Genomic DNA, 104,298 nt, shown 5'->3' with positions numbered 1-104,298 from the left:
GTTTTTCCGGCGTTTCACTTGGTTCGGTGTTCGTGTCTGGCCGCTGAAAATCGTCATGAACTATTCGATAGGCGAACCAAACGCTCACTTAGACGCCATCTCATTTGGTCGCCACGATAGGCTTTCAGCCGTGGTGGGGATCGTTGAGCGGCTGGTGCCGGATGAGCTGTGGGAACTGTTTCAGCGGGTGGTGCCTGAGGCACCGTCGCGGCCCCAGGGCGGTGGACGGCGTCGGCACGGCGATCGAGAAGTGCTGGCAGCGATCGTGTTTGTGGCCACGTCGGGCTACACCTGGCAGCAGCTGCCGGCAGCTTCGTTCGGACCGTCCGGAGCGACCGCCCATCGGCGCTTTTCCGAGTGGTCGAAGGGTCGGGTGTGGGCCAAGCTTCACCGCCTGGTCCTCGATGAACTGGGCTCCCGCGGCGAGGTGGACTGGTCCCGCTGCGCAATCGACTCGGTGAACATGCGGGCGATGAAAAGGGGGACCTGACAGGTCCGAATCCTGTCGACCGGGGCAAGTACGGCTCAAAGATCCACTTGATCACCGAGCGGACCGGTCTGCCCATATCTGTGGGAATCTCCGGCGCGAACCTTCACGACAGCCAAGCCCTCATCCCACTGGTCAAGGGCATACCGCCGATCCGCTCCCGTCGAGGGCGCCGCCGACGAAAGCCCGGCAAGCTCCACGCCGACAAGGGCTACGACTACTCCCACCTGCGGCGATGGTTACGCAGACGTGCCATCACCCACCGCATCGCCCGCAGAGACATCGAGACTTCACAACGACTGGGCCGTCACCGCTGGACCATCGAGCGCACGATGTCCTGGCTCGCCAGCTGCCGCCGCCTCCACCGCCGCTATGAACGCAAAGCCGAGCACTTCCTGGCCTTCACCAGCATCGCCTGCACCCTTATCTGCTACCGCAGACTCGCCTCCTGATTCGCTGGTGCGGGACGAGCGAGTTGGCGTTACGAGCCCTCGACAGGCAGCCCCGCCACGAACGTTGAAAGGTCGGACGCTTGAGGCGGCGCCTGCCCCTGCAGGAACCGCCGGTAGTGGTCGGTCACGAGACGACGCAGGTCTGCCTCGGCCGGTTCATCACCCGTTAGTTCGAGGGTGACCTGATGTGGCTCACCCGTCAAGCGCAACGGTCTGGCCAAGCCATCGAACCCGCAGACGTACTCGTCGGGCATCTCCCACCACGCCTCGGCGGCCGCTCGATCCTGGAGGACGTACATGTGGTGATCGTCATCGAAGAGGATCACGGGGCCGATCAGCGCAGTCACTCGAGGAGTATGGCGCACCCTACAAATCGGATGCGCACCCAGCCAGCTTGAGCACAGCCAAATGAGATGGCGTCTTAAAGGTAGTAACAGCGTGGGGGCACCGAGGACGAGGCACGATTCCTGGACCGCTCGCGGACGCGGTCCTGGACGGTCGAAGAACGCGTCAGCTGACCCGAAGACCGACCGCCAGCGTCAGTTCAAGGACCCGGTGCGGCGATGCGAGATCCGGAAACAGCTCCCGCAGCTGCGACATCCGGTATCGGACAGTCTGGGGATGGACGAACAACGCCGCCGCCACCTCATCCCGCCTGCCCTGGTGCAGCAGCCAGGCCCGCAACGTCTCCTCCAGCCGCCGCGCGGTTGTGACAGGCAAGGTCCGCAACGGTGCGAGGGCTCGGGCACGCAGGTCGGCGAACGCGTCCACGTCGGCGCTCAGCACCAGCTCGGGCAGGTGGTCCTCGGTGTCGCGAATATCAGAGGAGAGGGAGCGCGCGCGTACGGCTCGTGCGTACGAGGCGGACGCACGAGTCCATGGCCGGGGTGGGCCGACCACGGCGGTACGGTCGGTCAGCTGCCTCAAGAGATGTGATCGGTCGGCATCGGGGACGAGCAGCACACCGGTGGCATCCGGCAGATCGTCGAGGACGAGGGTGCTCGGGTCGAGCGCGCGGTAGGCAGGCCGGGCCTGGGCGGCGGGCAGCAGGACCGCTGTCAGCGAAACCGGAGGCTGCCACCCGGCCCGTTGAACAGAGGCCAGCAGCACGTCCGGGCTCGCGCCGGCGAGGAGGTCGCGGGCCAGGCGTTCCAGGTGGCGCTCGTGGGCCCTGCCCCGGGCGGCCAGTTCGTCGGCGTGGCCCGCGGCGCTCGAGGCGGAGAGCTCGTCGATGTAGGCGAAGGTCAGCTCGGCGAACTTGGCGACCTCGGCGGCGGGCAGACCCGCGGGTACGGCACCCGCTGCCAGGCATCGCCAGGCCACGCGGGCGCCGACGCGGTAGGCGCTGAGCAGGGCGTCCATCGAACGGCCGTCGCGCACCTCGCCACGGCCCAACTCGTAGGCTGCGTCACCGGCGTCGCCGCCTGTGGCGTTCCCGCTCGCGAGGTCCAGGTAGTGCCCCAGGGCGGTGCGGACGGCTCGGCGGATGGTGCCGCCCATGCTGCCCGAAAGGGCGTTGGCGTAGGAAGGGACCTCGTCGATGATCGCCTGGACGACCTCGTCGGCGGTGGTCTTCAGCGCGGCCCGAAGTGCGGTGACCGTCGTCTCATCCAGGGCCAGTTCACTGGCCCTCCGGATTGCATGGCTCACGTTTTTATTCCCTGCGCACAATTCAGCCGACCAGATTCACGTCCTGCGGTCAGGACTTTACGCCTTGAGGCGCAGCAAGCTGGAGTCATGACGAGTGCAGCCCTCCGCAGCAGGGCGTGGAAACTGCTGGAGATGGTCACGACGCCGCTGCTGCCGTCGGACTACCTCGACCTGGTCAGTCCGCTGCGTGCGGGCGCTGACCTGCGTGGGCGCATCGAGGCCGTGCACCCCGAGACGCGTGACGCCGCGACCATCGTGATCAGGCCGGGACGGGGCTGGCGCGGCCACACAGCCGGTCAGTACGTGCGGATCGGGGTCGACGTCGACGGGGTGCGCCTGTGGCGTGCCTACTCGGTCACCTCACCGGCAAACCGCCAGGACGGCCGCGTCACGATCACCGTGAAGGCGATCCCGGACGGCAAGGTCAGCAACCACCTGGTCCGCAGGGCGAAACCGGGCACGCTGATCCAGCTCGACCAGCCGACCGGTGACTTCGTGCTGCCGCAGGCCAAGCCCGCCAAGGTGCTCTACCTGACGGCCGGCAGCGGCATCACGCCCGTGATGGGCATGCTGCGCGACACCGAGTTCGACGACGTCGTCATGGTCCACTGCGCGCCACAGCCGCAAGACGTGATCTTCCGAAACGAACTGCACGACCTGGTCGCGGACAAGAAGCTGCGGCTCACCGAGGTGCACACCGACACCGACGGCATGCTCGACATCGCCCGTCTCGACGAACTCGTGCCCGACTGGGCCGAGCGCGAGACCTGGGCCTGCGGGCCCGCGGGCCTGCTCGACGCCGCCGAAGAGCACTGGACCGAGCACGGCGTCCCAGAGCGCCTGCACACCGAACGCTTCCGCCCCGGCATCGTCGTCGCCGGTGACGGCGGCGAGGTCACTTTCAGCACCACCGGCAAGACCGTCGACGCGGACGGCGCCACGCCGTTGCTGGACGTCGGCGAGGAGGCCGGCGTGCTCATGCCCTCCGGGTGCCGCATGGGCATCTGCTTCGGCTGCGTCACGCCGCTCAAGGCGGGCGCCGTCCGCGACCTGCGCACCGGCGAGATCACCGAGGCCGAGCCAGGCGTCCTCATCCAGACCTGCGTGTCCGCCGCGGCGGGCCCCTGCAACATCGAACGGTAGGAGCACCTTGACCGCCATCGACCCCACCGCCCACCTGACCGCGGAGCAAATCGAGGAGCTCGGCCGCGAGCTGGACGCGATCCGCGACGAGGTGATCGCCGACCGCGGCGAGAAAGACGCCACCTACATCCGCAAGGTCATCTCGGCGCAGCGCAAGCTCGAGCTGGTCAGCAGGGGCGTGCTGCTGTTCTCGATCTTCCCGCCCGCGTGGCTGATCGGCACCGCCGGCCTGTCCGTGGCGAAGATCATGGACAACATGGAGATCGGCCACAACATCCTGCACGGCCAGTGGGACTGGATGCGGGACCCGAAGATCCACTCCACCACCTGGGAATGGGATCACGTCTCGCCGGCCGACCAGTGGAAGCACTCGCACAACGAGCTGCACCACACGTACACCAACGTGATCGGCAAGGACAACGACCTCGGCTACGGCATCATGCGCGTCGACGAAGACCAGAAGTGGCACCCGTTCCACCTCGGCCAACCGCTGTGGAACTTCATCAACGCCTGCTTCTTCGAGTACGGCATCGCAGCGTACGACCTGGAGCTCGGCAAGAACCTGCACAAGCACCGCCGCAAGAACCCGGAGTTCCGCGCGCGGGCCAAGGCCGTGGGCCGCAAGATCCGTAAGCAGGTGCTCAAGGACTACGTGATCCACCCACTGCTGTCGGGCCCGTCGTTCCTCACCACGCTCGCCGCCACGTTCACCGCGAACCTGGTCCGCAACATCTGGACCCACTCGGTGATCATGTGCGGGCACTTCCCCGAGGGCGTACAGGTCTTCGAGCGCCGGTCGATCAAGGGCGAGACGCGCGGCCAGTGGTACCTGCGCCAGATGATGGGCTCGGCGAACATCAGCGGCAGCAAGGCCATGCACTTCATGACCGGCAACCTGTCGCACCAGATCGAGCACCACCTGTTCCCGGACCTGCCCAGCAACCGGTACGCCGAGGTCGCGGTGAAGGTGCGCGCGCTGTTCGAAAAGTACGAGCTGGAGTACGTCACCGGGCCGCTGCCCAAGCAGGTGTTCTCCGCGTGGCGCAAGGTCTTCCGGCTCTCGCTGCCGAACAAGAAGCCCAAGGTCAAAACGCCGGCTCGCGAGCAGGAGCTCGTCGCGGCATGATTCCCGGTAGTCGTCTCAACCGCGGCCGCGACCGTCAGGCCAACGCCACGCTCCATCGCATCGTGTTCACCCGTCTGCGGGTCGACCCGCGCACTCAGGACTACTACGAGCGCCGGATCAAGGAGGGCAAGACCCGGCGCGAAATCGTCCGGTGCCTCAAACGCTACGCGGCCCGGGAGGTCTGCCACCTGGTCAAACAGCTGCATCCAGACCCCCGCTCATAGGGGCTGTCGTGACAGATGAGAGGCTCAGGCGGGTGAGTGAGACACCACCGAACACCCTGCAATACCGCTTTGACGGGCCAGAAGACGCTCCGGTCCTGATCTTGGGTCCCTCCCTGGGTACCACTTGGCACATGTGGGACCGGCAGGTCCCGGAACTGATGAAGCACTGGAGGGTGTTCCGGTTCGACCTGCCGGGCCACGGCGGCGCGCCCGCGTACCCCGCCGGTTCGGTCAACGACCTGGCCGACCGGCTGCTCGGCACGCTCGACGGGCTCGGCGTCCAGCGGTTCGGCTACGCCGGCTGCGCGCTCGGCGGCGCCGTCGGTACGGAGCTGGCCCTGCGCCACCCGGAGCGGGTTGCCTCGCTCGCCCTGATCGCCGCCTCACCGCGTTTCGGCACGGCCGACGAGTTCCGCCAGCGCGGCGTGATCGTACGGACGAACGGCCTCGACCCGATCGCCCGTACGTCCCCGGAGCGCTGGTTCACCACGGGCTTCGCCGCCGCCCAGCCCGCGATCACCGAGTGGGCCGTGCAGATGGTGCGCACCACCGACCCCGGCTGCTACATCGCCGCCTGCGAGGCCCTCGCCTCCTTCGACGTACGCCCCGAACTCGGCCGGGTCGGTGTGCCCACGCTCGTTCTCGTCGGTTCCGACGACCAGGTCACCGGCCCCGCCGAGGCCCGCACCCTGGTCGCCGGAATACCGGACGCCCGTCTCGCGGTCGTGCCCGGCGCCTCGCACCTGGTCCCCGTGGAGCAGCCCGCCGCGGTCACCGACCTCCTCGTACGGCACTTCACCAGCGCCTGGCAGCCCGCCTTCGACACGACCTCCGGCCATATGGCGATCGCGGCGTCCCCGGTCAAGCCGGTCCTGGCCGCGGCGCCGCCGGTCGCGCCCGTCGCCGAGATCGCCGCCGCCGAGCAGCCCGAGGCCCTGGGCAGGCCCGACCCGTACGACGCGGGCATCAAGGTCCGTCGTGAGGTGCTCGGGGACGCGCATGTGGACCAGGCGTTCGCCCAGGCGGACGAGTTCTCCGGGGACTTCCAGGAGTTCATCACGCGCTACGCATGGGGCGAGATCTGGGACCGGCCCGGTCTGGACAGACGCTCCCGCAGCTGTGTCACGCTCACCGCCCTCGTCGCGGGCGGCCACCTCGAGGAACTCGCCTTCCACACCCGGGCCGCCCTCCGCAACGGCCTCACTCCGGCCGAGATCAAGGAGGTACTCCTCCACGCGTCCGTCTACTGCGGCGTACCGGCGGCGAACAGCGCCTTCAAGGTGGCGCAGAAGGTCATCCGCGAGGAGACCACGCCTCAGGAGTGAGCCCGCTCCAGGGGGCGGGGCAGGATGGAACCCATGAAGCTCACGAAGAAGTCGCATGCCTGTATCCGGCTCGAGAAGGACGGGCGCACGCTCGTCATCGACCCCGGCGGTTTCAGCGAGGAGGACGCCGCGGTCGGAGCGGACGCGATCCTGGTCACGCACGAGCACCCCGACCACTTCGACGAGGGCCGCCTACGGGCGGGTCTTGAGGCCAACCCCGGCGCCGAGCTGTGGACCCTGAAGTCCGTCTCCGACCGGATCGCGGCGGCGTTCCCCGGCCGTGTGCACACCGTCGGCCACGGCGACACCTTCACCGCCGCGGGCTTCGATGTCCAGGTCCACGGTGAACTGCACGCGGTCATCCACCCCGACATCCCGCGTATCACCAACGTCGGCTATCTCGTGGACGGCGGTCGCGTCTTCCACCCGGGCGACGCCCTCACGGTCCCCGACCAGCCGGTCGAGACGTTGATGCTCCCGGTGATGGCCCCCTGGAACAAGATCGCCGAGGTCATCGAGTACGTACGCGAGGTCAAGCCGCAGCGCGCGTACGACATACATGACGCCCTCCTCACCGACCTCGCCCGCCCGATCTACGACCGGCAGATCGGCGGCCTGGGCGGCGCGGAGCACCTGCGGCTGACGCCGGGCGCCTCGGCCGAACTCTGAGCGCAAGCCTCCCGCGGGTCCGTTGTCAGACCCTCCCGGTAGGTTGTGAGGCATGCGGATTGCCACCTGGAACGTGAACTCGATCACCGCCCGCCTCCCCAGGCTGCTGGCCTGGCTGGAGAGCAGCGGCACCGACGTGCTGTGCCTCCAGGAGGCCAAGACCACCGCCGAGCAGTTCCCCACCGACGAACTGACCAAGCTGGGCTATGAGTCGGCGGTGCACGCGACAGGCCGGTGGAACGGCGTGGCGGTGATCTCCCGCACAGGCCTCGAAGACGTGGTCAAGGGCCTGCCCGGCGACCCCGGTTACGACGGCGTCCAGGAGCCCCGCGCCATAGCCGCGACCTGCGGCCCGGTCCGCGTCTGGTCGGTGTACGTGCCGAACGGCCGCGAGGTGGACCACCCCCACTTCGCCTACAAACTCCAGTGGATCGAGGCCCTCAAGGCAGCGGTCGCGGGCGACGCGGGCGGCAGCCGCCCGTTCGCGGTGCTGGGCGACTACAACATCGCACCGACGGACGACGACGTATACGACATCGCCGCCTTCGAGGGCTCCACCCACATCACCCCGGCCGAGCGCGCCGCCCTCACCGACCTCCGCGAAGCAGGCCTCGCAGACGTGGTCCCGCGCCCCCTCAAGTACGACCACCCGTACACGTACTGGGACTACCGCCAGCTCTGCTTCCCCAAGAACCGAGGCATGCGCATCGACTTGGTCTACGGCAACGAGCCCTTCACAAAGGCGGTCACAGACTCGTACGTGGACCGCGAGGAGCGTAAGGGCAAGGGCGCGTCCGACCACGCTCCGGTGGTAGTGGACCTGGACGTGTAGCCGTCGCCCCGCAGGGGCGCGCCCCAAAGGGGCGCGGGGAACTACGCGACCAGCCACGGACGGCCCGCAGCCCCTCCACGACCTTCCGCGAAGCGGCGCTGCGGCGCCGCAGCTAGAGCAACCTCAGATCCACAGCCTCCGCCAGCGCAGCGAGCCCCGCATTGCCCGGATGCAGATGATCCCCACTGTCGTACACCGGCAGCATCCGGGACGGGTGCTCCGGATCCCGCAACACCGCATCAAAGTCCAGCACCCCGTCAAACGAGGAACTGGCCCGAATCCACCCGTTCACCGCGGAGCGCTCCGTATCGGCGGCTGCCGTGCACCGCGCCTCCCCCTCGCAGGGAACGATCGTCGCGGCCAGCACTCGCAGCCCACGCGCGTGCGCCCGGTCGGCGATCTCGCGCAGCCCGGCGATCACCTGGTCCGCGCCGGTGCCCCAGCGGACGTCGTTGACGCCCTGGAAGACGATGGCCGTACGGGCCGACGTCTGGGCCAGGACGTCACGATCGAGGCGGTTCACGGCGCTCACGCCGCCCATGTCGGTGGAGACGCCGTCGCCGGGGTAGCGGTCGGTGACCACACGGTTCGCCGAGATGCCGTGGTTGAGGACCCCGTAGTGCGGGACCACGTCCTGGTTCCGCAGCCGCCTGGCGAGCACATCGCCCCAGCGCAGGTTCGCGTCCGGCGTCGACTTCTCGCCGTCGGTGATCGAGTCCCCGAGCAGCACCACGGAACCGGGCCCGCCGCCCACGTCCACACCGGTCAGCAGGGGCCAGTTGCTGATCGTCGACGTGTACGCGTCCGGGCCTGCGTCCGCGGCATGGTCGCCCGGCCCGCTGAGGTACGACCGCTGAACGGCCAGGCTGTGCACGGGCGCAGCGGTCACCGTTCCCGGCAGATGGAGGCTCACGAGCAGATTGGCGTCCGCGGGCACGTCGAAGCCGAGCGGATCGCTGAACGCCTGTGCCCCCGCGGGGATTTCGGTCCCGGCGGCGCCCCGGAACGACAGCGGCACGGGAGTGCTCCGCGGGCTCGCGCCGGACGCCTGGACCGCCACCGTCGCCCTGCCGATTCGTACGGGCGCGGCGGCGAAGGTGTTGTCGAGCCGGATCCGTACACGCGGCCCGCCCGCCGAGGTGTGCACCACGAGGCGCAGCGTCCGGTCCGTCCAGGGCCCGACCGCCCCGTACCCGGAGGTGGAAGTGGCCCAACTGCCCGTCCAACCGGGTGAGTCGGCGCGTACCGACAGCGCGAACACATGCAGGTCGTCATTGCGCGGCAGCTGGACGGAGGCAACGTCCCGTCCCTCGGCGAGCGGCACGGTCACGACGTACAGCCGTGCCTTCTCGGCGAGTTGGCCGCCGGGCGTGTTGACGTGCGGCAGTGCCACGGCCTTCGTGGCGAGTGGCCCGCGGCGCCAGTCGGGTGCGGTCAGCCGGTACGTGGAGTGCGAGCCGTTCGCGTACCGCACCACACCCGTGCCCGTGGCGGCGTCGCCGGCCGTGCCTGCCACCAGGAAGGCGAGGGCGTCGCCACGGCCGCGGACCCGGACCGACTGGCCGTCGGCGCGCACGTTGTCGGGTTGGCCCGCCGCCCTGCGCGGCCAGGTCAGCCGGGCGCCTTGGACGGTCAGTGTGCGGCCCGGCGTCCAGCCCGCGGCGGTCAGGTCCCGAGCCGACAGGGAGCCGCCCGAACCGTCGAAGTCCGCCTGGCCGGGCCGCGTGTCGTCGCTGACGGCCGTGTTGTCGAAGAGCCGCTCCAGCGGGAGCGGCTCGGTCCGGGTGGGCAGCCCGGCCTTCGCGGACGCCGTCGGCACCGCCATCATGAGGAGAGCGAGAGCGACGGCCGGACCACAGACACGTCGGTGCACGACCGACTCCTCCCGTTTGCCGACAAGACGACACATGCGAGACGACAGATGTGACACGACAACTGCGAGACCACAGGTGCTCCGCGAAGCTAAGGAGACGTCAGGGACCCGTCAATGATCGACGCGCGAACTCCGGGCGAAATCCCCTGGAACAAGCGGCCCAGCGTGCCCTGTGGTGCGCCGGGCGATGCGGATGACAGGCTGGGAGTATGAACATCTCGTTCCTGGGCAACTGGCGCAAGAAGCGAGACCCCGCCAGAGTCGCTGTCTTCTCCGACAGCGAAAGCGATCGTGAGGGCGTGGCCGAGCTTCTCTCCGAGTGCGAACTGCTGCGCTCCCAGGCGCACCGGGCGGGGATCGAACTCGACGACTCCCCGGCCTCGTTGGAGGCGCTCGACCAGCTGTTGCCGCGCTGGCGCGACGACGAGGAGAGCCTGCCCTGGCTCGGCAACGACGCCGGCCTGTATCTCGGCACCGTCATCCTGCGCACGGTCCCCGGCGCGACCTGGCAGCTGTGGCCCAATGGCCAGCCGGTGATACGACTGGAATCCGGCCGGGAGATCGACGTCGTCGCCGCCGGGCACGAGTGGGCGGCAAGCGGCGTACCGGAACTCTCCCAGCTGTACGGCGAGGTCTCGGAGGCGTAACCCGGCGCCGTCCTCGGCGCACATCATCCCCGGCGTGTCCATCACCCCAGCGGTCCCCGTCACCCCCGCAGCCCCTGTCGCACCGGCCGGCGGTAAATAGGGCTTATGCCCGAAAGGTGCGTGTCGTACATTGGGTGCACTTCTGTCTGGATAGTTTGCGGCCACCGCGACACAGCTGAGAGTGAGTAGGGCCGGGCATGGCTGTCGAACCCTTGATCGAGCTGCATGACGTCAACAAGTACTTCGGTGATCTGCACGTCCTCCAGGACATCAATCTCACCGTCGGCAAGGGAGAGGTGGTCGTGGTCATCGGTCCTTCGGGATCGGGTAAGTCGACGCTGTGCCGGGCGATCAACCGGCTCGAGGTGATCCAGTCGGGGCAGATCAAGCTCGACGGGAAGCTGCTGCCCGAGGAGGGCAAGGACCTCGCGAAGCTCCGCGCGGAGATCGGGATGGTCTTCCAGTCGTTCAACCTCTTCGCGCACAAGACGGTCATGCAGAACGTCTCGCTGGGGCAGGTGAAGGTCCGCGGACGCAAGAAGGAAGAGGCCGACCGTCGCTCGCGTCAGATCCTCGACCGGGTGGGCCTCGCCGATCAGGCCCCGAAGTACCCGGCACAGCTCTCCGGCGGCCAGCAGCAACGCGTGGCCATCGCCCGCGCCCTCGCCATGGACCCCAAGGCGATGCTGTTCGACGAGCCGACCTCGGCCCTCGACCCGGAGATGATCAATGAGGTGCTGGAGGTGATGCAGCAGCTCGCGCGCGAGGGCATGACCATGATGGTCATCACCCACGAGATGGGCTTCGCCCGCTCCGCCGCCGATCGCGTCGTGTTCATGTCCGACGGCCGTATCGTCGAGGACCGCACCCCCGAGGAGTTCTTCACCGACCCGCGGAGCAACCGTGCCAAGGACTTCCTCTCCAAGATCCTCAAGCACTGACGGGTGACGCGTTCAGGAACTCCCTGGGGGAGCGGTAACTCAGGGGCGATGGCGATGACCCGACCGGCAGCAGCCGGAGATCACTGCTCGCGCAGCGGGACCGACACGTACGACGGGTCGGCCGCGGGTGAGGAGAAGGTCAGCTGCGCGCCGGTCGGATTGTGCTCGATGTAGAGCGGATCGACCGTGTCGACGACCAGAGCGAGACGGTGCCCCGCCGGGACGTCGTAGGCCGTGGAGAACAGCTCCAGGTCGACACCGAACGGCTCGCCCGGCGTCTGCCCGTGGAAGGTGTGCGGCGCGTTGCTGACCAGCTTGCCGATGCCGAGCGGGCCCACGTCGTAGAGGTACGCGACGACGGTGCCGCTCTCCTTGGTGCTGGTGACCGTGGTGTGCAGCTTCGTGGTCCCGCGCACCAGTTGGGCGCTCCTGTACTTCTCCGACTGCCATACGGCGGCGTACCGGCGGGGCAGGAGCGGCATCGAGGCCATCGGGGGCAGCTGGGCCACCTGGTCGAGGATGCTGGACAGGAAGATGGTCCCGCCGTCCGCGCCGGAGTTGACGTTCGCGCGAATCGTGGTGGTGCCCGCGAGGTCGATCTTCTTCCGTGTCGCGGTGACCGACTTCCAGTCGGGATAGCCCTCGTAGCCACCTGTGGAGCGGGACTTGAGCCGGACGGGCTGCTCGCGGTCGATGCCGTTGTTTGCGTCCTTGAGGTGGTGGTCAAACCAGCGGGCGGTGTCGGTCCACACGTCGTTGGGCAGGCCGAGCAGTCCGGTCGCCTCGTTGGTGGCGTGATCGCCGGGGCGCAGTTCCAGCCGCTTCGGGCCGGTCAGCTTCTCGTAGAAGTCGGCGTACTGGTTGGGCGGGAAGACCGTGTCGCCCCAGGCGTTGGCGAGCATGACCGCCGTGCCGTTGGCGTTGATCCGGTCGACGTACGTCGCGGGGGAACGCTTCTTCCCCCAGGCGATGAGCTCCCGCTCCTTGGCCAGGTTGGAGGCGAAGAAGTCCTTGAAGATCCGCTTGAGTTCGGGGCTCTGGCGGCCGGTGATGTTGCCCGCGCCGTCCAGCAGGGCCGCCGCCTGGGAGTGCTGGGTGCGGCCGGAGTAGATCGAGTCGATCAGGTCGGCCCAGCCGCTGAGTGCCGCGACCGCCTTGACGCGCTTGTCGTGTGCGGCGGCGAGCAGGCTGATGCCCGCGCCGTACGAGAGACCCGCCATGCCGACCTGGTCCGCGTCGGCCGGGGTGTTGGCGAGGGCCCAGTCGATCACCTTGGAGGCGTCGGCGATGTCCGGCGGGCCCGCCACCTCGATGTGGCCGCCCGACTGCCAGAAGCCGCGCACGTTGTAACTGACGACCACATAGCCGGAGTTGGCGAGCTTCTGGGCCTGGGCGAGGTACTCGACCTGCGGCAGGCCCCAGCTCGTCGGCAGCACGATCAGCGGGTAGCGGCGGGTGCCATCGTCGTCCGTGGGGGTGACGGCGTTGGCCTTGAGGGTGGTGCCGCCGTCTCCGGCGATGTCTACGAACCGGACGCCGGCCGCGGCCGACATGGCGGGCTCCGCCTGTGCGGCGGGGGCGATTCCGAGGGCCGTGCCGGCGAGCAGGGTCGCCGAAACGGCACCGACTGCGGTGGTACGCAGGGTTTTGCGAGGGCTTCCCACGGGTCACTCCTCACTCGTGTCAGTGCAAAGTGACCCGACGGTAACCGCTGCCTCTTACCGCAGGTAACCCGTCAGTAAGTTACGTGCGAGTAACGATCGTTGAAATGTGTAGGGACTTAGGAGGCGCGATGGCCCTTCTGGGGAGCCGCCTCCGGCGACGGCGCCTGCGCGGCCTTTGTGACGTCCGCGACGAGCTCGACGACATCGGAGCCGTACGCCTGGGAGTTGACGACCTTCAGGAGCAGGACGAGGGAGTTGTTGCCGTGCTTGCGCGCCAGCCGCTCATGATGGCGGGCGAGATAGCGGGTGGCCGCCTGGTTGGTGATCGCGCGCTGGCCGCAGAAGACGAACACGGGTCTCGTCGTGTGGCCCTGCCCTGCGGTGAGCCGGGCGAAGAACGCGTACTCACTCTTGCCGGGCTCAAGGCGATAGGTCTCCCCGCCGATCTGGAAGGCGCCGCGGTCCGGGCCCGGCTCCGGGTCCGTGTTGAGGCGGATGCCCGGCAGCAGCGAGTGCAGATGCGCGGCCATCCGGCGATTCGCCGAGGGATGGCCCACGCAGAACTCCGTACGCTCCCCGAAACCCTGCTGCGTCGCGTCGTGGGCGACGAGCTGGGAGTGGGCACCGCAATCCTTGATCAGCGCGGAGAGTTCGAGCAGCGCGGCCACATCGTGGCGCACGACCGTGAGATCCGGGCCGCCCGCATCGCGATTCACCACCAGCAGCGACTCGGAGTTCTCGGGCAGCCCGAAGAACGCCTGCTTACGGCGGAGTTTGCGCTTCCACAGGTACGTACGGGCGAGCCAGCCGAGCGCGGCGCCGATGACGGCCAAGGCCACGCCCAGAACGATGTTGCGCACGTCGTCATTCATGGGCGCGCATGGTAGCGGGCGCGCCGGAACGCTGTTCGATGAGTGCCTGACGGGACCATGGCAAAGAAGTACGCTGCGCACACGGCTGCCAACTGGAGGTAGGGATGCGTCGTCCGGTCAGACGGAAGCTCGCGGTCCTGGCGGTCTCGGCCGCCGTGGTGTCGGTCGGAGCGGCGGCACCCCCGTCCGCGTCGGCGGGCGCGCCGCCCGAGAAGGAGCCGGTCGCCGTCGGATACGGCGGGGCCGTGGCGAGCGTGGACGCCGACGCGTCCGCCGCCGGTATCGAGGTCCTGCGCAAGGGCGGCAACGCGGTGGACGCGGCCGTCGCCACGGCAGCGGCGCTCGGCGTCACCGAGCCGTACTCCTCGGGCATCGGCGGGGGCGGCTACTTCGTCTACTACGACGCCAAGTCCCGTACGGTGCACACCATCGACGGGCGCGAGACGGCACCGCAGACCGCCGACTCGGGGCTCTTCCTGGAGAACGGGCAGCCGATCCCGTTCGCCGACGCGGTGACCAGCGGTCTCGGCGTGGGGACGCCCGGCACGCCCGCCACCTGGCAGACGGCGCTCGACGCCTGGGGCAGCAAGCGGCTCGGCCCGCTGCTGAAGCCCGCCGAGCGGCTCGCGCGCGAAGGGTTCACCGTCGACCCCACCTTCCGCTCCCAGACGGAGTCCAACCAGGCGCGCTTCAAGGATTTCCCCGACACGGCCGAGCTGTTCCTCCCCGGCGGCGAACTGCCGGTGGTCGGCTCGACGTTCAAGAACCCCGATCTGGCGCGCACGTACGCGGAGTTGGGCCGCGAGGGCGTCGGCGCGCTGTACCACGGCAAGCTGGCACGCGACATCGTCGACACGGTCAACGACCCGCCCGTGGACTCGGCCTCGGGACGCAACGCACGCCCGGGCGAACTGTCCCTCAAGGACCTCGCCGCGTACGAGACGAAGCGGCAGGCCCCGACGAAGACGAAATACCGCGGTCTGAACGTCTACTCCATCGCTCCTTCCTCCTCCGGCGGCACTACGGTCGGCGAAGCGCTCAACATCCTTGAGAACACGGACCTTTCGAAGGCCTCGGACGTCCAGTACCTGCACCGCTACATCGAGGCGAGCCGTATCGCCTTCGCGGACCGGGGGCGCTGGGTGGGCGACCCCGCCTTCGAGGACGTACCGACGAAGGAACTGCTGTCGCAGAAGTACGCCGACTCGCGGGAGTGCCTGATCAAGGACGACACGGTGCTGAAGAGCCCGCTGGCGCCGGGAGATCCGCGGAACCCCGCGGCCTGCTCCTCGGGCGGTGCGGCGGCGCCGACGACGTACGAAGGTGAGAACACCACGCATCTCACGGCGGCCGACAAGTGGGGCAACGTCGTCGCGTACACCCTCACCATCGAGCAGACCGGCGGCAGCGGCATCACCGTCCCGGACCGTGGCTTCATCCTCAACAACGAGCTGACGGACTTCTCCTTCACGCCCGCGAGCCCGGACGTGCACGACCCGAACCTGCCGGGCCCGGGCAAGCGGCCACGCTCGTCGATCTCGCCGACGATCGTGCTGGACCAGCACAACAAGCCCGTGGTGGCGCTCGGTTCGCCGGGCGGCGCGACCATCGTCACGACGGTGCTGCAGACGCTGACGGGCTTCGTCGACCGTGGCCTTCCGCTGGTCGACGCGATCGCCGCCCCGCGCGCCAGCCAGCGCAACCAGACGACCACCGAGCTCGAACCGGGCCTGTGGAACAGCGAGTTGAGGACACAGCTGGAGTCGATCGGCCATGGCTTCCGGCAGAACCGGGAGATCGGCGCGGCGACGGGCGTCCAGCGGTTGCCGAACGGGAAGTGGCTGGCGGCGGCGGAGACGGTACGGCGCGGGGGCGGCTCGGCGATGGTGGTGACACCGACTGCCTCCGGCGGTTGAGCGGGGCGCCCACGGGGTGGTCGGTTCGGTTCATGGGCGAGTGCGGGTCCGTCGTGGCTTGTCGTGCCCCGCGGCGGAGCCGCATATGTCACAGCGGTGCGCCCCTGAAGGGGCGCACCCGGAGCCGCCGGCTACCCCGTGCCCGCACTTGCCCACCGGCGGGAGGGGGCCTGGGCCGGTGCGTCGTATGCCCGCCGCTCAGATTCTGTCTCAGGTCACCCGCGCCCTGTAGCAGCAAGGGGAGCAACCACAACGAACCCGCACCCGACAACGAACCCCACGTGTAACCGACGGAGGCATGGGCACTCGCGAGCCCGGACGGCAGTCGATCGCAAGCGCGCCCCGGCCGGCCCAAGCCAAGCGCAGCGGGGGCGCCGGAACGGATGGCCATGACCAGCGGCTTCCCAGGTCCGCAGGGCTACGGCCCGGACCCCTTCGGAGAATTCTTCGCACGCTTCTTCGGGGGCGGCCCCCGCCCCGCCCCCCGGCACATCGACATCGGCCGGCTGATGAGCGGCCCCGCGCGCCAGCTGGTCGCCACCGCCGCGACGTACGCCACCGAACACGGCAGCACGGACCTGGACACCCAGCACCTCCTGCGCGCCGCCCTCGCCGTCGAACCCACCCGCAGCCTGCTGGCCCGAGCCGGCGCCGACCCCGACGCGCTGGCCACCGAGATCGACGAACGCGTGGGTCCGGGCGACAACCAGTCCGCGGCCAAACCCGGCGACCAGTCACCCGACCGCGCCGAGGACCGACCCGACGGCCGAGCCGAGGACCGACCCGACGGCCGAGCCGAGGACCGCCCGCACACCCCTCTCGGCATCACCCCCGCAGTCAAACGCGCCCTCCTCGACGCCCACGCCCTCGCCAGGGCGGAAGGCGTCGGCTACATAGGCCCCGAGCACGTCCTCAGCGCCCTCGCCGCGAACCCCGACTCCGCCGCCGGCCACATCCTGAACGCCGCCCGGTTCAGCCCCTCCCCCCTCCCGCCCGAGGGCTCCGCCCCGGCGGCAGGCGCCCCGGCGCAACCGGAGCGGGCGCGTTCCTCCCCCACCCCGACCCTGGACAAGTACGGCCGGGATCTCACCGACCTCGCCAGGCAGGGCCGTATCGACCCGGTCATCGGCCGGGACATGGAGATCGAGCAGACCGTCGAGGTGCTGTCCCGGCGCGGCAAGAACAACCCGGTTCTGATCGGCGACGCGGGCGTGGGCAAGACCGCCATCGTGGAGGGCCTGGCGGAACGCATCGCCGACGGCGACGTGCCCGACATCCTCACGGGCCGGCGGGTCGTCGCCCTGGACCTCTCGGGCGTGGTCGCCGGCACCCGCTACCGCGGTGACTTCGAGGAGCGGCTGACCAACATCGTCGACGAGATCCGTACGAACTCCGACGAGCTGATCGTCTTCATCGACGAGCTGCACACCGTCGTCGGCGCCGGAGGCGGCGGCGAGGGCGGCTCGATGGACGCGGGCAACATCCTCAAGCCGCCTCTGGCCCGCGGCGAGCTGCACGTCGTGGGCGCGACGACGCTGGAGGAGTTCCGCCGGATCGAGAAGGACGCGGCCCTGGCGCGCCGGTTCCAGCCGATCCTGGTCCCCGAACCCTCCCCGTCGGACGCGCTGGAGATCCTGCGCGGCCTTTCCGACCGGTACGAGGCCCATCACCAGGTCCGCTACACCGACGAGGCCCTGGTCGCCGCCGTGGAGCTGTCCGACCGCTACATCACGGACCGCCATCTGCCGGACAAGGCCATCGACCTGATGGACCAGGCGGGCGCCCGTGTGCGCCTGCGCGCCCGGACCAAGGGCACCGACGTACGCGCCCTGGAGCGCGAGGTCGAGCAGCTCACCCGGGACAAGGACCAGGCGGTGGCGAGCGAGCAGTACGAACAGGCCACGCAGTTGCGCGACCGGATCAGCGAACTGAAGACGAAGATCGACGCCGGGCGCGACGGGGAGGCCGACGAGGGGCAGCAGCTCGAGGTTACGGCCGAGGCCGTCGCCGAGGTGGTCTCGCGGCAGACCGGCATCCCGGTCAGCAGCCTCACCACCGAGGAGAAGGACCGGCTGCTCGGCCTGGAGGAGCATCTGCACCAGCGGGTCGTCGGACAGGACGAGGCCGTCAGCGTGGTGGCCGACGCGATCCTGCGCTCCCGGGCCGGTCTCGCGAGCCCCGACCGGCCGATCGGCAGCTTCCTCTTCCTGGGCCCCACCGGCGTCGGCAAGACGGAGCTGGCCCGCGCGCTGGCGGAGGCCCTGTTCGGCAGCGAGGAGCGGATGGTGCGCCTGGACATGAGCGAGTACCAGGAACGGCACACCGTCAGCCGGCTCGTCGGCGCCCCGCCCGGCTATGTCGGCCACGAGGAGGCCGGACAGCTCACCGAGACCGTACGGCGGCATCCGTACTCGCTGCTCCTGCTCGACGAGGTGGAGAAGGCCCACCCCGATGTTTTCAACATCCTGTTGCAGGTGCTCGACGACGGCCGGCTCACCGACGCCCAGGGCCGCACGGTGGACTTCACCAACACCGTGATCGTGATGACGAGCAACCTCGGCTCCGAGGCGATCACCCGCCGCGGCGCCGGCCTCGGGTTCGCCGCGCGCGACGCCGAGGCCGACGAGCAGGCCCGCCGTGAGCAGATCCTGCGCCCGCTGCGACAGCACTTCCGACCGGAGTTCCTCAACCGGATCGACGAGGTCGTCGTCTTCCGGCAGCTCACCAGCGAGCAACTGCATCGCATCACCGAGCACTTGCTGGATCAGACGCGGCACCGCCTGCGCGCCCGGGACGTCGCGGTCACCTTCACCGACCGGGCCGTCGACTGGCTCGCGCAGCGTGGACACGAGCCCGAGTACGGCGCCCGGCCGCTGCGCCGCACCATCCAGCGGGAGATCGACAACCGGCTGTCCCGTCTGCTCCTCGACGGCCGGCTCACGGCAGGCAGCCGGGTCACGGTGGACGTCGAGTACGGCGAACCGGTGTTCCGCACCGACGAGAGCACCGGGGAGACCGGCCAGGCCGAAGGCTGAGCTACCGGGCCGTCAGGACTCGTGGCCCCGAGTCTGTGATGGCCACGGTGTGTTCGGCGTGGGCCGCACGGGAGCCGTCGTTGGTTCGGAGGGTCCAGCCATCCGAGGCTGCGTGGTAGTCGTCTGCGCCGGAGGCGATGAGCATGGGCTCGATGGCCAGGACCATGCCGTGGCGGAGAGGGAGGCCACGGCCGGGACGGCCCTCGTTCGGGACCGGAGGGTCCTCGTGCATGCGGCGGCCTACGCCGTGGCCGCCGAAGCCGTCCGGAATGCCGTAGCCCGCCGCGCGGCACACCGTGCCGATGGCGTGGGCGATGTCGCCGATGCGGTTGCCTACGACGGCCGCCTCGATGCCCGCCGCCAGCGCGCGCTCGGTGGTCTCCACGAGGCGTACGTCGGCGGCGCGCGGCCTGCCCACGATGAAACTGACAGCAGAGTCGCCGACCCAGCCGCCCAGTTCGGCACCGAAGTCGATGGAGAGCAGGTCGCCGTCGCGCAGACGGTAGCCGGTCGGGATGCCGTGCACGATCGCGTCGTTCACCGAGGTGATCAGCACCGCCGGGAAGGGCGTGGGGGCGAAGGAGGGGTGATAGCCGAGGAAGGGGGAGCCGGCGCCTGCGCTGCGCAGAACATCATGGGCGACCTCGTCCAGCTCCAGCAGCGAGACACCCACGTCAGCGGCCTCTCGTACCGCGGTGAGGGCGCGGCCCACGACCTGACCCGCTTCGTACATCGCGTCGATAGACGTATCCGTCTTCAGTTCCACCATGCCAATTACTATACCGCTCGGCGCCTATTAATATACCGCTTGCCGGTATTAGTATGGGGGCATGGTACGCACCCCCCTGACCCCCGAAGAGCGTCAACGCGGCGAGCGGCTAGGCCAGTTGCTGCGCGAGGCCCGTGGTGGCCGCAGCATGGCGGAGGTCGCCGCCAGCGCGGGCCTCTCCGCCGAGACGCTCCGCAAGATCGAGACAGGCCGCGCCCCGACCCCCGCCTTCTTCACCGTGGCGGCACTGGCCGGAGTGCTGGGTCTCTCGATGGACGAGATCGCGGGGAGGTGCGCGCTGGCGGGGGTTTGAGCTGCTGCCGGATTACCGGGGATTCACTGACTCGCGGGGCAGAGAAGGCCGCACCCCGCAAGCAGACGGAAGCCGTCCCGGCCCATCCGCGACGGCCGGGTCCACCCAACACCGTTCGGAGCGGGCCACTGATGCGCAGACCTGGACAACAGGACTCACTGCCACTCAGTGATTAGGAACGGTGTAGCGTCCTTCGCGTACAAACCTGCCGGCGTCCCGAGGTCGAGCCGCGCACGTCACGTTGCGAGTGGGACGGAGCACTCCGCGCCCGGTTCGAAAACCTCTCGTAGCGCATCCGTAACACGAATGGTGTTTTCTACCGGATCGGAGTACTCCAGTCTGGCGTGGGGTGAACGTAATGGCGGTGGATCAACTCCCGGGCCAGGTGCGGGAGTTCGCTCAGTATCTGAAAGGCCTGCTGACCCGGCTCGATCAGGGCGGCGGGTGGTGCGCTGTGTTCTGGCAGCGCGATCCCGAGGGAATGCGGGCCTGTCTCGACGGCTGGGAAGTGCCGCCCTGGGACGTCGTGGAGGCGCTCCTCCAGGACCTCGCGGTCGCATACGGCGACCGGGCCGCCGCCCAGGAGACCGAGCGGGCGCGCGCCTTGCACCGAGCCTCACTCGCCGCGTACGACGCCCGGCCCGGCGGCCGGGACGCCCTCAGCGACCGCCTCGACGTCATGCTCCGCGAACAGCGCTACGCCGCCGAACGCCAGGCGGAACTGACCCACTCCCTGCGCGCCGCCGCCTCCCGCGACGAGGCCGACTCCATACGCCTCGACCTGGCCTGGGCCCGCGACGACCATGAACGCGCCACCGCCCGCTGCGCCGAAATCCGGTCCCGGATAGGCGAGTTGGACCGCCGGACGACGGGCGGACAGGCGAGCGAGGCGATGACGATCCCTCAGGGGGACGGCGGGGGTGTGGTCCGGGTCGATGAGGTGCCCGACGGGGGAGGGAGTTCGTCCTACGACGGTCACGGGGGGTCGTCCCATGGGCGCGGTGGCGCGTACGGCTCCGACAGTGCCGCCGCGGGACGCGTGGGTGCGCAGCGTCGGGAGCCGGTCGAGGACGACTGGCCGGACATCTGGCAGGACTCGACCGTGCGACGAGCCGCCCGTCGGCCCGACTTGGGCAGGGACACCCCGATGTCCGCCCCATCCTCGCCCGAGCACGCCGCGCCGTCCGACGCCCCGCCCTCCGCAGCCGACGTCCGCCCTACGCCCTCCGCGCCCACCCCCAAAGCGGCCAAGCAACGCTCCAAACGGCGGCCCCGGGGCAGTGCCCGTTTCGCCGGGATGGAAGCGGACCCCGGTCCCCGCGCCGTACCGGACATGTCCGCGCCTGCCGCCACGGACCGCAGCCCGCGGGGGGCCCGTTACGCCGGGGCTGCCGAGGAAGCGGAGCGGCGGCCGTCGGGGCGGCGCGAGCCGTTGGACGACGAGGCGCGGCGGGCCACGGTCGAGGCCGTCGAGCGGCTTGTCCGGCTGCGCGGTGAGGGGCGTAGCGGCGAGGCGCACGCACTGCTGGCCGAAGCCGCGTACTGGCCTGCGGCCCGGCTTCCCCTCCTCGCCGCCGAACTGCACCGTGCGGGCCTGGGTGCGGACTGGGCCACGCTGCTGTGGGAGGCGGTTTCGCTGCCGACCGACCGGCTGGTCGCCGCGGCCGATGCGCTCGCGGCGGCGGGGCGTCAGGCGGATGGCCGGCAGATGCTGCGACAGGGCGTTGCGCGGCCCGCCTCGGAGATCGGCGAGGCGGTGTTGGCGCTCGCCGAGGATGGCCGCGAACGCGAGGTCCGCGCGCTCCTCGACGCGTACGTGCGCGTCCGCACGCCCGAGGAGGCGGCCCGGAGCGCGGCTCCCGACCCGGCGCGGCTCGCGCCTCTCCTCCTGGAGGCAGCCAAGGCCGTGTCGGAGGAGCGCCACTGGGACCTGGTCCACGCGCTGCGTGTCGCGGGTTACACCGGGTGACCTTCGGCGGTTGGGCGCCCACAGGGGTGGGGTGTTGGGTTCGCGGCCGAGTGCGGGTTGTGTGTGGCTGATCGCGCGGTTCCCCGCGCTCCTGGGTGGGTGGGGCCGAACGACCCCCATCGGAGGAAGAAACATGATCGATTCCCCCGGTTAACGACGATGGTCTTGCCCAGCGCAGCGGCTCGGCTTACTTTCGGGGCTCCAGCGTCTACGGGCGTAGAGACGTAGCCGCTGACGCCCGGTCGAAGGAGCAAGCTCATGGCCAACGTCGTACGTGCCGCCCTGGTCCAGGCCACCTGGACCGGCGACTCCGCATCCATGGTCGCCAAGCACGAGGAACACGCCCGCGAAGCGGCCCGCCAGGGCGCGAAGGTCATCGGATTCCAGGAAGTCTTCAACGCCCCGTACTTCTGCCAGGTCCAGGAGCCGGAACACTACAAGTGGGCCGAGCCCGTACCAGACGGCCCGACCGTGACGCGGATGCAGGAGCTCGCGCGCGAAACCGGCATGGTCATCGTCGTCCCGGTCTTCGAGGTCGAACAGTCCGGCTTCTACTTCAACACCGCCGCCGTGATCGACGCCGACGGCACCTACCTCGGCAAGTACCGCAAGCACCACATCCCCCAGGTCAAAGGCTTCTGGGAGAAGTACTACTTCAAACCGGGCAACCTGGGCTGGCCCGTCTTCGACACGGCCGTCGGCAAGGTCGGCGTCTACATCTGCTACGACCGCCACTTCCCGGAGGGATGGCGGCAACTCGGCCTCAACGGCGCTCAGTTGGTCTACAACCCTTCCGCCACCTCCCGTGGGCTCTCCGGTTACCTCTGGCAGCTGGAGCAGCCCGCCGCCGCCGTCGCCAACGAGTACTTCATCGCCGCGATCAACCGCGTCGGCCAGGAGGAGTACGGCGACAACGACTTCTACGGGACGAGTTACTTCGTCGACCCCCGTGGGCAGTTCGTCGGCGAGACCGCGAGCGACAAGACCGAGGAACTCGTCGTACGCGACCTCGACTTCGACTTGATCGAAGAGGTGCGGCAGCAATGGGCCTTCTATCGGGACCGCCGCCCCGACGCCTACGAGGGACTGGTGCAGCCATGAGTGACCTGTACGCCCGCCACAAAGCAGTCCTCCCCGACTGGCTCGCCCTCTACTACGCCGACCCCCTCGAGATCACCCACGGCGAGGGCCGCCACGTCTGGGACGCCGCCGGGAAGAAGTACCTCGACTTCTTCGGCGGGATTCTGACCACCATGACCGCGCACGCGCTCCCCGAGGTGACGAAGGCCGTCAGCGAGCAGGCCGGGCGGATCATCCACACCTCGACCCTCTACCTCAACCGGCCGATGGTCGAACTCGCCGAGCGCGTCGCCCAGTTGTCCGGCATTCCGGACGCCCGCGTCTTCTTCACGACGTCCGGCACGGAAGCCAACGACACCGCGCTGCTGCTGGCGACCGCGTACCGGCAGAGCAACCAGATCCTGGCGATGCGCAACAGCTACCACGGCCGTTCGTTCAGCGCGGTCGGCATCACCGGCAACAAAGGCTGGTCGCCGACCAGCCTCTCGCCCCTCCAGACGCTGTACGTCCACGGCGGCGTCCGCACCCGCGGCCCGTACGCCGATCTCGACGACGCCGGCTTCATCGCGGCCTGCGTAGCCGACCTGGAGGACCTGCTCGGCCATGTCCGCGCGCCCGCGGCCCTGATCGCCGAGCCCATTCAGGGTGTCGGCGGCTTCACCGCACCGCCGGACGGACTGTACGCGGCCTTCCGTGAGGTGCTCCAGGAGCGCGGCATCCTGTGGATCGCCGACGAGGTGCAGACCGGCTGGGGCCGGACCGGCGACCACTTCTGGGGCTGGCAGGCCCACGGCGCCTCGGGACCGCCGGACATGCTGACCTTCGCCAAGGGCATCGGCAACGGTATGTCGATCGGCGGGGTCGTCGCCCGAGCCGACGTCATGAACTGCCTTGACTCCAACTCCATTTCGACCTTCGGTGGCTCTCCGGTCACGATGGCCGCCGGGAACGCCAACCTCACGTACCTCCTCGAACACGACCTCCAGGGCAACGCCCGCCGCGTCGGCGGCATGCTCATCGAGCGGCTGCGGGCCATCGCCGCACAGCATCCGGGCGTACGCGAGATCCGTGGCCGCGGACTGATGATCGGCGTCGAGCTGGTGAAACCCGGTACCGACGAGGCCGACCCGGACGCGGCCGCCGCCGTACTCGAAGCGGCCCGCGAGCAAGGCCTGCTGATCGGCAAGGGCGGCGGTCACAACACCAGCGTTCTGCGCATCGCCCCACCGCTCTCGCTCACCGTCGCGGAGGCCGAAGAGGGCGCCGCGATCCTCGAGCGGGCGCTGAGGAGCGCCCCGTAGGACACCAGTGACCGTCGTCCGGGCGTCGTCCACCGATCCGGACGACGCCCGGCACATCCATACGTCAACAGCGCCCACCACCGCAGGACCAGGAGAGGGACCATGAGTAGTCGTACCGTCATCCGCGGTGGCCTCGTCATCACCGCGTCCGACGAGATCCACGCCGACGTCCTGATCGAGGACGGCCGCATCGCCGCCCTCGCCGCCTCCGGCACCCCGGCCGCCGAGGCCTGGACCGCCGAGCGCACCATCGACGCCACGGGGAAGTACGTGATTCCGGGCGGCGTCGACGCCCATACGCACATGGAGCTGCCGTTCGGCGGCACCTTCGCCTCCGACACCTTCGAGACCGGCACCCGGGCCGCGGCCTGGGGCGGCACCACGACGATCGTCGACTTCGCCGTGCAGACCGTGGGCCGCTCGCTGCGCGAGGGACTGGACGCCTGGAACGCCAAGGCCGACGGCAAATGCGCCATCGACTACGGCTTCCACATGATCGTCTCCGACGTCAACCAGGAGACGCTCAAGGAGATGGACCTGCTCGTGGAGGAGGGGGTCACCTCCTTCAAGCAGTTCATGGCGTACCCCGGCGTCTTCTACAGCGACGACGGCCAGATCCTGCGCGCCATGCAACGCTCCGCCGAGAACGGCGGACTGATCATGATGCACGCCGAGAACGGCATAGCGATCGATGTCCTGGTCGAGCAGGCGCTGGCTCGCGGTGAGACCGACCCCAGGTATCACGGCGAGGTGCGGAAGGCGCTCCTTGAGGCCGAGGCCACTCACCGCGCCATCAAGCTCGCGCAGGTCGCGGGCGCCCCGCTGTATGTCGTGCACGTCTCGGCGATGGAGGCAGTCGCCGAGCTGGCAAGGGCGCGTGACGAAGGTCTGAACGTCTTCGGCGAGACCTGCCCGCAGTATCTTTTCCTGTCCACGGACAACCTCGCGGAGCCGGACTTCGAGGGGTCCAAGTATGTGTGCTCCACGCCGCTGCGCCCCAAGGAGCACCAGAAGTACCTGTGGCGGGGCCTCAGGACGAACGACCTCCAGGTCGTCTCCACCGACCACTGCCCCTTCTGCTTCGTCGGCCAGAAGGAGCTCGGCCGCGGTGACTTCTCCAAGATCCCCAACGGTCTGCCGGGCGTCGAGAACCGTATGGACCTCCTCCACCAGGCCGTCGTCGACGGGCACATCACCCGCCGCCGCTGGATCGAGATCGCCTGCGCCACTCCGGCCCGGATGTTCGGCCTGTACCCGAAGAAGGGCACCATCGCCCCGGGCGCCGACGCCGACGTCGTCATCTACGACCCGGGGGCCGAGCAGGTCATGTCCGCCGACACGCACCACATGAACGTCGACTACTCGGCGTACGAGGGCAAGAGCGTCACCGGCCGCGTCGAGACGGTCCTCTCGCGGGGCGAACTCGTCATCACCGAGCGGGAGTTCACCGGACGTGCCGGGCACGGCGTCTACACCCCCCGCTCCACCTGTCAGTACCTCAACTAGGAGTGGCGCCCATGGACTTCGGACTGGTCCTGCAGACCGACCCCCCTGCCTCGCGTGTCATCAGCCTGATGAAGCGGGCCGAGCGCAACGGCTTCACGTACGGCTGGACCTTCGACTCCGCCGTGCTGTGGCAGGAGCCGTTCGTGATCTACAGCCAGATCCTGTCGAACACGTCCAAGCTGAAGGTCGGCCCGATGGTCACCAACCCGGGCACCCGCACCTGGGAAGTCACCGCCTCGACCTTCGCCACGCTCAACGACATGTTCGGCAACCGCACGATCTGCGGTATCGGCCGCGGTGACTCCGCGATGCGGGTCGCGGGCCGCAAGCCCAACACCCTGGCCCGTATCAGCGAGGCCATGAAGGTGATCCGGGCACTGGGCAGCGGCGAGGAGGCGGACCTCGGCGGCGGCACCGTCATCCGGTTCCCGTGGATCAAGCCCGGAGCCGAACTCCCGGTCTGGATGGCCGCGTACGGTCCGAAGGCCCTGAAGATGACCGGCGAAGAGGCCGACGGCTTCATCCTCCAGCTGTCCGACCTGTATTTGACCGAGTACATGGTGAAGGCGGTCAAGGACGCGGCGGTCGCCGCCGGTCGTGACCCGTCCGACGTCAAGATCTGTGTGGCCGCCCCGGCGTACGTCACCGAGGACGACTCGCCCGAGGCGCTCGCTCACGCGCGTGAGCAGTGCCGCTGGTTCGGCGGGATGGTCGGCAACCATGTCGCGGACCTGGTGTCCAAGTACGGTTCCGACAGCGCCGTGGTCCCGCAGACGCTCACCGACTACATCAAGGCCCGCGAGGGGTACGACTACTCGCACCATGGGCGCAGCGGCAACCCGGACACCCAGTTCGTGCCCGATGAGATCGTCGACCGGTTCTGCGTCATCGGCCCGGTCGAGAAGCACGTCGAGAAGCTGAACGCGCTGCGTGAGCTGGGTGTCGACCAGTTCGCCGTGTACGACATGCATGACGCGCAGGAGGCCGTGATCGACGCGTACGGTCGGACGGTCATCCCCGCGGTCAACTCCTGACCGGAGCACCGACTCCTGGCGCACGGCACCACCGCTCCTCCCCACCCCGCCCCCCGACCCCCCACTCCTTGTCTCCCCTCCCCGCCGTCCCGGGGAGGGGCCAAGGGGGCCCCGCACGGCCTCTCCCGTCCCGCCTTAGTCGATTGGCCTGCCCATGACTGATACAGCCCCCACGGGGTCGCCCACCGTCCCGAGTGCCGACAGTGAAGGCCGGATAGAGCTCGCCCCCGAGGCCTTCCCCGCCGACAGCCCCTTCGCCAACGAGGACCTGCGCCCCGTGCCGCTCGCCGAGCGGCGCTGGACGACGTACAACTTCGCCGCGCTGTGGATCGGTATGGCGGTCAACGTTCCGTCGTGGACGCTCGCCGCCGGCCTGGTCGCGCTCGGCATGGACTGGAAGCAGTCCGTGCTCACCATTGCGCTCGGCAACGTCATCGTGCTGCTGCCGATGCTGCTGACCGGCCACGCGGGACCCAAGTACGGTATTCCGTTCCCCGTGCTGGCCCGTGCCTCCTTCGGGCTGCGTGGCGCCAATCTGCCGGCGCTGCTGCGCGGCCTTGTGGCCTGTGCCTGGTTCGGCATCCAGACCTGGATCGGCGGCCAGTCGATTTACTTCCTTGCCGGGAAGCTGGCCGGGGCGGGCAGTTGGTGGACCGACGCCGGCAAGGTCGGCGGCTATCCGTGGACGCAGTGGCTGTGCTTCCTGCTCTTCTTCGCCGTCGAGATCGTCATCATCCTGCGGGGCATGGACGCGGTGCGGCGGCTGGAGAACTGGGCGGCGCCGCTGATGCTGGCGGGCGCGGTCGCGCTGCTGATCTGGATCGCGAACAAGGCCGGCGGCTTCGGTCCGCTGCTCGACCAGCCCTCGCAGCTCGGCTGGGGCGCCGACTTCTGGAAGGTCTTCTTCCCGGCCCTGATGGGCATGATCGGCTTCTGGTCGACGCTCTCCCTCAACATCCCCGACTTCACCCGCTTCGGCGCCGGGCAGAAGGCCCAGGTGTGGGGCCAGTCGCTGGGACTGCCCACCACCATGGCCGTGTTCGCGCTGCTGTCGGTGCTGGTCACCTCGGGCGCGCAGGCCGTGTACGGCGAGCCGATCTGGGATCCGAGCCAGCTCGCGATGCGCATGGACAGCACGGTCGGGGTGCTCTTCGCGCTCTTCGTCCTGCTGCTCGCCACGCTGTCCACGAACATCGCCGCCAACCTGGTCAGCCCGGCCTACGACCTGTCCAACCTGGCGCCCAAGTTCATCAACTTCCGCACCGGCGCGCTCATCGCCTGCTTCGTCGGCGTGATCATCTTCCCCTGGAAGCTGATCGAGAACCCGGACATCTACATCTTCACCTGGCTGGGCACGGTCGGCGGCCTCCTCGGCACCGTGGCCGGCATCCTCATCGCCGACTACTGGCTGATCCGCCGCACCCACCTGGACCTGCGCGGCCTCTACACCGAGGGCAGCCGCTACTGGTACGGCTCCGGCTGGAACTGGCGGGCCTTGGCGGCCTTCGCCGTGGGCGCCGTCCTCGCCGTGGGCGGCTCGTACTCCAACGTCGACGCCGACGGCAACAAGGCCGGCCCCTTCCCGGCGGACGGACTGATCCCGTTCCTGAAGCCGCTGGCCGACTACGGCTGGGCAGTGGGCCTGGCGGCGTCGCTGCTGCTGTACGTGGTGCTGATGGGCGGCAGGGAGCGCGAGCCCCAGCCTCAAGACGCCGCCTGACGCGCCGGTGCGGGCCGCGCCGGAGATACGGGCTCTACTGAGCCTTCTCCAGCGCGGCCACCGCCTCCTTGGCCGCCTTGATGGCGCCCTTGTTGATCTCGTCCGTACCGGGCGCCTTCTTCGACTCGAAGTCACTGCCGTTGTACGTCACGACCACCATCGCGTTGGACGCGCGGACGATCACCATGCCTTCGCGCGTCTGCTGCTTGTCCTCGGTGGTGAGGTTCACCACCGAGTACGCCTCGTCGCCGAGACCGGGGACCGCGCCTCCGCCGCTGTGCTTCGCGACGCGCTCCTTGTAGGAGGCCGTGGCGGTCTGGTCGGTCTTCTTGATCTCGTACGAGACGTCGAGCCAGCGGTAGTCGAACCCCTTGAGCGCGTTCCAGGAGCAGGTGCGGCGCACCGACTCGTCGGTCGACGGGATCTCCTTGCCGGCCGTCTTGGCGCCCGGCACCAGTGAGGTCACCGTCTTCTCCCCGATCCCCTGGCAGGGCTTGGGCGCGACGCGGTACGTCTGGCTCGCCGCCGCCGTGGACGGCGCGGACGGCGACGCACTGGGCCTGTCCGAGGTCGCCTTGTTGTCCGCGTCCCCGGCCGGAGACGCGGCGAACGGCCCGGACGCCAGCGCCCAGCCGGCCGAGGCGAGCACGGCGACCGGCAGCAGACGCGCGGTAAGGGCGAGCGGCAGAGGAAGAGAACGCACGGCGCACTTCTCGTGGGGGATGGGTGCGGAGGGGGCCACACTGCGGACGGTACGCCAGTGTCACATGCCTCCCTGTGAGGCGGTAGTGCGAACTCGCTCCGTGGCCGTGTGGTCACAGCGGCTCGCTGTTGACGGACCGCCGGGAGCCGGCGGTCTTGGTCACGCGGTCTCCTCGCGGATGCGCAGGGGCAGCGCCCGCTCGATGCGGTCCACGGCGGCGAACGCGCCGTACGCGATCAGATGGACCAGGCAGTGGTCCGTGAGCGGCGGCTTCTTCCAGGCCGCCACGTCCTCGTCGGTGATGCGGTACGGCGCCAGCGCGGCCAGTAGCGCCAGACGTGCGCCGGGCCTGTCCTCGCGGTCCGGCAGGGTCGGCCAGGCGAGCGGGGGGTGCGTGCCGTCCCACGCCTCGACGGTCTCCCGTACGAGCGTCTGGTCGGCCTCGGTGAGGAGGCCGGCGCCGGCTGTGGCGGCCGTCCGGAGCGCCGCGTACGCCGGGCCGACAGTTGTCCTGGCCGTCCAGGCCGGGGCGGGTCCCGTTTCGTCTTCGTCGAGGAGCGCGAGACTCGCACCCGGGACGAAACGTCGGCGCACGGTCTTGGCCAGCGAACGGCCTCCCAGGCTGCGCACCATCCGGAAGCGCTGGACGTTGCCCGGGAGAAGGTTCTCGGTCACCAGGGACGAGACGATCCGGTTGATGAAGTGGAAGGAGAGGGCGGTACCCACGTACCCGGGGGTGTGTTCGGCCGGGAAGGGGAGCGTCGAGACGTCCGGGCTGCCAGGGGTGCGGGTCGCCTCGCCCCAGGCGAGCACGCGCGCGTGCTGCTCGTCTTCCGGCGGCTTCCCGTGCGCCAGGCGCTCGGCGAGGGCGTGGTCGCCGGTGGCGTGCAGCAGCATGGTGTGCGCGTCCACGCAGAACGGGCACTTGTTGGCGCGCGACACTCCCACGGCGGCCAACTCCTTACCTGTGCGGCTGCCTTTGCCCGCAATCAGGGACTCACGCATCAAGGCCCAGGTGGGGGCGAGGAGTTCGGGCGCCGAGGAGAGGGCGACGAAGGGAGAGGCGTCCTCGATGCCGAAATCCGCGGCGAGCTGCTCGTAGACGGCGGCGGTGCGGCCGGTGGCGGCCTTGGGCGGGATGGGCTCGGTGTACCGGAAGGGTGAAGTCATGAGGAGAACCCTGGATCCGGCGGGTGCCTTCGGGCGTCGTACGGGCGAAGGCAGTTGAGGCTGCGTCGACGAGGTCGCCCGGTCGGCGGACTACTGCGCCGGGAGTAGTCGCGGGGTTGTCCACAGGGCGGACGCCGTTGTCGGTCCGGCGGTCTACTGTGCGGACATGAACGGGGACCAGGTGTTACGCGCGCACATCGTCGACGCCGTACTTGCTGTCGTGATCGGCGCGATCGTCGTGTCCTCGGCGGCCTTCGACGCGGACACGACCCCGCTCGACCATGCGTTGATCGTGACCGGTTCGCTGGTGCTGGCAGCGCACCGGCGGGCGCCGTGCGTGGTGCTCGCTGTGACCACGGTCGCACTGACCGGCTATGTGCTGCACGCTCACCCAGGGCCCGTGTCCGCTCTCCCTGTGGCGGCCGCCGTCCATGCGGCGGCTCAGGCGGGGCATCGAGGCGTGGGTGCGATCGCGAGCGCCGTGTTCCTCGGGGGGTATCTCGCGACTGACCCCACGTCCCAGGCCGCCGTCGAGCGGACCGCGCTGCTGGCGGGCTGGTTCCTGTGCGCCGTCGTCACCGGTCTCGCAGGGCGCAACTGGCAGGCGTATCTGCGCCAGACCGAACAGCGCGCGCTGGAGGCCGAACGCACCCGAGAGGAGGCCGCCCTGCGCCGGGCCGGCGAGGAACGCCTGCGTATAGCAAGGGAGTTGCACGACTCCCTCACGCACAGCATCTCGATCGTCAAGCTCCAGGCGGGCGTCGCCGTGCACCTCGCCCGTAAGCGTGGCGAGGAGGTGCCGTCCGCGCTGCTCGCCATCCAGGAAGCCGGTGGCGAGGCAATGCGCGAACTGCGCGCCACACTCGACGTGTTGCGCACCGACGAGCCCACCGGTACCCCGGCCCTGCTCGTGGAGCGCGCCCGCGCGGCAGGCCTGGCCGTCGACCTGGCCGTGAGCGGCGCTGAGCGCCCGCTGACGGCGACCGTGGACCGCGCGGCGTACCGCATCGTTCAGGAGGCCCTCACCAACGCCGCCCGGCACGCGGGCCCCACCAAAGTCATGGTCCAACTGGACTACGGAGATTGCGAGTTGGAGATACGGATCGACGACGACGGCTCCGCAGACCCGGCCCGGCCGCCCACCGAGGGCATCGGCCTCACCGGCATGCGGGAACGCGTCACGGCACTCGGTGGCGCGCTGCACGCCGGCCCGCGCGCGGAGGGCGGTTTCTCCGTGCGGGCCCAACTGCCGCTGGAAGCCTCGTGATCCGGGTCGCGCTCGTCGACGACCAGGCGCTGATGCGGGCCGGGTTCCGGGCACTCCTGGACGCCGAGGACGGCATCGAGGTGGTCGGCGAGGCCGCCGACGGGGAGCAGGGGCTGGAGCTGGTGCGCGCCCATGTCCCCGACGTCGCCCTCGTCGACGTTCAGATGCCGGTGATGTCGGGCATCGAGGCCACCCGCCGCATCGCCGCCGATCCCGAACTGTCCGGCGTACGCGTCGTCATCCTCACCAACTACGGCCTGGACGAGTACGTCTTCGAGGCGCTGCGCGCCGGAGCCAGCGGGTTCCTGCTCAAGGACACCGAGCCCGCCGATCTGCTCCAGGCCATCGAGGTCGTGGTGCGCGGCGAGGCGCTGCTGTCGCCGTCAATCACGCGCACGCTGATCGGCGAGTTCGTGTCCCGGCCACCGGACCGGGCCACCGCTCCCGGTCTGGAGTGCCTGACCCGCCGCGAGCGCGAGGTCACCGCACTCGCCGCCCGCGGGCTCACCAACGAGGAGATCGCCGCCCACATGGTCATCAGCCCCTTCACGGCCAAGACCCACATCAGCCGCGCGATGACCAAGCTCGGTGCCCGCGACCGGGCCCAACTCGTCGTCTTCGCCTATGAGTCGGGGCTGGTGGCGGCGCGCGGTCACGCGGAGTGAATCCTTCCGTCGAGGGTGCGTGCGATGATCGGCGCGTGATCGCGATACGCCGCAGGTCGTCCTCGTATGCCGTGCTCGCCTGCCTGCTGGCGCTGAGTGCGAACGGCTGTGGGCTCTCCGCCGAACTGGAGCGTGAGCGCGACCCGGACCCCAAGCTCCCGCCTTCACCGTCGATGACGCTTTCCGTGGAGCTGCCCCCGGCCGTCACCCCCGAGGCGTCGCCGAGCGTGTCGGTTCAGCCGGAGTCCGGTTGCCCGCCGTCCGGCGTGCGCTTCCGCACCGACCTCGTCGAGGCCGCCATGGGGCTGCGCGCCACGAGTCTCATGCTGACCAACTGCGGTTCCAAGCCGTACGAGTTGAATGGCTACCCATCCATCCAAGTGCTCGACGAGGCGGGCGACCCCCTCACGGGAGTGCGGACCGTCGAGGGCACGGACCAGGTGCCCATGGCACCGGAGGATCCCGGCCCCAGGCCGCTGATCCTCGCTCCGGGCCAGACCGCGTACGCGAGCCTGTACTGGCGGACGCACTACGAGAAGGGCACGCACCTGCGCGTCGCGTCCGAGAAGGGGCGCGAGGCCACGACCGTACGCGCGTCGGACTACCTCGACATCGGCCCGGAGAACATCCTTGGGACGACGGCGTGGATGCCCCTCGACCGCGACCGGAGCTGAGGCAACAGGGCGGGCCGCTTACCCGGGACCACTCGACACCCTCGCGCCAGAGTCGCCTCGACCAGCAACTTCTTGATGCCGTTGACTGCCGTTGAGCACCAAGTCCCCCAGGGCAGACTGGCGTTGAGAGGATTGCGTGATACGCGGGACATCCTCAGCTCAATGCCCGACGTCGTGGTCGCCCGCTTCGACGAGGCCGCTCTCGTAGGCGAAGATCACGATCTGGACGCGGTCACGCAGCCCGAACTTGGTGAGGATGCTCGACACGTGTGATTTGACGGTGGCTGCTCCGATGACGAGTTGCTCGGCGATTTCCGCGTTGCTGGCGCCCCGGGCGACGGCGGTCATGATCTCGCGTTCGCGGCCGGTGAGCCGTTCCAGTCGGGCTGCGACGGTGGTGTTGACGCGGCGCTCGGCGAACCGGTCGATGAAGCGCCGGGTGATCGAGGGGGCCAGCAGCGTCCCGCCCTCGGCCACGGTGCGAACGGCGGTGGCCAGTTGTTCGGGGGGAATGTCCTTGAGCACGAAGGCACTGGCGCCGGAGCGCAGTGCCTTGTAGACGTACTCGTCGGGGTCGAAGGTGGTCAGGATGAGCACCCGGGCGTCCCAATCGGCCTCTTGAAGGATCAGGGAGGTCGCTTCGAGGCCGTCCATCTCGGGCATGCGGATGTCCATGAGGATCACGTCCGGGCGATGCCGGCGTGCCGCCTCGATCGCCTCGAGACCCGTCCCCGCCTCGGCCACGACCTCGATGTCGGGGTGGACCCGGAGGATCATGGCGAACCCCCGGCGTACCAGGGCCTGGTCGTCGGCGACGACGACGCGGATGCTCACGTGGGCTCCCCCTTGGTGGGCAGATGGGCGGTGAGCCGGAATCCGCCGCCGGGACGAGGCTGTGCGTCGAGGCTTCCGCCCAGCAGGAGGGCTCTTTCCCGCATGCCGACGATGCCGTGGCCGGGCCGGCCCTCGTGGGCGGCCGACACGGACCGGACGGCGGCACCGTGGCCGTCGTCGAGCACCTCGATGGTGATGCCGTCGTCTTCGCCGCGCACGTGCACTTCGGTGCGGGTGCCCGGTCCGCTGTGCTTGAGCACGTTGGTCAGCGCCTCCTGGACGATGCGGTACGCCGAGAGATCCACGCGGGCCGGGAGAGGGTTCCGGATGCCGTCCGCGACCAAGACGTCGAGACCCGCCTCGCGGACCTCGGCCACGAGCCGGGGCAGATCGGCCAAGCCCGGCTGCGGCCCCAGACCGTCGCGCTCGGCCTCCGGCCGCAACACTCCCAGCAGGTGCCGCAGTTCGTCCAGCGCCTGGCGTCCCGCTTCCTCCACCGCGGCCATCGCCTCCAGGGCGCCCTGAGGATCCTCGGCGGCCACCATTCGGGCCGCGCCGGCCTGCACGGTCATCATGCTCACCCGGTGGGCGACCACGTCGTGCAGTTCACGGGCGATGTGGGTGCGCTCCTCGGTCACGATCCGCCGTGCTTCGGCGGCCTGTTCTTGGTGGAGCCGGGCAGCTCGCCCGGCGCGCAGCCGTAGGCGCCGGCCGAGGTACCAGGCCCCGGACATGAACAGATTGCCGAAGGTGATGTCCCCCCAGGGGTAGGAGTGGAGGAGGCCGTCGATCGTGATCGCGGCGATGGCCGCGACGACTCCGAGAGGGCCCCACCGGTTGTCGTCGGCGTGCCGCCCGACGCTGTACAGCGCGACGATCACCATCCCGCCCATGGTGGAGTAGGTGCTCCCCAGCGTCGGGGCCCAGGCGGCGAGCGCGACGCACAGGACCGCGACCGGCCTGCGCCGACGCCGGTAGAGCGCCGCGCCGGCCACCACGAAGAGCAGGAGGACGGGCTGGAAGATGCCGGTGACCGTGCGGAAGGCCATCGCGTCTCCCGGGGCGTCCTCCAGGAGCACCGCCGCCAGGAACATCGCGGTCGCCAGGACGGCGTCCGCCCCCCGTGGCCAGCGGGTGAACGGGCCGCGGAACCTGCCCGGCACGCTGCGGCCCGGTGTCTCGGCGTGCGGCACCGTGCGGTTCATCATCGCTCCAACGAGAGGCATCCGGTGCCCTGGCGCAGGCCATCGGGACGCACCGGGCATGTCATCGTAATTCCAGCTCTGAGGCACCGTCACCCGCCGACGGGCGGAGGCGATCCCCGCCCCCGGGCGGAGACGCCGCCCAGTTCTCCCCGTCGAGCGGGGGAGGGCCGAACCCTCCGGGCGGCGGGAGACGGCACCGGTGCCGGCACCCACGATGGAACCGCTCGAGCCTTCTGCCGCCGCGCCGACCGATGCGCCGGACGGCAGCCGCCCCACTGGAGCCCAGCCGACAAGTGCCGTCAGTCGGCGGCCGTCCCACGGAGTCCCACCGACCGTTTGCCGGTCGGCGGCCGTCCCACAGGAGCCAAGCCATGAACCGACTCACGCGCCGTATCGGCGACGCGAGCGCCCGCCGACCGTGGGTGACCATCGCCGCCTGGGTGGTCGCCCTGGCCTTCGTACTGCCCCTGGCCGGCCTGGCCGGCGGCTCGTTCGCCGACGACCTCGTGGCTCCCGGCAGCCAGAGCGAGGAAGCGATGGAATTGCTCGAAGAGCGCTTCCCCGAAGCGTCCGGCGGCAGCGCCATGGCGGTGTTCGCCGTGCCGGAAGGCGAGCGGATCGACCGTCACCGGCCTGCCGTCGAGGCGGCGGTTGCCCGGATCGCCGAGGTGGAGCACGTCGCCACCGTCAATGACCCTTTCACCGCCGGAACGATCTCGCGCGACGGACGGATCGGCTACGCCCAAGTCGCCTTCGACATACCGTCGATGGACGTGAATCCCGAACACATCGACGCGTTGGGCGGCGCGATCGAACCCGTGCGCGACGACGGTGTCGTCGCCGAACTCGGCGGCGACGCCGTCTTCATCAACGCCGAGGCGCCGACCTCGGGCGCGGAGGCGGCGGGCCTGCTGGCCGCCCTGGTCGTCCTGGTGGTGGCGTTCGGCACGATCGTGGCCGCGCTGGTCCCGATCACGCTCGCCCTGGTCGCCGTTGCCGCCGGCCTGGGCAGCATCGCGCTGCTGGCCCATGCCATGGACGTCTCCTCCGCCGCCCCCACGATCGGCGCGATGATCGGCCTGGGCGTCGGCATCGACTATGCCCTGTTCATCGTGGCCCGCTGCCGCGAGAACCGTGCCGCCGGCCAGGACAATCCAACCGCGCTGTCGAACGCCATGGCATCGTCGGGTGCGGCCGTCCTGTTCGCCGGCGGCACCGTCGTCGTGGCGATGACCGCGCTCGCGCTGACCGGCCTGGGCTTTCTCACCTCGATCGGCCTGAGCACCTCGCTGGTCGTGCTGTTCGCCGTGGCGACTGCCCTGACGCTGCTGCCCGCGCTGCTGTCCCTGCTGGGCGATCGCATCCACAAGAGGCGGCGCCGGGGCCTCCGTACGCGCCGTGCGAAGAAGCCCGAGGACACAGATGTGAGGAAATCCGAGAACCCCGAGAACGGCGAGAACCCCGAGAACGGCGAGAACCCCGAGAACACGGCATGGTGGCGTTTCGCCCACCGCGTCTCCGGCCGGCCGTGGCCGTACCTGCTCGCCGCGTCCGCGGCGCTGCTGGCGCTGGCGCTCCCTGCGCTGCGCATGGAGACGGGCTTTCCCGACGCGGGCAACGACGCGACCAGCACCACTCACCGCCGTGCCTACGACCTGTTGGCGGAGGGCTTCGGCCCCGGCTTCAACGCCCCGCTGCTGATCGTCGCCGACCTGCGGAGCTCCGGCGTGGACGCCGAGGGCATCCCGGAGCTGTCCCGGCGCATCGCCGACGCCCCCGGCGTCGCATCGGTCGGCAAGCCCCAGTTCTCCGCGGCGGGGGACACCGTCGTACTGCCCACGCTCCCCACCACCGCGCCTGCGGACGCCGTGACCTCCCAGACCCTCGAACGCATCCGTGACGTCGTCCCAGGCAATGTCGCCGTGTCCGGCCTGACTGCCATGACCGACGACCTCACCCGGCAACTCGCCGACACCCTGCCGGTCTTCATCGCCGCGATCATCGTGGTGTCGTTCCTGCTGTTGATGCTGATGTTCCGCTCCGTGGCGGTACCGCTGAAGGCCGCCGTGATGAACCTGCTGTCCATCGGCGGTGCGTACGGCGTCGTGGTGGCCGTCTTCCAATGGGGCTGGCTGGGGGGAGTGTTCCATCTCGACGAGACCTTGCCGATCGCCTCGCCCCTGCCGACGATCTTCTTCGCGGTCCTCTTCGGTCTGTCCATGGACTACGAGGTGTTCCTGCTCTCGCGCGTTCGCGAAGAGTACGACGCCACAGGTGACACGACCGAGTCGGTGGCGCGCGGCATGGCGGTCACGGGCCGCGTGATCACCTCCGCCGCGCTGATCATGACAGTGGTCTTCCTCGGTTTCGTCGCCAATCCCTCGCCGCTCGTCAAGATGATGGGCCTGGGGCTGGCGACGGCCGTCGTGCTCGACGCCACGATCGTCCGGATGGTGCTCGTGCCCGCGGCCATGGCGCTGCTGGGGCGTGCCGCCTGGTGGCTGCCCCGTCCCCTCGACCGGCGACTGCCCCGCATCAGCACCGAGGGCGCCGCTGTCCCACCTGCGCCCGAGCCCGCGCTCGCCCGTGAGTGACAGGGAGTTCCCGACCGGGACTGATGCCGATCTGCGGGGTGGCGGCGCCGCAGCACCCGCCACCCTCACTTCCGGCGCGGCCGTAGGACTTCATGCCGGAGGGGGGGAACAGGGGCGCGCAGGGTGATCGATAGCCTGCTGGGGAGCGGAGGGAGGAGAGCCCTGGCCCGAACTCCCACATTCTCCCAGGACCGGTCCTGCGCCCATCAGGCCGTCCGATGCGTGTAACCAAGCGAGGACAGAGGCCGTATGTTCACCACCCGACCCACGCTCCAGGGCACCTTCGGCATGGTGTCCTCCACGCACTGGCTGGCCTCGCAGTCGGCGATGGCCGTGCTGGAGGACGGCGGTAACGCGTACGACGCCGCTGTCGCCGCGGGTTTCGTACTGCACGTTGTCGAGCCCCACCTGAACGGGCCCGGGGGCGAGGTGCCGATCATCCTGGCCCCGGCGGGCGGCGAGGTCCGGGTGCTGTGCGGACAGGGCGTGGCGCCGGCCGGGGCGGAAATCGCCCACTACAGGGGACTCGGTTTGGACCTCGTACCCGGTACGGGACCGCTCGCCGCCGCCGTTCCCGGTGCCTTCGACGCCTGGATGCTGCTCCTGCGGGACCACGGCACGAAGACTCTGGCGGACGTCCTGAGGTACGCCATCGGGTACGCGGAGGACGGGCACGCGCCCGTGGAGCGCGTCGGCGACACCGTCGAAACCGTACGGGAGCTCTTCGAGACCGAGTGGACCTCGTCGGCCGAGGTGTACCTGCCGGACGGCCGAGCCCCGCGGCCGGGCGAGCTGTTCCGGAATCCGGCGCTGGCGGCGACCTGGAGGCGGCTGATCACGGAGGCCACTCGGGCGGGCGGTGACCGGGTCGCGCAGATCGAGGCCGCGCGGCGGATCTGGCGCGAGGGCTTCATCGCCGAGGCCCTGGTGCGGCAGGCGGCGCGGCCGGCCATGGACACCAGCGGCGAACGCCACGCGGGCACGCTGACGGCAGCCGACCTGGCCTCCTGGTCCGCGTCCTACGAGGCTCCGGTGACGTACGACTGGCGCGGCTGGACCCTGTGCAAGGCGGGCCCCTGGAGCCAAGGGCCGGTCCTCCTCCAGCAGTTGGCCCTGCTGCCGACCGAACTGCCGCGGTACGGCTCCGCGGAGTACGTCCATCTGCTGATCGAGGGCTGCAAGCTCGCGATGGCCGACCGGGAGGCCTGGTACGGGGACGCGACCGACGTGCCGGTGGGGGAGCTGCTGTCGGAGGAGTACAACGCGGGGCGGCGGGCGACAGTCGGGGAGAAGGCCTCGTACGAGCTGCGGCCCGGAAGCCCTGGGGGACGCACTCCGCGGCTGAGCCACCACGCGCGTGTGGTGGCCACCGGGGAGGCGGGGTTCGATCCGCTCGCGACGCCGGGTGCGGGCGAGCCGACCGTGGCCAGGAGTCCGAGGTCGCCGGTGCCCGGGGAGCCCGACGTCTCGGCGGACGGCGGTACTCGGGGCGACACCTGCCACCTCGATGTCGTCGACCGCTGGGGCAACATGGTCGCCGCCACGCCCAGCGGCGGCTGGCTGCAGTCCAACCCGGTCGTGCCGGAGCTGGGCTTCCCGCTCGGCACCCGGCTCCAGATGACCTGGTTGGAGGAGGGGTTGCCCAACTCCCTTGTGCCAGGACGCCGTCCGCGTACGACACTCACGCCCTCGCTCGCGCTGCGGGGCGGTGTGCCGGTCATGGCGTTCGGCACACCCGGTGGCGACCAGCAGGACCAGTGGCAACTGCACTTCTTCCTGGCCGTCGCCCTGCGCTCCGAGGTGCGCGGCGGACTCGACCTCCAGGGCGCGATCGACGCCCCGAACTGGCACAACGACAGCTTCCCCGGCTCCTTCTACCCACGCGGCATGCGCCCCGGCAGCGTCACCGTCGAGGCCCGCATGGACCCGGCCGTCGCCCACGAACTGCGTCGCCGGGGTCACAACGTACAGGTCGGACCACCCTGGTCCGAGGGGCGGCTGTGCGCGGTCGCACGGGACCCGGAGAGCGGGGTGCTGTCGGCGGCGGCCAATCCGCGGGGGATGCAGGGGTACGCGGTCGGACGCTGACCCCTGCGGCTGCTGACACCCCGGGCGTGGGGAGTTCATGCCGATTCCACCCGGAGTGCACCGGCCGGGTGAGGATTGTCAGTGCTGCGTGCTCTCATGGAGTGGTGATCGAAGACAGCGAAACCATCGAAGAGTTTCTCGCGCACGGCACGTCCGACGTGGAGGAAGCGGTCCGCAAGGCGGCGGCGACAGAGATCATGCCGCGTTTCCGGCAGCTCGCCGCGCACGAGGTGGACGAGAAGACGGGTCCCCACGACCTGGTGACGGACGCCGACCGCAAGGCCGAGGAGTACCTCACGGCCACGCTCGGCGCCCTGCTGCCCGGCTCGGTCGTGGTCGGCGAGGAGGCGGTGCACGCCAACCCGCTGACGTACGAGGCGATCCGGGGCGAGGCGCCGGTGTGGATCGTCGACCCGGTCGACGGGACACGGCAGTTCGTGCACGGCAACCCCGGCTTCTGCACCCTGGTCGCGCTCGCGCTGGGCGGCGAGGTGCTCGCCTCCTGGACGTACGCTCCGGCGCTCGACCTGTTCGCCACGGCGATACGGGGCGGGGGCGCCGCTCTCGACGGAGTGCCCCTGCGCTCCGGTTCGCCCGCGCCGGACCGCCCGCTCGAAGTGGCCACGTCCCACCCGGACTTCACGACCGACGACGAGAAGCGAGCTCTGCTCGGCCTGCGCACCGAGGGCGTGCGGACCCGGCCCTGCGGCTCCGCCGGCCTCGAGTATCTGGCCGTCGCCCGCGGCGAGCTGGATGCCACCGGCTTCTCCTGGGAAGCGGCCTGGGACCACGCGGCCGGCCTGCTGCTGGTCGAGGAGGCGGGCGGTGCGCATCTGACCCGCGCGGGCGAGCCGTTCCGTATAACGGGCGGCAACACCCTCCCCTTCACCGCGGCGCGGGACGCGGCCACGGCTCACCGGGTGGCGGGCCTGCTGGCGGGCGGAGCCTGACCCTCAGGCGGCTGCGCCGTACTCGGGCCGGAGGTCGCAGCGGACGGCCGGAGACGACCACCCGCGCCCGGGGGTCTGTCACCGGCCCGGCATATCCTGAACCCGAATGGCCACCGGCTGACAAAGGAGTCCGAAGGTGCCGTCGATGCTCGATGCGGTCGTGGTGGGTGCGGGGCCGAACGGACTGACGGCTGCCGTGGAGCTGGCCCGTCGCGGCTTCAGCGTGGCCGTCTTCGAGGCACGCGAGACGGTCGGCGGGGGCGCCCGCACCGAGGAGCTGACACTGCCCGGCTTCCGGCACGACCCGTGCTCGGCCGCGCACCCGCTGGGGGCCAACTCGCCCGCCTTCAAGGCGATGCCACTCGGGCGGTACGGCCTGGAGTGGCTGCACCACGACCTGCCCATGGCGCACCCCTTCCTGGACGGCACCGCGGCCGTGCTGTCACGGTCCGTGGCCGAGACAGCCGCGTCCTTCGGGCCGCGCGACGCGGGGACGTACCGCAGGCTGGTCGCCCCCTTCACCGGCAGATGGGACACGCTCGCCCGGGACTTCATGTCCCTGCCGCTCACCGCGCTGCCTCGCGCCCCGGTCACCCTCGCCCGCTTCGGTCTCGTCGGTCTGCCGCCCTCGACCTGGCTGATGCGCAGATTCCGCGACGACCGGGCCAGGACGCTGTTCGCGGGTCTGGTCGCGCATGTCATGGGCCCGCTCGAAGGCTTCGCCAGCGGCGCCGTCGGCCTCGTCTTCGCGCTGGCCGCGCACGCGGGCGGCTGGCCCGTCGCACGCGGCGGCTCACAGTCGATCTCCGACGCACTCACCGCGTATCTCAAGGACCTCGGCGGCACCGTCCACACCGACTACGAGGTCAAGCGCCTCGACGACCTGCCGCCCGCGCGCGCGTACGTCTTCGACACCTCGCCCGCCGCCCTCAGCCGGATCGCGGGCTTCGGCCGGTACTACGAGCGATACCGCTACGGGCCGGGCGTCTTCAAGATCGACTACGCCCTGGACGGACCTGTGCCCTGGGCCGCGAAGGAGGCCCGCCGCGCCGGGACGGTGCAGATCGGCGCAAACACGGCCGAGATCGGCGCCGCCCTGCACGCGTCCTCGCGGGAAGGCCGGGCGCCGGACGCACCGTTCCTGATCACCGTGCAGCCCAGCGTCGTCGACCCGTCCCGTGCGCCGAACGGAAAGCAGGTCTTCTGGGCGTACGGCCATGTGCCGAACGGCTGGACCGGAGACCTCACGGACGCCATCGAGCGCCAGCTGGAGCGGTTCGCGCCGGGCTTCCGCGACCGCGTCCTGGCCCGCGCCACGGCGGGCCCGCCCGAGGTGGCCGCTCGCAACGCCAACTACGTGGGCGGCGACATCGCCTGCGGCGCGGCCTCCGGGCTGCAACTGATGCTGCGGCCCAAGCTGTCCCTGTTCCCCTACAGCACACCGCATCCGGCCGTGTTCATCTGCTCCTCGGCCACCCCGCCCGGGCCGGGCGTGCACGGCATGTCGGGGCACAACGCCGCCAAGGCCGTTTGGAGGATGCTGCGCCAGTCATGACCGCCATGACCGCCATCGAACTCGTCCGGGGCGACATCACCCGGCAGAGCGTCGACGCCATCGTGAACGCCGCGAACTCCTCGCTGCTCGGCGGCGGAGGTGTGGACGGTGCCATCCACCGGCGCGGCGGACCGGCCATCCTTGACGAGTGCCGCAAGCTCCGCGCCTCCCTCCCCCACTCTCGACTTCGCTCGAGCGGGGGGACCCCCACCGGCAAGGGTCTGCCGACCGGGCAAGCGGTCGCCACGACCGCGGGTGAACTCGACGCCCGCTGGGTGATCCACACGGTGGGCCCGGTCTACAGCCGACGCGAGGACCGCTCCGACCTGCTCGCTTCCTGCTACCGGGAGTCCTTGCGGCTCGCCGCCGAACTCGGTGCCCGTACGATCGCGTTCCCCGCGATCTCCACCGGCATCTACGGCTGGCCGATCGACGACGGCGCCCGGATCGCCGTGGAGACGGTGCGGGCAACCCGTACATCGGTCGAGGAGGCCAGGTTCGTCCTCTTCGACGAGCGGGCCTACGAGGCCTTCGCCGCGCAGCTCCGCTGACCGAACCATGGTTCGGTTTACCCGTCCCGCCTGTGCCCCCCGAAGTCCTGGATCGGCCGCTGCTGGACACATCGACCTGATCCCGTCCGGTCACCGCGGGTGAGGACCCTCGCGGACCGTGACTCGCATTCCTAATGCCCGTATTCTCATCAATGCTGCGGTATTTCCGAATAGTGGATTATTGGAAGCGGGAGTGAGGTGAAGCGTGGTTCGGTCCGACGGGGAATCGAAGCGGACGTGGCGTGCGACAGGTGGCGCAGTGCCCGCCACTTTCCGTGAGCGTTTTCTGCAGGGCGAGCCGGTTGAGGGAGGCGTAAGAACGCCGATCTTGAATTCATGGCAGCGCTGCAGGTCCCTGGGTCTCTCGCCGGACCAGTCCGACCTTCCCTTCCGTGAGGACTTCGACCGGGACGGTCCGCTCGTCCGCGCGTCAGGCCCGGTGCTCGACCGGCTGCAGTCCAGGTTCGCGGGCACCGAGATGAACATCTCCGTCGCGGATGCGAGCGGGACGGTCCTTCTACGGCGTTTCGGAGAGGCGGCCCTGGCCAGAAGCCTCCCGGCGATCCAGCGCGTCCCGGGATTCGTGTTCGCCGAGCAGTTCGCCGCCACCAACGGCATCGGCCTCGCGTTGGCGGAGCGGCAACTCATCCGGGTCCACGGTGCCGAGCACTTCGCCGAGCGCTCCCAGGCCAGCGCCTGCCGCGCGATTCCCGTCCGCGACCCGCTCAGCGGGCGCATCGAAGGCGTCCTGTGCCTCGGCTACCCGCGCAGCGCCGAGGACCCGGCGCTCGTCACCGTGATACGCAAGGCGGCCGAAGCTATCGAGCGGCGGCTGCTGGAGCAGAGTTCCGGGCGTGAGCGCGCTCTGTTGCGGGCGTACGTGGGCACCGGCGCCGATGCCGCCGTCGGCCTTCACCATGGCGTCGGGGTGGACGAACTGGCCCGTGAGCTGCGCCCCCGTGACCGGGCGATCCTCCTGGAGAAGGCCACCGAGCTGATCTCCTCCGCGCAGCGGGCCGCCGTCGACGTGTCCCTGCCCGACGGCCGGAGGGTGACGCTGGTGAGCCGTCCGATGACGAGTGCCTCCGGGGTGGAAGGCATGGCGATCGAGGTCCTCCTCCCCGGCCCTTCATCGCGACAGCGCCTCCCGCTCCCGCGCCGGGTCGACGAACTGCTCGGCTTCCCCGCCGAGCCCGCAGGCCTCCCTGTCGTCGAGCCGTCCGGGTACGTTCCCGGCGCCCCGGCGTCCGGGCGCCACTCCGCCACTCCGCCGTCCGGTCTTCCTCCCGACGCCGCATCCGGCCAGGGCGCCACGGACGGTCAGGGCGCGATAACCATCGGTGTTGCCGGTGCGACGGACGATCACCCCGACTCCCAACCCCCCGCGAGGGGGCTTGTGCTGGTGGGGGAGCCGGAGGTGGGAAAGTACGCCCTGGCGGCGCGACGCCGCCTGGAGCTGCTGTCCGAGGCCAGCGCCCGTATAGGCACCACCCTGGACGTGCGCCGCACCGCCGAGGAACTTGCCGAGACGGCGGTTCCGCGACTGGCCGACTTCGCCACGATCGACCTGCCCGAGGCCGTACTGCGCGGCGAGGAGTCCGCCGACCCCGGCAGTGACCTGCGTCGTGCGGTGGTCCACGGAATCCGCGACGACGGTCACTTCAGCCCGGTCGGCAAGCGGGTCCACTTCGGCCCGACCGCGCCCCAGCTGCGCTGTCTGACCAGCGGGCAGGCCGTGCTGGAGCCGGACTTGAAGGCTGCCGCGGGCTGGCTCGCCAAGGACCCCGAGCACACCGAGCAGCTGCTGACCCAGGTCCACTCCCTCATAGCGGTCCCTCTGGTCGCCCGCGGAGTAGTCCTGGGCGTCGCCAGCTTCTACCGCTCGCAGGACGCCGCCCCCTTCGGAGACGACGACCGCTCGCTGGCCCACGAGCTCGCCACCCGTGCCGCTCTGTCCATGGACAACGCCCGGCGCTTCACGCGCGAACGCACCATGGTCCTGGCCCTGCAGCGGAGCCTGCTCCCGCAGGGTCTGCCCGATCAGGAAGCCGTCGAGGTCGCCCATCGCTATCTGCCCGCCGAATCCGATGTGGGCGGAGACTGGTACGACGTGATCCCCCTCTCCGGCGCCCGTGTCGGCCTTTTCGTCGGCGACGTCGTCGGCCACGGCATGCACTCCGCCGCCACCATGGGCCGACTGCGCACCGCCGCACGCAGCTTCGCCGAACTCGACTTCCCTCCGGACGACGTTCTCACCCACCTCGACAATGTCGTGGGGCGCCTGGACCGAGAGGATCCCGCCGCGGACGGCGTCGGCATCGTCGGCGCGACCTGCCTGTACGCCATCTACGACCCGACCTCGCAGCAGTGCGTCATGGCTCGCGCCGGTCACCCTCCGCCCGCGCTGGTCCGCCCCGACGGCACCGTGTCATTCCTCGACCTGCCCGCCGGGCCGCCTCTCGGCCTCGGCGGTCTGCCCTTCGAAACCGCCGAGATCCACCTCCCCGAACACAGTCAGCTGGTCCTCTACACCGACGGACTCATCGAGGACCGGCACCGCGACATCGACGTCTCCCTCGACAGCCTGCGCGGAGCCCTGGCCCACCCCGAGCGCACACCCGAGGAGACCTGTGAGGCGGTCCTGGAGAGGGTGGCGCCCGCCCACCCCAGCGACGACATCGCACTGCTCGTCGCCCGCACCCACGCGCTGGACCCCCACCGGATCGCCGACTGGGACCTGCCCGCCGACCCGGCCCTCGTCAGCGACGTCCGCGCCAACGCCATCCGGCAGTTGGACGACTGGGGACTCGACGAGGCCGCGTTCGTCGCGGAACTACTGCTCAGCGAGCTGGTCACCAATGCCATCCGCCACGGTTCCGGGCCTATCCGGGTACGACTGATCCATGGCCCCACCCTGATCTGCGAGGTCTACGACACCAGCAACACCGCCCCGCACCTGCGCCGGGCAGCCGCCACCGACGAGGGGGGCCGTGGCCTGTTCCTCGTCGCGCAGCTGGCGCAGAGCTGGGGTGCCCGCTACACCCCGGAGGGCAAGGTCATCTGGGCCGAATGCGGGCTCGACGCAACTTGAGGGCCTGCGCACGGCGCTCTGGTGCCCCCTGACCCGTTCGGGGGGCACCAGATACTGTCAAATGTCTAAAATGCTGCTATTTGCCCCGCTAGTATCCCTGATGAAAGTCGGGAAGAACTCGCAAGGCCGACCCCCGGGAGATGTCCGTGCATGATGCTCCCGACACCTCTCCGGAGGCCATCCAGGCCTCCGGAGCGGAACCTCTGGTCCGCATCCGCGGGCTCGACAAGCGGTTCGGCGGAACCCTCGCGCTGGCCGGGGTCGACCTCGATGTCCACGCCGGCAGCGTCCTGGCGCTTCTCGGCCCCAACGGCGCCGGAAAGTCCACGCTCATCAAAGTGCTCGCCGGCGTCCACCACGCCGACGCGGGGCAGATCACCGTGGCCGGGCACCCGCTCGGGACCCACGCGGCCTCCCGCAGCATGTCGTTCATCCACCAGGACCTCGGTCTGGTGGAGTGGATGACGGTGGCCGAGAACATCGCCCTGAGCACCGGGTATCCGCGCCGCGCCGGACTGATCTCCTGGCCGCGGACCCGTGAACGCTGCGCCGACGCACTGCGGATCGTCGCCGGACATCTCGACCCCGACGCGCCGATCGCCCGGCTCGCCCCCGCGGAGCGTTCGCTGGTCGCCATCGCCCGAGCCCTGGCGGGACGGGCGAAGCTCGTCGTCCTCGACGAGCCGACCGCCCGGCTCCCCGCCGCGGACTGCGCCCGGCTCTTCCACGTACTGCACGCCCTGCGCGACCGGGGGCACGGCATCCTCTACGTCAGCCATCGCCTGGACGAGGTGTACGAGGTCGCCGACGCCTTCGCCGTCCTGCGCGACGGTCACCTCGTCAGCCATGGCGCGCTGGCCGGCCACAGCCCCGCCCGCCTGGTGCACGACATCGTCGGCGAGGAACTGACCGACTACCGCCCCGCCACGGCCCCCGCCGACGCCCCGGCCGTACTGACCCTCGACGGCGTACGGACCGCCGGCGCGGGCCCGGTCAGCCTGGAACTCAAGGCCGGGGAAGTCCTGGGTCTGGTCGGCCTCTCGGGCGCCGGGCACATGGACCTGGGCCGGGCCCTCGTCGGCTCCCGGCCCATCCTCGACGGTCGCGTACTCCTCGGCGGCCGGCGGTACAGCCCCCACAAGGTCGCCGACGCCGTCGGCCTCGGCGTCGGCTTCGTGACCGGCGACAGACAGCAGGAGGGATGCGCCACCGAGCTGACCGTACGGGAGAACCTCCTGGCCAACCCCCGCGCGGGAGGCCTGCCGGCGCTGCGCTGGATCAGGCCCCGCCGCGAACGCGCCGAGGCCGCCACCCTGATCGAACGGTTCTCGGTGCGTCCCCGCGACAGCGAGGCCCCCATCGCCACCCTGTCCGGCGGAAACCAGCAGAAGGTCATGATCGGCCGGTGGCTGCGGGTGGGCCTGCGCCTGCTGGTCCTCGAGGAGCCGACGGCGAGCGTGGACATCGGCGCCAAGGCCGCGATCTACGGCCTGCTCGAGGAGGCGCTGGCCGCCGGCCTCGCGGTGCTGCTCATCTCCACCGATTTCGAGGAGGTCGCGGGCGTGTGCCGACGTGCCCTGGTCTTCGTCCGCGGGGCTGTGACGGCCGAGCTGAGCGGTCCGGACCTCACCATCGCCGGGCTCACCCGGGCAGCTTCGGCCATGCCCCCCTCCGGAAGCACGACGGACTCATGACCGCCTCGCCCCCTCCCCCCTCGTCCCCGTCCCCACGGCACCGACCGGGCCCGCTGAGCCGATTGGAGAGGCAGGGCGGGCACCTCATCGGCACTTACGGCCTTCTGGCCCTCACCGCCCTGCTCTTCCTGATCTTCTCCCTCACACTGCCGCGTACCTTTCCCACCGCGGACACCATCGACTCGATCCTGTCCACCCAGTCGATCCCGGCCGTCCTCGCGCTCGCCGCCATGGTGCCGATCGTGACAGGCGCGTTCGACCTCTCCATCGGCTACGGCCTCGGCCTGGCGCACGTCATGGTGATGCAGCTCGTCGTCAACGACGGGTGGCCATGGCCTCTCGCCTGCCTCGCGGTGATCATTGGAGGGGCGGTGGTAGGCGTCCTCAACGGTGTCATTGTCGAGTTCGGCCGGATCGACTCCTTCATCGCCACTCTCGGGACCGGCAGCATGATGTACGCCGCGACCGGCTGGATCACCGACGGCGGCCGGATCGTCCCGGGCCCGCAAGGCCTCCCGGCCGCCTTCACCGACATCTACGACTCCACGTTCCTCGGCCTTCCGGTCCCCGCCTTCTATGTGCTCGCCCTCGCGGTCGCGCTCTGGCTGGTGCTGGAGCGGCTGCCGCTCGGCCGGTGCCTGTACGTCATCGGCTCCAACCCCCGCGCCGCCGCCCTCGTCGGCATCCCGACCCGCAAGTACTCGGTCTACGCCTTCGCCGCATCGGGGCTGATCGTCGGCTTCGCCGGGGTGCTGCTCGCGGCCCAGCAGCAGATCGGCAATCCGAGCGTCGGCCTCGACTATTTGCTGCCCGCCTTCGCCGGTGCTCTCCTCGGCTCCACCGCGATCAAACCCGGCCGCCCCAACGCCATGGGCACCGTAGTCGCCGTCGCCGTCCTCGCCGTCGGCCTCACCGGCATCGGCCAGATGGGCGCCGACTTCTGGACGATCCCGCTGTTCTACGGCGGCACCCTGCTCATCGCCGTCGGCCTGGCCGGCTACTCCGCCCGCCGCCTGCGCACCGGCGCGGTCGCGGCCCGCGATTCACCCGTCGTGCCGCCCCCACCGCAGCCACCACCGACGCAGGACGGTGGCACAGCGGGTACCGCTCCATGACCCACTCCACGGCACCACCTCCGTGACCTTGGACGCATCCTCCCGCCCATCCCTCCATGAGGAGCTCCCGTGCAGTGCAACCGCAAGGCCACCCCCGGCGTCTTCACGGCTCGGTCCGCCTCCGCGACCCTGTTGGCAGCGGTAACCGTCCTTGCAGGCTGCGAACGCGGCTCGTCGACAGGCGAGGGGGACTCCGCAACGGGCCCGAGCGGCTGCCCCGCGGCCCACGCCAGGGCCCAGGCCGCCGTCAGACAGGCAGAGAAAACCGACGCCCCCTGGGACGGACCGACCAGCGGCCCCACGGCGGTGTCCGGCAAGACCATCGTCTACGTCGCCCAGACCATGACCAATCCCGGAGTCGCGGGCACCGCGAATGGAGTGAGGGAAGCCGCGCGGGTCATCGGCTGGAACGTCCGGGTGATCGACGGCGGGGGCACGCCCGCCGGCATCCAGGCGGCGATGAGCGCGGCCGTGGCCCTCAGGCCCTCGGGCATCGTCATCGGCGGCTTCGACCCCGACTCGACCTCGCAGCAGGTCGCGCGGGCCAACGCGGCGGGCATCCCGCTCATCGGCTGGCACGCGGTCGCTTCGCCCGGCCCCAGTCAGAGGCCCAAGCTCTTCACCAACGTCACCACCCGGGTCGAGGACGTGGCCGGAATCAGCGCTCAGTGGATCATCTCGCGTTCCAACGGCCGCGCCGGGGTCGTGCTCATCACCGATGCCTCGATCCCCTTCGCCAAGAACAAGTCCGACCTGATCAGGAAGGAGCTGGCCACCTGCTCGGGTGTGAAGCTGCTGGCGCAGGAGAACATCCCGATCCCGGACGCCAGCAGCCGCACCCCCCGGGAGATTTCCTCCCTCCTCTCCCGCTTCCAGAGCAAGTGGACCTACTCCATCGCCATCAACGACCTGTACTTCGCCGACGCCGCCCCCGCCTTCCGGGCAGCCGGTAAGAAGGGCTCCGGCCCACCCTTCAACATCGGCGCCGGCGACGGCGACCCCTCCGCCTTCCAGCGCATCAACAGCGAGCAGTACCAGGCTGCTACCGTCCCGGAGCCACTGTCGCTGCAGGGTTGGCAGATCGTCGACGAGTTCAACCGGGCTTTCTCCAGCCGACCCGCCAGCGGATATGTAGCCCCCGTCCACCTCACCACGGCCGCCAACAGCGCCGGGGACACGACCTGGGACCCGTCGGGTTACCGGGAGGCGTACCGAAAGATCTGGGGCAGGTAACAGCGGCATCGGGGTGCCGCCCGCTCACCCCTCCGCCGACGGGCTCGGCTCAGCGCGCGCGGAGGGTCGCTCCATAGCCGTCTGTGGGGGCGGGGGAGGGGCGTACTCGGTGAGCAGGAGCGCGATGTCGTCCGCCCTGTCGGCGGACTGGCTGGCATCTCGCAGTAGCCCGTCGGCCAGATCCTTCAGGCCGTCCCCGCCCGTGTGGGCCAGTGAGGCCCGGAGCCGCTCGATGCCGGAACCGATGTCCGAGCCGCGCCTCTCGACCAGCCCGTCGGTGTACAGGGCCAGGACCGATCCGGGCGCGAGGCGCAGCTCCGACTCCGGATACTCGGCCGTGTCGACGACGCCGAGCAGTGGACCGCCCGGCACATCCAGGATTTCGGCGCGTCCGTCGGGCAGGCGCAGCAGAGGTGGGCAGTGGCCCGCGCGGACGATGGCCAGGGCTCCCGAGCGGGGGTGGAAGCGGGCGTAGCAGCAGCTCGCGAGCAGCGCCGGGCCGAGGTCGTCGAGGAGGAGCCGGTTGGTGTCGGCGACGACGTCGCCAGGTCGGTGGCCGGCGGTGACAAAGGCCCGTACCGCGCTGCGCAGCTGGCCCATTGCGGCCGCGGCGGGGACGTTGTGCCCCTCGACGTCCCCGACGATCAGCGCGACCTCTTCGCCGGTGGGGATGACGTCGTACCAGTCGCCGCCGATGTCCATCTCCCTGGTGCCCGGAAGATAGCGCCCGGTGACGCGAAGGTCCGGCAGCGTGGGCAGCCGGTGCGGCAGCAACGCGTTCTGCAGGCCGCGGGCGAGGGCGAATTCGGCGTCGTAGAGCCTGGCACGTTCGAGGGCCTGGGCGATCAGGCCTCCCAGCGCGGTGAGCACTCCGCGCTCTTCGCCGGGGAACCGATGGACGTCGTCGAAGCCGAGCATGCAGGCGCCGACCGGACGGTTGGAGGCGATCAGCGGCAGGAACGCCCAGGAGTTGGAGTCGCCGAGAGGGATCCCGGGGTACGTCTCGAGGAGTTCCTGCCGAGACTCGACGAACAGCGGGGCCCCGGACGTCAGCGCGTCCGTCATGGGCAGTCGGGCATGCAGCGGGGTGCCTTCGAACCGGGCGAGAAAGCGTTCCGGGTAGCCACGTTGTGAGAGCAGGTGCAGGCGCCGCTCCTCCACCACGGAGATCGCCAGCTTCTGGCCGCCGAAAGCGGGCAGCAACTGCTCGGCGACGGCGTCGCACACCTCGCGCGCCGTGACCGCCTCGGTGAGGGCGCTGCCCAGCTGCAGTACGCGGTAGAGGGCACCCAGGCGGGGGGCCGCGGGTGACAGGGAGAGGGGCGGTCCCTCCCCCGCGACGGCCGTCCCGGGCGCGGCCCCGGCCGGAACCGGCTGCCTCACGAGCGCCGCCCATCCCGTCATGCCCTGCGCGCCCGGGTGGAGGGAGAATACGAGCCACTCGTCGGGCGGTCGGCGGACCAGGAAGGAGACAGGTCGCTGGGAGACCACGGCGGCCCGGTAGCGGTCCTCGTAGACGGGATCGGCCAGCCAGGGCAGTACGTCCCAGGGGCGTTGACCGAGCAGTTCGTCCTGGCGGGCCCGCAGCAGCTTCTCCAGGCTGTGGTTGGCATAGGTGAGACGCCCGTCCGGAGAGAGCGCGAAGAAGCCGTCTGCGAGTCGCTCGATCGCCGCCACGGCGGCCATACCGCTCCCGGAGTCGAGCACGGCGCCGACCAGATGGGGCGACGCCTGCGAGTTGCCCAGGTTCTCGGGCACCCGTCCCCACAGCTCGACCGTGCGGCCACCCCCGCCGCCGTCGCGGATGCGCAGGCAGTGCGCGAGCATATGGCCCTCCTGGACCGCGGCACGGGCGGCGGACCGAAAGCCGGGCAGATCCGCGGGCTCGATCCTGGCCGCCAGTGTGGCCGCACGTCTGTCGAACTCGCGGGGAGGGATTCCGAAGATCGCGCACAGCTCGTCGTCGGCCGTAAGGGCTCCGGTGTCGAGGTTCCAGTCGAAAAGGCCGACCCGTGTCGCCGGAGGGGACGGCAGGGGGACCACCACCGGATCGGCACGCTCGTCGCACTCGCCGAGCGCCTGGCTGCCGCTCAGCCCGGCGAGGACCTTGCCCAGACGGTCGGCCGCGGAGCGCAGGTGCCGACGCTGCACTCTGGACAGCCCGGCCCCGTCCGGTTTGGGCGTCCACAGCACGGCCATCGCGCCGAAGGTCCGCTCACCCGCGCGCACGGGCACTGAGGCAGAGCCGAAGGGGTAGGGCATGGCGACCGAGAGCTGAGGGAAGCGCCGCATCGTCTCCTCGGCGCCGGCCAGGTGGACGAAGTTCCCGGAGCGGTAGGCCTCTGCCACCGGGATACGGCTGTTCACCGGGATCCGGCGCCACCCGCCCAGCAGGGACGGCGGTGCCCCGCACGTCGCCGTCAGTACGAGCGAGCGACGGTCGCCGGAAAGCAGGAACACACTTCCGGCATGCGCTCCGGTCACCTTCATGGCACTGGTGACGGCACTGACCAGGGCGTCGTCGCGCTCGAGTGCTTCGCCGACACTCGCGGCGCCGAACGGGTACGAACTCGATGCCTCACCCCTGGCCGACACGCTACCTCGATCATTTTGAGTATTTGTTCCATTTTAGGGCGAATTTCGGTCTTTGACGGTCATTTGTCTGTCTGGAAGCGAGGGCGGAAGCGCCGTGGAGACGGTGCGGGCAACCCCGGTGCGCCTCGGCCGGCGTTCTGCCTGTTACAGCTGTACGGCGCGTTCGTCGGCCACGACGGCGATGCCAGTGCCGCTGAAGACGGCGGACGGCCGGCTGCACTCCGTCCTCGGCATCGGCGTGATCGCTTTGGGTGTCCTGCGGTCTCCGGTGGCCACCGAGGCGCAGGGTCTGCCGTTTCTTCCAAAGTGAGCCGGGCACTCGTCTTTCGCTCCGACCGGACCGGAGAGGGGAGGTGAGTCCCGTGCCGGGACAGCAGGAACTGCCGTCGACTCTGGATCGGTCGCCCAAGGACGCGCAGCGCACCTGGGTCAAGGCGCATGATTCCGCCGTCGAGCAGTACGGCGAGGGGGAGCGGGCGCACCGGGTGGCCTACTCGGCACTCAAGCACAAGTACGAGAAGGTCGGCGATCACTGGGAGCGCAAGGAGAAGCGGCGCAAAGGCCCGTCCGATCCGCTGGCCGCACGCCCGCGGCAGCAGGGCGGGCGCAGCGGCGAAGGGGTGGACGAGCAGGCCTCCAAGCAGCATCTGTACGACGTGGCCAAGCGACTCGGTGTCGAGGGGCGGTCCCGTATGACGAAGTCCGAGTTGTTGGACGCCATACGCAAGGCAAATCGTTCCGAGACCCGCAAGGCCCGAAGCTGAACCGGCCGCGGCCACTGAGGTGGTCGGCAGCGAGTGCCGTATACGTGGAAAGGCGCCGGAAGACCGGTATCGGTGCAGATGACCGAGCTCCGCCAGGCGGTAGCGCCGGCTGCATGAGCATGGGTGAACCGTTCAACACCGTGGGCCCGGTTTTCAGCCGGAGCGTTGGCGTCGGGGAAGGCGGTTCTGGTCCGGCCGGTTCAGCCCACCAGGCGGCGACTCCACGGATGGAGCTGCCGTCGCCGCCGTCGGGGAGGGCGGCGTGCAAGGGCTCGGTGCGGGTCACGGCGCCACCAGCACCACCTTTCCCGTGACGGTGCCGGACTCCGCCAGCCGCATGGCCTCGGCGACACGGGTCAGCGGCAGCTCCGCCGCTATCTGGGCGGTGACCTCGCCGCGCTCCAGAGCGGCGAACACCTGGCTGAGATCGGCGCGCAGGCGGGCGCGGAAGCGGTCCTTGGCGAAGGCCCGCCCGGCCCAGACGTTGAAGAAGTACGCGCGACGGCCGTTGGGCAGGCTGTTCCACAGCCACACCCGGCACAAGATCTTGAGTACGGGCCACTGCTTGGATCCCGAGTCGTCCCGGGTCGCGGCGCTGCCGTACGAGACGAGCGTGCCGCCGGGCGCGAGCAGCCGCCACGAGTCGATCACGCTGCGCGCGCCGATGTGGTCGAACACGGCATCCACCCCGCCGGGGACCAGTTCCCGGACGCGTGAGGGTACGTCCTCGGACCGGTAGTCGACCGGGATCACGTCCAGCTTCCGCAGCGCGCCGTGGTGGCGCGCGGACGCCGTACCGATCACTCGTACTCCCGCGATGCGTGCCAGCTGGACCAGTAGCGAGCCGACGCCGCCGTTGGCGCCGTGGACGAGAATGGTCTGCCCGGCGCGCACCCGTGCCTTGCGGTGCAGCATCTGCCAGGCGGTGATGCCGTTGACCACTGCGGTCTCCGCCTCCGCCGCGCCCACACCGGCGGGCACCTCCACGACGTCCGCCGCGTCGAGGGCGACGTGACTCGCCCAGCCGCCGACCTTCGTCAGCGCGGCGACCCGCTTGCCGACCAGGCTGGGCTGCACACCCGCGCCGGCCGCCAGAACCGTCCCGACGAGGTCGTAGCCGGGCACGAAGGGGAACGGCGGCTGGTCGTAGTACCGGCCGCGGCGCATCTGTTGCTCGGCGAAGGACACTCCGGTCGCCTCCATGCGGATCACGACCTGTCCTGCGCCCGCCGTCGGCACGGATCCGTGCCGGATTTCGAGCCCGTCCGGCTCCACCTTGCCCGGCAGGACCACCTCGACGAGTTCTCCGACGCTCATGACGACCTCCGTTGAATGCGGTGCGATGTGACGTGTTAGAAGAAGTTGCCTTCGTTAGAAGGTGTAACCAGCTTGCGGGAGGTGTTGGGGTCCGTCAAGGCCCGGCGCGAAATTTAATTAGAAGCAATGGCGACAGTGATAGGTTCTAACTCCGAAGGGGCTGCTGGCATGCAGGCAACAGAGAGGCGGACATGACAGGAACCTCGAAGACCCCCCGCGAGCGCTACCGGACGCAGGTGCGCGAGGAAGTGAAGGAGCGGGCGTGGGAGCAGATCGCCACCGCTGGGGCGTCCGCGCTGTCCCTCAACGCGATCGCCAAGCGGATGGGCATGAGCGGCCCGGCGCTCTACCGGTACTTCGGCAGCCGCGATGAACTGATCACCGAGCTCATCAGGGACGCGTACCGCAGCCAGGCCACGGCGTTCCGCGCCGCCGGCGAGGAGGGCGCCGACCTGGCCGGACTGGCGCACACGCTGCGCCGGTGGGCCCTCGAAGATCCCCAGCGGTACTTCCTGGTCTACGGCACGCCCGTACCCGGCTATCACGCTCCCGACGACGTGACCGCGCTCGCGTCGGAGATCATGTCGACCCTGCTCGACGCCTGCGCGGCGGCGTCCGCGGGCTCGGCGGGCTCGGCGGGCTCGGCGGGCTCGGCGGGCACGGACGCGGCGACGGCTTTCGGTGACCACCTCGAGCACCACCGCCAGTGGGCACGCGGGCATTCCGCCCCGCCCGCCGCACTGCACCGGGCCCTCTCCTTCTGGACCCGGCTGCACGGCGTGCTGTCCCTGGAACTCGCCGGCCACTTCACGGGGATGGGCTTCGACCCCTCCCTGCTGTTCACGGCCGAGCTGAACGGCCTGCTGCCCCACTGACCGAACCCAGCACGCGCGCGGTGCACAGTCCCGCGATGCTCGCGCCGATCACGCAGCCGGTCCGGTCCAGGGTGCTGACTTCGGTGAAGTCCATCCCGGCCGCGCGGCAGCGTCAGCCGAACCGGGCCGCGAGACGCCGGTACAGCGCCGGTGCCGCGCCGTGCAGCCGGCCGGGCAGACGGAGCCAGCCAGGTACATACACCTCGTCGCGGTTGTGGGTGATGGCCTGCCAGACGGCTTCGGCGACTCGTTCGGCCGGTACCGGTCTGGGGCGCGAGCGTAGGTACGGAGCGCCGCGTCGTTCGAAGAACGGGGTGTCCACGACCCCGGGCATGACATGGCTGATGCCCACGCCCGTGCCGCGCAACTCGTAGCGGAGCGCCTCGGCGAAGGTGCCGAGGGCGGCCTTGGCGGCGGAGTAGACGGCCTCGTCACGGACCCCGAGGCAGCCCGCGACGGAGCCGATGAGCACCACGCGGCCGGTGCCCTGGCTGACCATGCCCGGCAGCAGGAGCCGTACCAGATGCACCGGCGCCAGTACATCGACGGAGAACACCTCGTCGATGACCCCCGGCGGCATGGTCTCGAACGGCCCCGCCCAGCCGATGCCGGCCCCGGCCACCAGCAGATCAACCCGGCCGGCGGAGTCCAGAACGTACTCGGCGAGCCGCCGGTCCGCTCCCGGCTCGGCCAGATCCGTGGGGAAGGCGGCGGCCGAGGTGTCGTTGGCGCTCTGGTCGAGGTCCTGGGCGACCCGCTCGAGCCGCGTCCGGTCGCGCCCGTTGAGTACGAGGTGCCAGTTGCCCTCCGCCGCCAGGCGCCGCGCGACGGCGGCGCCGATGCCCGAGGAGGCGCCCGTCACCAGGGCCACGCTCGTTGCGGGTGCCGACGCATCGGCCAGGTGCGGGTGGGTGTCCGTGTCCGTCCCGGCCGTGGTGCCGATGGGCCCGGTGGCTGCGGAGCCGGTTGGGGATGAGTTGTGGGGCACGGTAGTCGTCCTCTGCAACCGGGGCCATATGTCGGTTGGTGACGGGGTACTCCGGGCTCAGTGTACGAAGAGACTGCCCTGCCCGCCCGGCCCGTGCACGGGCAGTCGTACGTCGCCGCTCGCGCCCACCTGCCCCAATCCCTGGTAGGAAGCGCAGGCCGAGGGGTACTACGAGTGTCATGGGCGATTCACTTTCCGGGCTTTCGGAACCTTCCGGACTTTCCTTCGCCGAGGCGTACGGGCTTCCGGGTACCGGCCGGGCGCACCACCCTGTCCCCTCCGTCGCTGTCCTCGTGGAATTGCTCAGGAACGGCGCGGCCGGCGGTCACGTCAAGTGCTGGGAGCACTTCGCCGAAGCCGCGGCCCGGCACACCGGGCCCGGCGCCGGTGTCGACCTGACCGTGTACGTCCTCGGCGAGCGGGAGGGTGTGGAGCCGCTGTCGCCCCGCGTACGGTTCGTCAGCCTGCGGCCGGTGCTCAGCACGGCGGCCCTGATGCCCGCGGTCGGCGGAGTCGACATCGTCGATCTCGCGCCCTTCCACCCCGGGCTGTCCAGACTGCTGCCCCGTCACGACGTCTGGCACCTCACGCACACCTTCGCCTTCGCCTCGACGGCGGCCTTGCTGGTCCGCCGCGCTGACCGGGGCAGGACACCGGCACGACCGGGCGTGGTGGGTTCGCTCCACACGGACGTCCCAGCCCTGGCGTCCGTGTACCTGAAGCAGATGCTCGGCAGGACCCCGGCCCTGGCCTGGATGGACGGGCGGTTCCCCGGCGGGGGCGCGCCGGAGGCGGTCGCCTGGCTGGCCCGGCGGCGGCGTGACCGGCTGATCCGGATGTGCGACCGGGTGCTGGTCGCCTCGCCGAACGACCGCGCCAAGATCACCGCGCTGACGGACCCGGACCGGGTCTCCCAGCTGCGGCGCGGCATCGACCGCGAGCGGTTCCGGCCCGATCCGTGGGCCCGCGGCGCCCTCGCCCGGACCCACGGCGTGCCCCTGGACCGGCCGCTCATCCTGTTCGTGGGCCGCGTGGACGCCTCCAAGCGTGCCCTGCTGCTCGCCGAGGCGGTGGACCGGATGAGACGTCGGGGGCATGCCGTACATCTGCTGATGGTCGGCACGGGTGCCGACCGGGGCCGGGTCGCGGAGCTGCTCGGCCGCGACGTGACGCTGCTCGAGCCGCAGCCTCAGGAGTGGCTGGCCAGGGTGTACGCCGGATGCGATGTGTTCGCCTTCCCGTCCCGGACGGAGACCGTCGGCAATGTCGTCGCCGAGGCGATGGCCTGCCGCCTCCCCGTGGTGCTGCCCGCGGGTGCCCGGACCACGCAGTGGCTGGCCGGGCCGGGGCGGGACGGCCTGGTCGTACGGCACGACGACGCGGAGGGCTGGGCGCAGGTGCTGACCGAGCTGGTGACGCGACCGGAGCTGCGCGATGTGGTGGGGGAGCGGGCGGTCGCCACGGCCCGGCACCGGCACCCCACCTGGGCTCAGGTGTTCGCCGACGACCTGCTGCCGGTCTGGTACGAGGCGGCGGCCATCGGATCGGCCATACGCCGCATGTGAGCCCGAGCTGGTGGCCGCCGACGCCCACCACGACGGGAAAGCGCGCTACGGCCGCAAGTCCGTCGTGTGCTCGGTAGCCGCGCGCCCGCCGCCGGAACCGTCAGCAGGCGAGGAATGGTGCGTCTGGCGTGGGTGCAGCGCGGCGATCAGGGGCGACGAGTTGAGCCGTACGATCCCGAAGACCGTGAGGCACACACCCAGGACCGTAAAAGCCGAGGTGGGCCAGCCGTGGTTCAGTGACTCCCCGAACAACGTCGTGCCGGTCGCGATGGCCACGGCCGGTTCCGTCGCGTCGATCACCGTCATCGTGGCGGCCAGCGGCCCCGCCTGGAACGCGCTCTGGATCAGCAGCAGCCCGGTGAAACTGGCGATGACCAGCAGATACGTCTGCCAGGCCGTGAACACCGCGAGCAGGCCCCGTTCCACGTGCGCGACGGTGATGGTCAGCAGCACGGACTGGAAACCCATCACCGCTCCGCCGGCCAGGGCCACGAGTGACGCCCGCCACGTACCGCTCACGAACCGGCGTGCCACCAGCGCGCAGAGCGTCACTCCGCAGACCGAGCCCAGCGTCATCAGCCAGGGGCCGAGATCCGCGTCCGTCGAGCTGCCGCCGTGCGGCCGTGCGGTGGAAAGGGCGACCGCCAGACCGGCCGCCACCGCGAATGTGCCGATCCACTCCCGAACGCCCAGCCGTTTGTGGCTGAGCCGCGCGGACAGCGGGACCGCGAAGATCAGCTCGCAGACGATCAGCGGCTGCACAAGGCTGAGCGGTGCGGAAGACAGGGCCAGGGCCTGGAATCCGTAGGCGATGAAGGCGAAGGCGATCCCGGACAGCCACAGCGGCCGCCGGACCAGATGGCTGAGCAGGGTCCAGGAGAGCGCTTCCTCGGCGGGCCGGGCGCTGGCTGCCCGCTGCTGGAGCACTCCTGCCAGGGCGAAGCAGGCGCCCGCGGCGAGTGCGGCGAGGACGGCGACCGGCATACCGGGCCCTGTTCCGGGACTCGCGGCCAGTCAGTGCTGCGGCCCGGGCGGCTTGGTGTGGGCGGCAGGCCGGGTGTGGACGTACAGCTGGCGGCGGTCGCCGAGGGCGGTGTGCGGCGGCAGGGGCAGTTCGTAGCGGACCGGGCGGGCGTGGTCGGCGAGTTGTCGCTGCGGGTTGTAGACCCGGTTGAACTTCCACAGCATGCGGGCGAAGTTCGTCTGGCCGTGGGCGAGGTTGCGGCCGAGGACGCGTGCCGCGGCGAAGGCGGTGCGCAGACCGAGGTGCTTCTGGTGCAGTACGGCCTGGGTGCGGACCAGCTCCCGGTAGAAGACGTCGAGCGGCAGTGCCGTGGGCACGACGGCGTGCTGGATGTCGAAGAGCCGGTAGTCGCGGGTGGTCAGCCGGCGCGCCTCGGTGTGCCAGATCTCCGTACCGGGATACGGCGTCATCACGGTGAGGTGGACGATCTCCGGTACGGACAGCGCGAACTCGCGGACGATCCGGAAGCGTTCCTCGTCCCAGGCCGGGTCCACGATCAGGTTGATGGCGACGCTGATGCCGAGCTTGCGCGCCGTCTCCAGGGCGTGAAAGTTCTCGTCCGGGCTGACCCGTTTGCGGTACAGCTCAAGGCCCTCCTCATCGAGCGCCTCCATGCCGAGGAACATGTAGCTCAGCCCCAGCCGGGCCCAGCGCTCGAAGACCTCCGTGTGGCGCAGCAGCACGTCGCTGCGGGTCTCCAGGTAGTAGCGCTTACGGATCCCCCGACGTTCCACCTGCGCGGCGATGGCATCGCCGTGCTCGGGGCGGATGAAGGCGACGTCGTCGACGATGAACACGTTCGGCTCGTGGATGGAGGCGAGCTCGTCGGCCGCCGCTTCCGGGGACGCCTTGCGGTAGCTGCGGCCGTAGAAGGTCCACGCCGAGCAGAACGAGCAGTCCCAGGGGCAGCCGCGGGTGAACTCGATGGAGGCGCACGGGTCGAGTTCTCCGATGAAGTACCGGCGGCGGTGACGCATGAGGTCGCGGGCCGGTCGCGGCGTGTCGATGCCGTGCAGCAGCTGCGGGGCGGGTCCGTGGCCGTTCGCGGTGACCACGCCCGGGACGCCGTCCACACCGCCGTCACGGACCGCTTCGAGCAGCGGGGCCACGGCCGGTTCGCCCTCCCCGCGGACCACCGCGTCGACAGCTCCCTCCGCCTGGGCGAGCACGTCCTCGGCGACGAAGGAGACGCTGTGGCCGCCGAAGAAGACGAAACAGCCGGGCACGGCCCGTTTCGTCCACTCGGCGATCTCGATGGCCTCAGGAATGTTGGCGAGGTAGTTCAGCGAGATGCCGAGCGCTTCCGGCTGGAAGGACGCCAGTTCCGACCGCAGATCCGCCTGGTCGAGCACCTGGAGGTCCACCACCCGTACCTGATGACCTGCGTCGCGGGCGGCGCCGGCCACTCGTTCAAGACCGAGTGGTTCCAGCCTCAGGAAGATCTCCGAGTACAGCAGGGCGCTGGGGTGGACGAGCAGTAGGCGCATGGATCACCTCGGGATGGAGACGGCTGCCGCTGTTCAAACAATGCCAAAGTGCACAGTGTTTGGCTTCTCGGGATATTTCGTTTGCCACTACCGCGTACCCCTCCGAACCACCCCGACGGCTCGGCGGAAACCGCGGCGCCTCGTCCCCGTGGTCCAGGGCTCAGCTCGGCGGCAGCGGCGAGGGGCGCACCAGACCGGACTGGTAGGCGATGACGACCAGCTGGGCACGGTCGCGGGCGTCGAGCTTGGTCATCGCGCGCTGCACGTGGGTGCGGACGGTCAGCGGGCTGAGGAAGAGGACGTCGGCGATCTCCGCGTTCGACTTGCCCTCGGCGGCCAGGGCCATCACCTCGCGTTCGCGGGCCGTCAACGCGGCGAGGCGTTCGGGCGGAGCCAGATGAGGGCCGGCCTCCGGGGTGGTGAGGAAGCGCGTGATGAGGCTGCGGGTGGCCACGGGCGAGAGGAGCGACTCGCCGGCGGCCACGGTGCGGATGCCGTCGAGGAGCACGTCCGCGGTGACGTCCTTGCCGAGGAAGCCGCTCGCGCCGGCGCGCAGGGCCTGGGCGACGTACTTGTCGGTCTCGAACGTGGTGAGGATCAGCACGCGCGTGGCGGACAGGTCCGGGTCGGCGCAGAGGGCGGCTGTCGCGGCCAGACCGTCCATGCCGGGCATACGGATGTCCATGAGGACGACGTCGGGGTGGTGGACGCTGGTGAGGTCCAGGGCTTCCCTGCCGTCGGTGGCCTCGGCGGCCACCTCCATGTCCTCGCAGGAGTCGATCAGGATTCTGAAGGTCGCCCGCAGCAGGGCCTGGTCGTCGGCGAGCAGTACGCGGATGGTCATGTGGTCTGTTCCTTCGGTGCTGCGTACTGGGCGTTCTGGGCGGCCTGGGGATGCAGGGGCAGTGTGGTGGTGACCTCGAAACCACCCTGGGGGCGGGGGCCGGCACAGAGCTCGCCGCCGACGGACTGCGCGCGTTCCCGCATGCCGACGAGGCCGAAGCCGCGTCCCGCGTCCAGGGCGGCGGGGGCCGTGGCGGCGCCGCGGACGCGTCGAGCCCGGCGGCAGCCCCAACCACATGTCGCATTCTCGCCAGCCCTCGCCATGACCATGGCCGATGCTGGAGGCATGCAGAACGGGACGTACAACGGGACACGGAACGCCATGCACACCGACACCGAGCGCTGCGTACGGGCCGTCCAGTCGAAGGACGCCCGCTTCGACGGCTGGTTCTACACCGCGGTGCTGACGACCCGGATCTACTGCCGGCCCAGCTGCCCGGTCGTGCCGCCGAAGCCGGAGAACATGACGTTCTACCCGAGCGCGGCAGCCTGCCAGCAGGCCGGATTCCGGGCCTGCAAGCGCTGCCGCCCCGACACCAGCCCCGGCTCGCCCGAATGGAACCAGCGCGCCGACCTGGTCGCCCGCGCGATGCGGCTGATCGGCGACGGAGTCGTGGACCGCGAGGGCGTCCCCGGTCTCGCGACGCGGCTCGGCTACAGCACCCGGCAGATCGAACGCCAGCTCCTCGCCGAACTGGGCGCAGGCCCGCTCGCCCTCGCCCGAGCCCAGCGCGCCCACACCGCCCGCCTCCTCATCGAGACGACCCCGGTCCCGATGGCCGAGATCGCCTTCGCGGCGGGCTTCGCCTCCATCCGCACATTCAACGACACGGTCCGCGAGGTCTTCGCCCTCGCACCGAGCGAACTACGCGCCCGGGTGCCCAAGAACCGCGCCAACTCGCCTGGTACGCCAGGGGTATTGGCTCTACGCCTCCCCTTCAGGGCCCCGCTCAACCCCGACAACCTCTTCGGTCACCTCGTCGCCACCGCTGTTCCCGGCGTCGAGGAATGGCGCGACGGCGCATACCGCCGCACCCTGCGCCTGCCCTACGGCCACGGCGTCGTCGCCCTCACCCCCAAGTCCGACCACATCGGCTGCCGGCTCAGCCTCAGCGACATGCGCGACCTGACCGTCGCCATCAGCCGCTGCCGCCGCATGCTCGACCTCGACGCCGACCCGGTCGCGGTCGACGACCAGTTGCGTACGGACCCGCAGCTCGCCCCGCTCGTCGACAAGGCGCCGGGCCGCCGGGTGCCGCGTACCGTCGACGAGGCCGAGTTCGCGATCCGCGCGGTGCTCGGCCAGCAGGTGTCCACGGCCGCCGCCCGAACGCACGCCGCACGTCTGGTCACGGCGCACGGCGAGGCGGTCGACGACCCCGAAGGCGGCCTCACCCATCTCTTCCCCTCCCCCGGGGCACTGGCCGCGCTCGACCCCGCCTCGCTCGCGATGCCGGCCACACGGCGCACCACCTTCACCACGCTTGTACGCCAACTCGCCGACGAATCCCTCCACTTGGGTGTCGAGAGCGACTGGGAGGAGACCCGCGCCCGGCTGCTCGCACTGCCCGGCTTCGGCCCGTGGACCGTCGACGTCATCGCGATGCGCGCCCTCGGAGATCCCGACGCCTTCCTGCCCACCGACCTCGGAGTCCGGCGCGCGGCCGAGGAGTTGGGCCTGCCGTCCACGCCCGCCGCGCTCACGGCCCGCGCCGCGGCCTGGCAGCCCTGGCGGGCCTACGCCGTCCAGTACCTCTGGGCGACCGGCGACCACCCGATCAACTTCCTTCCCGTATGAGCCAGTACAGAACAGCAGAAGCCACTACAGGCCTGCACAAGTCACCAAAGGACATTCAGTGAAACAGCACACCGTGATCGACAGCCCCTACGGCTCCCTCACCCTCGTCGCCACCGACGGCATCCTGTCCGGCCTCTACATGACCGACCAGCGCCACCGCCCACCGGAGGAGAACTTCGGCGCACCCGACGACACGCCCTTCGGCGAGACGATCGACCAGCTGAAGGCCTACTTCGCAGGCGAGTTGAAGGAGTTCGACCTGCCCCTGCGCCTCGACGGCACACCGTTCCAGCGCACGGTCTGGGAACAGCTCCGCCGCATCCCCTACGGCGAGACCCGCTCGTACGGCGAACTCGCCGACGCCCTCGGCAACGCCAAGGCCTCCCGCGCCGTGGGCCTCGCCAACGGCAGGAACCCGGTCGGCATCATCGTGCCCTGCCACCGGGTCGTGGGCGCGAACGGCAGCCTCACGGGCTACGGCGGCGGCCTGGACCGCAAGAAGCGACTGCTGGACTTCGAGCGGGGCACCGCCCTCTTCTAGCCGGCCGACCGCTACGCCCGCCCTGACCGCTTCGTCAATCGGAGGTCAGGGCGGCAGTCAAGCGGCGATCTTGCGCAGCAGCTCCGGCAGGGCCGTCCCGATCGGCTCCCGTACGACCTCGTCGGCCTGGTCGTCGTACGGCGTCGGCTCGGCGTTGACGATGACCAGCCGCGCCCCGTGCTCGGCGGCGAGACCGGCGAGCCCCGCCGCGGGCTGGACCTGGAGGCTGGTCCCGACGGCGATGAACACCTGGCAGGCCTTGGTGATGGCGACCGCCTCACCGAGGACCACGGGGTCGAGCCGCTCGCCGAACATCACCGTCGCCGACTTCAGGACCCCGCCGCACTCCAGGCACGGCGGGTCCTCCTCGCCCGCCGCGACCCGCGCCAGGGCGTCCTCCATCGGGGCCTTCGCCTGGCAGCCCGTACACACCACGGCCCGTGCGGTCCCGTGCAGTTCGAGCACCTTCCGGGCCGGCATCCCGGCGAGCTGATGCAGTCCGTCCACGTTCTGCGTGATCACCCGCACCGGCACCCCGGCCTGCTCCAGCTCGGTCACCGCCCGGTGCGCGGCGTTCGGCTCGGCCTGGAGCGTCCGGTTCTTCCGCCGCATCTGCCAGGAGCGCCGGCGGATCTCCGGATCGCCCATGTAGTACTCGTACGTGACGAACTTCTCGGCTTCGGGATCGCGCCGCCACAGTCCGTTCGGCCCGCGATAATCAGGGATCCCGGAATCTGTGGATACTCCTGCGCCACTGAGGATAGCTACGAGGGGCCTCTTCATGGGCCGAGAGTAGGACGCTCGACCGTCTTGTGGCGAGCGAGTATCCCTGTAGACCGGTTCCGGCCCCTCTTCGAGTATCGCGCCTTCTGTCCCGGGGAGCGGTACCACCAGTAGTATCTCGCGGACACCAAAAACCCGAACGGGTAATGCGGCCTGGGCTGGACCGGCGTGTCCTGCCCGATGGGCGTGGCCAAGGTGGTCGTGATCATCCTGATCTCTAGCACGCTCGCGGTCCGCAAGCACCGCCGACCCGGTTGATAGCTCCGCTTCCCGTGAGCAGTAGCTCAGTCCCGAATAAGGGCGATGGCCCTGAGGATAAGAGTCGGGGAGTCGGTGAACGGATCTGAGGTCGCTCGTGCCGATGGGCGCCCCAGATGGGCCGTGCTGGTCTGAAATGGGAGTAACTTCTGGCGGTCAGCCTCTTCGTTTCCCTACCATCTGAGATACAGAAACCGAAGATATCTCAAGTAAGAAACCTTTTTCGCGCTCAGCCTCAGCAAATTTGACACCCAGGCACCGGCCCTTGACGGTCCGGTGCCAGGTCGTGGAGTACCCGCCCCACCCGGCCCGGAACCTTCTCCGGCGTGGAGGGCGCGGCTCTCTCGCGGAACCTGTCGGCGGCGTACTCGCGCCGCCGAGCGGACCGACTTCCACCACGTGCACGCTACCGAGGTCCACACCCTCACCCCGAGGTTCGGACCTCACCGTGACGGCACACGGCCACGCCGCGCCCGAAAAGCCTGAAACCCTCAGGCACACACAGAGTTCCCGAGACGCTTGTCCATGAGCCGATCCGATCAGAGCCAGCGGATATATGGTCTCGTCAGGGAGTCGGCACCCCGTACGTCCGGTCGTAATGGTGGGCCACCAGGTGCCCGGCGCCGTCGCTGGCGAGCTGCCAGTCGTGGACGCCGGTCTCCACACCGTCGGTGAAGTTCCACAGGAGCCTGCCCCGAGCGGCGTCGATCGCGTAGAAGCCGTTGTTGTTCCGGAAGGCCGGGACGTAGACCTCACGGGGGCCCGCGACGATCGGGTGGTCGGTGTTGAGGCGCGGCGTCGGGCAGAACCAGCGCTCGGAGCCGTTCGCCGCGTTGTAGGCGTACACCCCGGAGGGGTCCGTGCCGGTGGCGTAGACCGTGTTGCCGGCGACGCCGAGGGAGGCGAACTGGCCACGTTCGGCGCGCACGTTCCAGCGGAGCCTGCCGGTGGCGAGGTGCAGCGCCTGGAGTTCCCGGCCGACGGCGAAGACGGTTCGGCCCAGCACCGCCAGACCCGGCCGGAGATCGTAGCCGACGGGATGCCTCCACCGAACACTGTCGCCGCCGCTGGTGTTCCGGGCGGTCACATTGCGAAACCCGTCGGCATAGATGAAATTGCCGGGGAAGACGACCGGTTCCAGCGGGATACCGACGTCCTCTGGGCTGATGGGGGTGATGAGTGCCTGGCCGGCCTCGATGTCGATGCCGAAGACCGTGTTCGTGGACGTCGCGACGCCCTGCTTGTCGGACTGGCGCTGGAGTCGGAGGCCGAAGACGACGATGTCGCGGTCGCTGACCTTGCCGAACAGCGTGTCGAACCGGTAGTCCGTTCCGAAGTCGAACGTGAAACGTTCCGTGCCCTTGTCCGGGTCGACACCGATCACCGTCGAGCCCTCGCCCAGCGCGACCGCGGCGCCCTGGGCGAAAACGACCGGGGTGGGCGACTGGCTGATGCCCCGGTAGACCCACTTGGGCCGTGTTCCGTCCTTGAGGTCGAGGGCGACCATGTTGCCGGGGCGGGTCTTCACCAGAGCCGTGCCGCCCTTGAAGACGGCCGGTGTCTGAAGCAGCGGATCACTGCGATATGTCCAGAGCGGTCGCGGAGCCGGGCCGAGTGGTTCCACGGCCTGCCCGTCCGGCTTGGGCTCTCGGGTGATCAGCAGGGCGGTGCTGACGACGGCGGCGGTGGCGCCCGCCGACGCGGCGAGAATCGCCCGCCGGGAGAGGCCGCGTCGCGAAGGGGCCTGGCGACGCGCGGGGGAGGCGGCGGGTTCGGGCTCCCGGGGCCGGGGGATGGCGGGCGCCTCGGACACGTGGCCCGCGTCGTAGGAGTGGGCTGCCGGCGGCGCCGCCGGGGTGGAGGGCGTCCCGTACCGGCCGTACGGGCGCGACCCCGGACCGTTGTCGCCGGCGGAGATGGCGACCCGGTGGCGCGACGGGGTGCGCGATGGGATGTCGAGAGCCGTCAGTGCCGCCGTGCGACGGGCGATCGACGACGCCACCGGTGCGGGCAGCCAGCCGCGCCTCAGCGTCTGCTCCACTCCGACGGGTGCGCAGGCCGCGTACAGCCGGTCCGGAGTGATCCGAAGACGCGGATCCTTGGGGAGACACTGGCTGATGATCTCGTCCAGCGGCCTGGGTACGCCTGTCAGGTCGGGCGCGTCGTGCACGACCTGGTAGAGAAGGGTGGCCGCCGCGGAGCCGATGAACGGGGCGTGACCGGACGCGGCGTACGTGAGCACCGAACCGAGGGAGAAGATGTCCCCGGCCGGCCCGGCGGGAGCACCGGTGGCCTGCTCGGGACACATGTACTCGAGGGACCCGAAAATGGTTCCGGCGTTGGTGAGGTCATAGCCGTCGTTCGCCCGGACTATGCCGAAGTCGATGACGCGCGGACCGTCGGCGGCGAGCAGCACATTGGACGGCTTCAGGTCGCGGTGCACCAGTCCCGCCGAGTGCACGTCGAGCAGTGCCTCCGCGGCGCAGGCTCCCAGCGCGAGTACCGATGGCACCGGTAACGGCCCGTGCTCGGCGACCGCCTCTTCCAGGGTCGGCCCGGGTATGTAGGGGGTGGCCAGCCAGGGCGTCGCGGCATCCGGATCGGCGTCGACCAAGGGCACCGTGTATCTGCCGCCGACTGCCTGCGCGGCCGCCACCTCACGACGGAAACGGATACGGAAGGTCCGGTCCGCAAGCTTCTCGGGGCGGATGACCTTGACCGCGACCGCGCGTCCGTACGAGGACGTGGCCAGATAGACCTGTCCCATGCCCCCCGCGCCGAGCCGCGCCAGAAGGCGATAGGGACCTAGCTCCTCGGGATCGTCTCGGCCGAGTGGTTCCATGACCTCAGCTGCCTGTTCTCGGGGCATGCGCAGGGTGCCCCAGCTCTGGGACGAGGTGTGCGGGGCAGGATCACCCGGGCGCACTTGAAAGTTAGAATAGGTGCCTGAGTGGCAATTGGGGACCATTTTCAGGAAGTTGTTTGGCCGAAACGGTCAACTCCCGTAGTCAGGCCGCCCGGTGGCCGTTCTCCAACTCGGCCGTCCCCGATCCCTCAGCGAGTGCGTCGAGGGCGGCCAGTACCCGCCGCCCCGTGGCGCTCGGCAGGTACTCGCCGACTTGGTCGCGCGCGACTAGACGCCAGGACAGCAGTTCCTCCTCCTGGAGGCGGATCGCCTTGAACTGGTCCTCGCGCAGAACACCGCCGTCGTACAGATATGCGACGATCGGCGGACGCCCGGCACCCGGCACCCAGTCCACCGCGAGCAGCCGGCCGATCTCCAGATCCAGGCCGATCTCCTCCGCGGTCTCCCGGCGGGCGCCCTGCCGAGGAGTCTCCCCGTCGTCGGACTCGACGGTCCCGCCGGGCAGCGCCCACCCCTCGCGGTAGTTGGGCTCCACGAGCAGCACACGGCCCTCGGCGTCGCGGATGAGCGCGGCGGCACCGACGAGGACACGGGGGAGACCGGCGATGTACGTGGCGTAGTCAGGAGGAAGCGTCATTGGGGCAGCGTAACGAGGCCTTCACGCGCCCAGCTCCGCCAACCGCACCGTCCGCTCGGCCAGTTCACTGATCCGTACGCCGTCGAAGCCGAACACCGCGCTGCGGACCCTGTTCTCGAGGGGGTCCTTCCACTGCGGGGGGATCGCGGTGGCGCCGTTGAGGACGCCCGTGACCGAGCCCGCGGTGGCGCCGTTCGAGTCGGTGTCGAGGCCCCCTCGTACGGTCAGGGTGATCGTGCGGGTGAAGTCGCCGTCTCCGTACAGGAGTCCGGCGGTCAGCACCGCGGCGTTCGGGATGGTGTGGATCCAGCCGAGGCCGGAGGTCTCCTCGGCGAGGGTGGTGAGCGTGTCCTCCCAGGGCAGCCGGGACTCGTGGAGCGAGAGCACCCGGCGTACGGTCCGGGACAGACGGCTGCTCGCCGGGATCACCGTCAGCGCGGTGTCCAGGGCCGACCGTACGGTCGGCGCGGTGAACGCGGCGGCCACCAGCGCCGCCGCCCACATCGCGCCGTACACGCCGTTGGCGGTGTGCGACAGGACGGCGTCGCGGCGGGCGAGGGAGGCCGCGCGTCGAGGGTCGCCCGGGCTGGTCCAGCCGTAGATGTCGGCGCGGATGAGGGCGCCGATCCATTCCTGGTAGGGGTTGTCGTAGGTGGCCGTCAGCGGCGGCTTCAGCCCGTTGGCGAGATTGCGGTACGTGGCCCGCTCCGCCGTGAACGTCTGGAGGTACGGCAGCCGCAGCAGCCACAGCTCGCCGACCTGCTCGGTGCTGAAGTCGAAGCCGTGCGTCTCCAGGAGGTCCAGGCCGAGGATCGCGTAGTCGACGTCGTCGTCGCGGCAGCTGCCGTGGATACGGCCGCGCACGCACTGGCGCCACTCGGGGCGCAGCTCGAAGCCCTCGCTCTCGTCGGCCGGCTCGGGCAGATAGTCGGTGAGGGGCAGGGCGGCGGCCTGCCGCAGATAGCGGTCGATACGGCCCCGCGTCCACAGGTCGCCCTGCTCGACCGGCTTGCCGAGCATGTTGCCCGAGATCCGGCCCAGCCAGCCCCCGAGGATGCGGTCCGCGAGCTCTGGCTCAGTGCCCACAGGGGTCATAGGAGAAGGTTTACCCAATTTGGCCGCAGGCTGCGCCCTGTAAGGGGCGCGGGCTCCGGTCAGGGCCCGGGAGAATGACCAGGCAAATCGAGCCACTACACTGCCCCACCTTTCGAGGCCGAGTACTACCGCTCACGCGGCTTCGTGTTCGTGGCCCAGGATGTGCGGGGCAAGTTCCGCTCGGGCGGCGAGACGCTCCCCTACGCCTACGACGTCGCCGACGCCTATGGCACGGTCGAGTGGATCACCCGTCAGCGCAGGTCCAACGGCCGTGTCGGGGTGACCGGACAGTCGTACTACGACTTCACGACCTGGGCCGCCGTGTCGAGCGGCCACCCGGCCATCAGGGCGGCCGTCCCGATGGTGACCGGCATCGACATCGGCGCCGGGCACGTCGGAGCGCGGTGGGTTCAGCAGGATCCGTACCTCGCCGGGCTGAACGACCTCCTACAGATCGGGACGAACAACAACGGCTACCTGGCCGACAGGACTGGAGAGCGGACTCCGTGGAGAACATCGTCGCCGCGGCCCGCGCACCAATCGGTGCGTGCCGGGCGGCCACCGACATGCTGGAGCGGTCCGCGGACCAGGGCTGTTACAACCCGTACGGCGACCGGCACCCATACCACACCACGACCATCCCAATCCTGCACTGGCAGAACTGGTACGACCCCGGCCTCGCCCCGCTCGGGCTGCGCGACTGGCGGCACTTCCGCTCCCTGGCCGGCCAACGCGACCTGCACTTCCTCCGCGTCGGATCGGCCGACCACTCGGGCCATCTGCTCCAGGACGTCGGTCGCGGCGACGAGCGCAACCCGTACCTGCAGGTCCGCCTCGGCCCCGCCAAGGGCAAGGACAGCGCCACCACACTCGGCCCCGTCTTTGTCACACCCGACGAACTCGAGCGCTACCGGGCGGGCAGCGCCTACCGCCTGCGGATGACGGCCTCCGTCAACGGCACCGTCGTCGGCGAGGACCTGTGGAGCTACATGGCGTTCAGCTACGCCCAGATGATCGCCTACGCCTCACGGGGCACCGAGGTCCGCACCGGCGACATCCTCGGCCCTTGCGCCGCGCTTAGTAGCACTAACAAAGCCTCTGGACGTGGCGGTGGGTGTGGGGTGCGGCGAAGCCGAGCACGAGCACGGCTACGGAGATCACCACGAACGCCACAGTCATGAACGCGAACAGCAACCTTCCGCCATGGCCGAACCAGGTCAGCCCGGCGACCACGAGCAGCAGGACCAGGGCCAGCGGGATGCGGACGGGGGCCAGCCCCGGGAACAGTGCGATCACCGCGCTCGCGGCGGCGGCGATGGAGATGCCGATGGTCAGTACGAAGTCGACCACCAGAGCGCTGATCGGTAGGAACGTCCACCGCGGCCAGCAGCCGCGGCCGCGCCCCCGCCCTTGGGGAAACGGCGCACCAGTTGCCAGTAGTTGGCGGTGACCACGACGACCGGTCCGATCACCAGGCTCATCGTGGGCAGTAGCAGTGCCAGGTCCCCGTGCAGGGCCCGCAGGGCGGCCTCGATCGCGTACGCAACGGAGGTCACCGGGTCGGCGATCACCGCGAAGGCGAACGCGAAGAACAGAACGGAACGGCGCGGGGTGTGTCCGCGCAGCTCGATCAAGGTCATGATGGCGGTGGGCGGGTTGATCAGGACTAATGCCACGGTGGCCCGAACTGTCTGGGGGAGCGAGGCGGGCGCCTCGCTCCGGCGGACGGCGACGCCCGCCAGGGCGAAGATCGCTACGACCACCCCCTCGTTGAGTACTGCGGCGAAGCGCAGGTCCGCGGGTGCGAGTCCGGCAGGCCCGACCAGGCGATCAGGCCCGTTCCGATCAGGCCGATGACCGCCCATTCCGGCGGCGCGCCGGGTGGGTCTGCGGCGCCCCGCCCGGACAGGAGCCAGGGCCGACATGTCGGTGCTGTTCGGCAGAAGCCACAGGGACAGGGCAAGACCGATGATCCCCACGAGGGCACCCAGGGTCATCATGAGGCGCCAAGTTCCTTCGACCCGCAGGGAGCCGACGACAAGTTGGGTGGCGATGCCCCCGACCGGGACTCCGAGCAGGACCAGCAGGATCGCGTGTTTGTGCCTCGCGGTGGCGTCCCGGGCGAAGCTCAGGACCAGCGGTATGGCGAGGCCCGTACCGATGCCTGTCAGTATTCGGAGGAGCCCCAATTGCCAAGGAGTTCCGGCCACCGCGCAGGCACCGGACCAGAGCGTGGACCACAGCAAAGCGGTGAGTGTCGCCTGCCGGCGCCCGAGACGGCGGGCCAGCGGCACAGCGGCGATGGCGCCTGCCGACATCGCCGGGAAGATCATGCTCCCGATCAGTCTGGCACCGCCAGGGGACAAATGCCGGCCGGGCTCGGCACGCAGGGCTTCGAGCAGATTGGGGAAGACGACGATCTGAAAGGTCTGCGCAGCCACGAGAACCAGTCCGAGCGGGAACCACACCGCGGTGCTGTCCTGGGCGTGACGGTGCTGGACGACATGCCGGGCCTCCAAGCGGAGAACGGAAGACGGGGGCGGCAACGGCGCGGAATCGGGAAGCCTGGGTGAGGTCTCTCGCGGTTCGGAGGTGCTCTCACCGTGCGCCGAGAAGACGCGCGGGACCAGGAAGAGGCGCCGTAGATGCCTGCGAGGAAGCTGCCGGCATGAGCCAGGCACCGGCATCCGCGGGTCAATGGGAGTGCCTTGACACAGCATCGGCCCACGGATGCCCGCCTTGTCAGCCGGTGTTGACGGCTGCGTCGAGTTCGGTGGCGTCCGACCAGCTGCCGTGGAATCCCATGGGAACCCGGTGGTTGAGCTTGATGCGGGCGATGGGTGCGGCCGTGAAGTCCTGGGCCTCCTGGACGATGACCTCGCTGCGGTCGGTGGCCGGGTCCCACCAGATCGACAGCAGCCAGCCGTCGTCCTCGGCCGTGGCGCCGGGACGGGGCACGAACTCGGGTTCACTGGGTGAGGTCAGCACACCGTCGAGCGTCTGGATCGACGTCTTGCCCGTGAGGTGGTCGTGCTTGGCCAGACCGTCGGTGAACCAGTCGCCGGCTCCGCGTGTCGTCGCGTAGTAGCCGTACCGGTGGGACAGGCCGGTCAGTTGATCGTTGATCCGGGGGAATTCCCCCAGTACGTCGGTGAGCTGGCTGTCCTTCGTCTTCCCTGTGGCGAGGTCGAGTTCCCAGCGCCAGGGGGTGGCGACCATGCGCTTGAACCACCAGTTCCAGTCCCCGCCCGGCGGCGGTGACTCCAGATCCTTTTGGGTGGGGCCGAATTGGTCGACGCGGTGCCCGTCGATGACGATCTTCGTGCCGTCCTGGTAGGCGTTGAGGAAGTGGGTCTGGGCGAAGGCATCAGAGGCCTCCACCCAGGTGACCTCACCAGTCCTGCGATGCAGGACAGCCCAGCGACAGGTGTCCAGCGTCTCCGGCTCCCAGGTCGTCGCCGGCCGACCCGTGAGCATGCTCTCGAAGCGGACCATTGCCGGGCTGACCAGGAAGATCGCGTAGTCGGGGGTGACGACGTAGTCATGGGTGAAGGTGGGGACCCCCAGGTCGACCGAGTGACGGTCGAGGATGTTCCCGTGGCGATCGGCTCGATACCACGTGACTGCGCCGTCCATGTTGTCGTGGGTGAGCAAGTCTCCGTTCGCCGGGTCGATCTTGAAGTGGGGACCTATGGGACCGGTGATTCCCCCGCCGAAGTCGTAGCACTGGCTGACGGTCTCCAAGGTGTCCGGCCGCAGGTCGTGCGGCGGGCCTACGGAGAAGACCAGCAGGCGTTTGTCGAAGAGGGTCACGTGCGTGTTGGCGGGGTTCTTCGGGAAAGCGCCGGGCGGAAGGGGGGTAGCGCTGCCGTTCATGAAACTGCCGTAGATCGACCGGCCCAGTTCCATCTCCTCCTTCAGGCCCGCGGTCTCCACGTAGCGGTTGCGGTAGGTCGCGCGGCCGTCGCGCAGGAAGAGGGCGCTGACCATGCCGTCACCGTCGAACCAGTGGTACCGGCTCGGGTCCTCCGGGCGGTAGAACTGGCTGGTGTTCATCCGGTACAGCGCACCGTTCAGCTCGTCCGGCAGACGGCCCTCGATCTCCAGATCGAAGGCTTCGCCCTGCTCGCGCCAGGGTGCGTAAGGCCCGTTGAGAAACATGTTGTCGGAGTCCCACATGGAGGCCCCTCCTCGCTGAAATGTGTCCTGTATGTCGAGACATGGAGCTTGTTAATTGGGATTTTGATGGAACCGTAAATCTGTAGCTATAGGAGTTCAAGCGAAGTGCAGGTTCCGAACTCAAGGTGAAGTGGCGTCAAGTCCGCAGCTGTAAGGCGAATCGTTCGACAAGTCGCTGACCGGGTGACCGCGTGGCTTTGCGCTGGCCGGGGTCGCCCGCACCGGTCGGCGCATGACGGCCCGTCGACTCCAGGGCTGTTGAGTCCGGCACCGCTGACGAAGAAGAGCGTGTCGCCCAGCAGGGAAGAGTCTGCGGTCCGGCCAGTACTCCTGGCCGGACCGCAGAGGCCGCAGAAGCGTCATGGCCCAAGTCGCCGTTCTTGACGGCGGCTCCGACCGGCTCTGCTCAGAACGGGTACCGCTCGATCTTCGCCTGCGCGGTCACCCACTGCACCTCGGTGAAGGTGTCGAGGTTGGCTCCGCCGCCGAAGCGACCGCCGGCCGCGGACGCCTTGGCGCCGCCGAAGGGCGCCACGGCCTCGTCGTCCACGGTCTGGTCGTTGATGTGGACGGCGCCGGACTCGATGCGTTCGGCGAGTTCCAACGCGCCGAACACGTCCTCGGTGAGGATGGCGACCGACAGGCCGTACTCGGAGCGGTTGATCAGCTCGATGGCCTCCTCGACGGTTTCGTAGACGGAGACGGGGGCGACCGGGCCGAAGACCTCGTCGGTGTACGCGGGCGCGTCGTGAGGAACGTCGGCCAGGACGGTGGGCCGGTAGAACAGCCCGTCGTAGCGTCCGCCCGCAGCCAGACGCGCACCCTGGGACACGCTGCGGGTGACGATGTCGTGGACCCTGTCACGCTGGCGCTCGTCGATGATCGGGCCGAGCATGTTCTGAGGATCGGTCGGGTCGCCAACGGTGATGGCCCCGGCCTTCTCCGCGAGCTTGGCCACGTACTGCTCGGCGACGGAGGTGTGCACCAGGTGGCGCCCCGTGGTCATGCAGATCTGTCCCTGGTGCAGGAAGGATCCCCAGGCTCCAGCCGACGCGGCCGCGTCGAGGTCGGCGTCGGGGAGTACGAGGAGGGCGTTGTTACCGCCGAGTTCCAGGTGCACCTTCTTCAGCAGGGGCCCGGCGGCGGCACCGATCGCGCGGCCTGCGGCCGTCGAGCCGGTGAAGGATATGCAGGGCACACCGGGATGGGTCACCAGCCTCTCACCGGCGTCGGCGCCGCCTGGCAGTACGTGCAGGAGCCCTTCGGGTAGCCCTGCCTCGGCCAGGAGTTGGGCGAGAGCCAGTCCTCCCGAGACCGGGGTGCGCGGGTCGGGCTTGAGGACGACGGCGTTGCCCAGGGCGAGCGCGGGCGCCACCGAGCGGATGGAGAGGATGGCGGGAAAGTTGAAGGGCGATATGACCCCGACCACACCGAGGGGGACCCGGCGGGCGAGCGACATCCGCGGCCGTGTACTGCGGAGCAGCTCGCCGTAGGGCTCCGCGGCGAGGGCGGCGGCCTGGAAGAGCTCGGAGACCACCAGACCCGTCTCGAAGGCGGCCTTGCCTGTTCCCGACCCGGCCTCGGGAACGAGCCAGCGCACCAGACGGTCGGGGTCGTTCTGCAGGGCGAACGCCGCCCTGCGGAACACCTCCGCCCGCTGGTCGTAGGGCAACCGGGCCCAGCCCCGCTGGGCCTTCGCTGCGCGTTCGACGGCTCGGCCGACGTCGGCGGGGGAGGCGGCGCCGACCGTGGTGAGCAGCCGGCCGGTGGCCGGTGCCGTCACTTCGAGGGTCCCCCCGTGGCCCTGGATCCAGGTGCCGTCGAAGATCCTGCCGTCCCATGGCAGGCGGTCGGGGGCTGACAAGGTCTCAACTGTCGTGCTCAAGGTGGTCTCCGGGGTCGGTGGGCGGCTCAAGGGGGGCGGTTCAGTGCCTGTCGCTGAGGGCGGACACGCTCTGGTCGAGGACGGCCTGGTCGGCCCAGCTGCCGTGGAAGCCGAACGGCACCCGCACGGGCAGCCGGACCTGGGCCAGCGGCTCTGCGACGAGGTCGGACGCGTCGTGGATCAGCAACTCGCTCAGACCCGTCTCGGGGTTCCACCACAGGGTCAGCAGATAGCCGTCGTTCTCACTGGCCGGGTTGTCACGGGGGACGAACACCGGCTCGCTGGGGCTGGTGAGCGGGTGCGGTCCCTCGACGACGGTCGTGGAGTCCTTGAGGTAGTCGTGCACGGCCAGGCCGTCGGTCATGGTCTCCGGCGCCAGGTCGCGGGTGGTGACGAAGTAGCCGTAGCGGTGCTGGCGGCCGACGTAAGCGTCGTTGATCTTCGGGAATTCACCGGCGACGCCGGAGACGCGGCGGTCACTGACCGTTCCGGTCGTCGTGTCGATCCGCCACTGCCATGAGTAGCCCGGGGGGAACCACTCGTGGGAGCCGAGCGGGGTGAGCGCGTCGGCGGGGCTGCCGATGCGGGAGATCCGGTGCACGTCGATGACGACCTCGTCACCGATCTCGTAGGCGTTGTAGAAGTGTGTGGGCGCGAGCATGCCGCCGGCCTCGTACCACTTCACCTCGTGGGTACGACGGTCCATGAGCACGATCTGGGTGCCGTGCGGCAGCACTGACTCGTCCCAGACCACGCCGGGGCGGCCCTGAGCGATCAGGTCGAGACGGAACAGGTTGGGCGCGACGAAGAAGATCGCGTAGTTCTCGCTCACGACGAAGTCGTGCATGAGTGCCGGGATGCCGATGTCGATGGTGTGGGAGTCGATGACCTGCCCGGTCCGGACATCGGCGCGGTACCAGGTGATGACGGGGCCAGTGGCGGCGAAGAACAGCAGGTCGCCGGTGGCCGGGTCGGTCTTGTAGTGAGCGGTGCACAGGACGTCGATGCCCCCGTGGAAGTCGTAGGCGCCGTACGTCTCCAGCGTCTGCGGGTGCATCGCCGTCGGCAGACCGCCCTCGAAGTAGACGAGCAGGTGGTCGTCGAAGATACCCACATTGGTGTTGGCCACGTTCTTCGCGGGCGGGGCGCCCTTGGGCAGTCGCCCGGCCGTGCCGCCGTTGACGAAGCCGCTGTAGACGGCCTCGCCCTGCTCGACCTCGAACTTCATCGAGTCGGTCGCCACCCAGCCGGTGCGGAAGGCCGCTTTGCCGTCCCGCAGGTAGAGCCCGGCGACCATCCCGTCGCCCTCCCACCAGTGGTAGCGGTCCAGGTTGCGGGGCTGGAAACGGGGGTTGGAGGAGATGCGGAACAGCGCGCCCGCGAGATCGTCGGGGATGGTGCCCTTCACGGGCAGGTCGTAGCCGTGGCTCTCCTCCGCCCACGGGGAGAAGGGGCCGTTCAGCCACTTGTTCTCCGTCGGCCAGTTCTGGCTGGGGCCGGCAGGCTGAGCCTGCGGCGCAACGGACATCGGTGTGGTCGCGACCACGGGGACGGACGGGGTGCTCATGAAGTCCCTTTCATGAAGTCCCCCTCGGCGGGGAACAGCCTCTGCGCCGGGGCTCTTCGGCTCATGGGCCGCTCCGCTGCCCGGTGGACACCACTTCGTGCCCGGCCCGGTCATCTTCGGATGCCGTCCTGCGCGTGTCCTCGGCGCCGTACGACAGATTCGCGCCCCGGCTTTGTCGTCGGGGAGCAGTCGGGGCCTGCGGTCAGGGGGTGATGACCCGGCTGATCTCAAGCGCCAGGAGCAACGGCAGATGGTCCTGCGGCAGGGGTCGGCCCATCAGCTCCTCGGCCCGCTTGACCCGGTAGGCCACGGTGGTGGGCGCCACGAAGAGGTCCTCGGCAGCCAGGCTGCGGCTCCGTCCGTGCGCCAGGTACAGACGCAGCGTCTCCCGGATCGCGGCAACCTTCGGGTCGGGGACGGCCAGCGGTCCCAGGACATCGCGCATATAGCGCTCGGCGTGCTCTGCGTCGGCGGTCAGCAGGGACAGCACAGCGATGTCGGCGTAGGCGTACGTGCCCGGGTCGTCGAGTGCCTGTGCCACCCGCTGGGTCTCCCGGGCCGCCAGGTGGCTGGTCCGGAAACCCTGGTTGCCCCTGGCCGGCGGCCCCAGCGCCGTGTAGACACCGCCGGCGCAGCGTGCTGTCGGCGCCGTACCTTCGCGGATCGAGGCGGTGAGATCCGCCGGCGGTTGCCGGGGCCAGCTCAGCCATACCCATACCTCGGACGTGCCGGTAGGCAGGACGAGGGAGCGTACGGCCTGTGACGCGCCGACGAGATCGGTGGCGAGCCGGTGCAGCGGCGCGGACGAGACCTGCGCCTCCTCCCCGTCGGCTGTCCACAGGATGGCGGCCATATGGTGGTGGCCGAGGTCGAGGCCCAGGGTGTTCTCCACCGCGGTGGGGTCGGCGGGTCGGCCCGCGAGCAGGTCCTCAACGAGCTTGCGGCGGGCCGCCGTGCGACTGCCCGCCCAGTGCTCCCGCTCCGCCGCGTACTGCGTGGTGAACGCCGTGGTCAGCTCTTCCACGTAGGCGAAGGACAGGCGTGCGACGCGCTCGCTCTCGTCGGGCCGGCGGTCGGCTTCGACGAGGAGCCGCAGAGCGGCGAGCAGACGTTCGTAGGTGTGCACGTGGGACGTCCACACGGCCCGCAGGATCCGGTCCAGCGATACGCCCCGGTGCACGAGATCACGGTTGCCGTCGACCGCCTCGGACGGGACGGCGATGAGGCCCGGGGGAGTGTCGTGGAGCAGCCCCCGCAGGATCGCGATGCAGCACGCCTCCACCGACCGGCGTGCCGTCCGCAGCCCCACCGGTCCGTCGGCGATCTCGGGAGACTGTCGGACGCACTTCTCGGCGGCCCCGGCGGCCGTCTCCACCGCCCAGGCCACGGGACCGGGGCCCAGATCGGCTTCGGCCTCGGCGACGGTCGCGGGGGAGGAGGCCGGTGCCGGGCCGGCCGTGTCGCCGTCCGGCCGCAATCCCAGCAGCCACTCACCCGCGCTCGTCATGACGGCCACCTCGCTCGCCTCGCTCATCCGCAGTCCATCATCCTCTGGCCACGGCACCCCGCGAGATCCTGGTGGTCATCCGTGGGCGGCCGGGTCGGGTCCGAGCGGGGCGCGGTCGAACAAGGGGGCCAGCAGCTCGCGTGCCCGTTCCGGGGTGATGACGTCCGCCGGGTCCATCTTCTCGATGCGGCGGCTGCCGGTGTCCTCGTAGATGTGCTCGCCGATCAGGCGGCAGTCCGCGTCGTACGGCCAGAACGACGCCATGTAGTGGGTGAGTTGATAGTAGGCGTCCGGGTCGTCGATGTCCTCGCCCTGCTCGGCCAGGACACGGCCAGGGAGGTGGTGGCCGAAGAAGGACTCGATGGCCAGGCCCCAGTCCGCTACGGCCACGTGGTCGGTAATCGGCCCGAAGACGTTGGCGCGCGCGTCGGTGATGCCCGCGTAGAACGCGCCTATATCGGCCGTGCCGCGTAGATGGAGCGAGGTGCCGTTCTCGTTGATGCGGTAGACGGGCTCGTCGACGATCATGTCCGGCTGGAGGATCTCCCGCCAGCGCCCGGAGACCTCCAGCAGCGCGTGCCTGCGGAAGTTCAGCAGGATCGCCCTGTGCCGCGGGTTGTCCGTGACCGCGAGGAGCGCGTCGGGCTCCTTGACGATGTCGCGTACGTCGAAAACGTTCATGCCAGTGCCTTTCGAGCCGAGTGGTTCAGGGGCGGATCTGCATGGGGTCGCTGGCGTCGACGCCGCCGTCGATGACGTGGACGGCGCCGGTGATGTACGGCGCCTCGTCGCTCAGCAGGAAGGCGACCAGGGCGGCGACCTCGTCGGTCGTGCCCATGCGCCCGAGAGGGCTGTGCTTGTGCAGTGCGGTGAGCGCCGGCTCGCCACCCAGTGCTTCCGTGAGGGGCTGCTGCATCGGTGTCTCGATCAGTCCCGGTGCGATGACGTTCACCCGTACCCCGAGCGGGGCTCCCTCGATCGCGGCGCTGCGGGCCAGGCCGATCACGGCGTGTTTGCTCGCCGTGTACGCCACGATCGCGGCGCTCGCCCGCAGCCCGGCCAGGGAACTGGTGACCACCACGGCGCCGGGCCGGGCGGTGGCACGGAAGTGACGCAGCGCGTCGCGCAGACCGAGGAAGACACCGCGCTGGTTGACCGCGACGACCCGGTCGTAGTCCGCCGCGTCGAGGTCGGCGAACGATCCGAAGGGGCCGGGGACCCCCGCGTTGAGGTGGAACAGATCGACACCGCCGAAGTGGTCGACGGCGGCCCGGAGGTAGACCGCGGCGTCGGGCTCCTGCGACACGTCGGCCGTGATGGCCAGCGCCTGCGGCCCGCACTGTGCGGCGACGGCGGACACGGCGTCCTCGTCGCGGTCGACGAGGGCGACCGAGCAGCCCTCGTCGGCGAGGCGCCGCGCGGTGGCCGCCCCGATCCCGCTGCCGGCGCCGGTCACCAGCGCCACGCGTCCGGTCAGCCCTGCGAAGGACATATCGGCCGCTCCTCAACTCTTAGAAGTCTCGTAAAAGTCCTGTTATTTAGGACTGGTATTTCGATTGGGGGGACAGTAGCTTGCGTCCACACGTCGGTCAACGACATCGAAGGAGTCGCGAAGGTGAGTACTTCGGACACCGCCCTGACCGTGCGGGGACTGGGAAAGAACTTCGGCGGTGTGACGGCGCTCGAAGGTGTCGACCTCACCGTGCGCCGTGCCGAGGCCGTGGCGGTCATCGGGCCGAACGGGGCCGGAAAGAGCACCCTCCTCAAGCTGATCGCCGGGGTGCACCGGCGGGATTCGGGGAGCATCCATCTCGGAGATCACCGGCTGGACCGGTTGCCGCCGCACCGCATCGCCAGACTGGGCGTGGCTCTGGCCCACCAGGTCCCCAGGCCCTTCCACGGCCTGTCCGTCCGCGACAACGTGCGGATCGGGGCCATGGCTGCAGGGCCGCCCATGCGCGGGCCGGAAATCGCTGACCTGCTGGCCCTGTGCCGTCTGGACACCAAAGCCGCCCGTTCCGCGGACTCGCTGCGCGTCCTGGATCTGAAACGACTGGAGGTCGCACGGGCGCTGGCCACCCGGCCGCGGGTGCTCATGCTCGACGAGGTGGCCGCGGGGCTGGTGGGCCGCGAACTCGAAGAGGCGATCGACCTGATTCGCCAGGTCCATGAGCGAGGCACCACCGTGATCCTTGTAGAGCACATCGAACGGGTCGTCCGCGAGATCGTCGACCGCGTTCTGGTGCTCAACTGGGGGCGTCCGATAGCGCACGGCACTCCGGCGCAGATTGCTGTCGACGAGCAGGTGCGCGCGGTCTACCTCGGCGACAGCTCTGCACCGGGCGGCAGCCCTACCGCCCGTTCTCAAGTCGATAGTCAGGACGCGCGGAGTGTAGAGCAGGACGCCGCGGTCACTGTCTCTCAGCGCGGCACCGACGACGTGCTGGTCCTGGACGGAGTCACCTCCGGATACGGCGACATGGTGGCCCTACGGGACTTCTCACTGCGCCTGGGGCGCGGACAGATCGTCACCGTGCTCGGGGCGAACGGCGCGGGGAAGTCCACGCTCTGCGGCACCCTCATGGGCACCGTTGCCACCCGTACCGGCCGCATCACGGCGTTCGGCCGGGACATCACCCGCCTGCCGGTGCACGAGCGGGCCCGCCTGGGCATCGCGTACTGCCAGGAGGGCCGCCGCGTCTTCGGCGATCTGACCGTCGCCGAGAACCTGCGACTCGGCGCCCCGCTCTCGCTGGCCGGGGGCGAGGTGCAAGGCCGGATGGAGCGGGTGCATACCGTGTTCCCGGTGCTCGCCGAACGCGCGGGGCAGCGCGCGGGCACGATGTCCGGCGGGCAACAGCAGATGCTCGCCGTGGGACGCGCCCTCATGGCGGATCCGTCCGTGCTGATCTGTGACGAGATCTCGCTGGGCCTGGCCCCGGTCGCCATCGACGCGTTGTACCGGGCACTCGCCGAGATCAACGCCCAGGGCGTGGCGATCCTGCTCGTCGAGCAGAACGTCAAGCGTGCCCTGGGCATCTGCGACCACGCGGTCGTGCTCTCCCGGGGACGCGTCTCCTACCAGGGCGGATCGGCCGGCCTGCTGGACGACGCGGACCTGGACGCCGCCTACTTCGGCACCGACACCACGGATGCCCCTGTCTCCATCGGAGCTTCGCACTCCGGCTCGCCCGCACGCACCACTGGAGAACCCTCATGAGAACAGTCAGACCGTCCCTGCGCCTGGCCTGCGCCACCGCCTGCGCCGCGTTGCTCGTCGCCGGCTGCGCCGGCAACGACACATCGAGCGCGAGCAGCGCGAGCAGCAGCGGCCCCATCGTGATCGGCACCAGCATCTCCCTGTCCGGCGCCACGGTGCTGACCTCGATCAAGGACGGCTACCAGCTCGCCGTCGACAAGGTGAACGCGGCCGGTGGAGTCGAGGTGGGCGGGGTCAAGCGCAAGATCAAGCTGGTCGTGCTGGACAACCGGAGCGACACCAACACGATGGTGCAGCAGGTCCGCTCCCTGGTGCTCAGCGACCACGCCGTCGCCCTGCTGGGCTCCTGCTGTCAGCAGAACATCGACATGCAGGGTCAGGCCGACGCGCTGAAGACCCCCCTGATCATGGGTGCCCTTCCGGTGGAACTGCTGCCCGCGGGCAACGGCTATGCCTGGGACTCCTTCCAGTCCCTGGCTGACGGCGCCGACAAGTTCTACGAACTCGCCGCCACAGCGTCCACCAACAAGAAGATCCTCATGGTCAACACCAATGACGCCCAGGGCAAGGCCACCGGGCAGCTGTGGGGCGGGCTGGGCAAGAAGGCCGGTTTCACCGTCGCCTCCAGCAAGGCGGTGCCGGGCGGCACCACGGATTTCTCCGACGTCATCCAGTCCGGCAAGTCCACCGGTGCTCAGATACTCATCGTGAACATGACACCACCGGACTGCTTCGCCATGTGGAAGCAGATGAAGGCGCTGGCGTACAAGCCGAAGCTCGCCATCGGCCTGCAGTGCGCCCAGACCCCTGGCTGGAGTTCCCTGGGCCCGCTGGGCGACGGCACCCTCGTCCAGCTGAACTGGACGGACTCCGCGGGACTGCCGGACACCCGGATGATCGTCGACAAGTTCGCCGCGAAGTACCCCGCCCTCAACGATCTGGGCTCGGTCGCGCTCGGCTACCACGAGGCCGAACTCCTGATGAGCGCCATCTCCCGGTCCGGCGACGCCACCCCCGCCGCCATCAACAAGGCCCTCGCCACCACCGACATGTCGTCCGCTCTGGGCCCCGTGAAGTTCAAGGACAACAAGAGCACCACCCCGTCCTTCATCGGGCAGTGGGAGAACGGCAAGATCCAGCAGGTCTGGCCGGCCAAGGGTGCCGTCCCCCTGAAGTCCCTCTCCGGCCTGAGCTGAACCGTCCGCCGAAACGTCAGAAGGGAGTCGAGACATGAGCCTGGACGTGCTGGCCGCCGGCATTCTGGCCGGCGGTCTGTACGCCCTGATCGGCCTGGGGATCTCCCTGGTCTTCGGGGTGCTCGGACTGATGAACCTCGCCCATGGCGAACTCGTCATCGGCGGCGCCTACCTGGCCTCGCTGCTCGTGGTCGACGCCGGCTGGGATCCGCTCGCCGCGCTGCCGCTGGCCATGGCCGCCATGGCGCTGATCGCCTACCCGCTGCAGCGCTATCTGCTCACGCCCCTGCTCAGGGACAGCAGGAGCGCCCCGCTGGTGGCCACCTTCGGCCTCGCACTTCTCGGGCAGGCGCTCTTCCAGGCCGCCTTCGGCACCCACCCCAAGGCGCTGCCCGCCTCCTACGCCGACACCGGCCTGTCCGTGCTCGGCGTACGGGTCCAGACCGTCTACGTCATCGCCTTCGGGCTCGCCGTCGTGCTGTGCGCCGCGACCCACCTGGTGCTCACCAGGACACGGGCCGGCAGCGCGGTGCGGGCGGCCTCAGCCGATCCCGGCACCGCGGCGGTACTCGGAATCGACGTCAACCGCGTCTACGCCATGACCTTCGCCGGTGCGGCGGCGCTCGCCGCGGCCGGCGGAGTGCTCACCGGCGTCGCGCAGAGCTTCACCCCCAGCAGCGGCCTGCCGCTGCTGCTCACCGGCTTCGCCGTGATGGCCCTCGCGGGCATCGGCAGCGTGGGCGGCGTAATGGCGGCGGGCGTGGCGCTGGGCGTTCTCCAGTCCGTCAGCGTCAGCCTCTTCGGCGGCGGCTGGCGTGACGTGGTCGTCTACCTGGCCTTCTTCCTCGTCCTCGCGGTTCGTCCGCAGGGCCTGTTCCGAAAGGCACATGCCGCATGACACCCACGCCCACCCTGCGGCGCTGGTGGCCCGCGCTCGCCCTGCTTCTCGCCACCCTGGTCTGCTTCGCGCTCGGAGGCGTACTCGACCACGGGGCCCTCGACCTCGGCGTCACCCTGCTGTGCTACCTGGCCATCGCCCAGGCGTGGAACGTACTCGCAGGCTTCGGCGGCCTGGTCTCGCTGGGCGCCGCGGCCTTCGTCGCGACCGGCGGCTACGCAGCCGCGCTGCTGCTCGTCCACACCGGCCTGAGCTGGCCCCTGGCCGTAGTGGCGGCGCCGGTCGCCGCCATGCTGCTCGCCCTTCTGCTGTCGGCCGCGCTGCTGCGCCTGCGCGGCGACTACTTCGCCATCGGCACCCTGGCCATCGCCATCGCTCTCCAGGCACTGATCCGCAACTGGGACTGGGCGGGCGGTGCCAGTGGTGTCACCCTGCCCGTCGACTCCGTGCCCAGCGGCGGCAACCTGTTCCAACTCGCCGTGATCGTCGCGGCGCTGGCCATGGCCCTCGCCCTGCACGCGCGGCACAGCGACTTCGGGCTCCGGCTGGCCGCGATCCGCGACAACGAACCGGCCGCCACCGGACTCGGTGTCGCCGTCCGCCGCCACCAGCTCGCCGCGCTGCTCCCGTCCAGCGCGATCACCGGACTGGCCGGGGCGGTGGTCGCCTTCCAGTTCGTCGTCATCTCCCCGGACGGTGTGGCCGGCGTGGCCTGGAGCCTCAACGCCGTGCTGATGGCTGTGGTCGGCGGAACCGGCACCGTGCTGGGCCCGCTCCTGGGCGTGACTGTCGTCTATTACGGCCTCACCCGCGAACTGCAGAATGAGCAGACGCTTTCCCTGGTGATCGAGGGCGTCCTGCTGATCCTCATCGTTCGTTTCGCCCCGCAGGGCGTGTGGCCGATGTTGTGCAGGGCGGCCCGACGCCTGCTCGGCCGACGCTCCCCGAGCGGTCGGCCGACGGCCGACCGCGGTGACGAGGAAGAAACCGTCCCTTCGGGGACCGAGCCTCTCGCCGTGGACCTCGCATGAGTACCGGGGAGTTCACCGGTCGGACCGTCTTGATCACCGGGGGCGGCGGCGGTATCGGGTACGCCACCGCGCAGCTGCTGACCGAGCGCGGCGCCACCGTGGTCGCCTTGGGGCCGGACGATCCGGGTCTCAAGAAGGTCGCCGGTCTGCCCCGGACGACAGCCGTTCCGGGCGACGCCGCCGACGAGAACGACGTACGGCGCGCGGTCGACACCGCGCTCCTGGACGGGGGGCGACTCGACGCCGTGGTGTGCTGCGCCGGCCTCGGTACCTTCGGCACAGTCCTGGACTCGGAGCCCGGCTGGCAGGACACGCTGCGGGCCAACCTGGACACCGCCTACGTGACGACCCGCATCGCGCTGCCCGCGCTGATCGACACCGGCGGTGCCGTGGTGCTCGTGTCCTCGCTCGCGGGGACGCTCGCCGTGCCCGCCGCCGCCGCGTACACCACCTCCAAACACGCCCTCATCGGACTCACTCGGTCGTTGGCCGCCGACTTCGGACCCCTCGGGGTCCGCGCGAACGTGATCTGTCCCGGTGCCGTGCGCACCCCGATGCTCGACCGCGTGATGGACGAGATCGGCTCCCGGTCCGGCCAGGACCGGGATACCGCCTACCGACGTGCCGGATCGCTGGTGCCGCTGCGCCGTGCAGCGGAGCCGTCGGAGATCGCCGAGGTCATCGCGTTCCTCGCCGGGCCGCGCTCGGCGGTCGTCACCGGCGCCGTGCTCATGGCGGACTGCGGTGTCTCCGCGGTGGACCTGAGCCTGTCACCACTCGACCAGAACCTGTCCTGACAACAGACAAGCCAGTCCTGAAAGGGAGATGCCGAGCATGATCACTGGCCTCGGGCACACCGGTTTCTGGGTGTACGACCTGGAGCTGATGCGCGACTTCTACAGCCGCGTGATGGGGTTGACCGTCACCGACGAGGACGAGGAACGGGGGATCGTCTTCCTGTCCGCCCGCCCCGACGAGGAGCATCACGAGTTCGTGCTCCAGCGCGGTCGCACGGCACCCGACGGAGCGAAACTCACGCACCAGGTCTCCTGGCGAGTCGACTCCCTGGAGTCGGTCATCGACTTCCACCACCGCTTTCGTGCCGAGGGCATCGAGGTCCAGCAGGAGGTCACCCACGGCAACGCGATCGGGATCTACTTCTTCGATCCGGAGGGCAACCGCAACGAGGTCTACCTGCGGCTGGAGCGGGACGTGCGCCAGCCCTTCCGTAAAACGATCGACCTCGACCTGCCACCCGAGGAGATCCTCGCGGAGTCCGAGCGGCTGCTGACCGAAGGAGGGCCCGCTTATCAGCCCGTCCAGTGAGTTCGCCGCCCCGTCCCGACGACCACAACGGAGCCCACTTGATGAGTGAATCGACATCGGGAACCAGCCCTCCACCGGGTCAGGCGCAGACCACCGCCGACCCCGCCGTGCTGATCGTCGGTGCGGGCCCCGTCGGCCTGACCGCGGCCCACCTGCTCGGCTCGCTGGGTGTACGGGTCCTGTTGGTCGAGCGCAACACCACCACCAGCGACGCGGCCAAGGCGATCAGCCTGGACGACGAGTCGCTGCGCACCCTGCAGTCCGCGGGCCTGTCCGCCGCGGTGTACCCGATCATCGTGCCCGGTACCGGCACGAGGTACTTCGGCGTGGGCGGCCGCCCGCTGGTGCACGCCCGAGGCAGCGGTGATCGGCGCTTCGGCCACCCCTTCAAGAACCCGTTCGCCCAGCCGGACCTGGAGCGGGTGCTCCAGGCAGAACTGGCCCGTCACCCGCACGTCGAGGCACGCTTCGGCACCCGGCTGGTGGGGCTGGCACAGCACGCCACCCATGTCCGCGTCTCGCTCAGCACCGGCGGTGCCGCCGAGGACCTGGAGGTCTCCTACGTACTCGGGTGTGACGGTGGACGCAGCACAGTGCGCCGGCTGTTGTCCGTTCCCATGCGGGGGCGCAGCTTCCCCGACGAGGTGTGGCTCGTGCTGGACACCCTGGATGACCCGCACCGCGAGCGATACGGCATGCACATCGGTGACCCCTCTCGCCCCACGGTGATCGTGCCCGGTCGCGACGGCCGCTGCCGCTACGAGTTCCTGCTGCGGCCGGGCGAGAGTGCGGCCGGTCAGGAGCCGCCGTTCGATATCGTGCGTCGGCTCCTCCAGCCCTTTCGGGAGATCACTCCGAGGCAGATGGAGCGGGCCGTCGCCTACAGCTTCCACGCGCTGCTCGCCGAGCGACTGCGGGTGGGTCGTTGCTTCCTGCTGGGCGACGCCGCGCACATGATGCCGCCGTTCGCCGGACAGGGCCTCAACTCCGGCATCCGGGACGCTGCCAATCTGTGCTGGAAGCTGACGGAGGTTCTGAATGAGCGGGCTGACGACGCCCTCCTCGACACCTATGACGTGGAACGCCGACCGCACGCCCAAGCGGTGATCGACCTGTCCGTCCGGCTCGGCCGGACCGTCATGACCACCAGCCGCCCGCGTGCACACTTGCGGGATCTGTTGGTGCGCGCCGCACTGCTGACCGGCCCTGGACGCCGCTACCTCACCGAGATGCGCTACCGTCCGGACACCCGGGCACGGAGCGGAGCCGTCGTCCGGCCGGGCAAACGAGTTCACCCGCTCGTCGGCACGGTGCTTTCGCAGCCGCGCGTACTGCTCGGTCCCAGCTACCGACTCGTCCTCCTCGACGATGTCCTCGGCACTGGCTGGAGTCTCCTGGGCGTGGGCCTCACCGAGGCCGACTGGACCTCGGTCGGAGAAGTCGGCCTCCCGCCTGGCACCGAGGTTGATGTGGTCATCGGTGACCTGGCACTCGACCGCGCCACCGAGCGGCCCGCGATCACGGATGCCGACGGTGGCCCCCGGTCCTTTCTTCAGGACCTGGCCGGGCACTTCGTACTCGTACGTCCCGACCGGGTGGTGGCCGCCGTCTTCCCTCCCGACCAGGCGGGCCATGTCGAGGTGGAGCTACGGCGTTCTACCGGCGCCCGCGCCTCCCGCCCAGCCACCCCCGAGAGACCGCCATTCCAAGGAGTACGCCGATGAGGCTCAGCACGGTCCGTCTCCACGACGGGTACCGCACCACGACCGCCGCTCGTCAGGACGGCGACGATTTCGTCCTGCTTCCGTACACCGACGTCGGCACGCTGCTCGCCTCCGGAGCCGACTGGCGAGAACGAGCCGCCAGGGACGGGGACCGGATCCCGCAGGACAGGGTCTCCCTCGCTCCGATAGTCCCGCACCCGAACAAGATCGCCTGCCTGGGACTGAACTACGCCACCCATATCAAGGAGATGGGTCGCCCGACCCCGGCGCACCCCACCCTCTTCGCCAAGTACGACGGCTCCCTGATCGGCGCCCGGGACGACGTTCACATGCCACCGGTCAGCGACGACCTCGACTGGGAGGCCGAACTCGGCGTCGTCATCGGCCTGGCAGGCCGCCCTCTGTCGCGCGAGGAAGCACTGGAGCACGTCGCCGGGTACACGGTCGCCAACGACGTCACGGTCCGGGACTGGCAGCACCGCACCAGGGAGTTCCTCGCCGGCAAGACCTTCGAGGGCACCACTCCGGTAGGGCCCGTCCTCGTCACGCCGGACGAACTCCCCTCCGGCGCCTCCGGGCTGGCCATCGAGTGCGCCGTCGACGGCCAGACCATGCAGAAGTCCAACACCGCAGACCTGCTCTTCGACGTCGCCGACGTCATCGCCTACGTCAGCACCATCATCACGCTGCTGCCCGGCGACCTCATCCTCACCGGCACCCCCGGCGGCGTGGGCGCGGGCCGGGACCCCAAGGTGTTCCTGCGCCCCGGGCAGGAACTCGTGACGACCATCGAGGGCATCGGGGAACTGCGCAACACCGTCGTCAAGGACCATCGGTGACATGCCCCCCACCGACCCGCCCCCAGCCGCTAGAGTGTCCGGCATGTCAGGAACAGTGTCCCCCAGCTACCGCGAGCGTAACTCCACGGCCGATCGGGCCCTCGACATCCTGACCATGTTCGACGACGACCAACTCGTCGTCTCCGGAACGGTCGTGGCGGAGCGGCTGGGTGTGGCCCGCTCCACCGCGTACCGCTACCTCCAGAGCCTGGTCGCCGGGCGTTTCCTCGAAGAGGCGCCCGGCGGCGGCTTCCGGCTCGGCCTGCGGGTCCTGGAGATCGCCCGGCTGGCCCGCCGCAGCTACGGCCTCTCCGAGGTCGCCCTGCCCTTGATGGAGGCACTCGCGGCCGAGGTGCAGGAGACCGTTCTGCTCACCCGCCGCGCCGGCGACCTCGTCGTCTGCGTCGACCGCGCGGAGAGCGAGTCCCGCGCGGTCCGCATCTCCTACGAACGCGGCAGCACCCTCCCCCTCAACGCCGGAGCTGCGGCTCTCGTTCTGCTGGCCTGGAGCCCCGAGGACGAGGCTCGCCGGCTGTTGGGGGCTGCCGAGCTACGCCGTTTCACTCCATCCACCCTCACCGATGTCGATGCGTTGATCGAACGTATGGGCCGCATACGCAGACTCGGCTACTCCGTCACCCGCGGCGAACTCGACCTCGACGTCGTGGGTATCTCCGCGCCGATCCGGAGTCAAGGCGGACAGGTCGTGGCGGCGGTGAGCGTGGCGGCCTTGGCTTCCCGCCTCTACCCCGAGGCGGAGGCCGAGGTCGCCCAGAAGCTGCTGACCACAGCGGGGGAAATCAGCGAGCGCCTGGCCTTGGCCGCTGCCTGAGGCCGCATCGGTCGGCGCCGACGGCCACTTACCGGAGCGTCCAGTCGGGGTGGGCCTGCGTGACCAGGGCGGCGACGACGGCGGGTGCCGCCATCGACGTACCAGACAGGCGGGTGTAGTGGTCGTCAACCGGTCACACCGGGCCCTCGCGGTCGACCTCGTCGATCGGGGTGCCCTGGTCGCGGGCGGCGGAAACTGCGGGCGCCAAAGGGCACGTGCGGCATCTCGTCGATCATTCAGCCGCTACGATCCGGACAGCTGCAGGTTCGCCAGCGGCCACGCCCTTGCCGGAACCCGTTCCTGAGCTTGTCTTTTAACCTCTGAGGCTGTCGCGCTCGATGATGCTCCCGGGACGCCTGGTCGTTTTCCCGACGTCATAGCGAGTCGCGGGGCGACTGTTCCTGGAACCAAGTGGCCTTCAGGGCCGGGAGTTGAGGGTTTCGGCGCATGGGCCGGACCGAGCAGGTGCGGGCGGATGTTCCGAAACCCCCGGCGGACGCGGGCTGGGGTGAGTCGTGCGGGCTCGGCCGGCTTCTGCCAGGTGCGGCGGAGGTCCGCTGCGGCTTCGCGGGTGAGCCGGAGCTGGGTGTGGGCGGCGATGATCGGCCACGTCCAGCGGTCTCCGGCCTCGGGGGTGCGGAGCTTGAGCCGGGTCCAGCCGAGGGTCTGCTCCATCAGCCTGAAGGTGGTGCTCGATGTCGAACCTGCGCAGGAACGACTGCCAGCGCACGTTGACGTCCTCGCCATTTTGGCCGACGACCACAGCCAAAGGCGACGTCCATCGCCTGGCACACCGCCCGCGCCCGCAGCGGGGGCAGCGAAGTCCGCCATGATCTGCTGGTAGGCCGGACGGTCCGGCAGCTTCGCAGTTGGCGGCGCGGGCGAAGTCGGAGCGGACGGTTCCAGCAGCGTCTTGCTAGTGATCCGGATTTCCTCGGCGGCCTTGTCGGATTCGTCCAGCAGCTCAGTCAGCTCCGCGATGCGCTCTCGGGCCGCCCCGGCCTCGGCCGCGATCTTCCGCTCCTGCTCTTGGGTGTCCAGCACCACTAGGCTGGGGCCGGCGTCCGCCCTCTCATCTCGCGAACCTGCCATCGCAGCAGGTCGTGGGGGAGACAGTCCCGCTGGCAGCCGGTGCCGGACTGGTACGACAATGTGCCGCGCGGTGCTGAGCCGGGAGGCGGATGGCCCGGCCCGGCTCACGCTTGCACGACCTCCTGCGGGCTCGTTTTACGGAGGAGGGGCAGCAGTCCGGCCGCCACGAGCGCGGAGGCGAGGCCGAGGGCGCCGACGGCCGTCGTGAGGTGGCCGGTGACGGACTCGAGGGCGAGCAGGGAGAGCGGGCAGAGGAACTGCCCGAGGAAGAACGACCCGATCCACAGTCCGCTGCCCCGGCCGCGGTTGCGGTATTCCAGCTTTGACGTGGCCCAGGTGAGCAGTGTGGGCAGCAGAAAGCCGGTGCCGATGCAGTTCAGGAAGGTGCCGAAGATCAGAATCGCCACGTTGTGGGCGAGGCTGATCAGCACGAACCCTGCTGCGCACAGGGTGAAGATCGCGGCCAGTCTGCGCTCTGGCCGGCCGATTGTCGAGGCGAAGATGACGGAGCCGATGACTGTGGCGGTGCTGGCGATTGCGGTGACCATGCCGATGAGGGCGCTGGACTGTATGCCCAGGCCGTTCATCAGGTAGGCCGTTTCGACCGGGACGGCGTAGAAGACGATGCCACCGAACACCGAGAGCAGGCAGATGCCGGCCAGCCGGCCGGCCGAGGAGGGCCGATGCCCGACGGTGAGCGCCTCGTCCATGGGGGCGCCCGGCCCGGGCTTGGACAGGAAAGCGGCCATCGCGGGGGCGAGGAGCAGCCCGACGGCGTAGAGCTGGAAGGGGGCGCGCCAGTCCGAGGCGCCCATCGCGCCGCCGAGTATGAGGAACGCGGTGGCGGAAATGGTGGCGCACACCGTCTGCAGGGCCAGGTAGCGGTCGCGTGCCCGGCCCGCGTAGTAGTCGCCGATCAGTGTCGTGCAGGAGGTCATGATGAAGGCCTCGGCGACACCGAGGAGGGCACGGCTGGCCACGATGGCGCCGAGCGAGTTCAGCCACAGCGGAGCGGTGCCGAACAGCGCGTACAGGACGGTCGCGACGACCAGCGGAACCCTGCGTCCCAGGCGGTCGAGCAGGACACCGGCGAAGGGGGCGACCAGGGCGAGCGTGAGGGCGGGGACCGTCAGGATCAACGGGACCAGTGCGTCCGCGTCCGGCACCGTCCTGAACAGCTCCTGCAACTCCGGCAGCAAAGGAGCGAGCAGCACCCCGGCCATGACCGGCAGACAACTCCCGCTCATCAGGAGCGTCAAGCGCAGACCGCCCCCGGATTCGGGCACGGGCTCGGTTGTTCGGACGGCGAATCCGTCGGTGGGAAAGGGTGGGGAGGTGAAACCGGGCACGCAAGCTCCACGTTCGTGTCGTAGATCGAGTCCATCATCGCGGCGTCCCAGTAGGACTGTCCCTGCCGGAGAGGCGGCGCGGCAGTCCTTCCGGCGGACAGCATTCAACGCGTCACAGGGAGGGAAGCAACGGTGCCGCCCTGGCGGAGAGCTTCGCGCAGGGTGGCGTTTTCCGCTTCGAGCTCGGCGTTCCGCAGGCTCAGCGTCTGGATGTGGTTGGCGTAGGCAGCGATGGTGACGCGTGCATCCCGTTGCTCGGCCGCGTGTGGGGAGCGCAGCGTGCGGTCCGCCTGAGGCGGGCGATGTCCGCCGTCAGGGTGCCGGTCTGCGGTCGGGGCGCATCCGGTGTCCGGAGCAGTCCTGTCGTGGCCTTGGAAAGCGCACCGATCACCTGCTGCGTGTCGGCGGACCGGACGGTGGTCATGTTGTCACTGTTGGCCGCCGCCCACACGCCGCCGATGAGCAGTTCGCCGCGGTCGTCGGTCATAGGGATTTCGGGGTGGCTGGTGTGACACGAACAGGCGTCACCGTCTTCGGTGGTACGGGGCCGCGGTGTGCGCCCTTGGTGGGGCAGGGGACGGCGCCTTGCGTGCTCACCGTGGCTTCGAGGCGGCCGACGTGGCCGATATCGACCGTGATGCGGTCGACCTCGGTGATGGTGCCGACGCCGGCCGGGGTCCCGGTGGTGATGATGTCGCCCGTGCGGAGGGTCATGACCGAGGACGCGTAGGCGATCAGCCGGGGAACGCTCCAGATGAGGTCCTTGATGTCGGCGTCCTGCCGCAGTTCGTCGCCGACCCAGGTGCGCAGGGTCAGTGACTCCAACGGGCCGACCTCGTCCGGGGTGACCAGGTAGGGTCCGACCGGGGTGAAGGTGTCGAAGGACTTGCGGGTGGAGCGGTCCTCGCCGCCGCGCATGGTGATGTCGAGCAGGCAGGTGTATCCGGCGACGTGCTTCAGGGCGTCGGCTACGGTGATGTCGCGTCCGGGTCGGCCGATGACGAGTGCGAGCTCGCCCTCCTGGTCGAAGCGCCGGTCGGTGTACGGCAGTCGGATTGTGCCCTGGTGGGCGAGGACCGACGACGGGGCCTTGAGGAAGATGCCGAGAGCGTCGATGTGGTAGGCCTCGTTCATCTCGGCCTGGTGGTCGCGGTAGTTGACCGGCGCAGCGATGATTTTCGACGGCTCGGGAACGACCGGCTGGAGAGTGACCTCTTCGAGGTGGAAAACGTCCGCACCACGCGGCGTTCCTTCCGGTATGGGATCGCCGAGCAGCGTCCGCAACGGCCTGCCGAGGTCCACGACGCGGTCGTCGTCGAGCCGTCCGGCGGTGGCGATGCCGTCCGGCCTGATGAAGCTGAGCAGTTTCATGCGGTGTCCTCAGAGGAAGCGGTGTAGAGCCAGTCGAGATCGGAGTAGTCGTCGGGCCGGCGCAACCGGAACACGCGGTTGCGCAGGGCGAGCAGTGTCGGGTCCTGGGTGTGCCAGAGGTTGCCCCACGGCCGGGCCACGGTCTGGCAGCGGGAGGCTCGGGCGATACGCCGTTCCTCGTACTGCTTCAGCGCACGGTCCTGGGAGTGTCGATGGCCCGAGACGGCGTCGCCCAGCGCGACCGCGTCCTCCAGGGCCTGGCACGCGCCCTGCCCGAGGTACTGGAGCATGGCGTGTGCGGCGTCGCCGAGCAGCGCCGTGTGTGCCGTCGTCCAGGTCGGCAGCGGGTCCCGGTCGTACACAGGCCAGTCCCGGTGGGGATCGAGAAGCGCGACATACTCGCGGACACTCGGGTGCGCGATGGCGAAGGCGGCGCGGAACTCCTCCGCATCGCCACGCGGCTCCCGCGCACCTGCGGGGCGCTCGTAGACGGCGACCTGGTTGTACAGCTCGCCGCGCCGCACGGGGTACTGCATCAGGTGGATACCTGGGCCGATCCAGAGTGTCACGTCGTCGGGCGCCAGGCCCCTGCCGAGTTCTGACCGGTCGCTCGCGCCCCGGTAGGCGACATGACCGCTGAACCGGGGTGGGCTCGTGTCGATGAGGCGCCGCACCTGGGACCGGAGGCCGTCCGCCCCGACCAGGAGCTGTGTGGTCAGCACCTCGCCGTCGGAGAAGGTGACGTCGGCGTGCTCGTCCCGTTCACGCACGCTGACGGCGGTGCGGCCGGTCCGCAGCTCGATGCCGGGTTCGGCCCGGCAGGCGTCGAGCAGGACGGACAGCACGTCGTGGCGGTGCGCGACGACGTACGGGTAGCCGTACCGGGCACGGAACGGGTGCCCGAGGTCGAGCACGGTGAGCTCATCGCCCGTGACGGCGTCGCGGATCACGGCGCGGGCGGGCAGTACGGCGGTTTCGAGAACCGGCCCGAGCACGCCGAGCCGGTCGAAGGCCCGCATCGCGTTCGGCCCCAGCTGGAGTCCGGCACCGATCTCGGCGAACTGCGGGGCCTGTTCCGTCAGCACCGTCCGACGGCCGGCGCGGGCCAGGGCCAGTGCCGCCGCGAGCCCCCCGATGCCGCCGCCGACGACCAGTGTGTCGTGCCCGCTCATGAGTCCACCTCCTCGGACCGGTGCAGGTGCAGGGCTTCCAGTACCGGGCTGTCGCTGGTGGTGAACAGGTCCAGGCGGGTACGCGCGTGCAGTTGGTGGGTGCACCAGGACGGCACGACGAACACGTCACCGGGAGACAGATCGAACGACTCGCCGCCGAGCACGACCGTGCCGGACCCGTCGAGCACCGCCGTCACGCGGGTTCCGGTCTGGCGTTCCCGGCGCGTCGTCGTGCCCGGATTCACCCGCCGCATCTCACAGCGCATCGTTGGCATGACGTCGCGGTCGCGGGAGGGATCCTGGAACCGAACGGTGACGTCGTTTGTGTCCTCGACCTCCAGCAGGTCGTCCAACGCTGCATCGGTGTCCTGCCAGCGGTAGACCAACAGGGGGGAGTGCGGGGGCAGATCGGGTGTTCCGGCGGGGGAGAGACCGGCTCCGGCACCCCAGCGGCGCTCGGCGGTCGAACGGGGGATGTCGGTCCAGTCCGCTTCGGAGTCGCCGCCCGGTTCGAAGAAGACCGCGTCGAGCGCCGCGACCACCGGAAGGTCGAGCACGTCCAGCCACATCATCGGCATGTCGCCGGGGTTGTGGTGTTCGTGGAAGGTCCATGACGGTGTCAGGACGAGATCTCCGCGGGCCATCGCGATCGGGTCGCCGTTCACGAGGGTGTACACGCCCTCCCCGTCGAGGACGAACCGTAGCGCGGCCGGTGTGTGCCGGTGCGCGGGTGCCGACTCGTGGGGCTGAAGGTACTGAACCGCCGCCCATAGCGTCGACGAGATGAACGGCGCGCCGCCCAAGCCTGGGTTGGCCATCGCCAGCACCCGCCGGTCGCCGCCCCGGTCGATCGGGACCAGATCACCGGCCCGGCGGCCGAGCTTAGTAAGGTCATCCGCACACCAACGATAGGGGATCGCCCGCACGCGGGGCGTCGGAGTGAGTAGTCCGTGTAGTTCCCAGAGTGGCTGAAGTTGCTTGTCAGATAGCTCAGTGTAGAAGGCGTCGAGTGCCGGCTCGTCTGACCTGAACCGGGAAGTGGTCATCGTTCACCTCGCTAATCTTCCGTACACGTAGTATTAGCTTGCTGTGAATGGTCGAGGTGTGTCAACGGGTCCGGACAGACCGTCCACATGTGGGGGGCGAAGCTCTACATGTGCGGCCTGGCGAACGCCACTTGCTGGAGGTGGTTGATGAACACCGCTTGCTCGTCGGGTCCGAGCGGAGCCAAGACGTCGGACTGGACTGTTTTCACCGGCTCCGCGAGGGCGTGCAGCGCTGTCCTCGCCGGAGCGGTGAGCCGGACGTGGGTTCTTCGCCGGTCGTTCGCTGCGGTCTCCTTGGTAACCCATCCCTGGGTGCTGAGCCGGGCCACGATGTCGGCGGTGCTCGACGTGTCCAGCGAGGCGGCCTCGCCGATTCGGGACTGGTCGGCGGCGCCCAGCTGTGCGACCGCGGCGAGCAGGGCGTACTGCGGCCCGGTCACGTCGGGGACGGCGGCGCTCCAGAGTGCGGTGTGCACCTGCTGGGCCCGGCGGATCAGATATCCGGGGGTGGTGCGCATGAGCAGTACGCCGTCCTCGTACTGCTGTCCGGCGATGTCGGCCTCCTTGATGCGTGCGACCCGCCCCAGTCGTTCGATGAACTCCCGGCGGTCGGAGTGACGAAGCGGGGTCAGGATGTCTTCTTGAACCGAGCGCGCAACCTCGGTGACCTCGGCCAGCCGATCCAATGATCCGCTGGTGAGGGTCAACAGACGGCGCCGACCGTCATCCGGATGGCGCACCCGCCGCACCCACCCTTTCCCGACAAGTCGGCTCACAACTGCGGCGACGGTCGACTTGTCCAGCGAGGCCAGCTGCCCGGCGCGCCGCTGGTCGACGTCGTCCCACCCGGCGATCGCCACCAGCGTCGCGTACTGCGGTCCCGTGAGACTGTCGATTCGTGAGCCCCACAGCTCGGTGTGTACCTGCTGCGCCAGGCGCAGCAGGTGCCCTGGGGCGGTCGTAGGCGACACGACGGGTACCGGCGCGGGCGCTCGCCGGACGGCGCGTCCAGGGTCGCGGAACCTCACCGCTCCCGCTGAAACCGACTCGACCACGTCCTCAGCTCCGTCCTGGTGGAAAACGTACACGGAGTATGTCGGATTGGGAGTCGCATCTTTTCCATTGCGGATGCTGGCGCGCAGCTGGCACCTCGATACTCCGTAAACATACTAATGGCCAGGGGGCCTGTTGGGCGGCGAGTGGGCCACTGGTGCGGGACCCGAAGGGACTGATTCCCCGGAGGTCGGGGCCGTCGGTGCCTGCCTGATGGCCGCGGCAGGAGCGGTTCTCAAGGATAGGGCGACCACGGTCGCGGCCAGCGGAGCCAGATGTTGGTCTGCCCACGCCCGCCGCAGGCAGGCTGGGCCAAAGTCGCAGTCCGAACCTGTAGCCCCAGGCATCCGACACTCGGACTGCGGGCACTGTCAGTGCCTGCCAGTAAGGTCCGAACTGGGCCGCTCGTGTCCTGTGGGTGGGCCTGCGTGTCGTGTTGGGAGAGCGCGTGGATCCGGTTTTACCGTCGGTTCTGGCCAAGTGGGCGGGTCCCATGGCCAGCCGGTTCGCCATGAACGGCGTCAAGAAACTCACTCGCAATCGGCGAGTGGCACGCGCCGCTGCCAAGAGGGCGGCGGCGGTCGGAGTGCCGGTCACTGCGAAGTCGCTGCGTGTCTGGCTGTCGCGGGCGGACACGGCCCAGCAACTGCGCCAGTGCACCGAGTGCTCTCTCGAACAGGCTGCGCGGCAGCTGACGTATGTGATCCCCCGCGGTGAAGCCGGGCAGCGCCAGGCGGATGCGCTGCTGGTCCTGCAGATCGTGATGGAGGAGTACGTACGTTCGGCAGCGTCCGCGGAAGCGTCGCTTGTCACCGGTGGCTGGGGGCGGCAGACCACGGAGGAGGACGGGGCCAAGACCCGGGAGCAGGTTCAGGAACTGCGTGAAAATGTACTCGGCCGCATGGACGCCCGCACGGACTTCGATGATGCTCTGCGCACGCTGAGCCCCTGGTCGGCGCAGGAGGCACGGCGCCTGCGCGCGGCGTGGCCGGCCGTAGAGAGAGCGGTCGGGATTCTGGCCGGGGTGGGGGCGGCTCGCGGGTCCGTCATCCAGCAGTGGGCCGATCGGGAGCCGGCGTGGCTGACGGAGGCGCCGACTGAGGCGTTGGGCTGGCTCGGGCAGGTTGCTGCCGACTACGACGCACGGGGTGCCTCACACCTGTTTTTCGAGCGGTGTGCCCGCGAGGGCGGATACCCCCGTGACTTCTTCGTGGCGCGTGCGGCACTGCAGGCGGGATCTGGCACAGAGCAAGAGGTGCGGGACTACGTCGCGGCGCACCATGACGCCACGTCGCCGCTGCTGAACGCGCTGCGCGCCTGCCTGGACGAGAACTGGGCCGAGGGAATCGAGCAGTTGGGCCGGTGGGAGCCCCACAACACGCTTGCGCAGGCCTTGAAGGCCCAGCTCGAAGCCGAGGCGCTGATCAAGAAGGGTCGGCCGGGCGAGGCGCTGGCCCGGTTGCGGGCCGCGGACCGGGAGGGGATTTTCACGGGCGTCGCTGTCCGCCTGGCCAGCGCACTTCTTCAGCATGCCGTTCATAGCCGTACTTCGAACAGACTGGCGGCTGGCCAGGAGGCCCTGGCGGTGGCGATCCGGGCGAGGAACAGCCGCCGCATATGGTACGGGGACAGCGCCGAAGCGGCCTTGCTGGCCGTGCAGGCAGCCGTGATGAGCGGAGATCTGTTCACGGCGTGGAAGCTGACGCAGCCGGAGCCGGAGGGCGAGGCCCAGCCTCAGGAGGCGGCCGACCACCGGTTGCGGGAGCAGACCGCTTTGGTCGCGGCCATGACGGGCCGTCAGCAGGAGGCTCAGCAGTTGCTGGCCGGCATGACGAGCGCCTTTGCCCAGGCCCACGTCAGGGCGGTGCTCGCGGAGTCGCGTCTCGCAGATGACACCAGCACTCCGGAGGCGAAGGACCTGTGGCTTCAGGTTTGGGAGGCTGCGGACACCGAGGGGGAGCAGCTGACCGCGGCCGCGGGCTTGGCCGCGGCGGGGGCGGACCTGCCGGATTTGGACCATCTCAAGGCCGATTTTCCTGACCTTGTCGCTGAGATCGAGTTGCTCGCTCGTGCACTACGGGGCAGCGGGAGCGACGAGTTGGCGGTGCTGCGCGCCAACGTCGCTCAAAGCCCGGTGATGTGGTGAAGCTCGCCGAGCGCTACCACCGCGGTGGGAATCTCGTGTTGGCGGCCGAGACTCTGAGAGACGGGGCTGATCACTGGCGTGATGCCCGGCTGATGGCCATGGCCGCGGGGTTGTTCCGTGAGGCCAGGGAGTATCCCCGTGCACGGTGGTGCGCCGACGCGGCGCTGAGGATGGCCGGGGCCGACTGGGCGGGGCAGGGCCGCATGTACGCCCTGCTCGTCGAAGTGGAGTCGGCCGATGGGCGGATGGACCGCGCCACGGACGCGGCCATCAGCCTGCTTGCTCTTGACCCCCTGGACCCTGAGGCCCGCTGGGCTCTGGTCAAGTGCTACGCCGCCCGCGCCCTGGGGCAACATGCCTGGCAGACCCTCACCGAGCAGGGCGAGCCGCTGGATCCGCGCAGCCGGGACGAAACACTGCTGTGGGTCGGGTTGGGGGCAAGTTTCTCTGCTGACCCGCAGTTCACCGGGCGTGCCCTCGCCTTGATGCAGCGCTGGCCGGACGACGAAGAACTCCTCGGTCGGCTCCTGGGCGCGCTCCATTGGCGTGCTGCGGAACCTGCGGAGCCTATGTCCGAGGAGGAAGGAGAACAACTTCGCGAAGCTACTGCGAGCTATCTGGAACGCTTCCCCGACAGCACTGTCTTTCGGGCCGTCTCTTTGGGAACGCCGGACAACCCTCTCGAAAACCTCGCCGAGGATCTACGCCGCCACCACGAGAACACCGGGGAAGTCCGCGAGAAGGTCGCAAGCGGTGAGCTGCCTGTAGGGATGCTCGCCTTGGCCGCGGGCCGGCACTACGCAGAGGCCTGCATGCGCCGTACCGCGGAACGGCCGGTGGTGTACGCCGCTGATATCCCTCTTGACCCGTCGGAGACTCTGGCGGTGCAGGCTGCGCGGACCGGGCGGGTGATGTTGGACACCAGTGCGGCCGCTACGCTCGCTCTGCTGGAGCGTGGCGTGTCCGAGCAACTGATCGGCCACTCGCAGGTGGTCATGACGACTGACCAGCTTCTGGCTGACACGCTGCAGGCCAAAGAGTCCATTGCGCTGCGGTCCGATATGACACTGGCTTGGGATGAGCGCAGCGCCAGTACCGCCGTCCTGACCTCGACGCCCGAGCAGTTGGCCGCGCTGCGGTCCACTGCAGCGCGGCTGGTAGAGATCATGCAATCCGCTCCCCGGGTGTCACGGCCGGAGTTGCGCAGCCTTCCGCGACTGCCCAGCAGCCGTCGTGGCACGGAATGGCTGACGGCCGTCGACTACGCCAAGGAACACGGCCACATCCTGTGGTGCGACGGACAGACGGACCGTGGCTCTCAAGATCATCGCGGGGCGACGTATGACCCAGCCCGGAGCCCGTAAAGAGTCTGCTCAGCCGACAGCACGAGGGGTCAGACGCGAGGGCGTGGCCATGGCGAGGGCCATGCATGCAAACATCGCGCACATCTATGACGCCGGTGAACACGACGGCGAGCTCTACATCGCTATGGAGTACGTCAAGGGACAATCACTTGCCGAACACCTGAAGACGGGGTCACCCCTACCCCTTGAACGAACCGTACGGTGGACGCGTCAGATCTGCGAAGGCCTCAGTGCAGCGCACACTGCGCAAGTGATCCACCAGGACATCAAGCCCGGCAACATCATGATCACGCTTCAAGGCGACGTGAAGATCGTGGACTTCGGACTGGCCCTTCTCCCCGACCTCACTCAGTCCCGCACCAGTGCCGGCACCCCGCTCTACATGGCACCAGAGCGGTGGGAGGGAGAGCCCGGCAGCCGACGCAGCGACCTGTACTCCACCGGGTGCGTCCTGTACGAGATGCTGACAGGGCGTCCACCCTTCGGCACCTCTGGTGACGACCCCATGACCGTGGGCAGGATGCACCAGGACGATGCGCCAGCACCTCCGAGTGCCCACCGTCCCGGCGTGCCCGCTCAGCTGGACTCCATCGTCGGGACACTGCTGGCCAAGGACCCGGCGCAGCGCCCGCAGAGCGCAGAAGCGGTTGCCCACGCTGTGAGCAAAATGCAGCGTGTGCTGGATATTGCAGCCGCGGACGACGAGATCGGACGAGCAGACCCGCCTGATACGCGTGACCGTAGTGCTGGCTTCTCCGAGCGTATCCGTGACCTGGACCGCTACATCTTTGATCTGGAGCTCCGGTATGGAGCGAGCGCGCCTTTGGTGATCGAAGCACGCGGAGAGCACGCCGAACTCACAGGCCGGTCAGGCGATACCCGAGGAGCAGCCGCCCTGTACGACCGGCTCGGCCATGACTGTCAGCACTTCTTCGGACCTTACGACGTGCGGGCACTCAACGCGTTCGAGGGCGTCGCACGGTGGATTGCGAGATCGGGCGCACGCTACGAGCCCTGAAGATCGTGTACAGCCCGCTCAGGGGTCAGCGGCTTGTCTTCGTCACGCTCACCGGTCGGATGGCCAGAACAGTGCCGTCCTGGTGGATGCTGACCGGGCCACCCCAGTCGCTGTCCCAGCCGGTGCGGGGCAATGACGATCTGCGGCTGTGTGTTTGCGCGCGCCACTGCGATACCTGAGGCCTCTGGGTGTCGCCTCTTCCCGCCAGGTACTCGAAGAGGTCTTTCTGGACGCCGGAGAAGGCCTCCACGTGAGTTCCGTTGAGACGGAATATGTGGTCTGTTCCGGCGAACTCGTCACCGAGCAGAGTGTGGCCGATGTCCTGCACGCTGCCGGCGGAAGGGTGCTCAAATGTCTTGAAGAACTCACTGCCCTGCCGCTTCGTGAGCAGTTGCGCGGTGGCGCGCCCCGATCCAGCGAATGCCACTAGGCCCGCAGCGTCAGTGTGAGCCAGAGTCTCCTGGAACCAGGCGAAGTGCTCTGCTCGGACGTGGCAGCCGGGCAAGGGATCGAGTGTCTGGTCTTCCCGGGCGGGGCGCTCGATGCCGGGGAAGTGATTTTCCTGTCGCGGGGGTTGATCCAGGTCCACGTCCGCAGCATCCGTTACCGTTGGGAGATCGAGACGCGAACCGTTGCCCGGCACATGCAAGGCATGGACGGTGACCGGCCCATCCAGAGGGAGCTCGGTGCTGAACAACAACGCAGGTGTCTGGTTCCACGCCCCGACGTGCAGGCCGTCGACGTGTGCCGCGCACGAGGCCAACTGGTCGTGAGAAACACCGGCTCCACTGTGATTGCCCTTGCACGCGATCGGGATGATCACAGACGGCAGCGACGGCTTCCATACTTCCGCCAGGAAGTGAGGCCGATAGCGGTAGCCGACACTTGCGCTCTTGTCGTCCTTCGTATCTCTTTCGGCGGCGGTAAGTGCCCAGCCGGCCCGCAGGGCTGTGTCGGAATGAACGACGGACACGCTATAGCCGGGGAAACGGTTGCGCAGGATGTGTTCTGCCAGCACGAGAGCGAACGCCTGGCCCAGTTCCTCGGACTGAAGTGTTTTGTAGTGCCTGGCGATCTGCCGCCCCTCCGAGGACAGCCACAGCAACGATCCCTTCCCCGCCTGCAGCGCCTGGATGTACTTCAGGCTGCCCCAGTGCTCAGCGAGTCCGCGTGCTGCACCGCGCCGAGTGAGCACCATGCCTCGCGCGAGACGGTGCAGTAGCCCGATGTACGGCAACCGAAGCGAACTCTGCAACTCGGCGTCAGGCAGGGCTTGCAGCCCTTGTTTGCGCCGGAGCAGAGGCGGTGTCTCCTTGCGCGCTTTGCCTTCGTTCTCGGCCTCCTCGGCCTTCCGCTCATGCTCCCGATGCTTCTTGCTGTCGTCGCTGTGAGCAGCCACGTCGACGCTGCCGACCAGGGTGCTCTTGGAGTCGGTGGCCACCGTGACCGGCTGTAGCAGCTGCTTCAGCACGTCGGTTGCGCTCGGCGTGTCTTTCATGAGGCCCCCTCCACCCGCACGGTTCCCACGCACAAGGGTGTCCGGGCGGCCCCTTGGGCTGCCAGACGGCAACCGAACAATGGCCTGAATTATCAGATCTCGGCATCGTTTGTGTAGCTCAGAGCGATGCCGGCCGGGAATTCGTTCGCTCTCGGTCCTGTGGCCAAAGGCGAGGGTGGACGCAGTCACCGGACAGGTGCCGCCCCGACGACGGTGTCATGGAGGATGGCGAGGTCGTCGGTCTCCAAGTGCGTCACGCCGGCTGCTGCGTCGCGGCGAGCCGTGCGTCGCGTTCCTCGTCGTGGAGGCGCAGTACGTAGACGGTGAGCAGCATTTCGAGGGCGCGCACCTTCGCGACGTCGGACAGTTGCGGCCACACCTCGTGTGCGATGAGGGTGAGGTCGTAGCCAGCCGGGTGCTCGCGCTGCAGCTTGGCCCGCGCTTCGAGCACGGCGGGGTAGAGGCTGCTGATGTCGTCAAAGTCGCTGCTGGCGTCTGCCGTAGTGGTGGGGTCCTTTTTTGTTGGGGCCCCGGTCGCTGGCGAGCGAGAAGCCGGGCCTTCGGCATGTGCTGGATGGGCTGGCCCCTGTCGGTCTGTTGGAACACCGGCCTGGTAGCGGCCACTTCTAGGCGGCGCGATTGGCTTCGACTCGGTCGGCTTGCGCCGGAGCAGGGCTTGTAGGCGGTCCCGCTGCTTGGGGGTGAGTGGGGGCGCGTGATCGACCAGTTCCTGGGCGTAGCGCCGAATGTCGGCGATCTCCGCAGCGGTCAATGCCATAAGTCCACCTTCCGGAGCGCCATGTCCTCGACGGCCAGCAGCGACAGCCCGAAAAACACCGTCTCCGTAAGGGAGTTGAAATCAATCACAAAATCATGATCACGAGTGGCTACTCGACGTCACCACCGACTACGGACCAGAGCCGAAAAATGTGCTCAGCCCGTGTCCTCTGACCGACACAGTGGGCACCGTGTGAACCCCAAGAGCGACCATGCCCAGTTCGTTTACACAATCAAATGATATCAAAAGCGCCCTGAAGGCAGAAAAAAGGGCATCGCTCCACACGGCTCACCGAGAGCACCCGCTGAGAGCCCCCCACCTTGCCTGAGAACACCAAGATCCGCTGACGGCACGGGGCATCTCTGACCCTCGGTGATCAAGCTTCCCTACGTTGTCAGCGGGACTGATCGCTCCGTAGGGAATCGACAGCGAAGTCGTCCGTTGGGAGGCACCCAGCACACCCACCGCACGGAGGCACCATGGCCGCGATCTGGGCCGGCACCGACGCAGGCAAGACCCACCACCACTGCGTCGCGATCGACGAGAGCGGCCGCCGGCGGCTGTCACGGCGCGTCGCCAACGACGACCCCGAACTTCTCGAACTCCTCACCGACGTCCTGGCTCTGGGCGACGAGGTGACCTGGGGCATCGACCTGGCCGACGGCGGAGCCGCCCTAGCCATTGCGATCCTCATCAACTGCGATCAGCCGGTCCACTACATCTCCGGCCGGGCCATCCACCGCGTCTCCGAGAGCTACCGCGGCGAAGGCAAAGCCGACGCCAAAGGCGCCGCCGTCATCGCCTGGGCGCGCAGCCGGTCCATGCAGCAGCACG

86 protein-coding genes and 5 pseudogenes (1 of these 91 cut by a window edge) are annotated in these 104,298 nt (G+C 69.7%); 50 read left to right on the top strand and 41 right to left on the bottom strand.

What is annotated here, in order from left to right:
• Nucleotides 1-139: 139 nt before the first annotated feature.
• A protein-coding gene (locus tag ACFYO0_RS27215; RefSeq protein WP_388681030.1) for an IS5 family transposase occupies nucleotides 140-939 on the top strand; the annotation gives its coding sequence in 2 pieces (ribosomal slippage) (nucleotides 140-475 and nucleotides 478-939; 798 coding nt in all).
• Nucleotides 940-968: 29 nt separating this feature from the next.
• Here ACFYO0_RS27215 and ACFYO0_RS27210 read toward each other — a convergent pair.
• The gene (locus ACFYO0_RS27210; RefSeq protein WP_388680988.1) at nucleotides 969-1,286 is read right to left on the bottom strand and encodes a hypothetical protein; all 318 of its coding nucleotides are present in this window, start codon (nucleotides 1,284-1,286) and stop codon (nucleotides 969-971) included.
• A gap of 163 nt (nucleotides 1,287-1,449) precedes the next feature.
• A complete protein-coding gene (locus tag ACFYO0_RS27205; protein ID WP_388680986.1) occupies nucleotides 1,450-2,589 on the bottom strand; it encodes a PucR family transcriptional regulator in 1,140 nt (379 codons plus the stop codon).
• An 87-nt stretch (nucleotides 2,590-2,676) separates the two neighbouring features.
• Here ACFYO0_RS27205 and ACFYO0_RS27200 point away from each other — a divergent pair, with 87 nt between their 5' ends.
• Genes ACFYO0_RS27200 through ACFYO0_RS27175 form a run of 6 tightly spaced genes read left to right on the top strand, consistent with a single transcriptional unit; the run spans nucleotide 2,677 to nucleotide 7,908 of the window.
• Complete coding sequence (locus ACFYO0_RS27200) at nucleotides 2,677-3,732, top strand: ferredoxin reductase (protein ID WP_388680984.1); 1,056 nt, start codon at nucleotides 2,677-2,679, stop codon at nucleotides 3,730-3,732.
• A gap of 7 nt (nucleotides 3,733-3,739) precedes the next feature.
• Nucleotides 3,740-4,858, top strand: coding sequence for a fatty acid desaturase family protein (locus ACFYO0_RS27195; protein ID WP_388680981.1), 1,119 nt, complete (start codon nucleotides 3,740-3,742; stop codon nucleotides 4,856-4,858).
• On the top strand, nucleotides 4,855-5,082 hold the full coding sequence (locus ACFYO0_RS27190; protein ID WP_388680979.1) for a hypothetical protein: 228 nt from the start codon (nucleotides 4,855-4,857) through the stop codon (nucleotides 5,080-5,082). Before ACFYO0_RS27195 ends, ACFYO0_RS27190 begins: the two co-directional genes overlap by 4 nt.
• 32 nt (nucleotides 5,083-5,114) lie before the next feature.
• Nucleotides 5,115-6,407, top strand: a complete 1,293-nt coding sequence (pcaC, locus tag ACFYO0_RS27185; RefSeq protein WP_388680975.1) for a 4-carboxymuconolactone decarboxylase — start codon at nucleotides 5,115-5,117, stop codon at nucleotides 6,405-6,407.
• A gap of 33 nt (nucleotides 6,408-6,440) precedes the next feature.
• Nucleotides 6,441-7,076: an MBL fold metallo-hydrolase gene (locus tag ACFYO0_RS27180; protein WP_388680972.1), complete on the top strand. Its 636-nt coding sequence runs from the start codon at nucleotides 6,441-6,443 to the stop codon at nucleotides 7,074-7,076.
• 52 nt (nucleotides 7,077-7,128) lie between these two features.
• On the top strand, nucleotides 7,129-7,908 hold the full coding sequence (locus ACFYO0_RS27175) for an exodeoxyribonuclease III (RefSeq protein ID WP_386345016.1): 780 nt from the start codon (nucleotides 7,129-7,131) through the stop codon (nucleotides 7,906-7,908).
• A gap of 112 nt (nucleotides 7,909-8,020) precedes the next feature.
• Here ACFYO0_RS27175 and ACFYO0_RS27170 read toward each other — a convergent pair whose 3' ends face one another.
• Nucleotides 8,021-9,736, bottom strand: a complete 1,716-nt coding sequence (locus ACFYO0_RS27170; RefSeq protein ID WP_388681028.1) for an SGNH/GDSL hydrolase family protein — start codon at nucleotides 9,734-9,736, stop codon at nucleotides 8,021-8,023.
• 254 nt (nucleotides 9,737-9,990) lie between these two features.
• Here ACFYO0_RS27170 and ACFYO0_RS27165 point away from each other — a divergent pair, with 254 nt between their 5' ends.
• Entirely contained in the window at nucleotides 9,991-10,428 is a 438-nt protein-coding gene (locus tag ACFYO0_RS27165) for a DUF6278 family protein (protein WP_388680969.1), read from the top strand.
• Nucleotides 10,429-10,625: 197 nt separating this feature from the next.
• Nucleotides 10,626-11,369 carry an amino acid ABC transporter ATP-binding protein gene (locus ACFYO0_RS27160; RefSeq protein WP_388680965.1) on the top strand — a complete coding sequence of 248 codons (744 nt, stop codon included), beginning with the start codon at nucleotides 10,626-10,628 and terminating at the stop codon, nucleotides 11,367-11,369.
• Between the two features lie 80 nt (nucleotides 11,370-11,449).
• Here the strand turns inward: ACFYO0_RS27160 and ACFYO0_RS27155 are convergent, their stop codons facing one another.
• Nucleotides 11,450-13,033: a CocE/NonD family hydrolase gene (locus tag ACFYO0_RS27155; protein WP_388680962.1), complete on the bottom strand. Its 1,584-nt coding sequence runs from the start codon at nucleotides 13,031-13,033 to the stop codon at nucleotides 11,450-11,452.
• Nucleotides 13,034-13,149: 116 nt separating this feature from the next.
• Nucleotides 13,150-13,905 (bottom strand): hypothetical protein, encoded by a 756-nt coding sequence (locus tag ACFYO0_RS27150; RefSeq protein WP_388680960.1) that lies wholly within the window; start codon nucleotides 13,903-13,905, stop codon nucleotides 13,150-13,152.
• Nucleotides 13,906-14,009: 104 nt separating this feature from the next.
• On the opposite strand from ACFYO0_RS27150, the gene ggt reads away from it, so the two are divergent.
• On the top strand, nucleotides 14,010-15,821 hold the full coding sequence (ggt, locus tag ACFYO0_RS27145) for a gamma-glutamyltransferase (RefSeq protein WP_388680957.1): 1,812 nt from the start codon (nucleotides 14,010-14,012) through the stop codon (nucleotides 15,819-15,821).
• A 389-nt stretch (nucleotides 15,822-16,210) separates the two neighbouring features.
• On the top strand, nucleotides 16,211-18,856 hold the full coding sequence (locus tag ACFYO0_RS27140) for an ATP-dependent Clp protease ATP-binding subunit (RefSeq protein ID WP_388680954.1): 2,646 nt from the start codon (nucleotides 16,211-16,213) through the stop codon (nucleotides 18,854-18,856).
• Between the two features lies 1 nt (nucleotide 18,857).
• Here ACFYO0_RS27140 and map read toward each other — a convergent pair whose 3' ends face one another.
• The gene (gene map / locus ACFYO0_RS27135) at nucleotides 18,858-19,625 is read right to left on the bottom strand and encodes a type I methionyl aminopeptidase (RefSeq protein WP_388680952.1); all 768 of its coding nucleotides are present in this window, start codon (nucleotides 19,623-19,625) and stop codon (nucleotides 18,858-18,860) included.
• A gap of 61 nt (nucleotides 19,626-19,686) precedes the next feature.
• Here map and ACFYO0_RS27130 point away from each other — a divergent pair, with 61 nt between their 5' ends.
• The 7 genes from ACFYO0_RS27130 to ACFYO0_RS27100 all read left to right on the top strand — a co-directional run bounded on the left by ACFYO0_RS27130 (nucleotide 19,687) and on the right by ACFYO0_RS27100 (nucleotide 28,548).
• Nucleotides 19,687-19,938, top strand: a complete 252-nt coding sequence (locus ACFYO0_RS27130; protein WP_388680949.1) for a helix-turn-helix domain-containing protein — start codon at nucleotides 19,687-19,689, stop codon at nucleotides 19,936-19,938.
• A 358-nt stretch (nucleotides 19,939-20,296) separates the two neighbouring features.
• Nucleotides 20,297-21,907, top strand: a complete 1,611-nt coding sequence (locus ACFYO0_RS27125) for a hypothetical protein (protein WP_388680946.1) — start codon at nucleotides 20,297-20,299, stop codon at nucleotides 21,905-21,907.
• Nucleotides 21,908-22,165: 258 nt separating this feature from the next.
• Nucleotides 22,166-23,008 (top strand): nitrilase-related carbon-nitrogen hydrolase, encoded by an 843-nt coding sequence (locus tag ACFYO0_RS27120; protein WP_344395771.1) that lies wholly within the window; start codon nucleotides 22,166-22,168, stop codon nucleotides 23,006-23,008.
• Nucleotides 23,005-24,288: an aspartate aminotransferase family protein gene (locus tag ACFYO0_RS27115; RefSeq protein WP_388680943.1), complete on the top strand. Its 1,284-nt coding sequence runs from the start codon at nucleotides 23,005-23,007 to the stop codon at nucleotides 24,286-24,288. The genes ACFYO0_RS27120 and ACFYO0_RS27115 overlap by 4 nt, the downstream gene beginning before the upstream one ends.
• Nucleotides 24,289-24,390: 102 nt before the next feature.
• Nucleotides 24,391-25,794, top strand: coding sequence for a dihydropyrimidinase (hydA, locus tag ACFYO0_RS27110; protein WP_386345034.1), 1,404 nt, complete (start codon nucleotides 24,391-24,393; stop codon nucleotides 25,792-25,794).
• A gap of 11 nt (nucleotides 25,795-25,805) precedes the next feature.
• Nucleotides 25,806-26,828, top strand: a complete 1,023-nt coding sequence (locus ACFYO0_RS27105; RefSeq protein WP_388680940.1) for a TIGR03842 family LLM class F420-dependent oxidoreductase — start codon at nucleotides 25,806-25,808, stop codon at nucleotides 26,826-26,828.
• 154 nt (nucleotides 26,829-26,982) lie between these two features.
• A complete protein-coding gene (locus ACFYO0_RS27100) occupies nucleotides 26,983-28,548 on the top strand; it encodes an NCS1 family nucleobase:cation symporter-1 (RefSeq protein WP_388680937.1) in 1,566 nt (521 codons plus the stop codon).
• Between the two features lie 34 nt (nucleotides 28,549-28,582).
• Here ACFYO0_RS27100 and ACFYO0_RS27095 read toward each other — a convergent pair whose 3' ends face one another.
• Both ACFYO0_RS27095 and ACFYO0_RS27090 read right to left on the bottom strand, forming a co-directional pair.
• Nucleotides 28,583-29,251, bottom strand: a complete 669-nt coding sequence (locus ACFYO0_RS27095) for a hypothetical protein (protein ID WP_388680934.1) — start codon at nucleotides 29,249-29,251, stop codon at nucleotides 28,583-28,585.
• A 159-nt stretch (nucleotides 29,252-29,410) separates the two neighbouring features.
• The gene (locus ACFYO0_RS27090; RefSeq protein WP_388680931.1) at nucleotides 29,411-30,421 is read right to left on the bottom strand and encodes a carboxymuconolactone decarboxylase family protein; all 1,011 of its coding nucleotides are present in this window, start codon (nucleotides 30,419-30,421) and stop codon (nucleotides 29,411-29,413) included.
• A gap of 166 nt (nucleotides 30,422-30,587) precedes the next feature.
• On the opposite strand from ACFYO0_RS27090, the gene ACFYO0_RS27085 reads away from it, so the two are divergent.
• Genes ACFYO0_RS27085 through ACFYO0_RS27075 form a run of 3 tightly spaced genes read left to right on the top strand, consistent with a single transcriptional unit; the run spans nucleotide 30,588 to nucleotide 33,027 of the window.
• Nucleotides 30,588-31,688 carry a sensor histidine kinase gene (locus tag ACFYO0_RS27085; RefSeq protein WP_388680928.1) on the top strand — a complete coding sequence of 367 codons (1,101 nt, stop codon included), beginning with the start codon at nucleotides 30,588-30,590 and terminating at the stop codon, nucleotides 31,686-31,688.
• Entirely contained in the window at nucleotides 31,685-32,353 is a 669-nt protein-coding gene (locus ACFYO0_RS27080; protein ID WP_388680925.1) for a response regulator, read from the top strand. Before ACFYO0_RS27085 ends, ACFYO0_RS27080 begins: the two co-directional genes overlap by 4 nt.
• A gap of 35 nt (nucleotides 32,354-32,388) precedes the next feature.
• Nucleotides 32,389-33,027, top strand: coding sequence for a DUF4232 domain-containing protein (locus ACFYO0_RS27075; RefSeq protein ID WP_388680922.1), 639 nt, complete (start codon nucleotides 32,389-32,391; stop codon nucleotides 33,025-33,027).
• Between the two features lie 159 nt (nucleotides 33,028-33,186).
• Here ACFYO0_RS27075 and ACFYO0_RS27070 read toward each other — a convergent pair whose 3' ends face one another.
• On the bottom strand, nucleotides 33,187-33,861 hold the full coding sequence (locus ACFYO0_RS27070; RefSeq protein ID WP_388680919.1) for a response regulator: 675 nt from the start codon (nucleotides 33,859-33,861) through the stop codon (nucleotides 33,187-33,189).
• Nucleotides 33,858-35,069, bottom strand: coding sequence for a sensor histidine kinase (locus tag ACFYO0_RS27065; protein WP_388680915.1), 1,212 nt, complete (start codon nucleotides 35,067-35,069; stop codon nucleotides 33,858-33,860). The genes ACFYO0_RS27070 and ACFYO0_RS27065 overlap by 4 nt, the downstream gene beginning before the upstream one ends.
• Nucleotides 35,070-35,437: 368 nt before the next feature.
• On the opposite strand from ACFYO0_RS27065, the gene ACFYO0_RS27060 reads away from it, so the two are divergent.
• The 9 genes from ACFYO0_RS27060 (at nucleotide 35,438) to ACFYO0_RS27020 (ending at nucleotide 49,937) form a co-directional block, all read left to right on the top strand.
• The gene (locus ACFYO0_RS27060; protein WP_388680913.1) at nucleotides 35,438-37,660 is read left to right on the top strand and encodes an MMPL family transporter; all 2,223 of its coding nucleotides are present in this window, start codon (nucleotides 35,438-35,440) and stop codon (nucleotides 37,658-37,660) included.
• Nucleotides 37,661-37,909: 249 nt separating this feature from the next.
• Nucleotides 37,910-39,748 carry a gamma-glutamyltransferase family protein gene (locus ACFYO0_RS27055; RefSeq protein ID WP_388680910.1) on the top strand — a complete coding sequence of 613 codons (1,839 nt, stop codon included), beginning with the start codon at nucleotides 37,910-37,912 and terminating at the stop codon, nucleotides 39,746-39,748.
• Nucleotides 39,749-39,852: 104 nt separating this feature from the next.
• Nucleotides 39,853-40,698 (top strand): inositol monophosphatase family protein, encoded by an 846-nt coding sequence (locus ACFYO0_RS27050; RefSeq protein ID WP_388680908.1) that lies wholly within the window; start codon nucleotides 39,853-39,855, stop codon nucleotides 40,696-40,698.
• Between the two features lie 145 nt (nucleotides 40,699-40,843).
• Nucleotides 40,844-42,253, top strand: coding sequence for a phytoene desaturase family protein (locus ACFYO0_RS27045; protein WP_388681025.1), 1,410 nt, complete (start codon nucleotides 40,844-40,846; stop codon nucleotides 42,251-42,253).
• A gap of 5 nt (nucleotides 42,254-42,258) precedes the next feature.
• A complete protein-coding gene (locus tag ACFYO0_RS27040; RefSeq protein ID WP_388681023.1) occupies nucleotides 42,259-42,804 on the top strand; it encodes an O-acetyl-ADP-ribose deacetylase in 546 nt (181 codons plus the stop codon).
• Nucleotides 42,805-43,009: 205 nt separating this feature from the next.
• The gene (locus ACFYO0_RS27035; RefSeq protein WP_388680905.1) at nucleotides 43,010-45,895 is read left to right on the top strand and encodes a SpoIIE family protein phosphatase; all 2,886 of its coding nucleotides are present in this window, start codon (nucleotides 43,010-43,012) and stop codon (nucleotides 45,893-45,895) included.
• A gap of 146 nt (nucleotides 45,896-46,041) precedes the next feature.
• Complete coding sequence (locus ACFYO0_RS27030) at nucleotides 46,042-47,589, top strand: sugar ABC transporter ATP-binding protein (RefSeq protein WP_388680903.1); 1,548 nt, start codon at nucleotides 46,042-46,044, stop codon at nucleotides 47,587-47,589.
• Nucleotides 47,586-48,704, top strand: coding sequence for an ABC transporter permease (locus ACFYO0_RS27025; RefSeq protein ID WP_388680900.1), 1,119 nt, complete (start codon nucleotides 47,586-47,588; stop codon nucleotides 48,702-48,704). Before ACFYO0_RS27030 ends, ACFYO0_RS27025 begins: the two co-directional genes overlap by 4 nt.
• Nucleotides 48,705-48,773: 69 nt before the next feature.
• Nucleotides 48,774-49,937, top strand: coding sequence for a substrate-binding domain-containing protein (locus ACFYO0_RS27020; RefSeq protein ID WP_388680897.1), 1,164 nt, complete (start codon nucleotides 48,774-48,776; stop codon nucleotides 49,935-49,937).
• A 24-nt stretch (nucleotides 49,938-49,961) separates the two neighbouring features.
• Here the strand turns inward: ACFYO0_RS27020 and ACFYO0_RS27015 are convergent, their stop codons facing one another.
• Both ACFYO0_RS27015 and ACFYO0_RS27010 read right to left on the bottom strand, forming a co-directional pair.
• Nucleotides 49,962-52,532 (bottom strand): SpoIIE family protein phosphatase, encoded by a 2,571-nt coding sequence (locus ACFYO0_RS27015; RefSeq protein ID WP_388680894.1) that lies wholly within the window; start codon nucleotides 52,530-52,532, stop codon nucleotides 49,962-49,964.
• Between the two features lie 144 nt (nucleotides 52,533-52,676).
• A complete protein-coding gene (locus tag ACFYO0_RS27010) occupies nucleotides 52,677-52,808 on the bottom strand; it encodes a hypothetical protein (RefSeq protein ID WP_388680892.1) in 132 nt (43 codons plus the stop codon).
• Between the two features lie 86 nt (nucleotides 52,809-52,894).
• Here ACFYO0_RS27010 and ACFYO0_RS27005 point away from each other — a divergent pair, with 86 nt between their 5' ends.
• Nucleotides 52,895-53,296 carry a ChaB family protein gene (locus ACFYO0_RS27005; RefSeq protein WP_388680890.1) on the top strand — a complete coding sequence of 134 codons (402 nt, stop codon included), beginning with the start codon at nucleotides 52,895-52,897 and terminating at the stop codon, nucleotides 53,294-53,296.
• A gap of 282 nt (nucleotides 53,297-53,578) precedes the next feature.
• Here the strand turns inward: ACFYO0_RS27005 and ACFYO0_RS27000 are convergent, their stop codons facing one another.
• On the bottom strand, nucleotides 53,579-54,613 hold the full coding sequence (locus ACFYO0_RS27000) for a medium chain dehydrogenase/reductase family protein (RefSeq protein WP_388680887.1): 1,035 nt from the start codon (nucleotides 54,611-54,613) through the stop codon (nucleotides 53,579-53,581).
• 191 nt (nucleotides 54,614-54,804) lie between these two features.
• Here ACFYO0_RS27000 and ACFYO0_RS26995 point away from each other — a divergent pair, with 191 nt between their 5' ends.
• Complete coding sequence (locus ACFYO0_RS26995; RefSeq protein ID WP_388680884.1) at nucleotides 54,805-55,488, top strand: TetR/AcrR family transcriptional regulator; 684 nt, start codon at nucleotides 54,805-54,807, stop codon at nucleotides 55,486-55,488.
• 112 nt (nucleotides 55,489-55,600) lie between these two features.
• Here the strand turns inward: ACFYO0_RS26995 and ACFYO0_RS26990 are convergent, their stop codons facing one another.
• The gene (locus ACFYO0_RS26990) at nucleotides 55,601-56,476 is read right to left on the bottom strand and encodes an SDR family NAD(P)-dependent oxidoreductase (protein ID WP_388680882.1); all 876 of its coding nucleotides are present in this window, start codon (nucleotides 56,474-56,476) and stop codon (nucleotides 55,601-55,603) included.
• A gap of 293 nt (nucleotides 56,477-56,769) precedes the next feature.
• Here ACFYO0_RS26990 and ACFYO0_RS26985 point away from each other — a divergent pair, with 293 nt between their 5' ends.
• Nucleotides 56,770-58,041 carry a glycosyltransferase gene (locus ACFYO0_RS26985; RefSeq protein WP_388680879.1) on the top strand — a complete coding sequence of 424 codons (1,272 nt, stop codon included), beginning with the start codon at nucleotides 56,770-56,772 and terminating at the stop codon, nucleotides 58,039-58,041.
• A gap of 45 nt (nucleotides 58,042-58,086) precedes the next feature.
• Here the strand turns inward: ACFYO0_RS26985 and ACFYO0_RS26980 are convergent, their stop codons facing one another.
• The 4 genes and pseudogenes from ACFYO0_RS26980 to ACFYO0_RS26965 all read right to left on the bottom strand — a co-directional run.
• Nucleotides 58,087-59,025, bottom strand: coding sequence for a DMT family transporter (locus ACFYO0_RS26980; protein WP_388680877.1), 939 nt, complete (start codon nucleotides 59,023-59,025; stop codon nucleotides 58,087-58,089).
• 30 nt (nucleotides 59,026-59,055) lie between these two features.
• Nucleotides 59,056-60,552: a hopanoid C-3 methylase HpnR gene (gene hpnR / locus ACFYO0_RS26975; RefSeq protein WP_388680875.1), complete on the bottom strand. Its 1,497-nt coding sequence runs from the start codon at nucleotides 60,550-60,552 to the stop codon at nucleotides 59,056-59,058.
• Nucleotides 60,553-60,712: 160 nt separating this feature from the next.
• Entirely contained in the window at nucleotides 60,713-61,396 is a 684-nt protein-coding gene (locus ACFYO0_RS26970; RefSeq protein WP_388680872.1) for a response regulator, read from the bottom strand.
• Nucleotides 61,393-61,566: pseudogene (locus tag ACFYO0_RS26965) on the bottom strand (sensor histidine kinase); the annotation flags it as partial. The gene ACFYO0_RS26970 and the pseudogene ACFYO0_RS26965, both read right to left, overlap by 4 nt.
• 151 nt (nucleotides 61,567-61,717) lie before the next feature.
• Here ACFYO0_RS26965 and ACFYO0_RS26960 point away from each other — a divergent pair.
• Both ACFYO0_RS26960 and ACFYO0_RS26955 read left to right on the top strand, forming a co-directional pair.
• Entirely contained in the window at nucleotides 61,718-63,193 is a 1,476-nt protein-coding gene (locus ACFYO0_RS26960) for an AlkA N-terminal domain-containing protein (RefSeq protein ID WP_388681019.1), read from the top strand.
• Nucleotides 63,194-63,251: 58 nt separating this feature from the next.
• Nucleotides 63,252-63,734 (top strand): methylated-DNA--[protein]-cysteine S-methyltransferase, encoded by a 483-nt coding sequence (locus ACFYO0_RS26955; RefSeq protein ID WP_388680869.1) that lies wholly within the window; start codon nucleotides 63,252-63,254, stop codon nucleotides 63,732-63,734.
• Nucleotides 63,735-63,791: 57 nt separating this feature from the next.
• Here the strand turns inward: ACFYO0_RS26955 and ACFYO0_RS26950 are convergent, their stop codons facing one another.
• From ACFYO0_RS26950 to ACFYO0_RS26935, 4 genes are all read right to left on the bottom strand, one after another.
• On the bottom strand, nucleotides 63,792-64,517 hold the full coding sequence (locus ACFYO0_RS26950; protein WP_388680866.1) for an NAD-dependent deacetylase: 726 nt from the start codon (nucleotides 64,515-64,517) through the stop codon (nucleotides 63,792-63,794).
• 823 nt (nucleotides 64,518-65,340) lie between these two features.
• Nucleotides 65,341-67,644, bottom strand: coding sequence for a PQQ-binding-like beta-propeller repeat protein (locus tag ACFYO0_RS26945; protein ID WP_388680863.1), 2,304 nt, complete (start codon nucleotides 67,642-67,644; stop codon nucleotides 65,341-65,343).
• A 139-nt stretch (nucleotides 67,645-67,783) separates the two neighbouring features.
• Nucleotides 67,784-68,278 carry an NUDIX domain-containing protein gene (locus ACFYO0_RS26940; protein WP_388680860.1) on the bottom strand — a complete coding sequence of 165 codons (495 nt, stop codon included), beginning with the start codon at nucleotides 68,276-68,278 and terminating at the stop codon, nucleotides 67,784-67,786.
• A 21-nt stretch (nucleotides 68,279-68,299) separates the two neighbouring features.
• Nucleotides 68,300-69,373, bottom strand: coding sequence for an ADP-ribosylglycohydrolase family protein (locus tag ACFYO0_RS26935; protein ID WP_388680857.1), 1,074 nt, complete (start codon nucleotides 69,371-69,373; stop codon nucleotides 68,300-68,302).
• 132 nt (nucleotides 69,374-69,505) lie between these two features.
• Here ACFYO0_RS26935 and ACFYO0_RS26930 point away from each other — a divergent pair.
• Both ACFYO0_RS26930 and ACFYO0_RS26925 read left to right on the top strand, forming a co-directional pair.
• A pseudogene (locus ACFYO0_RS26930) lies at nucleotides 69,506-69,826 on the top strand (CocE/NonD family hydrolase); the annotation flags it as partial.
• 53 nt (nucleotides 69,827-69,879) lie between these two features.
• Entirely contained in the window at nucleotides 69,880-70,554 is a 675-nt protein-coding gene (locus ACFYO0_RS26925) for a fumarylacetoacetate hydrolase family protein (RefSeq protein WP_388680854.1), read from the top strand.
• On the opposite strand, the gene ACFYO0_RS26920 is transcribed toward ACFYO0_RS26925, so the two are convergent.
• From ACFYO0_RS26920 to ACFYO0_RS26885, 8 genes are all read right to left on the bottom strand, one after another.
• Nucleotides 70,460-70,723 (bottom strand): hypothetical protein, encoded by a 264-nt coding sequence (locus ACFYO0_RS26920; protein WP_388680851.1) that lies wholly within the window; start codon nucleotides 70,721-70,723, stop codon nucleotides 70,460-70,462. The genes ACFYO0_RS26925 and ACFYO0_RS26920 overlap by 95 nt on opposite strands.
• Nucleotides 70,705-71,892: an MFS transporter gene (locus tag ACFYO0_RS26915; RefSeq protein ID WP_388680848.1), complete on the bottom strand. Its 1,188-nt coding sequence runs from the start codon at nucleotides 71,890-71,892 to the stop codon at nucleotides 70,705-70,707. The genes ACFYO0_RS26920 and ACFYO0_RS26915 overlap by 19 nt, the downstream gene beginning before the upstream one ends.
• 223 nt (nucleotides 71,893-72,115) lie before the next feature.
• On the bottom strand, nucleotides 72,116-73,552 hold the full coding sequence (locus ACFYO0_RS26910; RefSeq protein ID WP_388680845.1) for a carotenoid oxygenase family protein: 1,437 nt from the start codon (nucleotides 73,550-73,552) through the stop codon (nucleotides 72,116-72,118).
• Nucleotides 73,553-73,958: 406 nt separating this feature from the next.
• The gene (locus tag ACFYO0_RS26905; RefSeq protein WP_388680842.1) at nucleotides 73,959-75,437 is read right to left on the bottom strand and encodes an aldehyde dehydrogenase family protein; all 1,479 of its coding nucleotides are present in this window, start codon (nucleotides 75,435-75,437) and stop codon (nucleotides 73,959-73,961) included.
• A 40-nt stretch (nucleotides 75,438-75,477) separates the two neighbouring features.
• Nucleotides 75,478-77,004 carry a carotenoid oxygenase family protein gene (locus ACFYO0_RS26900; protein ID WP_388680839.1) on the bottom strand — a complete coding sequence of 509 codons (1,527 nt, stop codon included), beginning with the start codon at nucleotides 77,002-77,004 and terminating at the stop codon, nucleotides 75,478-75,480.
• Between the two features lie 202 nt (nucleotides 77,005-77,206).
• Nucleotides 77,207-78,538, bottom strand: coding sequence for a PucR family transcriptional regulator (locus tag ACFYO0_RS26895; RefSeq protein WP_388680836.1), 1,332 nt, complete (start codon nucleotides 78,536-78,538; stop codon nucleotides 77,207-77,209).
• A gap of 48 nt (nucleotides 78,539-78,586) precedes the next feature.
• Nucleotides 78,587-79,192: a hypothetical protein gene (locus ACFYO0_RS26890; protein ID WP_388680833.1), complete on the bottom strand. Its 606-nt coding sequence runs from the start codon at nucleotides 79,190-79,192 to the stop codon at nucleotides 78,587-78,589.
• A 25-nt stretch (nucleotides 79,193-79,217) separates the two neighbouring features.
• On the bottom strand, nucleotides 79,218-80,003 hold the full coding sequence (locus tag ACFYO0_RS26885; RefSeq protein WP_388680830.1) for an SDR family NAD(P)-dependent oxidoreductase: 786 nt from the start codon (nucleotides 80,001-80,003) through the stop codon (nucleotides 79,218-79,220).
• Between the two features lie 123 nt (nucleotides 80,004-80,126).
• Here ACFYO0_RS26885 and ACFYO0_RS26880 point away from each other — a divergent pair, with 123 nt between their 5' ends.
• From ACFYO0_RS26880 to ACFYO0_RS26840, 9 genes are read left to right on the top strand one after another with little or no spacing between them, the layout of a single operon-like run.
• Nucleotides 80,127-81,731 carry an ATP-binding cassette domain-containing protein gene (locus ACFYO0_RS26880; protein WP_388680827.1) on the top strand — a complete coding sequence of 535 codons (1,605 nt, stop codon included), beginning with the start codon at nucleotides 80,127-80,129 and terminating at the stop codon, nucleotides 81,729-81,731.
• A complete protein-coding gene (locus ACFYO0_RS26875; RefSeq protein WP_194039043.1) occupies nucleotides 81,728-82,927 on the top strand; it encodes an ABC transporter substrate-binding protein in 1,200 nt (399 codons plus the stop codon). The genes ACFYO0_RS26880 and ACFYO0_RS26875 overlap by 4 nt, the downstream gene beginning before the upstream one ends.
• A 34-nt stretch (nucleotides 82,928-82,961) precedes the next feature.
• Nucleotides 82,962-83,825 carry a branched-chain amino acid ABC transporter permease gene (locus tag ACFYO0_RS26870; RefSeq protein WP_388680823.1) on the top strand — a complete coding sequence of 288 codons (864 nt, stop codon included), beginning with the start codon at nucleotides 82,962-82,964 and terminating at the stop codon, nucleotides 83,823-83,825.
• On the top strand, nucleotides 83,822-84,856 hold the full coding sequence (locus ACFYO0_RS26865) for a branched-chain amino acid ABC transporter permease (protein WP_388680820.1): 1,035 nt from the start codon (nucleotides 83,822-83,824) through the stop codon (nucleotides 84,854-84,856). The genes ACFYO0_RS26870 and ACFYO0_RS26865 overlap by 4 nt, the downstream gene beginning before the upstream one ends.
• Entirely contained in the window at nucleotides 84,853-85,653 is an 801-nt protein-coding gene (locus tag ACFYO0_RS26860; protein WP_388680817.1) for an SDR family NAD(P)-dependent oxidoreductase, read from the top strand. Before ACFYO0_RS26865 ends, ACFYO0_RS26860 begins: the two co-directional genes overlap by 4 nt.
• 37 nt (nucleotides 85,654-85,690) lie before the next feature.
• On the top strand, nucleotides 85,691-86,182 hold the full coding sequence (locus tag ACFYO0_RS26855) for a VOC family protein (RefSeq protein WP_128378984.1): 492 nt from the start codon (nucleotides 85,691-85,693) through the stop codon (nucleotides 86,180-86,182).
• Nucleotides 86,183-86,223: 41 nt separating this feature from the next.
• Entirely contained in the window at nucleotides 86,224-87,906 is a 1,683-nt protein-coding gene (locus ACFYO0_RS26850; RefSeq protein WP_388680814.1) for an FAD-dependent monooxygenase, read from the top strand.
• On the top strand, nucleotides 87,903-88,745 hold the full coding sequence (locus tag ACFYO0_RS26845) for a fumarylacetoacetate hydrolase family protein (protein WP_388680811.1): 843 nt from the start codon (nucleotides 87,903-87,905) through the stop codon (nucleotides 88,743-88,745). Before ACFYO0_RS26850 ends, ACFYO0_RS26845 begins: the two co-directional genes overlap by 4 nt.
• A 43-nt stretch (nucleotides 88,746-88,788) precedes the next feature.
• On the top strand, nucleotides 88,789-89,577 hold the full coding sequence (locus ACFYO0_RS26840; RefSeq protein ID WP_388680808.1) for an IclR family transcriptional regulator: 789 nt from the start codon (nucleotides 88,789-88,791) through the stop codon (nucleotides 89,575-89,577).
• Between the two features lie 28 nt (nucleotides 89,578-89,605).
• Here ACFYO0_RS26840 and ACFYO0_RS26835 read toward each other — a convergent pair.
• From ACFYO0_RS26835 to ACFYO0_RS26800, 8 genes and pseudogenes are all read right to left on the bottom strand, one after another.
• Nucleotides 89,606-89,692 (bottom strand): annotated as a pseudogene (locus tag ACFYO0_RS26835) (hypothetical protein); the annotation flags it as partial.
• 198 nt (nucleotides 89,693-89,890) lie between these two features.
• Nucleotides 89,891-90,348, bottom strand: a pseudogene (locus ACFYO0_RS26830) (transposase); the annotation flags it as partial.
• Between the two features lie 425 nt (nucleotides 90,349-90,773).
• Nucleotides 90,774-91,955, bottom strand: a complete 1,182-nt coding sequence (locus ACFYO0_RS26825; RefSeq protein WP_388680805.1) for an MFS transporter — start codon at nucleotides 91,953-91,955, stop codon at nucleotides 90,774-90,776.
• 262 nt (nucleotides 91,956-92,217) lie between these two features.
• The gene (locus ACFYO0_RS26820) at nucleotides 92,218-92,505 is read right to left on the bottom strand and encodes a hypothetical protein (protein ID WP_388680802.1); all 288 of its coding nucleotides are present in this window, start codon (nucleotides 92,503-92,505) and stop codon (nucleotides 92,218-92,220) included.
• Nucleotides 92,502-93,389, bottom strand: coding sequence for a fumarylacetoacetate hydrolase family protein (locus tag ACFYO0_RS26815; protein ID WP_388680799.1), 888 nt, complete (start codon nucleotides 93,387-93,389; stop codon nucleotides 92,502-92,504). Before ACFYO0_RS26815 ends, ACFYO0_RS26820 begins: the two co-directional genes overlap by 4 nt.
• Nucleotides 93,386-94,561 carry an FAD-dependent monooxygenase gene (locus ACFYO0_RS26810; RefSeq protein WP_388680796.1) on the bottom strand — a complete coding sequence of 392 codons (1,176 nt, stop codon included), beginning with the start codon at nucleotides 94,559-94,561 and terminating at the stop codon, nucleotides 93,386-93,388. The genes ACFYO0_RS26815 and ACFYO0_RS26810 overlap by 4 nt, the downstream gene beginning before the upstream one ends.
• On the bottom strand, nucleotides 94,558-95,607 hold the full coding sequence (locus ACFYO0_RS26805; RefSeq protein WP_388680793.1) for a cupin domain-containing protein: 1,050 nt from the start codon (nucleotides 95,605-95,607) through the stop codon (nucleotides 94,558-94,560). Before ACFYO0_RS26805 ends, ACFYO0_RS26810 begins: the two co-directional genes overlap by 4 nt.
• Before the next feature lie 104 nt (nucleotides 95,608-95,711).
• Nucleotides 95,712-96,578, bottom strand: a complete 867-nt coding sequence (locus ACFYO0_RS26800; protein WP_388680790.1) for a MarR family winged helix-turn-helix transcriptional regulator — start codon at nucleotides 96,576-96,578, stop codon at nucleotides 95,712-95,714.
• Between the two features lie 500 nt (nucleotides 96,579-97,078).
• On the opposite strand from ACFYO0_RS26800, the gene ACFYO0_RS26795 reads away from it, so the two are divergent.
• From ACFYO0_RS26795 to ACFYO0_RS26785, 3 genes are read left to right on the top strand one after another with little or no spacing between them, the layout of a single operon-like run.
• Nucleotides 97,079-98,806: a hypothetical protein gene (locus tag ACFYO0_RS26795; protein WP_388680787.1), complete on the top strand. Its 1,728-nt coding sequence runs from the start codon at nucleotides 97,079-97,081 to the stop codon at nucleotides 98,804-98,806.
• Entirely contained in the window at nucleotides 98,803-100,170 is a 1,368-nt protein-coding gene (locus ACFYO0_RS26790; protein WP_388680785.1) for a hypothetical protein, read from the top strand. The genes ACFYO0_RS26795 and ACFYO0_RS26790 overlap by 4 nt, the downstream gene beginning before the upstream one ends.
• A complete protein-coding gene (locus ACFYO0_RS26785; protein ID WP_388681016.1) occupies nucleotides 100,148-101,188 on the top strand; it encodes a serine/threonine-protein kinase in 1,041 nt (346 codons plus the stop codon). The genes ACFYO0_RS26790 and ACFYO0_RS26785 overlap by 23 nt, the downstream gene beginning before the upstream one ends.
• A 25-nt stretch (nucleotides 101,189-101,213) precedes the next feature.
• On the opposite strand, the gene ACFYO0_RS26780 is transcribed toward ACFYO0_RS26785, so the two are convergent.
• Nucleotides 101,214-102,686, bottom strand: a complete 1,473-nt coding sequence (locus ACFYO0_RS26780) for a hypothetical protein (protein ID WP_388680782.1) — start codon at nucleotides 102,684-102,686, stop codon at nucleotides 101,214-101,216.
• A gap of 253 nt (nucleotides 102,687-102,939) precedes the next feature.
• Nucleotides 102,940-103,464, bottom strand: a complete 525-nt coding sequence (locus tag ACFYO0_RS26775) for a hypothetical protein (protein ID WP_388680780.1) — start codon at nucleotides 103,462-103,464, stop codon at nucleotides 102,940-102,942.
• Between the two features lie 479 nt (nucleotides 103,465-103,943).
• Here ACFYO0_RS26775 and ACFYO0_RS26770 point away from each other — a divergent pair.
• A pseudogene (locus ACFYO0_RS26770) lies at nucleotides 103,944-104,219 on the top strand (transposase); the annotation flags it as partial.
• Here ACFYO0_RS26770 and ACFYO0_RS26765 read toward each other — a convergent pair.
• Nucleotides 104,139-104,298, bottom strand: the 3' portion of a protein-coding gene (locus ACFYO0_RS26765) for an ADP-ribosylglycohydrolase family protein (protein WP_388680778.1). Its footprint extends 710 nt past the window's final position; only the last 160 of its 870 coding nucleotides appear in the window; its start codon lies off the right edge, out of view — the gene reads right to left on this strand; it ends in the stop codon at nucleotides 104,139-104,141. The pseudogene ACFYO0_RS26770 and the gene ACFYO0_RS26765 overlap by 81 nt on opposite strands.

Source organism: Streptomyces sp. NPDC006365, assembly GCF_042870755.1.
Taxonomy (GTDB): domain Bacteria; phylum Actinomycetota; class Actinomycetes; order Streptomycetales; family Streptomycetaceae; genus Streptomyces; species Streptomyces xiangluensis.
This window is presented reverse-complemented; position numbering and strand designations above follow the sequence as displayed.

What these genes read in the sequence shown, in the direction of transcription:
- ACFYO0_RS27200 (WP_388680984.1), top strand. Translation starts at nt 2,677, where the DNA reads ATGACGAGTGCAGCCCTCCGCAGCAGGGCGTGGAAACTGCTGGAGATG.
- ACFYO0_RS27190 (WP_388680979.1), top strand. Translation starts at nt 4,855, where the DNA reads ATGATTCCCGGTAGTCGTCTCAACCGCGGCCGCGACCGTCAGGCCAAC.
- ACFYO0_RS27180 (WP_388680972.1), top strand. Translation starts at nt 6,441, where the DNA reads ATGAAGCTCACGAAGAAGTCGCATGCCTGTATCCGGCTCGAGAAGGAC.
- ACFYO0_RS27175 (WP_386345016.1), top strand. Translation starts at nt 7,129, where the DNA reads ATGCGGATTGCCACCTGGAACGTGAACTCGATCACCGCCCGCCTCCCC.
- ACFYO0_RS27170 (WP_388681028.1), bottom strand. Translation starts at nt 9,736, where the DNA reads ATGATGGCGGTGCCGACGGCGTCCGCGAAGGCCGGGCTGCCCACCCGG.
- ACFYO0_RS27165 (WP_388680969.1), top strand. Translation starts at nt 9,991, where the DNA reads ATGAACATCTCGTTCCTGGGCAACTGGCGCAAGAAGCGAGACCCCGCC.
- ACFYO0_RS27160 (WP_388680965.1), top strand. Translation starts at nt 10,626, where the DNA reads ATGGCTGTCGAACCCTTGATCGAGCTGCATGACGTCAACAAGTACTTC.
- ACFYO0_RS27150 (WP_388680960.1), bottom strand. Translation starts at nt 13,905, where the DNA reads ATGAATGACGACGTGCGCAACATCGTTCTGGGCGTGGCCTTGGCCGTC.
- ggt (WP_388680957.1), top strand. Translation starts at nt 14,010, where the DNA reads ATGCGTCGTCCGGTCAGACGGAAGCTCGCGGTCCTGGCGGTCTCGGCC.
- ACFYO0_RS27140 (WP_388680954.1), top strand. Translation starts at nt 16,211, where the DNA reads ATGACCAGCGGCTTCCCAGGTCCGCAGGGCTACGGCCCGGACCCCTTC.
- map (WP_388680952.1), bottom strand. Translation starts at nt 19,625, where the DNA reads ATGGTGGAACTGAAGACGGATACGTCTATCGACGCGATGTACGAAGCG.
- ACFYO0_RS27130 (WP_388680949.1), top strand. Translation starts at nt 19,687, where the DNA reads ATGGTACGCACCCCCCTGACCCCCGAAGAGCGTCAACGCGGCGAGCGG.
- ACFYO0_RS27125 (WP_388680946.1), top strand. Translation starts at nt 20,297, where the DNA reads ATGGCGGTGGATCAACTCCCGGGCCAGGTGCGGGAGTTCGCTCAGTAT.
- ACFYO0_RS27120 (WP_344395771.1), top strand. Translation starts at nt 22,166, where the DNA reads ATGGCCAACGTCGTACGTGCCGCCCTGGTCCAGGCCACCTGGACCGGC.
- ACFYO0_RS27115 (WP_388680943.1), top strand. Translation starts at nt 23,005, where the DNA reads ATGAGTGACCTGTACGCCCGCCACAAAGCAGTCCTCCCCGACTGGCTC.
- hydA (WP_386345034.1), top strand. Translation starts at nt 24,391, where the DNA reads ATGAGTAGTCGTACCGTCATCCGCGGTGGCCTCGTCATCACCGCGTCC.
- ACFYO0_RS27105 (WP_388680940.1), top strand. Translation starts at nt 25,806, where the DNA reads ATGGACTTCGGACTGGTCCTGCAGACCGACCCCCCTGCCTCGCGTGTC.
- ACFYO0_RS27100 (WP_388680937.1), top strand. Translation starts at nt 26,983, where the DNA reads ATGACTGATACAGCCCCCACGGGGTCGCCCACCGTCCCGAGTGCCGAC.
- ACFYO0_RS27090 (WP_388680931.1), bottom strand. Translation starts at nt 30,421, where the DNA reads ATGACTTCACCCTTCCGGTACACCGAGCCCATCCCGCCCAAGGCCGCC.
- ACFYO0_RS27085 (WP_388680928.1), top strand. Translation starts at nt 30,588, where the DNA reads ATGAACGGGGACCAGGTGTTACGCGCGCACATCGTCGACGCCGTACTT.
- ACFYO0_RS27065 (WP_388680915.1), bottom strand. Translation starts at nt 35,069, where the DNA reads ATGATGAACCGCACGGTGCCGCACGCCGAGACACCGGGCCGCAGCGTG.
- ACFYO0_RS27060 (WP_388680913.1), top strand. Translation starts at nt 35,438, where the DNA reads ATGAACCGACTCACGCGCCGTATCGGCGACGCGAGCGCCCGCCGACCG.
- ACFYO0_RS27055 (WP_388680910.1), top strand. Translation starts at nt 37,910, where the DNA reads ATGTTCACCACCCGACCCACGCTCCAGGGCACCTTCGGCATGGTGTCC.
- ACFYO0_RS27045 (WP_388681025.1), top strand. Translation starts at nt 40,844, where the DNA reads ATGCTCGATGCGGTCGTGGTGGGTGCGGGGCCGAACGGACTGACGGCT.
- ACFYO0_RS27040 (WP_388681023.1), top strand. Translation starts at nt 42,259, where the DNA reads ATGACCGCCATCGAACTCGTCCGGGGCGACATCACCCGGCAGAGCGTC.
- ACFYO0_RS27025 (WP_388680900.1), top strand. Translation starts at nt 47,586, where the DNA reads ATGACCGCCTCGCCCCCTCCCCCCTCGTCCCCGTCCCCACGGCACCGA.
- ACFYO0_RS27000 (WP_388680887.1), bottom strand. Translation starts at nt 54,613, where the DNA reads ATGAGCGTCGGAGAACTCGTCGAGGTGGTCCTGCCGGGCAAGGTGGAG.
- ACFYO0_RS26995 (WP_388680884.1), top strand. Translation starts at nt 54,805, where the DNA reads ATGACAGGAACCTCGAAGACCCCCCGCGAGCGCTACCGGACGCAGGTG.
- ACFYO0_RS26980 (WP_388680877.1), bottom strand. Translation starts at nt 59,025, where the DNA reads ATGCCGGTCGCCGTCCTCGCCGCACTCGCCGCGGGCGCCTGCTTCGCC.
- hpnR (WP_388680875.1), bottom strand. Translation starts at nt 60,552, where the DNA reads ATGCGCCTACTGCTCGTCCACCCCAGCGCCCTGCTGTACTCGGAGATC.
- ACFYO0_RS26970 (WP_388680872.1), bottom strand. Translation starts at nt 61,396, where the DNA reads ATGACCATCCGCGTACTGCTCGCCGACGACCAGGCCCTGCTGCGGGCG.
- ACFYO0_RS26960 (WP_388681019.1), top strand. Translation starts at nt 61,718, where the DNA reads ATGCACACCGACACCGAGCGCTGCGTACGGGCCGTCCAGTCGAAGGAC.
- ACFYO0_RS26950 (WP_388680866.1), bottom strand. Translation starts at nt 64,517, where the DNA reads ATGAAGAGGCCCCTCGTAGCTATCCTCAGTGGCGCAGGAGTATCCACA.
- ACFYO0_RS26945 (WP_388680863.1), bottom strand. Translation starts at nt 67,644, where the DNA reads ATGCCCCGAGAACAGGCAGCTGAGGTCATGGAACCACTCGGCCGAGAC.
- ACFYO0_RS26940 (WP_388680860.1), bottom strand. Translation starts at nt 68,278, where the DNA reads ATGACGCTTCCTCCTGACTACGCCACGTACATCGCCGGTCTCCCCCGT.
- ACFYO0_RS26935 (WP_388680857.1), bottom strand. Translation starts at nt 69,373, where the DNA reads ATGACCCCTGTGGGCACTGAGCCAGAGCTCGCGGACCGCATCCTCGGG.
- ACFYO0_RS26910 (WP_388680845.1), bottom strand. Translation starts at nt 73,552, where the DNA reads ATGTGGGACTCCGACAACATGTTTCTCAACGGGCCTTACGCACCCTGG.
- ACFYO0_RS26900 (WP_388680839.1), bottom strand. Translation starts at nt 77,004, where the DNA reads ATGAGCACCCCGTCCGTCCCCGTGGTCGCGACCACACCGATGTCCGTT.
- ACFYO0_RS26895 (WP_388680836.1), bottom strand. Translation starts at nt 78,538, where the DNA reads ATGAGCGAGGCGAGCGAGGTGGCCGTCATGACGAGCGCGGGTGAGTGG.
- ACFYO0_RS26890 (WP_388680833.1), bottom strand. Translation starts at nt 79,192, where the DNA reads ATGAACGTTTTCGACGTACGCGACATCGTCAAGGAGCCCGACGCGCTC.
- ACFYO0_RS26885 (WP_388680830.1), bottom strand. Translation starts at nt 80,003, where the DNA reads ATGTCCTTCGCAGGGCTGACCGGACGCGTGGCGCTGGTGACCGGCGCC.
- ACFYO0_RS26875 (WP_194039043.1), top strand. Translation starts at nt 81,728, where the DNA reads ATGAGAACAGTCAGACCGTCCCTGCGCCTGGCCTGCGCCACCGCCTGC.
- ACFYO0_RS26870 (WP_388680823.1), top strand. Translation starts at nt 82,962, where the DNA reads ATGAGCCTGGACGTGCTGGCCGCCGGCATTCTGGCCGGCGGTCTGTAC.
- ACFYO0_RS26865 (WP_388680820.1), top strand. Translation starts at nt 83,822, where the DNA reads ATGACACCCACGCCCACCCTGCGGCGCTGGTGGCCCGCGCTCGCCCTG.
- ACFYO0_RS26860 (WP_388680817.1), top strand. Translation starts at nt 84,853, where the DNA reads ATGAGTACCGGGGAGTTCACCGGTCGGACCGTCTTGATCACCGGGGGC.
- ACFYO0_RS26855 (WP_128378984.1), top strand. Translation starts at nt 85,691, where the DNA reads ATGATCACTGGCCTCGGGCACACCGGTTTCTGGGTGTACGACCTGGAG.
- ACFYO0_RS26850 (WP_388680814.1), top strand. Translation starts at nt 86,224, where the DNA reads ATGAGTGAATCGACATCGGGAACCAGCCCTCCACCGGGTCAGGCGCAG.
- ACFYO0_RS26845 (WP_388680811.1), top strand. Translation starts at nt 87,903, where the DNA reads ATGAGGCTCAGCACGGTCCGTCTCCACGACGGGTACCGCACCACGACC.
- ACFYO0_RS26840 (WP_388680808.1), top strand. Translation starts at nt 88,789, where the DNA reads ATGTCAGGAACAGTGTCCCCCAGCTACCGCGAGCGTAACTCCACGGCC.
- ACFYO0_RS26820 (WP_388680802.1), bottom strand. Translation starts at nt 92,505, where the DNA reads ATGACCGACGACCGCGGCGAACTGCTCATCGGCGGCGTGTGGGCGGCG.
- ACFYO0_RS26815 (WP_388680799.1), bottom strand. Translation starts at nt 93,389, where the DNA reads ATGAAACTGCTCAGCTTCATCAGGCCGGACGGCATCGCCACCGCCGGA.
- ACFYO0_RS26810 (WP_388680796.1), bottom strand. Translation starts at nt 94,561, where the DNA reads ATGAGCGGGCACGACACACTGGTCGTCGGCGGCGGCATCGGGGGGCTC.
- ACFYO0_RS26805 (WP_388680793.1), bottom strand. Translation starts at nt 95,607, where the DNA reads ATGACCACTTCCCGGTTCAGGTCAGACGAGCCGGCACTCGACGCCTTC.
- ACFYO0_RS26785 (WP_388681016.1), top strand. Translation starts at nt 100,148, where the DNA reads ATGACCCAGCCCGGAGCCCGTAAAGAGTCTGCTCAGCCGACAGCACGA.
- ACFYO0_RS26780 (WP_388680782.1), bottom strand. Translation starts at nt 102,686, where the DNA reads ATGAAAGACACGCCGAGCGCAACCGACGTGCTGAAGCAGCTGCTACAG.
- ACFYO0_RS26775 (WP_388680780.1), bottom strand. Translation starts at nt 103,464, where the DNA reads ATGGCATTGACCGCTGCGGAGATCGCCGACATTCGGCGCTACGCCCAG.